Origin of the sequence: Pseudomonas sp. JDS08PS003 (assembly GCF_045013505.1) — a bacterium.
GTDB lineage: Bacteria > Pseudomonadota > Gammaproteobacteria > Pseudomonadales > Pseudomonadaceae > Aquipseudomonas > Aquipseudomonas protegens_B.
Map to the genome: position 1 here is coordinate 4,620,588 of NZ_CP120724.1, position 114,783 is coordinate 4,735,370.

The 114,783-nt window shown below is 61.0% G+C and carries 108 protein-coding genes, 1 tRNA gene and 3 pseudogenes (2 of these 112 running past the window's edge); 65 read left to right on the forward strand and 47 right to left on the reverse strand.

The genetic code is table 11. The features are described from left to right. From P7C00_RS20395 to P7C00_RS20440, 10 genes are all read left to right on the forward strand, one after another. Positions 1–876, forward strand: partial view of an AraC family transcriptional regulator ligand-binding domain-containing protein gene (locus P7C00_RS20395; RefSeq protein ID WP_404937238.1) — the 3' portion only. It extends 162 nt beyond the left edge of the window; 876 of the gene's 1,038 nt are visible here — the last part of the coding sequence; its start codon lies beyond the left edge, outside the window; the stop codon is at positions 874–876. A 183-nt stretch (positions 877–1,059) separates the two neighbouring features. Further along, entirely contained in the window at positions 1,060–2,685 is a 1,626-nt protein-coding gene (locus P7C00_RS20400) for an NADP-dependent glyceraldehyde-3-phosphate dehydrogenase (RefSeq protein ID WP_404937239.1), read from the forward strand. A gap of 128 nt (positions 2,686–2,813) precedes the next feature. Further along, on the forward strand, positions 2,814–3,857 hold the full coding sequence (locus tag P7C00_RS20405; RefSeq protein WP_346635270.1) for an FUSC family protein: 1,044 nt from the start codon (positions 2,814–2,816) through the stop codon (positions 3,855–3,857). A 334-nt stretch (positions 3,858–4,191) separates the two neighbouring features. Then, on the forward strand, positions 4,192–4,728 hold the full coding sequence (locus tag P7C00_RS20410; protein ID WP_346635269.1) for a CS1 type fimbrial major subunit: 537 nt from the start codon (positions 4,192–4,194) through the stop codon (positions 4,726–4,728). Between the two features lie 196 nt (positions 4,729–4,924). Beyond that, complete coding sequence (locus tag P7C00_RS20415; protein ID WP_404937240.1) at positions 4,925–7,060, forward strand: TcfC E-set like domain-containing protein; 2,136 nt, start codon at positions 4,925–4,927, stop codon at positions 7,058–7,060. Between the two features lie 26 nt (positions 7,061–7,086). Further along, positions 7,087–7,755, forward strand: coding sequence for a hypothetical protein (locus P7C00_RS20420; RefSeq protein WP_404937241.1), 669 nt, complete (start codon positions 7,087–7,089; stop codon positions 7,753–7,755). Continuing rightward, a complete protein-coding gene (locus P7C00_RS20425; RefSeq protein WP_404937242.1) occupies positions 7,755–8,801 on the forward strand; it encodes a hypothetical protein in 1,047 nt (348 codons plus the stop codon). Before P7C00_RS20420 ends, P7C00_RS20425 begins: the two co-directional genes overlap by 1 nt. A gap of 14 nt (positions 8,802–8,815) precedes the next feature. Next, complete coding sequence (locus P7C00_RS20430) at positions 8,816–9,304, forward strand: hypothetical protein (protein ID WP_404937243.1); 489 nt, start codon at positions 8,816–8,818, stop codon at positions 9,302–9,304. Positions 9,305–9,307: 3 nt separating this feature from the next. After that, positions 9,308–9,853 (forward strand): hypothetical protein, encoded by a 546-nt coding sequence (locus tag P7C00_RS20435; RefSeq protein ID WP_404937244.1) that lies wholly within the window; start codon positions 9,308–9,310, stop codon positions 9,851–9,853. A 69-nt stretch (positions 9,854–9,922) separates the two neighbouring features. Then, entirely contained in the window at positions 9,923–10,636 is a 714-nt protein-coding gene (locus P7C00_RS20440; RefSeq protein ID WP_404937245.1) for a hypothetical protein, read from the forward strand. Here the strand turns inward: P7C00_RS20440 and glp are convergent. Next, the gene (glp, locus tag P7C00_RS20445; protein WP_346635262.1) at positions 10,633–11,838 is read right to left on the reverse strand and encodes a gephyrin-like molybdotransferase Glp; all 1,206 of its coding nucleotides are present in this window, start codon (positions 11,836–11,838) and stop codon (positions 10,633–10,635) included. The genes P7C00_RS20440 and glp overlap by 4 nt on opposite strands. Next, on the reverse strand, positions 11,835–12,374 hold the full coding sequence (gene moaB / locus P7C00_RS20450; protein WP_102881605.1) for a molybdenum cofactor biosynthesis protein B: 540 nt from the start codon (positions 12,372–12,374) through the stop codon (positions 11,835–11,837). The genes glp and moaB overlap by 4 nt, the downstream gene beginning before the upstream one ends. A gap of 225 nt (positions 12,375–12,599) precedes the next feature. Between moaB and mobA the strand changes: the two genes are divergently transcribed. The 3 genes from mobA to fdhD all read left to right on the forward strand — a co-directional run bounded on the left by mobA (position 12,600) and on the right by fdhD (position 15,101). Further along, on the forward strand, positions 12,600–13,217 hold the full coding sequence (gene mobA, locus P7C00_RS20455) for a molybdenum cofactor guanylyltransferase MobA (protein WP_404940056.1): 618 nt from the start codon (positions 12,600–12,602) through the stop codon (positions 13,215–13,217). Positions 13,218–13,325: 108 nt separating this feature from the next. Then, entirely contained in the window at positions 13,326–14,219 is an 894-nt protein-coding gene (locus tag P7C00_RS20460) for a LysR family transcriptional regulator (RefSeq protein ID WP_346635261.1), read from the forward strand. Between the two features lie 54 nt (positions 14,220–14,273). After that, entirely contained in the window at positions 14,274–15,101 is an 828-nt protein-coding gene (gene fdhD / locus P7C00_RS20465; protein ID WP_404937246.1) for a formate dehydrogenase accessory sulfurtransferase FdhD, read from the forward strand. A gap of 72 nt (positions 15,102–15,173) precedes the next feature. On the opposite strand, the gene moaE is transcribed toward fdhD, so the two are convergent. From moaE to moaA, 5 genes are read right to left on the reverse strand one after another with little or no spacing between them, the layout of a single operon-like run. Further along, on the reverse strand, positions 15,174–15,632 hold the full coding sequence (gene moaE, locus P7C00_RS20470) for a molybdopterin synthase catalytic subunit MoaE (protein ID WP_404937247.1): 459 nt from the start codon (positions 15,630–15,632) through the stop codon (positions 15,174–15,176). A 3-nt stretch (positions 15,633–15,635) separates the two neighbouring features. Next, positions 15,636–15,887, reverse strand: coding sequence for a MoaD/ThiS family protein (locus P7C00_RS20475; protein ID WP_404937248.1), 252 nt, complete (start codon positions 15,885–15,887; stop codon positions 15,636–15,638). Then, a complete protein-coding gene (gene moaC / locus P7C00_RS20480; RefSeq protein WP_346635257.1) occupies positions 15,884–16,366 on the reverse strand; it encodes a cyclic pyranopterin monophosphate synthase MoaC in 483 nt (160 codons plus the stop codon). The genes P7C00_RS20475 and moaC overlap by 4 nt, the downstream gene beginning before the upstream one ends. A 26-nt stretch (positions 16,367–16,392) precedes the next feature. Continuing rightward, a complete protein-coding gene (locus tag P7C00_RS20485; RefSeq protein ID WP_102881610.1) occupies positions 16,393–17,292 on the reverse strand; it encodes a bestrophin family protein in 900 nt (299 codons plus the stop codon). A gap of 45 nt (positions 17,293–17,337) precedes the next feature. Beyond that, positions 17,338–18,336: a GTP 3',8-cyclase MoaA gene (gene moaA, locus P7C00_RS20490; RefSeq protein ID WP_404937249.1), complete on the reverse strand. Its 999-nt coding sequence runs from the start codon at positions 18,334–18,336 to the stop codon at positions 17,338–17,340. Positions 18,337–18,792: 456 nt separating this feature from the next. On the opposite strand from moaA, the gene P7C00_RS20495 reads away from it, so the two are divergent. The 5 genes from P7C00_RS20495 to P7C00_RS20515 all read left to right on the forward strand — a co-directional run bounded on the left by P7C00_RS20495 (position 18,793) and on the right by P7C00_RS20515 (position 23,979). After that, the gene (locus P7C00_RS20495) at positions 18,793–21,117 is read left to right on the forward strand and encodes an FdhF/YdeP family oxidoreductase (RefSeq protein WP_346635255.1); all 2,325 of its coding nucleotides are present in this window, start codon (positions 18,793–18,795) and stop codon (positions 21,115–21,117) included. A gap of 132 nt (positions 21,118–21,249) precedes the next feature. Further along, on the forward strand, positions 21,250–22,671 hold the full coding sequence (locus tag P7C00_RS20500; RefSeq protein WP_346635254.1) for a cytochrome ubiquinol oxidase subunit I: 1,422 nt from the start codon (positions 21,250–21,252) through the stop codon (positions 22,669–22,671). A 16-nt stretch (positions 22,672–22,687) separates the two neighbouring features. Further along, positions 22,688–23,704, forward strand: coding sequence for a cytochrome d ubiquinol oxidase subunit II (cydB, locus tag P7C00_RS20505; protein ID WP_346635253.1), 1,017 nt, complete (start codon positions 22,688–22,690; stop codon positions 23,702–23,704). Next, a complete protein-coding gene (locus tag P7C00_RS20510) occupies positions 23,691–23,831 on the forward strand; it encodes a hypothetical protein (RefSeq protein WP_404937250.1) in 141 nt (46 codons plus the stop codon). Before cydB ends, P7C00_RS20510 begins: the two co-directional genes overlap by 14 nt. Then, positions 23,824–23,979 carry a DUF2474 domain-containing protein gene (locus P7C00_RS20515; protein ID WP_346635251.1) on the forward strand — a complete coding sequence of 52 codons (156 nt, stop codon included), beginning with the start codon at positions 23,824–23,826 and terminating at the stop codon, positions 23,977–23,979. Before P7C00_RS20510 ends, P7C00_RS20515 begins: the two co-directional genes overlap by 8 nt. Before the next feature lie 58 nt (positions 23,980–24,037). On the opposite strand, the gene P7C00_RS20520 is transcribed toward P7C00_RS20515, so the two are convergent. The 3 genes from P7C00_RS20520 to P7C00_RS20530 all read right to left on the reverse strand — a co-directional run bounded on the left by P7C00_RS20520 (position 24,038) and on the right by P7C00_RS20530 (position 28,567). Then, positions 24,038–25,012 carry a Dyp-type peroxidase gene (locus P7C00_RS20520; RefSeq protein ID WP_346635250.1) on the reverse strand — a complete coding sequence of 325 codons (975 nt, stop codon included), beginning with the start codon at positions 25,010–25,012 and terminating at the stop codon, positions 24,038–24,040. Between the two features lie 127 nt (positions 25,013–25,139). Further along, complete coding sequence (locus P7C00_RS20525) at positions 25,140–27,425, reverse strand: FdhF/YdeP family oxidoreductase (protein WP_404937251.1); 2,286 nt, start codon at positions 27,423–27,425, stop codon at positions 25,140–25,142. Between the two features lie 248 nt (positions 27,426–27,673). Then, a complete protein-coding gene (locus P7C00_RS20530) occupies positions 27,674–28,567 on the reverse strand; it encodes a DMT family transporter (protein ID WP_404937252.1) in 894 nt (297 codons plus the stop codon). Positions 28,568–28,699: 132 nt separating this feature from the next. Here P7C00_RS20530 and P7C00_RS20535 point away from each other — a divergent pair, with 132 nt between their 5' ends. The 17 genes from P7C00_RS20535 (at position 28,700) to gspM (ending at position 47,485) form a co-directional block, all read left to right on the forward strand. Next, positions 28,700–29,137, forward strand: a complete 438-nt coding sequence (locus P7C00_RS20535; RefSeq protein WP_346635247.1) for an Lrp/AsnC family transcriptional regulator — start codon at positions 28,700–28,702, stop codon at positions 29,135–29,137. Between the two features lie 293 nt (positions 29,138–29,430). Next, positions 29,431–30,072 (forward strand): response regulator transcription factor, encoded by a 642-nt coding sequence (locus tag P7C00_RS20540; RefSeq protein WP_346635246.1) that lies wholly within the window; start codon positions 29,431–29,433, stop codon positions 30,070–30,072. 37 nt (positions 30,073–30,109) lie between these two features. Then, complete coding sequence (locus tag P7C00_RS20545) at positions 30,110–33,763, forward strand: ATP-binding protein (protein ID WP_404937253.1); 3,654 nt, start codon at positions 30,110–30,112, stop codon at positions 33,761–33,763. A 136-nt stretch (positions 33,764–33,899) separates the two neighbouring features. Then, entirely contained in the window at positions 33,900–35,486 is a 1,587-nt protein-coding gene (locus P7C00_RS20550) for a lytic polysaccharide monooxygenase (RefSeq protein ID WP_404937254.1), read from the forward strand. Positions 35,487–35,729: 243 nt separating this feature from the next. Continuing rightward, positions 35,730–37,256, forward strand: coding sequence for an N-acetylglucosamine-binding protein GbpA (gbpA, locus tag P7C00_RS20555; RefSeq protein WP_346635243.1), 1,527 nt, complete (start codon positions 35,730–35,732; stop codon positions 37,254–37,256). A 66-nt stretch (positions 37,257–37,322) separates the two neighbouring features. Then, positions 37,323–37,829 (forward strand): cytochrome b, encoded by a 507-nt coding sequence (locus P7C00_RS20560; protein WP_404937255.1) that lies wholly within the window; start codon positions 37,323–37,325, stop codon positions 37,827–37,829. Between the two features lie 5 nt (positions 37,830–37,834). Next, positions 37,835–38,359 carry a type II secretion system protein N gene (locus P7C00_RS20565; protein ID WP_346635241.1) on the forward strand — a complete coding sequence of 175 codons (525 nt, stop codon included), beginning with the start codon at positions 37,835–37,837 and terminating at the stop codon, positions 38,357–38,359. 14 nt (positions 38,360–38,373) lie between these two features. Further along, on the forward strand, positions 38,374–40,290 hold the full coding sequence (gene gspD / locus P7C00_RS20570; protein ID WP_404937256.1) for a type II secretion system secretin GspD: 1,917 nt from the start codon (positions 38,374–38,376) through the stop codon (positions 40,288–40,290). After that, positions 40,287–41,780 (forward strand): type II secretion system ATPase GspE, encoded by a 1,494-nt coding sequence (gene gspE / locus P7C00_RS20575; RefSeq protein ID WP_346635239.1) that lies wholly within the window; start codon positions 40,287–40,289, stop codon positions 41,778–41,780. Before gspD ends, gspE begins: the two co-directional genes overlap by 4 nt. A gap of 2 nt (positions 41,781–41,782) precedes the next feature. Next, positions 41,783–43,000, forward strand: a complete 1,218-nt coding sequence (gene gspF / locus P7C00_RS20580) for a type II secretion system inner membrane protein GspF (RefSeq protein ID WP_346635238.1) — start codon at positions 41,783–41,785, stop codon at positions 42,998–43,000. 18 nt (positions 43,001–43,018) lie between these two features. Then, positions 43,019–43,453, forward strand: a complete 435-nt coding sequence (gene gspG / locus P7C00_RS20585) for a type II secretion system major pseudopilin GspG (RefSeq protein ID WP_346635237.1) — start codon at positions 43,019–43,021, stop codon at positions 43,451–43,453. A gap of 3 nt (positions 43,454–43,456) precedes the next feature. Then, the gene (gene gspH, locus P7C00_RS20590; protein WP_346635236.1) at positions 43,457–43,951 is read left to right on the forward strand and encodes a type II secretion system minor pseudopilin GspH; all 495 of its coding nucleotides are present in this window, start codon (positions 43,457–43,459) and stop codon (positions 43,949–43,951) included. Beyond that, positions 43,926–44,321, forward strand: coding sequence for a type II secretion system minor pseudopilin GspI (gspI, locus tag P7C00_RS20595; protein WP_404937257.1), 396 nt, complete (start codon positions 43,926–43,928; stop codon positions 44,319–44,321). Before gspH ends, gspI begins: the two co-directional genes overlap by 26 nt. Next, a complete protein-coding gene (gene gspJ / locus P7C00_RS20600) occupies positions 44,318–44,953 on the forward strand; it encodes a type II secretion system minor pseudopilin GspJ (protein WP_346635234.1) in 636 nt (211 codons plus the stop codon). The genes gspI and gspJ overlap by 4 nt, the downstream gene beginning before the upstream one ends. Further along, positions 44,946–45,833, forward strand: coding sequence for a type II secretion system minor pseudopilin GspK (gene gspK / locus P7C00_RS20605; RefSeq protein ID WP_346635233.1), 888 nt, complete (start codon positions 44,946–44,948; stop codon positions 45,831–45,833). The genes gspJ and gspK overlap by 8 nt, the downstream gene beginning before the upstream one ends. A 6-nt stretch (positions 45,834–45,839) precedes the next feature. Then, positions 45,840–46,979 carry a type II secretion system protein GspL gene (gspL, locus tag P7C00_RS20610; RefSeq protein ID WP_346635232.1) on the forward strand — a complete coding sequence of 380 codons (1,140 nt, stop codon included), beginning with the start codon at positions 45,840–45,842 and terminating at the stop codon, positions 46,977–46,979. Between the two features lie 2 nt (positions 46,980–46,981). Next, complete coding sequence (gspM, locus tag P7C00_RS20615; RefSeq protein WP_346635231.1) at positions 46,982–47,485, forward strand: type II secretion system protein GspM; 504 nt, start codon at positions 46,982–46,984, stop codon at positions 47,483–47,485. Positions 47,486–47,558: 73 nt separating this feature from the next. Here the strand turns inward: gspM and P7C00_RS20620 are convergent, their stop codons facing one another. Then, on the reverse strand, positions 47,559–48,230 hold the full coding sequence (locus P7C00_RS20620; RefSeq protein WP_123725856.1) for a Bax inhibitor-1/YccA family protein: 672 nt from the start codon (positions 48,228–48,230) through the stop codon (positions 47,559–47,561). Between the two features lie 123 nt (positions 48,231–48,353). Between P7C00_RS20620 and P7C00_RS20625 the strand changes: the two genes are divergently transcribed. Next, a tRNA-Ser gene (locus P7C00_RS20625) sits at positions 48,354–48,441 on the forward strand. Positions 48,442–48,619: 178 nt separating this feature from the next. On the opposite strand, the gene P7C00_RS20630 is transcribed toward P7C00_RS20625, so the two are convergent. The 3 genes from P7C00_RS20630 to P7C00_RS20640 all read right to left on the reverse strand — a co-directional run bounded on the left by P7C00_RS20630 (position 48,620) and on the right by P7C00_RS20640 (position 49,943). Beyond that, complete coding sequence (locus P7C00_RS20630; protein WP_346635230.1) at positions 48,620–48,832, reverse strand: hypothetical protein; 213 nt, start codon at positions 48,830–48,832, stop codon at positions 48,620–48,622. A 191-nt stretch (positions 48,833–49,023) separates the two neighbouring features. Next, complete coding sequence (locus P7C00_RS20635) at positions 49,024–49,377, reverse strand: CHAD domain-containing protein (protein WP_404937258.1); 354 nt, start codon at positions 49,375–49,377, stop codon at positions 49,024–49,026. Between the two features lie 116 nt (positions 49,378–49,493). Next, positions 49,494–49,943 carry a tautomerase family protein gene (locus P7C00_RS20640; protein WP_346635374.1) on the reverse strand — a complete coding sequence of 150 codons (450 nt, stop codon included), beginning with the start codon at positions 49,941–49,943 and terminating at the stop codon, positions 49,494–49,496. A 96-nt stretch (positions 49,944–50,039) separates the two neighbouring features. On the opposite strand from P7C00_RS20640, the gene P7C00_RS20645 reads away from it, so the two are divergent. Both P7C00_RS20645 and P7C00_RS20650 read left to right on the forward strand, forming a co-directional pair. Then, entirely contained in the window at positions 50,040–50,999 is a 960-nt protein-coding gene (locus tag P7C00_RS20645) for a GlxA family transcriptional regulator (RefSeq protein ID WP_404940058.1), read from the forward strand. A gap of 580 nt (positions 51,000–51,579) precedes the next feature. Then, a complete protein-coding gene (locus tag P7C00_RS20650; protein ID WP_346635228.1) occupies positions 51,580–52,512 on the forward strand; it encodes a diguanylate cyclase domain-containing protein in 933 nt (310 codons plus the stop codon). A gap of 183 nt (positions 52,513–52,695) precedes the next feature. On the opposite strand, the gene P7C00_RS20655 is transcribed toward P7C00_RS20650, so the two are convergent. Beyond that, entirely contained in the window at positions 52,696–53,328 is a 633-nt protein-coding gene (locus P7C00_RS20655; RefSeq protein ID WP_346635227.1) for a hypothetical protein, read from the reverse strand. A 571-nt stretch (positions 53,329–53,899) separates the two neighbouring features. On the opposite strand from P7C00_RS20655, the pseudogene P7C00_RS20660 reads away from it, so the two are divergent. Together P7C00_RS20660 and P7C00_RS20665 are read left to right on the forward strand one after the other, a co-directional pair. Continuing rightward, positions 53,900–54,099: pseudogene (locus P7C00_RS20660) on the forward strand (DUF159 family protein); the annotation flags it as partial. 287 nt (positions 54,100–54,386) lie between these two features. Beyond that, positions 54,387–54,647 carry a hypothetical protein gene (locus tag P7C00_RS20665; RefSeq protein WP_123725845.1) on the forward strand — a complete coding sequence of 87 codons (261 nt, stop codon included), beginning with the start codon at positions 54,387–54,389 and terminating at the stop codon, positions 54,645–54,647. 293 nt (positions 54,648–54,940) lie between these two features. On the opposite strand, the gene P7C00_RS20670 is transcribed toward P7C00_RS20665, so the two are convergent. Beyond that, positions 54,941–55,777, reverse strand: a complete 837-nt coding sequence (locus P7C00_RS20670; RefSeq protein ID WP_123725844.1) for a bifunctional allantoicase/(S)-ureidoglycine aminohydrolase — start codon at positions 55,775–55,777, stop codon at positions 54,941–54,943. 185 nt (positions 55,778–55,962) lie between these two features. Continuing rightward, positions 55,963–56,847, reverse strand: a complete 885-nt coding sequence (locus P7C00_RS20675) for a LysR family transcriptional regulator (protein WP_404937259.1) — start codon at positions 56,845–56,847, stop codon at positions 55,963–55,965. 129 nt (positions 56,848–56,976) lie between these two features. Between P7C00_RS20675 and pseH the strand changes: the two genes are divergently transcribed. Continuing rightward, complete coding sequence (gene pseH / locus P7C00_RS20680; RefSeq protein WP_346635226.1) at positions 56,977–57,525, forward strand: UDP-4-amino-4,6-dideoxy-N-acetyl-beta-L-altrosamine N-acetyltransferase; 549 nt, start codon at positions 56,977–56,979, stop codon at positions 57,523–57,525. Between the two features lie 69 nt (positions 57,526–57,594). On the opposite strand, the gene ykgO is transcribed toward pseH, so the two are convergent. Then, on the reverse strand, positions 57,595–57,744 hold the full coding sequence (gene ykgO / locus P7C00_RS20685; protein ID WP_011062095.1) for a type B 50S ribosomal protein L36: 150 nt from the start codon (positions 57,742–57,744) through the stop codon (positions 57,595–57,597). 186 nt (positions 57,745–57,930) lie between these two features. On the opposite strand from ykgO, the gene P7C00_RS20690 reads away from it, so the two are divergent. Next, positions 57,931–58,146, forward strand: coding sequence for a hypothetical protein (locus P7C00_RS20690; protein WP_404937260.1), 216 nt, complete (start codon positions 57,931–57,933; stop codon positions 58,144–58,146). Positions 58,147–58,215: 69 nt separating this feature from the next. Here P7C00_RS20690 and P7C00_RS20695 read toward each other — a convergent pair whose 3' ends face one another. The 3 genes from P7C00_RS20695 to P7C00_RS20705 all read right to left on the reverse strand — a co-directional run bounded on the left by P7C00_RS20695 (position 58,216) and on the right by P7C00_RS20705 (position 62,050). Next, a complete protein-coding gene (locus P7C00_RS20695) occupies positions 58,216–59,433 on the reverse strand; it encodes a TPM domain-containing protein (RefSeq protein ID WP_404937261.1) in 1,218 nt (405 codons plus the stop codon). Positions 59,434–59,589: 156 nt separating this feature from the next. Next, complete coding sequence (locus P7C00_RS20700; RefSeq protein ID WP_404937262.1) at positions 59,590–60,996, reverse strand: aldehyde dehydrogenase family protein; 1,407 nt, start codon at positions 60,994–60,996, stop codon at positions 59,590–59,592. Between the two features lie 10 nt (positions 60,997–61,006). Further along, positions 61,007–62,050, reverse strand: coding sequence for a homoserine dehydrogenase (locus P7C00_RS20705; protein ID WP_346635222.1), 1,044 nt, complete (start codon positions 62,048–62,050; stop codon positions 61,007–61,009). A gap of 272 nt (positions 62,051–62,322) precedes the next feature. On the opposite strand from P7C00_RS20705, the gene P7C00_RS20710 reads away from it, so the two are divergent. Then, positions 62,323–62,604 (forward strand): hypothetical protein, encoded by a 282-nt coding sequence (locus P7C00_RS20710; RefSeq protein ID WP_404937263.1) that lies wholly within the window; start codon positions 62,323–62,325, stop codon positions 62,602–62,604. A 29-nt stretch (positions 62,605–62,633) separates the two neighbouring features. Here the strand turns inward: P7C00_RS20710 and P7C00_RS20715 are convergent, their stop codons facing one another. From P7C00_RS20715 to P7C00_RS20735, 5 genes are all read right to left on the reverse strand, one after another. After that, entirely contained in the window at positions 62,634–63,239 is a 606-nt protein-coding gene (locus P7C00_RS20715; RefSeq protein WP_404937264.1) for a hypothetical protein, read from the reverse strand. A 54-nt stretch (positions 63,240–63,293) separates the two neighbouring features. After that, positions 63,294–63,638 (reverse strand): hypothetical protein, encoded by a 345-nt coding sequence (locus tag P7C00_RS20720; RefSeq protein ID WP_404937265.1) that lies wholly within the window; start codon positions 63,636–63,638, stop codon positions 63,294–63,296. Positions 63,639–63,684: 46 nt separating this feature from the next. Then, a complete protein-coding gene (locus P7C00_RS20725) occupies positions 63,685–63,936 on the reverse strand; it encodes a hypothetical protein (RefSeq protein ID WP_404937266.1) in 252 nt (83 codons plus the stop codon). 969 nt (positions 63,937–64,905) lie between these two features. Beyond that, complete coding sequence (locus P7C00_RS20730) at positions 64,906–65,364, reverse strand: hypothetical protein (RefSeq protein ID WP_404937267.1); 459 nt, start codon at positions 65,362–65,364, stop codon at positions 64,906–64,908. A 130-nt stretch (positions 65,365–65,494) separates the two neighbouring features. Then, on the reverse strand, positions 65,495–65,764 hold the full coding sequence (locus P7C00_RS20735) for a hypothetical protein (RefSeq protein WP_404937268.1): 270 nt from the start codon (positions 65,762–65,764) through the stop codon (positions 65,495–65,497). Between the two features lie 247 nt (positions 65,765–66,011). Here P7C00_RS20735 and P7C00_RS20740 point away from each other — a divergent pair, with 247 nt between their 5' ends. After that, on the forward strand, positions 66,012–66,284 hold the full coding sequence (locus P7C00_RS20740) for a hypothetical protein (protein WP_404937269.1): 273 nt from the start codon (positions 66,012–66,014) through the stop codon (positions 66,282–66,284). A gap of 185 nt (positions 66,285–66,469) precedes the next feature. Here P7C00_RS20740 and P7C00_RS20745 read toward each other — a convergent pair whose 3' ends face one another. From P7C00_RS20745 to P7C00_RS20760, 4 genes and pseudogenes are all read right to left on the reverse strand, one after another. Then, positions 66,470–66,910, reverse strand: coding sequence for an RDD family protein (locus P7C00_RS20745; protein WP_404937270.1), 441 nt, complete (start codon positions 66,908–66,910; stop codon positions 66,470–66,472). Positions 66,911–66,972: 62 nt separating this feature from the next. Beyond that, positions 66,973–67,458, reverse strand: coding sequence for a pentapeptide repeat-containing protein (locus tag P7C00_RS20750; protein ID WP_350403466.1), 486 nt, complete (start codon positions 67,456–67,458; stop codon positions 66,973–66,975). Beyond that, positions 67,458–72,497 (reverse strand): annotated as a pseudogene (locus P7C00_RS20755) (hemagglutinin repeat-containing protein); the annotation flags it as partial. The gene P7C00_RS20750 and the pseudogene P7C00_RS20755, both read right to left, overlap by 1 nt. A 51-nt stretch (positions 72,498–72,548) precedes the next feature. Then, entirely contained in the window at positions 72,549–72,740 is a 192-nt protein-coding gene (locus P7C00_RS20760) for a hypothetical protein (RefSeq protein WP_404937271.1), read from the reverse strand. A gap of 364 nt (positions 72,741–73,104) precedes the next feature. On the opposite strand from P7C00_RS20760, the gene P7C00_RS20765 reads away from it, so the two are divergent. Beyond that, positions 73,105–73,377 carry a hypothetical protein gene (locus P7C00_RS20765; RefSeq protein ID WP_041752729.1) on the forward strand — a complete coding sequence of 91 codons (273 nt, stop codon included), beginning with the start codon at positions 73,105–73,107 and terminating at the stop codon, positions 73,375–73,377. Between the two features lie 730 nt (positions 73,378–74,107). On the opposite strand, the gene P7C00_RS20770 is transcribed toward P7C00_RS20765, so the two are convergent. From P7C00_RS20770 to P7C00_RS20805, 8 genes are all read right to left on the reverse strand, one after another. Beyond that, complete coding sequence (locus P7C00_RS20770) at positions 74,108–74,590, reverse strand: hypothetical protein (RefSeq protein WP_404937272.1); 483 nt, start codon at positions 74,588–74,590, stop codon at positions 74,108–74,110. A gap of 12 nt (positions 74,591–74,602) precedes the next feature. Then, complete coding sequence (locus tag P7C00_RS20775; protein ID WP_404937273.1) at positions 74,603–82,288, reverse strand: DUF637 domain-containing protein; 7,686 nt, start codon at positions 82,286–82,288, stop codon at positions 74,603–74,605. A 27-nt stretch (positions 82,289–82,315) separates the two neighbouring features. Continuing rightward, the gene (locus tag P7C00_RS20780) at positions 82,316–82,453 is read right to left on the reverse strand and encodes a hypothetical protein (protein ID WP_346635026.1); all 138 of its coding nucleotides are present in this window, start codon (positions 82,451–82,453) and stop codon (positions 82,316–82,318) included. A gap of 389 nt (positions 82,454–82,842) precedes the next feature. After that, positions 82,843–83,280 carry an Lrp/AsnC family transcriptional regulator gene (locus tag P7C00_RS20785; RefSeq protein ID WP_404937274.1) on the reverse strand — a complete coding sequence of 146 codons (438 nt, stop codon included), beginning with the start codon at positions 83,278–83,280 and terminating at the stop codon, positions 82,843–82,845. Positions 83,281–83,302: 22 nt separating this feature from the next. After that, the gene (gene thrC / locus P7C00_RS20790) at positions 83,303–84,679 is read right to left on the reverse strand and encodes a threonine synthase (protein ID WP_404937275.1); all 1,377 of its coding nucleotides are present in this window, start codon (positions 84,677–84,679) and stop codon (positions 83,303–83,305) included. 16 nt (positions 84,680–84,695) lie between these two features. After that, positions 84,696–85,586 carry a LysR substrate-binding domain-containing protein gene (locus P7C00_RS20795; RefSeq protein ID WP_110652790.1) on the reverse strand — a complete coding sequence of 297 codons (891 nt, stop codon included), beginning with the start codon at positions 85,584–85,586 and terminating at the stop codon, positions 84,696–84,698. A gap of 41 nt (positions 85,587–85,627) precedes the next feature. Beyond that, a complete protein-coding gene (locus tag P7C00_RS20800) occupies positions 85,628–87,064 on the reverse strand; it encodes an amino acid permease (protein WP_346635028.1) in 1,437 nt (478 codons plus the stop codon). Between the two features lie 152 nt (positions 87,065–87,216). Next, positions 87,217–88,491 carry a cystathionine gamma-synthase family protein gene (locus P7C00_RS20805; RefSeq protein WP_404937276.1) on the reverse strand — a complete coding sequence of 425 codons (1,275 nt, stop codon included), beginning with the start codon at positions 88,489–88,491 and terminating at the stop codon, positions 87,217–87,219. A gap of 247 nt (positions 88,492–88,738) precedes the next feature. Between P7C00_RS20805 and P7C00_RS20810 the strand changes: the two genes are divergently transcribed. The 4 genes from P7C00_RS20810 (at position 88,739) to P7C00_RS20825 (ending at position 90,422) form a co-directional block, all read left to right on the forward strand. After that, positions 88,739–89,275: a DinB family protein gene (locus P7C00_RS20810; RefSeq protein ID WP_346635030.1), complete on the forward strand. Its 537-nt coding sequence runs from the start codon at positions 88,739–88,741 to the stop codon at positions 89,273–89,275. A gap of 57 nt (positions 89,276–89,332) precedes the next feature. Next, the gene (locus P7C00_RS20815; RefSeq protein ID WP_346635031.1) at positions 89,333–89,653 is read left to right on the forward strand and encodes a YceK/YidQ family lipoprotein; all 321 of its coding nucleotides are present in this window, start codon (positions 89,333–89,335) and stop codon (positions 89,651–89,653) included. Positions 89,654–89,716: 63 nt separating this feature from the next. Further along, positions 89,717–89,974 (forward strand): YceK/YidQ family lipoprotein, encoded by a 258-nt coding sequence (locus tag P7C00_RS20820; RefSeq protein ID WP_346635032.1) that lies wholly within the window; start codon positions 89,717–89,719, stop codon positions 89,972–89,974. 58 nt (positions 89,975–90,032) lie between these two features. Then, positions 90,033–90,422, forward strand: coding sequence for a hypothetical protein (locus P7C00_RS20825; RefSeq protein WP_346635033.1), 390 nt, complete (start codon positions 90,033–90,035; stop codon positions 90,420–90,422). 36 nt (positions 90,423–90,458) lie between these two features. Here P7C00_RS20825 and P7C00_RS20830 read toward each other — a convergent pair whose 3' ends face one another. Then, complete coding sequence (locus P7C00_RS20830) at positions 90,459–91,232, reverse strand: EAL domain-containing protein (protein WP_404937277.1); 774 nt, start codon at positions 91,230–91,232, stop codon at positions 90,459–90,461. Positions 91,233–91,481: 249 nt separating this feature from the next. On the opposite strand from P7C00_RS20830, the gene P7C00_RS20835 reads away from it, so the two are divergent. After that, positions 91,482–92,483, forward strand: coding sequence for an AraC family transcriptional regulator (locus P7C00_RS20835; protein ID WP_346635035.1), 1,002 nt, complete (start codon positions 91,482–91,484; stop codon positions 92,481–92,483). Between the two features lie 46 nt (positions 92,484–92,529). On the opposite strand, the gene P7C00_RS20840 is transcribed toward P7C00_RS20835, so the two are convergent. Beyond that, the gene (locus P7C00_RS20840) at positions 92,530–93,051 is read right to left on the reverse strand and encodes an SgcJ/EcaC family oxidoreductase (protein ID WP_346635036.1); all 522 of its coding nucleotides are present in this window, start codon (positions 93,049–93,051) and stop codon (positions 92,530–92,532) included. A gap of 172 nt (positions 93,052–93,223) precedes the next feature. Between P7C00_RS20840 and P7C00_RS20845 the strand changes: the two genes are divergently transcribed. Genes P7C00_RS20845 through P7C00_RS20860 form a run of 4 tightly spaced genes read left to right on the forward strand, consistent with a single transcriptional unit; the run spans position 93,224 to position 97,825 of the window. Continuing rightward, positions 93,224–94,387, forward strand: coding sequence for a sensor histidine kinase (locus tag P7C00_RS20845; RefSeq protein ID WP_404937278.1), 1,164 nt, complete (start codon positions 93,224–93,226; stop codon positions 94,385–94,387). Beyond that, the gene (locus tag P7C00_RS20850; protein ID WP_346635038.1) at positions 94,384–95,052 is read left to right on the forward strand and encodes a response regulator transcription factor; all 669 of its coding nucleotides are present in this window, start codon (positions 94,384–94,386) and stop codon (positions 95,050–95,052) included. Before P7C00_RS20845 ends, P7C00_RS20850 begins: the two co-directional genes overlap by 4 nt. Beyond that, positions 95,049–97,376, forward strand: a complete 2,328-nt coding sequence (locus P7C00_RS20855) for an ATP-binding protein (RefSeq protein ID WP_404937279.1) — start codon at positions 95,049–95,051, stop codon at positions 97,374–97,376. The genes P7C00_RS20850 and P7C00_RS20855 overlap by 4 nt, the downstream gene beginning before the upstream one ends. After that, positions 97,373–97,825, forward strand: a complete 453-nt coding sequence (locus tag P7C00_RS20860; protein WP_346635040.1) for a response regulator — start codon at positions 97,373–97,375, stop codon at positions 97,823–97,825. The genes P7C00_RS20855 and P7C00_RS20860 overlap by 4 nt, the downstream gene beginning before the upstream one ends. 48 nt (positions 97,826–97,873) lie before the next feature. On the opposite strand, the gene P7C00_RS20865 is transcribed toward P7C00_RS20860, so the two are convergent. Further along, positions 97,874–98,671, reverse strand: coding sequence for a helix-turn-helix transcriptional regulator (locus P7C00_RS20865; RefSeq protein ID WP_346635041.1), 798 nt, complete (start codon positions 98,669–98,671; stop codon positions 97,874–97,876). 85 nt (positions 98,672–98,756) lie between these two features. Here P7C00_RS20865 and P7C00_RS20870 point away from each other — a divergent pair, with 85 nt between their 5' ends. The 6 genes and pseudogenes from P7C00_RS20870 to P7C00_RS20895 form a co-directional block, all read left to right on the forward strand. Further along, positions 98,757–99,755, forward strand: coding sequence for a bile acid:sodium symporter family protein (locus P7C00_RS20870; protein WP_346635042.1), 999 nt, complete (start codon positions 98,757–98,759; stop codon positions 99,753–99,755). A 104-nt stretch (positions 99,756–99,859) separates the two neighbouring features. After that, complete coding sequence (locus tag P7C00_RS20875) at positions 99,860–100,888, forward strand: hypothetical protein (protein ID WP_404937280.1); 1,029 nt, start codon at positions 99,860–99,862, stop codon at positions 100,886–100,888. Between the two features lie 187 nt (positions 100,889–101,075). Then, positions 101,076–102,101, forward strand: coding sequence for a hypothetical protein (locus P7C00_RS20880; protein WP_404937281.1), 1,026 nt, complete (start codon positions 101,076–101,078; stop codon positions 102,099–102,101). Between the two features lie 40 nt (positions 102,102–102,141). Further along, positions 102,142–102,825 (forward strand): hypothetical protein, encoded by a 684-nt coding sequence (locus tag P7C00_RS20885; protein ID WP_346635045.1) that lies wholly within the window; start codon positions 102,142–102,144, stop codon positions 102,823–102,825. A gap of 93 nt (positions 102,826–102,918) precedes the next feature. Further along, a complete protein-coding gene (locus tag P7C00_RS20890) occupies positions 102,919–103,641 on the forward strand; it encodes a CPBP family intramembrane glutamic endopeptidase (protein WP_404937282.1) in 723 nt (240 codons plus the stop codon). Between the two features lie 156 nt (positions 103,642–103,797). After that, a pseudogene (locus P7C00_RS20895) lies at positions 103,798–103,890 on the forward strand (LysE family translocator); the annotation flags it as partial. Between the two features lie 9 nt (positions 103,891–103,899). On the opposite strand, the gene P7C00_RS20900 reads toward P7C00_RS20895, so the two are convergent. Then, entirely contained in the window at positions 103,900–104,778 is an 879-nt protein-coding gene (locus P7C00_RS20900; protein WP_110652865.1) for a putrescine utilization regulator PtrR, read from the reverse strand. Between the two features lie 100 nt (positions 104,779–104,878). Here P7C00_RS20900 and P7C00_RS20905 point away from each other — a divergent pair, with 100 nt between their 5' ends. The 3 genes from P7C00_RS20905 (at position 104,879) to P7C00_RS20915 (ending at position 109,217) form a co-directional block, all read left to right on the forward strand. Beyond that, entirely contained in the window at positions 104,879–106,270 is a 1,392-nt protein-coding gene (locus P7C00_RS20905; protein ID WP_346635047.1) for an aldehyde dehydrogenase family protein, read from the forward strand. A gap of 262 nt (positions 106,271–106,532) precedes the next feature. Beyond that, positions 106,533–106,781, forward strand: a complete 249-nt coding sequence (locus P7C00_RS20910) for an Arc family DNA-binding protein (protein WP_346635048.1) — start codon at positions 106,533–106,535, stop codon at positions 106,779–106,781. A 351-nt stretch (positions 106,782–107,132) separates the two neighbouring features. Then, positions 107,133–109,217: a TonB-dependent siderophore receptor gene (locus P7C00_RS20915; protein ID WP_404940060.1), complete on the forward strand. Its 2,085-nt coding sequence runs from the start codon at positions 107,133–107,135 to the stop codon at positions 109,215–109,217. A 187-nt stretch (positions 109,218–109,404) separates the two neighbouring features. Here P7C00_RS20915 and P7C00_RS20920 read toward each other — a convergent pair whose 3' ends face one another. The 5 genes from P7C00_RS20920 to P7C00_RS20940 all read right to left on the reverse strand — a co-directional run bounded on the left by P7C00_RS20920 (position 109,405) and on the right by P7C00_RS20940 (position 112,568). Continuing rightward, the gene (locus P7C00_RS20920; RefSeq protein ID WP_015636246.1) at positions 109,405–109,689 is read right to left on the reverse strand and encodes a DNA-binding transcriptional regulator; all 285 of its coding nucleotides are present in this window, start codon (positions 109,687–109,689) and stop codon (positions 109,405–109,407) included. Then, entirely contained in the window at positions 109,679–109,996 is a 318-nt protein-coding gene (locus P7C00_RS20925) for a hypothetical protein (RefSeq protein WP_047288019.1), read from the reverse strand. The genes P7C00_RS20920 and P7C00_RS20925 overlap by 11 nt, the downstream gene beginning before the upstream one ends. Before the next feature lie 347 nt (positions 109,997–110,343). Further along, positions 110,344–110,826, reverse strand: coding sequence for a DUF4265 domain-containing protein (locus P7C00_RS20930; protein ID WP_258610961.1), 483 nt, complete (start codon positions 110,824–110,826; stop codon positions 110,344–110,346). Between the two features lie 87 nt (positions 110,827–110,913). Further along, positions 110,914–111,600 (reverse strand): hypothetical protein, encoded by a 687-nt coding sequence (locus tag P7C00_RS20935; RefSeq protein WP_404937283.1) that lies wholly within the window; start codon positions 111,598–111,600, stop codon positions 110,914–110,916. Beyond that, positions 111,600–112,568 (reverse strand): hypothetical protein, encoded by a 969-nt coding sequence (locus tag P7C00_RS20940; protein WP_404937284.1) that lies wholly within the window; start codon positions 112,566–112,568, stop codon positions 111,600–111,602. The genes P7C00_RS20935 and P7C00_RS20940 overlap by 1 nt, the downstream gene beginning before the upstream one ends. Before the next feature lie 402 nt (positions 112,569–112,970). Here P7C00_RS20940 and P7C00_RS20945 point away from each other — a divergent pair, with 402 nt between their 5' ends. After that, complete coding sequence (locus tag P7C00_RS20945) at positions 112,971–113,354, forward strand: nucleotide pyrophosphohydrolase (RefSeq protein ID WP_210711569.1); 384 nt, start codon at positions 112,971–112,973, stop codon at positions 113,352–113,354. Between the two features lie 24 nt (positions 113,355–113,378). Next, positions 113,379–114,783, forward strand: the 5' portion of a protein-coding gene (locus tag P7C00_RS20950) for a DNA/RNA helicase domain-containing protein (RefSeq protein WP_404937285.1). Its footprint extends 470 nt past the window's final position; only the first 1,405 of its 1,875 coding nucleotides appear in the window; it begins with the start codon at positions 113,379–113,381; its stop codon lies off the right edge, out of view.

Sequence of the window (114,783 nt, forward strand, 5' to 3'; positions counted from 1 at the left end):
CGCCTCAGCCCGCAGCAGTTCCTGGCGCTGATCGGCAACGGCCGGCGCCTGCTGGATGCCGACGACAGCAGTTTTCTGTTTGGCCAGCGCCTGCTGCCCGGGCATTACGGCGCCGCCAGCCATGCCCTGCGCCATGCACAGAACCTGCATCAGGCCCTGGATGCCCTAGTGCAGCAGCAGGCCCTGCTCAGTCCCCTGGCCAGCCCGCGCCTGGTGTTCGATGAACAACACGCCTACTGCTACTGGCTGGACAGCTGCGGCGCCGGCGAGCACTGGCGGTTCCTGCTGGAAGCCAGCATGACCTCGCTGGTGGCCATGAGTCAGTGGCTGGCCGGACAGCGCCTGCCCTGGGAATGCAGCTTCAGCCACAGCGAACCGCGCTACGTCGAACAGTACTGGGTGCACCTGGGGGAACAGACCCAGTTCCAGCGCCCCCTGGACCTGATGCGCATCCCCCGGCAATACCTGACCCGGCCCTGGCCGGGCGCCTCGGCCACCGCCGGCCAGGTGGCGCGCCTGGAGGCCGGCGAGCACCTGCGCCAGCTGGGGTTTTCCAGCAGTTTCCTCGATGCCCTGTACCGCTACCTGAAAGCCCATGTGCGCAGCATCCCGACCCTGGAACAGGCGGCCCAGGACTTCGCCATGAGCCCGGCGACCCTCAAGCGCAAGCTGAGCAAGCACCACAGCGGCTACCAGCAGCAGGTGGACCGGGTGCACAAGCACGTGGCCCTGTACCTGTACCAGATCAAGGGCTGGAGCAACGAGGCGGTGGCCGAGTACCTGAACTTCAATGACCCGGCCAACTTCCGCCGTTCGTTCAAGCGCTGGACCGGCAGCACCCCGACCCTGATCCGGCAGTTGCTGGGCAGCGGCTGAAACGTTTAATCTCGAACCACGACCGCCGACGCGCCGCAGGTCCGCACGCTTGTGCCACGGGCCGTCGCGCTCGCACGCCCGGTGCACAAACCGCTAAAGCGCCGGGCCATTCAGGCGTATAAACCATGGAGCGATGCCGCCGCTGTCACCGCGCCGGAGCCATTTCCAACACGGGGTAGAGTCATGACCACAGCCAATGTCCTCAACAACCTGTTTCCTGCTGCCGCCGACATCCCCGAAGCCTATCGCCTGCCCGAGCCGGTGGAGCAGCGCGACTACCTGGTGGACGGTGAACTGCGCACCTGGAACGGCCCCCTGGCCCAGGTCCGCAGCCCGATCTACCTGAGCGGCGCCGAGGGCGACACCCAGGTGATACTTGGCAGCACACCGCTGCTGGACGCCGACACCGCCCTCACCGCCCTGGACGCCGCCGTGCGCGCCTACGACCGCGGCCAGGGCGCCTGGCCAATGATGCGCGTAGCCGAGCGCATCCAGCACGTGGAAGCCTTCCTGGCGCGCATGCGTGAACAGCGCACGGCGGTGGTCAAGCTGCTGATGTGGGAAATCGGCAAGAACCTCAAGGACTCGGAAAAGGAATTCGACCGTACCTGCGACTACATCGTCGACACCATCGGCGCGCTCAAGGAACTGGACCGGCGCTCCAGCCGCTTCGAACTGGAGCAGGACACCCTCGGCCAGATCCGCCGCGTGCCTTTGGGCGTGGCCCTGTGCATGGGCCCCTACAACTACCCGCTGAACGAGACCTTCACCACCCTGATCCCGGCGCTGATCATGGGCAACACCGTGGTGTTCAAACCGGCCAAGCTCGGCGTGCTGCTGATCCGCCCGCTGCTCGAAGCCTTCCGCGACAGCTTCCCGGCCGGGGTGATCAACGTCATCTACGGCAGCGGTCGCGAGACCGTCAGCGCCCTGATGGCCAGTGGCAAGATCGACATTTTCGCCTTCATCGGCACCAACAAGGCCGCCAGCGACCTGAAGAAACTCCACCCCAAGCCCCACCGCCTGCGTGCAGCCCTGGGCCTGGATGCGAAGAACCCGGGGATCGTGCTGCCCGACGCCGACCTGGACAACGCCGTCAGCGAAGCCCTCACCGGCTCCCTGTCGTTCAACGGCCAGCGCTGCACCGCGCTGAAGATCCTGTTCGTCCATGAAAGCGTGGTGGAGCGCTTTATCCAGCAGTTCAACGCCAAGCTGCAAGGCCTCAAGCCGGGCATGCCCTGGGAGCCGGGCGTGGCCCTGACGCCGCTGCCGGAAAACGCCAAGGTCGACTATCTGCATGCCCTGGTGGCCGATGCCCAGGCCCACGGCGCGCGGGTGGTGAACCCTGACGGCGGCGCTTCCCGGGCTTCGTTCTTCTACCCGGCGGTGCTGTACCCGGTGAACCCGCAGATGCGCGTCTACCACGAGGAGCAGTTCGGCCCGGTGGTGCCCATCGTGCCCTACCGCGACCTGGACACGGTGATCGACTACGTCCTGGAATCGGACTTCGGCCAGCAGCTGAGCCTGTTCGGCAGCGACCCGGCAGTGATCGGCCGACTGGTGGACACCTTCGCCAACCAGGTCGGGCGGATCAACATCAACGCCCAGTGCCAGCGCGGGCCGGACACCTTTCCCTTCAACGGTCGCAAGAACTCCGCCGAGGGCACGCTGTCGGTGCATGACGCCCTGCGTACCTTCTCGATCCGCACCCTGGTGGCCACCAAGTTCCAGGAGCGCAACAAGCAGTTGATCAGCGACATCATCCGCAATCGCGACTCCAGCTTCCTGACCACCGACTACATTTTCTAGACAGTGTTGCCGGGCTCGCCAGGGGGCGAGCCCCTCCCTTAATCTGCCTCTGAATCAGCCACTCATCAGCTATTGGAGAAACCGGTCTGGGCCCGTTCAAACACCTGCGGGGCATCCACCTGCCCCCCTTGCTGCAGCGCCTGCTGCGTCCCGTGCTGGACCCGTACCGGCGCTACCGTCACGCTCGTCTGATCCACGCGGTGCGGGTCGCCCTCGGCCTGATCGCCACCATCCTGTTGACCACCGGCCTCAACCTGCCCCACGGCGAGTGGGCCTCGGTGACCATGCTGGTGGTGATCGGCGGCCTGCAGCACCACGGCAATATCGGCAAGAAAGCCGCCGAGCGGGCCATCGGCACCCTGGTGGGTGCTGGGGTCGGCCTGGTGCTGGTGGTGCAGCAGGCGTACTTCGGTCATCCCTGGCTGACCTACCTGGGGATGTCGGCGGTCTGCGGCTACTTTTCCTACCACGCCATCGGCAAGGGCGGTTACACCGCGCTGCTGGCGGCCATCACAGTGTTCATCGTCGCCGGCCATGGCGACAACCAGATCAGCGACGGCCTGTGGCGCGCGGTGGACATCCTCATCGGCATTGCCCTGGCCCTGGCGTTTTCCTTCGCCATTCCGCTGTACGCGGTGTACTCCTGGCGCTACAACCTGGCCAGCGCCTTGCGCGACTGCGCGCAGTTGTACGGACGGATCATCCAAGGCCAATCGGTGACCGACGACGAACACCTCAAGCTCCTGGGCCGGGTCAACGCCGCCATGCTGCAACTGCGCTCGCTGATGCCTTCGGTGTCCAAGGAAGTGCGGATTTCCATGACCGAGCTGGACGCCATCCAGCGCAATCTGCGGATGTGCATCAGCACCCTGGAGATCCTCGGCAACACCCGCCCCGACGCCAGCGACCCGCACGCCATGGCGCAGATGCAACTGGCGCTCAAGACCGAGCACCGGCAAATCCGCGTGCAGCTGATCGGCATGGCCCGGGCCCTGCAAACGGGTGTCACCCAGCGCCTGGAGAAACCCCTGGAAGGCCATGCCGATAACGCCCTGGAGGCGCCGCTGTATAGCGCCCTGGACGGTTACCGGCTGCTCACCCGGCAGTTGGCCGCGACCCTGGGCGAGATGCGCCAGCGATTGGCCAAGAACGCCCGGCACTGGAAGATCTGAATCAAGTGCAACCCTCAAGCGTCGGTCCAGAGTGACTTCTGGACACTAGCCAGACAGTCACTCAGTTTTTCAACCCGCTCGCACAACACTTTTCACAGACCCGACCTTATTATAAAAACAACTTAACAACGCCACTTCCGCCCCTGACAACATATTGAATCACCCCCGCTTTCAGGAGGTTCTTGGAGAATTCCAAGAACCTTCTTGTTCCTTTCCAAAACTAAAATAGCGATCATTATTGCGGGTTACTTACTACTAGTCACCCATGCATATCAAAAAGTAACCCACATAATAAAGTTACTTTTCCGCCTCACTTTTTAGTACGGAAGTCATCATGAAGCTTAAAAACATCCTCATCGCCATGGGCTTGAGCGGTGCACTTATTGGCATGGCACATGCCGCGCCAAGTTCGACGAACATCGTCTCCAAAAAAATTACACTCACCGCACAAATCAACGATGCCATGTTTGTTTCCAAAGCGGATGGCACGACCTGGTATGAAACTGAGGAACTGGAGCCCCTGGACCAAACCCAGAAAGCTTTCACCAAGACTCTGCCGATCCGGGTCTGGACCAAAAATAGCGAGTTCAATGTTTCGCTGGCACAACCGTTGAAAATGTCCAACGGCACTTATGAGATGACCAACACCACAGTCAGTATTTTTCATGCCGGCGGCGAAGGTGCAGTGACCTTCGGCAAGCCGTTGAAAGTGACCCAGACAGTAGCCGGCAACGGTGGTTATGACGAAGTGCACAATCTGAAGATCAGCGCCAAGGCACCGACCAAGACCGAAACCGGCCCCAGCACCGATGGCAGCTACAGCGGCGACCTGGTCATGCTTTTCGAGCCTGTTGCCGCCTCCGGCAGCTAAATCGCAGCGCCCCGTCTCATGAGCCCTCCCGAGGGCTCTTCTTTGCTGTCACTGGAAACACTCAGGCATGCGCCCGTATAAACTTTCCCATCAACTACACAGACTTCTTGTGTGCGTCATTTCGCTTGTCTCGACCCAAGCGCTCGCTCAAGTAAAGATCACCTATGGAGTTCCTGAAGGTTTTAGCGCGGTGGAGATGGAAAATACTGCACGTTATGTCGCCACCTATAATGGTCGAACCTTACCCGGCTTTATCAGTTATTCCCTGGAACAGAGTGGCCTGGTGTTCGACTCGGCGCAATACAGAGAGAATGGCATTGCACTTGAAGACCTGCGAACAATCAAACGCATTCTCACCGAAATCAACTATAAGCAATGCACTAACGGTTGCGACCTGCGCGTGGCCGATCATTATGTAACCCTCGATAAAACCCGGCGTACACTGAGCATTCGCAATACCCGCGAAGACTATCTCGCGCCTACAACTTCCTGGGGCCTGATCAACAATCAGTCCCTGGACCTGCGCGGTTCTTCCGACCGTTATCGCGCCCTGAACTTCAACGGCAATACCTGGCTCGGCTTACCGGGGCGCAGCTTTGGCTATATGAACTGGTATGCCAACCGCAGCCGCAGCAGCAACGGTCAGAGCAGCAGCGATCAGGGCATATCGTCCTATTACCTGCAGAAGAACTTTGCCGACACCTATGTGCGAGCCGGCAAGCAAAACAGCATCGACTTCGGCTCGGGCTCGGTCAGCACGGTGCTCTCACCCAGTTTCGACCAGTTCTTGACCTTGGGCAGCCAAGGCAACCTGCGCAGTAACCGTGACGCCGGTTCCCTGGTGCTGTTCTCCACGGCCGAAGGCAACTACGAGTTCTATCGCAACGGACGTCTGGTGCTCAAACGCCCCGCTGCGCTAGGCCGCAATGAAATCAGCTTCCTCGATCTTCCGGGTGGCTACTATCCCATCGAAATTCGCCTGGTGGACCGCAACGGCGGTCTGGTGAGCCAGGAAACCCAGGACGTCAACAACCTGAACTTTACCGGTGAAGGGGCAAACTCCTGGCGCGTCACCGCGGGCAAGGATATGGAAGAAGGCGGACAACTGTTCGAGGCCGCCCTGAGTCGCAACCTCAGCCAGCTCTATTTGAATGCGGCAGCCGTGGCCAGTGACAGTGCAAGCTGGGCTTCGGAGATCAACCTCTCGCGCCCCACCACAGTGGGCAGCCTGAACCTGTCACCCACGCTGGGGATGTTGTCTGGCGAGCGGGGTTCAGGCGGCTACGTCAACCTGAACCTGAGCGACGAGATGCTCGGTAGCCTCATGCTCAGTCGCTATCAAAGCCGTGAGGTATCGCGCTTCTATTGGGGAACGCCCAGCACCAGTCTTTCGTACAGTAAAAACCTTGGGGGGGTGCTGTTCGCCTACAACTATCGAACCTTCAGTGGCGCCGAGACCCAACAGGCTGAAATACGCTGGAACTACCGGCCCAACGGCCTATGGTCGACGTTTTCGCTGGGGGTGCAAAAAGGCGGTTCTCTGCCGGGTGATAGCGATTACACCCTCTACGTCAACATGTCGTGGATGCTCGATCGGTCCCAGGCGAGCTTGCGCGCCGCGCAGTTTGGCGGCCAGACACAGGTGACCGCTGACTACCGCAAAACCTTCCAGGACAGCTACGGCACCTCCTCCAGCGGCCTGACCGTCAATCGCAGCAATGGCATGAACAACATCAACGCCTATGGCAGCCGCTCCGGTACCCGGGGCGACGCCTCGCTGAACGTCGGCCACAGCGATGACGCCAACAACCTCGACTTCAACTACCGCGGCATGCTCGCGGCCAATAGCCAGGGCATGGCCCTGGGACGCTACAGCAGCAGTGGCAGCGCCATGTTGCTGGAAACCCCCGATCTCCAGGGCACCCCCTACGGCTTCAGCGTGGAAGGTCACCCCGTGGCGGGAGGCAGTACCTACGCCGTGCCCCTGGGCCAATACGGCGATGTGCCCTTTGCCCGAGTCGTGAGTGCCAGCCAGGACATGGACATGAACATCGAGGTGCCGGCGAACATCGTCCGGGCCCACCCCGGGCAGGTGTACAACGCCCGGGCCAAGGTGGACATCAACATGGTCTACAGCGGCCTCCTGGTGGACGCCAGCGGCCGGCCCGTGGGCGGCAGAATCCTCGAAACCGGTGATACCGCCTATCCCAACGGCCTGTTCTCGATCAGCCACAAGGCGGTGCTGCACAGCATCACGGTGGAACAGCCGGGGCGCCAATACCGGTGTGACCTCACACGTACCGTCAAAGGCAGCTACTACCCGTGCCAGTAACCCAACCCTCCAAACAGGAACCCACCATGACACTGCGTACCACGCTGCTGGCGCTACTGAGCTGGACTGCACTGGCTCAGGCCGAGGGCGAGTTGCTGGTCATGCCCGCCAGCCTCAAGGTCTACAACAACCACGAGCACTCGGTAACCGTGCGAAACGTCGGCGACGCTCCACTTTACCTGTCGATCAATCTGCTCAAGGTGATGAACCCGGGGCTGGAGCCGGAGCACAAGGTGCCTCTGCAGCAACTCGATCGCCCGGGCATTCTTGCCAGCCCGGACAAACTCACCCTGGGCCCTGGCCAAAGTCGCGCCATCAGCCTCAAGTCCCTCGCCGAGCCGGGGGCCGAAGAACTGTTTCGCCTGTACGTAGTGCCGGTGCGCTCCATGCAGGTGGAAGAAGCCCCCCAGGACAAGATCAGCGCGCCGATGTCGGTGGCCGTGGGTTACGGCGTGCTGGTGCGCCATATGCCGCCGCCGGCCAAACAGCAATCGGGCTGGTCACATCGCTGCGATGCCACGGGCCTGACCCTGGAGAACACCGGCAACGTCCGCCTGGTGCTGTCGGAAGTCGAGGTGGATCGCGGCTCGCACAAACGCAAGGTGGCCTTGTTCCCTGGAACGCCCCAGCACTTCAACGGTAAGCGCCTGAGCCTGCTGAGCAATGATCAGCCACAGACCCTGGAATGCCCCTGATGGATACACAGCAGCGGTCACCGGTCAGGATCACTCCAAGCACCGCCCTGCCCCTCAAGGGCTGGAGCTGGAAATTGCTTTGCTCTGGGTTGCTGGCCTACCTGGCGCTGGGAGCGGGCGAGGCATCCGCTCTGGTCCTGAAATACAGCGACCTGAGCAACAGCTATAGCAACTGTAGCTTCAAGGACAACGGCAATGGCACCAGCACTTTACAGGTGACCATCAGCTACAAGACAGCATCGGGTCATACCAACGGCAACACGTTTGAATCACGGGGAGTTCTCATCTACACCTACGACGCCAATGGCAAGCTTAAAACCAGTTCCACAGTTGCCAAGAATCTGACGCTCGACGGAAATAAATACTCGAGAACCTACACCGGGGAGGACTACGTCATCTATCGCGGCAGCTCTGGCTCATGGACAACCCTGAGCCCCATTACCGCCTCCGTTGAAGTACAGGTCGACAACTCAAATATCGCAGCCTGGCCTGCCGTCGGTATACGCGCAGGCAACTACACAAATAGCAATGACGTGGGCGAAAGCAACGGTCTGGCCTACCTGTCATCAACCACCAAGGGCGGCGACTGTCGCGTGCTGACTAACCCGGACCTGCCTCCTCCGCCTGTGGATACGACCATCACCATGACGGCGCCGGACTGGGATCTGGGTGAGCTGCTCAGGGGCGAGGAAACCCTGAAGACTTTCAACGCCAGCCAGGATCAGCTGTGCTTCACCTATGACGGATCGAAGTTCATCACCTATCAAAAGTTCATCATCAACGCGAGCAACGAAAACGGCCTCTCGGCCAACGGCCGCTACCAGCTCAGGAACCTCGAGGACAGCTCGCAAACCGTGCCGTACACGGTAGCGCTGAACAGTGGCAGCACCCTGGTGCCCTTGCCCAACACCCAAAATGCCCTGTTGTCCCTGAGTTCCGACGGCCGCACCTGCTTTGTGCCGACGTTCAGGACATTGGCCGAGAAGTGGGTGAAAGGTGGGGCGTACAGCGATGTACTGACCTTCACCATCGTGGCCAAGCCCTAGGAACACCTCTGCCGATGAACTATCCCATCGTGGTTTTTCTGCTCTTGCTGTCGCTCTGGTCACCCGCGGGCCTGGCAGCCGGCGTCCTGAAACTGTCTCGCACAGAGTTGCGCTTCACCCCCGACGAACCTCAGGGCGAGCTCTATGCACAGAACACCGGCGATACCCCCTTGTACCTGGAAGTGGATCAGCGGCTGGTGCTGAACCCGGGGCAGTCCCCCGAGCACCTGCTAGCCATTCATGAAGTGCAGCGGCCCAGCTTGCTGGTCACCCCCGGTCGGCTGGTACTGGCACCGGGGCAGAAGTACCGGATGACCTTGAAAGCCCTGAAGACCCCCACCAGCAATCAGGTCTGGCGCATTACCTTCAGGCCCCGGGAGCGCCTGATCGTGGAGGCCGGTACGGACGCCGGACAGCCGGCGCCCCTGGCCGTGAGTGTGGGTTATGGCGTGGTGATTTATCAGCGGGCGGCGAACCACCGTTCCCCGGCCCATCTGGAGTAGCACATGAACAAAACAGTAATCGCCTGCTGGCTGGCGGCCCTGGGGACGCTCCCGGCCCTGGCGCCGGCGGATGTGATCCTGCAAGGCAAGACCAGCAGCAAGATCAGCGCCTACCTGAAACCGAACAACAACCTGTTCGTCACCGACGACCAGGGCGGATGGTTCGATCAGGGCCTGGAGATGGTGCAACTGGGAGGCTGGAACACACCCTACGAAGTGCAGGCGCGGCTGCGCATTGTCTCGTCCACCGGGGTCTTCCAGGTGCGCCTGGATGAACCGTTGCAGATTCGCAACGCCAGCAACGCCGCACAGGTGTTCCTGCGCCCCAAAATCAACCTGGGCGCAGAAGGCGAGATGCCCAAGACCCTGGCGGTCGGCCTGGGCACGGAATTCAACAACCCTCCCCGGCCAGCGCCCGGAGAAGACTCCACCGGCTATTACGGCCTGACGGTCTCGGCCTATCCACCCGATGGCAGTTTCAAGGAGACCACCGGCGCCTACAGCGGGGTCTTGTCGCTGACCTTCGAGCCGGTGATTACCGACCCTTGATCCGTACCGTTCGCAGCCGTGCCTAGCAAGGGCCGCCGGCCTGGCTTTAGTCCTTCCCATGGGAACCTCATGAAACTCTTTAACCTGTGTACGCACGTGCTGTTGTCGTGGTTGGCGATGATTGCGCCGGCCTTGGCACTCATCGATATCCAACCCCAGATCAGCGAGGTTCGGGACACGCCGATGACGGTGGAAATCACCAACAAGGGACAGCGTCCTGAATATGTCTCGATCAGCCTGTCGCGACTGATCAACCCGGGGGTCGAGCTGGCGGATGAGCGCCTTGAACCCATCACCCAAACGGTCCGGCCCCAGCTCTATGCCTCGCCCTTCCAGCTCAAGCTCGCCCCGGGGCAGAGCAAGACCGTCACCTTGAAACCCCTTGAGTCGGTGGAGCAGGAGCAGGTTTACCGCCTGGACATAAAGCCGGTCATGAACCTGCTGGACCCCAAGCAAACGAATATCGCCGGCAGCGTAGTGATCAACCTCGCCTTCAGTGCACTGGTGCGCCAATTACCGCTGAAAGAGACGGCTCGGCTTGAGGTGCGCTGTGAGGCCGAGGGTGCGCGTTTTTTTGCCACCGGCAACACCCGCTATCTGGTTGAAAACGCCATCGTCGATGGCTCGCCCAATGAGCCATTCAATGTGTATCCAGGCGTCCCGTTGCTGTTGAAAGGCACGAAGATTCAAGCGCCTGAACAACCGCCCTGCTCAGGTGCCGGTCAGGGTGGGCCTGGCGCATCAAAACAGCACGCCACGGCCCGCCTCGCACCGGGAATCTAGAACAACTCGCTGAAGGGAATGAAACGCGCCGAGTCGCCCACCTGCAGGGTATGGCCTTCAAGGATCTCCACCAGGCCATCGGCCCAGGACGCTCCCAGCAGGACCCCCGAGCTCTGGTTCGGATAGAGCACGGCGCGGCCGTTTTCCAGGCGTGCCCGCAGGTATTCCCGACGGCTGCCGGCCTTGGGCCAGTTGAAGGCCACGCTGACCGGCACGCTCAAGGGCGCGACCTGTTCCACTCCCTGAATCCGCAACAGGTAGGCCCGGGCCAGCAGGCCGAAGGTCACCAGGGCCGAGGCCGGATTGCCCGGCAGGCCGATCACCGGCACCTGGCCGAAGTGGCCCACCGTCAGCGGTTTTCCGGGTTTGATGGCGAGCTTCCAGAACAGCGGCCGACCGTTGTTCCTCAGCACCTGGCCCAGGCAGTCGGCATCCCCCGCCGAGACGCCACCGGTGGTCAGGATCAGGTCCGCGCCGTGCTGCAACTGTTCCAGCCTGAGCCGAGTCTGCTGTGGCTGGTCGGGAAGAATCCCGGCGTCGATGACCTCGCAGCCCAGGGTGTCGAGCCAGTGGCGGAGCAAGGTGCGGTTGCTGTTGTAGATGCAACCCGGACGCATGGGCATGCCCGGCTCCAGCAGCTCATCGCCGGTGGACAGCAACGCCACTCGCGGACGGCGCACCACTTGCAGCTCGGTGCAGCCCTGAGCGGCAGCCACCGCCAGTTCGAAAGCCCCCAGGCGTTTGCCGGCTTGCAACAGCACCTCACCGGCCCGGTTCTCCTGGCCTTGGGGACGGATGTTCTGTCCCGGTTTCAGCGCCTGGGTGAAGCGTGCCCGGCCATCTTCCAGCCACTCGACATTCTCCTGCATCTCCACGCAGTCAGCGCCAGCGGGCACCGGGGCACCGGTGAAGATCCGCGCACAGGTACCCGGCTGCAAAGGGTCGCCGGGCTGCCCGGCAAACACCGTCTGCGAGACCGGCAATGGCTCACCGTCCCAGTGCTGCAGGTTCAGGGCGTAGCCGTCCATGGCGCTGTTAGGCCAGGGCGGCAAGTCCAGGGTCGCCACCAGGTCAGTGGCCAGCACCCGTTGCCGGGCTTCATCCACGGCCAGGGTTTCGCTCTCTGGCAGGCGCTGGGTATCGGCCATGGCCAGCAGGCTGGCCAGTGCTTCTTCCAGCGACATCAAGTGGCCCTGGCTCATCCCCGGGACTCGCAGGCCTGCACCGGTTTGAGGTGCGGCACGAAATTGCACGGCCGATGGCGGGCATCCAGTTGCTCGGCAAGGATGCCTTCCCAGGCGGTGCGGCAAGCCCCGGTGGAGCCCGGCAGGCAGCACACCAGGGTGCCGTTGGCCAGTCCGGCCAGCGCCCGGCTCTGTACCGTGGAGGTGCCGATATCGAGGATCGAGATGGCGCGAAACAGCTCGCCAAAACCGTCGATGTGCTTGTCCAGCAGGCAGCTCACCGCTTCGGGGGTGCTGTCGCGGCCGGTGAAGCCGGTGCCGCCGGTGATCAACACCACCTGGATGCGCTCATCGGCGATCCAGGCCGCCACCTGGGCGCGGATCTTGTACAGATCGTCCTTGAGCAGGTTCCGTTCGCTCAGGGTGTGGCCGGCTTCCAGCAGACGACTGACCAGCAGTTGCCCGGAGGTATCCGTGGCGTATTCCCGGGTATCGCTGACCGTCAGCACGGCCATGTTCAAGGGTACAAACAACGCATCCGACTTCACGCTCATGTCACTCTCCGACCGGCAAGATAAAAACCATGGGTGCAGGCTAAAGGCCCGAAAGCGCGGCTGTCTAATCGTTCTGGCTGACCGGATTATCGAGGCGCTCTATCGTCTGGCCCCAGGCAACGGCGCGTTGATAAGCCGGATCAATCGGCCATTCAACAGTTCCGATTGGACGTGCCCGAAGGACAATGCCATCGTTTGCGCCACCTACTTGATATGCGTCCCGCCATGACCCCGATCCAGCCTGCACCCGCCTGTTCCCTGCCCTGCTCGATCCTGCTGCTGGCCGGTGGCCGCGGCTCGCGCATGGGCGGCCAGGATAAGGGCCTGGCGACCTGGCACGGCCAGCCGCTGATTGCCCATGTGCAGGCGGTGGTGCGGCCCTTCAGCGATGACCTGATCATTTCCTGCAACCGCAACGCCGAGCAGTACCGGTCCTATGCCGATCGTTTGGTGGCGGATGAACAACAGGACTTTCCCGGCCCTCTGGCGGGCGTGCTGGCAGGCCTGGCAGTGGCCCGGCATCCCTGGCTGTTGGTGCTGGCCTGCGACGCGCCGCGGATCGACAGCGCGCTGATCCAGGCGCTGCTGGATGCTCGCGCAGAGGACGCCCCTCATCCGCTGATGGTGCAACAGGCCGGGTACTGGCAACCCATGTTCAGCCTGATTCCCACGGCGCTGGCAGCGAGCGTGCGCCAAGCCTGGAACCTGGGTGAACGCAGCCTGCTGCGGGCCCTGGCACCCCATGGACTGAGCGCCCTGCCCTGCGCCGCGGACGACCCGCGACTGAGCAATTTCAACACCCCTGAACTACTGTCTGAAACAGACCCCAGGCCCTTGGCCTGAACGCCGAAGGTGTTCCCCGAAGGTCCGGCCCGGGAAGATTGAAGGCCTTTCCATAGGCCGGACACCTGCGTTAATACTGACTCCGATTTCCTCACAACAGGTGCCATTGTGGACATCAAGCAACTCAAGTTTCTCATCGCCCTGGAACAGACCCGGCACTTCGGCCAGGCCGCCGCGCGCTGCCACATCACCCAGCCGACCCTGTCCATGCGCCTGCGCAACCTTGAGGACGAACTGGACCTGATCCTGGTGACCCGAGGCCAGCGCTTCGAAGGCTTCACCGAGGCCGGCGAGCGGGTGCTGGCCTGGGCCAAGACCCTGCTGGCGGCCCACGACGGACTGTTCGCCGAAGCCGCTGCCTGTCGCGGGCAACTGGTGGGTAACCTGCGCCTGGGCCTGGTGCCGCTGAGCGGCTTCAACCCCATCAGCTATGTGCAGAAGCTCTCGGCGAGCTTTCCCGAACTCAAGTTCAGCCTGTCGTCCGCCAGTTCCGACCGGATCATCGAGGACATCGGCAACAACCAGCTGGACCTGGGGGTCTGCTACCTGGACCACGTCAACCCCAACTACCTGGACTTCTTCGAGATCGGCGAGACCCGGGTCGGCCTGCTCTATGACACCCGGCACTTTCATTTCGAAGGCAGCGAGATGAGCTGGGAGGACGCCGCCGAACTGCCCCTGGGAATGCTCAGCACCGGCATGCACTATCGCAAGTCCATCGACCTGAGCTTTCGCAGCCGCGGCCTGAACCCGACGCCGATCCTGGAGAGCGATTCCACCTACCAGCTGTTCCAGGCGATTCACGAAGGCTTCTGCTGCTCGATCATGCCCCTGGACAGCGGCCTGGATTCGCCCATCGACAACCTGGCCTTTATCCAGCTGCCGGATGCCAGCGTGCTGGCGCCCCTGGGCCTGGTGATGCGCAAGACCGAGCCGCGCTCGGCGATTGCCGAAAAGTGCTTTGCCGAAGCCAGGAAACTCTTTGCCATCAAGGCCGAATGAACGCCCCCGGGGCCAGCGTGCCCCGGAGTGAATCGACTGTATTGAGGTGTCGTCATGGTTTGCCGTATCGAACAAACGGAACAACAGCCCGAGGCCAATGCACCGGCGCCCGCGCCGCAGCGCGTGGCCTATCGCGAATACAGCCCCGAGGGCGGGGTGGCCGAGGCGCCGCTGGCTGCGGAAATTGCCCTGGCCATCACTTACAACGGCCTGAGCCAGGCGGTGATGATGGTGTCTCCCGGCAACCTGGAAGACTTCATTCGTGGCTTCAGCATCACCAACGACATCGTCAGTGACCTCAGCGAAATCTACGACATCCGCCTGAGCCACTTTCCCCAGGCCTGCCAGGCCGATGTGCAGATTTCCAGCCGGGCCTTCTGGGCCCTCAAGGACCATCGCCGGCAAATGGCCGGAACCAGCGGCTGTGGCTTATGCGGCGTGGAAGCCCTGGAACAGGCGCTACCGCAACTGCAGATCCTCGAACCTTCGCCGCTGCCCTGCGCCGAACACCTGCAAGGCCTGCGCGAGCGCATCGAACAGGCCCAGCACATGGCCCGCAGCAGCGGTGCCCTGCATGCGGCGCTGTACTTTGACGAACAGGGTGACGTGCGCCTGTGCCAGGAAGACATCGGCCGCCACAACGCCCTGGACAAGCTGATCGGCGCCCTGCTGAACGCCGGGATCGACGGCCGCCGGGGCTTCACCGTGGTCACCAGCCGCTGCAGCCTGGAACTGATCCACAAGGCCGTGCGCGCCCGTCTCGGCACCCTGGTCAGCCTCTCCGCGCCTACCGCACTGACCGTGCAATGGGCCAACAAGCACCACCTGAACCTGATTCACGTGCCCCACCGCAACGCCCCGCGGATCTACAGCCCGGTGTAAATGCACAACGCCGGATGACAGGCATCCGGCGTTGTTCCCCCCTTCCCTCAAGCCTCACTCACCGGCATAAGCTCAACGCTCTGCACACCAACGTTCGGCAGCCTGCCGGTCGCTCTCGCGTCCGTCGATCCAGCGTTCGCCGCTGGGGGTGACTTCGCGCTTCCAGAACGGGGCGCGGGTCTTGAGGTAATCCATGATGAAGGCGCAGGCCTCGAAGGCGGCTTGCCGGTGGGCACTGGCCACGCCGACGAAGACGATGGGCTCGCACACCTGCAGCAGGCCCACCCGATGCACCAGGCTCACGCGGTTCAGCGGCCAGCGCTCCTGGGCCTGTTGCACGATGCCCTGCAGCGAGCGCTCGGTCATGCCCGGGTAGTGTTCCAGGAACAGGCTCTGTACCGCCTCCCCCAGGTTGAGGTCACGTACATAACCGACAAAGGTCACCACGGCGCCGACACGGCTATCGCCGGCCTGCAATCCGGCGTTGAGTTGCTCAAGGTTGAAGGCCTGGGTCTGCACCTGAACGCTCATGCTTCAGCCTCCGGTCACTTGGGGAAAGAAGGCGATTTCATCGAAGTCCTCGATCACCGCATCGAGCTTGCACAGGTCCTGGTTCAGCGCGCACATCAGGCTGTTCTCCCCCAGCACAGCGGCCCAGTTTTCACCCCGGGCCATCAGCAGCCGACGCACGTCATCGACGGTGCGCAAGTCGCGGTCCAGCGGCAGCTTCTCGCCGCCGCTGCCCAGTTGTTCGCGGTAGCGGGCAAAGTAATTGACCAGAATCATTGCGTGTCTCCAGCGATGAACAGCCCTGATTTGCCGCCCTGCTTCTTCAGCAGTTGCAGGCCCTCGATGACCATGCCCCGGTCCACTGCCTTGCACATGTCGTAGATCGTCAGCGCCGCCACGCTGGCGGCGGTCATGGCCTCCAGCTCGACCCCGGTGGCACCGTTGAGGCGGCAGCAGGTGGTGATCCGTACCCGGTCCGGCGGCACCGCTTGCAGTTCAACGCGGATGCCGCTGAGCAGCAGCGGATGGCACAGGGGAATCAGCTCGTGGGTCTTCTTCGCCGCCATGATCCCGGCGATGCGCGCCACAGCGAACACGTCGCCCTTGGGGTGGCCGTTGTCCTGGATCAGTTGCAGGGTCGCCGGGAGCATGCGCACCCAGGCCTGGGCCTGGGCTTCGCGGTCAGTGGCCGGCTTGGCGCTGACGTCCACCATGCTGGCCCGACCCTGGGCGTCCAGGTGAGTGAGTTCGTTCATGTGCAACCTCGGAAAAAGACAGTGGATCAGCTCAGGACATAGTCCACCGGCACCAGGGCCGGCGGCAGTTCAGTGGCCCCCAGGGCGTCGAGAATCTCGCGTTCGAGGGTGCGCACCAGGGCGTCCATCGGCAGGTCGTTCTCATCGTGGCCAAAGGGGTCCTCCAGCTCGTCGCCAATGGCGTCCAGGCCAAAGAAGGTGTAACTGACGATGGCGGTGAAGATCGGCGTCAGCCAGCCCAGGGGCTCGGCCATGGCAAAGGGCAAGAGGATGCAGAACATGTAGCTGGTGCGGTGCAGCAGCAAGGTGTAGGGGAACGGCAGCGGCGTGCCCTTGATCCGCTCGCAGGTGGTTTGCGCGGCGGTGATCCCGGACAGCAGATTGGCAATCAGCAGGTAGCGCCACTCGCTGATCACGCCCGAAGTCGCCAGCGCCGAGCACTGGCGTGACACCTGGCGCAGGATGCTGTCCGGCAGGTTCGGCGTCCGGGCCGCCGGCCAATGGCTGAGCCAGGTGCCTGCCGCGCTCAACTCGTCCTCCTGGCGCAGCCGGGCCTTGAGGGCGTGGGCGAAACCGCACAGGTCCCGCAGGATGCTGCTGCGGGCCTGGGCATCGCCGAGCACCTGGGTTTCGCGGATCAGCGAACGCACCTCGGTAAGCACCGCGCCCAGGGCCTTGCGCCCTTCGTACCAGCGGTCGTAACAGGCGTTGTTGCGAAAGCTCATGAAGATCGACAGCGACAGCCCGAGCAAGGTGAAAGGCGTGGCATTGACCTTGGAAAAGTACGCCGGGTGCAGGGTTTCGATCAGCACGATGGCCGAGGCCAGCAGGGTCACCAGCAGGCTGCGCAAGGCGATGCGCTTGGCAATCGAGCCCTTGAGGGAGATCAGCACGCTGATCAGGTTGGGTTTGGATCTGACGATCATCGGGGCACGACCTGTAAACCAGAGAAGAGAGCGACAGCGGGCCGATCAGCCGCCGGTCATGTTCATGAAACGCACCACCTGGACCTCGTCGTTGAGCTCGAAGTGATGACGGTAGGGCTTGAGTTTCATCGCCTCGACAATGGCCCGCTGCAGGCGCTCGGCATCGCCGGGATGGGCGCGCAGCACGGCCTTGAGGTCCACCGAGTGTTCGTTGCCCAGGCACAGCAGCAGGCGCCCTTCCACCGTCAGCCGTACGCGGTTGCAGGTGCCGCAGAAGTTGTGACTGTGGGGCGAGATGAAGCCCAGGCGGATCTGCGGCGCCTCAGCCAGGCGCCAGTAGCGCGACGGCCCCTGGGTCGACTCGGCGGACTCCATCAGGGTGTAGCGCTCGGCGATCCGCTCGCGGACCTGGGCGCTGGAAAAGAACGCATCGCTGCGGCTGTGCTCGCTGATGGTGCCCAGGGGCATCTCCTCGATAAACGAGAGGTCCAGGCCGCGGTCGATGGCGAACGCCACCAGCTCGTTGATCTCCTGGTCGTTGCGCCCTTTCATCACCACGCAGTTGAGCTTGGTGCGCTCAAAGCCCGCGGCGTTGGCCGCGTCGATGCCGGCGATGACCCGGGACAGGTCACCGCTGCGGGTCAGTTGGCGAAACAGCGTCGGGTCCAGGCTGTCGAGGCTGATGTTGAGGCGCTTGACCCCGGCCTCGAACAGCGGCGCCGCCAGCTTGCCCAGTTGCGAGCCATTGGTGGTCATGCACAGCTCCCGCAGCCCCGGCAGTTGCCCGATGCGCTCGCACAGTTGCACCACCCCGGGACGGATCAGCGGCTCGCCCCCGGTGAGGCGGATCTTGCGCGTACCCAGGGCGACGAAACGCTGGGCCAGCTGGTACAGCTCTTCCAGGGTCAGGATGCGTTGGCGCGGCAGGAACTGCATGTCCTCGGCCATGCAATACACGCAGCGGAAATCGCATCGGTCGGTCACCGACATACGTAAATAGTCGACCCGTCGAGCAAAGCCATCCACCAATACTTGATCTGACATCACAGCCTCTATCGACGGTTGCGACCTATAGGTCTTAGTTGTAATTCGCGGCCACAAACGACCGTTAAGGAGTTATTGGCGGCAAGACTAAGAGCGATTAAAAGTTGCGTCCAATCGCTATTTGCAACTGATTGATCAATGCAATCTATCACCGAAAAAACCGCCAGCAATCAGTACCGCAAAGTCTACTCAAGCCATTGTTTATCATGACTTTTAATTCTTGATAGAGGCTTTCGATCAGCCGGTCATTAATTGCGATTAGACAGCCGACACAGGCGCCGAATAGGCTTTATTCGTGGCCCATGAAACAGGCCTTCAAGTCACTCCGTAGCCCTAAGCAGATCCAAACTTAAACGGCTTCACAACAAAACCGCATTTAGCCTGTGCAGTAAAACAATCACTGACATTGATTCATTGTCGGGCGGTTGCCTGCGTGCGCTGTATTGGAGAAATATCATGAGCGAAGTTGATCGATACAAACCCTACAAGGGGGCGGCCGCCGGTTGGGGGGCACTGATCGCCGTGACCAAGAACTGGCTGGGCAGTGAAAACGCCTTCAAGAACATCCGCGCCATGCTCAAGACCAACCAGAACGGCGGCTTCGACTGCCCGGGCTGCGCCTGGGGCGAGTCGCCGGAAAACGGCATGGTCAAGTTCTGCGAGAACGGCGCCAAGGCAGTCAACTGGGAAGCCACCGGGCGCCTGGTGAACCCGGCCTTTTTCAACAAATACACAGTCTCGGCCCTGGCCGCGCAGAGCGACTACTGGCTCGAGTACCAGGGCCGCCTGACCCACCCGATGCGCTACGACGCGTCCCAGGACCGCTATGTAGAAACCACCTGGGACGAGGCCTTCGAGCTGATCGCCAGCCACCTCAAAGGGCTGGACTCGCCGAACCAGGCAGAGTTCTACACCTCGGGCCGGGCCAGCAACGAAGCGGCCTACCTGTATCAGCTGTTCGTGCGCGCCTATGGCACCAACAACTTTCCCGACTGTTCGAACATGTGCCACGAGGCCAGTGCCGTGGGCATGTTCGAAAGCGTCGGCGTGGGCAAGGGCACGGTGGTGTTCCATGACCTGGAAGAAGCCGACGCGATCTTCGTCATCGGCCAGAACCCCGGCACCAACCACCCACGGATGCTGGAGCCACTGCGCGAGGCGGTGAAACGCGGTGCCCAGGTGATCTGCTTCAACCCGCTCAAAGAGCGTGGCCTGGAACGCTTCCAACATCCGCAACACCCGCTGGAGATGCTCACCAACGGCTCCGAGCCCACCTCCTCGGCTTACTTCCGCCCGGCCCTGGGCGGCGACATGGCGGCCTTTCGCGGCATCGCCAAGTTCCTCCTGCGCTGGGAGCGCGAAGCCCTGGCCAACAACGGCGAAGCGGTGTTCGACCGGGCCTTCATTGCCGAGCACACCTCGGGCCTGGACAGCTACCTGGCCGAGGTCGATGCCACGTCCTGGAACCACATCGTCGAGCAGTCCGGCCTGACGCTCGCCGACATCGAGCTGGCGGCGCGCATGTACCGCAAGGCCAAGCGCGCGATCATGTGCTGGGCCATGGGCCTGACCCAGCACACCCATTCGGTGCCGACCATCCAGGAAGTGATCAACGTGCTGTTGCTGCGGGGCAATATCGGCCGCCCCGGCGCCGGCCTGTCGCCGGTGCGCGGCCACAGTAACGTGCAGGGCGACCGCACCATGGGCATCAACGAACTGGCGCCCACCGAGCTGCTGGATGCCCTGCAAGCGCGCTTTGGCTTCAAGCCGCCACGGGAGCACGGGCACAACACGGTGATGGCGATCTCGGCCATGGAACAGGGCCGGGCCAAGGTGTTCATCGGCCTGGGAGGCAACTTCGCCCAGGCCACCCCGGACACCCCGCGTACCCACGCCGCCCTGCGCAACTGCGAGCTCACCGTGCACATTGCCACCAAGCTCAACCGCAGCCATCTGGTGACCGGTCGCGAGGCGCTGATCCTGCCGTGCCTGGGCCGCACCGATATCGATATCCAGGCCAATGGCCCGCAAGGCATCACCGTGGAAGACACCTTCAGCATGGTGCACATCTCCCATGGCCAACTCAAACCCAAGTCGCCGCACCTGCGCTCGGAACCGGCGATCATCGCCGGCATCGCCAACGCCACCCTGGGCCAGCACCCCATCGACTGGCTGTGGACCATCGAAGACTACGGACGCATCCGCGACCTGATCGCCGATACCATCCCCGGGTTCGAGGACTTCAATCTCAAGCTGCTGCACCCCGGCGGCTTCCACCTGGGCAACGACGCCACCCAGCGGCGCTGGAACACCACCACCGGCAAGGCGCGCTTCATCCCCAGCGTGCTGCCCGAGCACCTGATCAGTGCTGGGGTGCGCAAGCTCAAGGTCAAGCCGGACCTGATCCTGCAGACCATGCGCTCCCACGACCAGTACAACACCACTCTGTATGGCCTGGATGACCGTTATCGCGGGGTCTACGGCATGCGCGAGGTGCTGTTCGCCAACGAACAGGACATTCGCCAGCTGGGTTTCGAGCCGGGGCAGAAGGTCGACATCGTCTCGCTGTGGGATGACGGCCGGGAGCGTCGGGTCAGTGGTTTCACCCTGATCGCCTACGACATTCCCGCCGGCCAATCCGCCGCCTACTACCCGGAAACCAACCCCCTGGTGCCCCTGGAAAGCTATGGCGACCGGACCTACACGCCGACCTCCAAGTTCATCGCCATCCGCCTGGAGCCGGCTGCGGCCAGCAACCTGATCCAGTCCGTCGGCGTGTGACCCAGCCTGGGGCGGTGCGACCACCACCCCAGCCTTCACCCGCGCAGTGCCCCTGCCCCCGCCGCGAGCCCATGGGTTCGCGACGGCCGCGCAGTGCCTGCTCGGGCATCAAGCCAATACGAGGGTATCGTCATGTTTCATCTACAGGCGCTCGACCTTGCACGCATCCAGTTCGCGTTCACGGTCTCGTTCCACATCATCTTTCCCGCCATCACCATCGGCCTGGCCAGTTTCCTCGCGGTGCTCGAAGGGCTGTGGCTCAAGACCCACAACAGCACCTACAAGGACCTGTATCACTTCTGGTCGAAGATCTTCGCCGTCAACTTCGGCATGGGCGTGGTCTCCGGGCTGGTCATGGCTTATGAGTTCGGCACCAACTGGAGCCGCTTCTCGGACTTTGCCGGGAGCATCACCGGCCCCCTGCTGACCTACGAGGTGCTGACCGCGTTCTTCCTTGAAGCAGGCTTTCTCGGGGTCATGCTGTTCGGCTGGAACCGGGTCGGCCGCGGGCTGCACTTCTTCGCCACGGTGATGGTGGCCATCGGCACCCTGATCTCGACCTTCTGGATTCTCGCCTCCAACAGCTGGATGCAGACGCCCCAGGGCTTCTCCATCGTCGATGGGCGGATCATGCCCATGGACTGGCTGGCGATCGTGTTCAACCCGTCGTTCCCCTTCCGCCTGGCGCACATGGCGATTGCCGCGTTCGTCGCCACGGCGTTCTTCGTCGGATCAAGCGCCGCCTGGCACCTGCTGCGGGGCAACGACACGCCGCCGGTGCGCAAGATGCTGTCCATGGCGCTGTGGATGGCGCTGATCGTGGCGCCGATCCAGGCGGTGGTCGGTGACGCCCACGGCCTCAACACCCTGGAACATCAGCCGGCAAAAATCGCCGCCATCGAAGGCCACTGGGAAAACCACGGCAGCGAACCCTCGCCCCTGGTGCTGTTCGGCATTCCCAACATGGACGGCGAAAAAACCGACTACGCCGTGGAACTGCCCTACCTGGGCAGCCTGATCCTGACCCACAGCCTGGACAAGCAGATCCCTGCGCTCAAGAGCTTCCCCAAGGAAGACCGTCCCAACTCGGCCATCGTGTTTTTCAGCTTCCGCATCATGGCCGGGCTGGGCATGTTGATGATCCTCACCGGGGTCCTGGGCCTGCTGTTGCGGCGTAACGGCGCGCTGTACCGCAACCGCCTGTTCCTGCGCCTGGTGCTGTGGATGGGCCCCACCGGCCTGATCGCCATGCTGGCGGGCTGGATCACCACCGAAGTCGGGCGCCAGCCCTGGGTGGTGTACGGCCTGCTGCGTACCAGCGACGCCGCGTCCAACCACAGCGTGACCCAACTGAGCATCTCCCTGGCGCTGTTCGTGGTGATCTACTTCTCGGTCTTCGCGGTGGGCATCGGCTACATGATGAAGCTGGTGCGCAAGGGCCCGCAGCCCCACCACGAGCACCCGCCGACCCACCCTGTCGGCCAGGAGCCAACACCGCGCCGTCCACTGTCCGCCATCGCCGAGACCTTCGCGTCCAGCGACCACCACCACTGAAACAAGGGATATCGACATGACGATTCAAGGCATAGACCTGTCGTTGATCTGGGGCGTGATCATTGCCTTTGGGGTGATGATGTACGTGATCATGGACGGCTTCGACCTGGGGCTGGGGATTCTCTTTCCGCTGATCCCCGATGCCCGGGAACGGGACGTGATGATGAACACCGTGGCCCCGGTCTGGGACGGTAACGAGACCTGGCTGATCCTCGGTGGCGCAGCGCTGTACGGGGCCTTCCCCCTGGCCTACTCGGTGATTCTCGAAGCCCTGTACCTGCCGCTGATCTTCATGCTGGCGGGGCTGATCTTCCGCGGTGTGGCCTTCGAGTTCCGCTTCAAGGCCAGCCCGCAGCAGCGGCATATCTGGGACTGGGCCTTTATCGGCGGCTCGCTGCTGGCGACCCTGTGCCAGGGCATTGTGATCGGCACTTACATTTCCGGCATCGCGGTGGTCAATCGCCAGTTCGCCGGCGGCTCCCTGGACTGGCTGGCACCCTTCCCGCTGTTCTGCGGCCTGGGGCTGATCGTGGCCTATGCGCTGCTGGGCAGCACCTGGCTGCTGGTCAAGACCGAAGGCATGCTCGAAGCGCGCATGCGCCACTACACCCGGCCCCTGGCGTTCGCGCTGATGGCGGTGGTGGCGGTGTTGTGCGTCTGGACCCCATTGCTGCACCCGGAAATCGCCACCCGCTGGTTCAGCCATGCCCATATCGTGATCTTCGGTGCGTTGCTGGTGCTGGGCCTGCTGGCGTTGTGCGGGCTGCTGGGGACCTTGCGCCAGCATCATTCCCACTGGCCGTTCGTGTTCACCCTGGTGCTGGTGTTCCTCGGCTACATCGGCCTGGCGTTCAGCATCTGGCCGAACATCGTGCCGCCGTCCATCAGCCTGTGGGACGCGGCATCGCCCCTGTCCAGCCAGTTGTTCATCCTGATCGGCACCCTGTTCATCCTGCCGATCATCCTGATGTACACCTGCTGGAGCTACTACGTGTTCCGCGGCAAAGTGAGGATTGGCGATGGCTACCACTGATCGAGCAAAGGCCCTGACCAGCCAGCCCTGGCACAGGCAAGTGGCGCAGTTGAGCCTGCTGTTCTTTGGCCTGGTGCTGATGCTCGCCTGCAGCGGCGCACTGATGCTGGAGCTGGCTCATGGATAAGATCACGACCCGGCCGGCACAACCGGCACCCGGTTGGCAGCGCCTGCTGTGGATGTTCGGCATCTGGCTGAGCAGTGTCATCGGCCTGGGGCTGGTGGCCGGCCTGTTGCGGCTGCTGATGCAGGCCGCTGGAATGCACAGTCACTGAAGATGGCTGCATAACGCCTGGAACCTCGGCCCGCAGCAGCGGGCCGGGGTTCTGTCGTTTACTGGCCGGCCGCGGCGCGCTCGGCCAGGTCTTCCAGCAGATCGGCGGACGGCACGAAGAACAGCCCGCCGGTGACCGCGGTACTGAAGTCCAGCAGGCGATCGTAGTTGCCCGCCGGGCGACCGACGAACATGTTCTCCAGCATCTGCTCCACCGGCCGTGGCGAACGGGCGTAGCCGATGAAGTAGGTGCCGAACTCCCCCGCGCCCGGACGGCCAAAGGGCATGTTGTCGCGCAGGATCTTCACCTCCTCGCCGTTCTCTTCCAGGGTGGTCAGGGAGCTGTGGGAACAGCTGGGTTTGACTGAATCATCCAGTTCGATATCCGACAGCTTGGTGCGGCCGATGATGCGTTCCTGAGCCTCGACCGTCAGCTCGTTCCAGGCCGCCATGTTGTGCAGGTACTTCTGCACCAACACGTAGCTGCCATTGCAGAACGACGGGTCTTCGTCCCCGATCAGGGTGAAATCCACGGCCTCGCGGCCTTCCGGGTTCTCGGTGCCGTCGACGAAGCCAACCATGCTGCGCATGTCGAAATAACGGAAGCCCTGGACCTCATCCACCACCTTGACTGCATCCCCCAGGGGCTTGAGCAGTTGTGTGGCCAGCTCGAAGCACAGGTCCATCTGCTCGGCACGGATATGCAGCAGCAGGTCGCCCGGGGTGGAGGGCGCACGGCGGCCTTCTACGCCCACTTCACGGAAAGCGTGCAACGACGCCGGGCGCGGGCCGCCGAACAGCCGGTCCCAGGCATTGGAGCCAAAACCGCAGACACAGGACAGATTGCCCCCCGGCACGCGCTTGCCCACCGAACGGGTCAGAGCGGCGACATCGGCGCACCACTCACGCACGGTTTTCGCCGCGCTGGCGCCGGGGGCCAGGGTGGCGACGATAAAGATGGCGCTACGGGTGATGGGGTTGCAGATGGCTTGCGGCTCGGGCAGACGCTCGGCCATGGATGAAAGGTCGGTCATTGATGGTTTCCACAGGCTGCGGTCGAAAAAATCACCGACAGGAAAATAGCAGATTGTGGCCGTGGCGAGGGCGCTTGCTGCCGCTGCGCGACCGAGCGCAAGCAAGCTCCCTCGCCACATCGGCGGTTCAGGAGGCGGCGCTGCCCAGGGTCGAGCGCAGCACCCGCACCGGCACCGATTTGTAGGACGGCGTGCCGCTGTCCACATCCAGGTAGTCCAGGGGCACCAGGCGGTTGGCTTCGGGGTAATAGGCGCCCACGGTGCCCGGGGCGATCTTGTACTCGATGGCGGTGATGTTTTCGTAACGCAGCCGACGCCCGCCGATGACCGTCTCGATGTCCACCAGATCGCCGTGGGCCAGGCCACGGGCGGCCAGGTCCCCTGGGCTGATGAACAGCACGTCGCGCCGGCCGAAGACCCCGCGATAGCGGTCGTCCAGGGCGTAGATGGTGGTGTTGTACTGGTCGTGGCTGCGCAGGGTGATCAGCCGCAGCACATCGGCGCCGTCCACTTCCTTGTCCTCGTGCAGCCCGGGGAAGACGAAGAACTCGGCCTTGCCCGAGGGCGTCAGCCATTGGCGTTCGGCCGCCGCCAGGGGCATGCGGAAACCACCCGGTACACGGATGCGGGCATTGTAGCCGTCGAAGCCGGGCACGGTCTGTTCGATCAGGTCGCGGATCTTGTCGTAGTCGGCCACCAGTTCCAGCCAGGGCACGCGGCTGCCGGGCAGCGTGGCCTTGGCCATGCCGGCGACAATCGCCGGTTCCGAGAGCAGCAACGGCGACGCCGGGGTCAGCTTGCCCGCCGAGGCGTGGACCATGGACATCGAGTCCTCCACGGTGATGGCCTGGCGCAGACCGTCCTGCAGGTCCAGCTCGGTGCGGCCCAGGCAGGGCAGGATGAAAGTCTCCTTGGCCACCAGCAAATGGCTGCGGTTGAGCTTGGTGGCCACGTGAACGCTCAGGTCGAGCTTGGCCATGGCCGGGAAACACTGGCCAGGGTCCGGCAGGGCCACGGCGAAGTTGCCCCCCAGGCACAGCAGCGCCTTGGCACTGCCGGCAATCATCGCTTGCATCGCCTGCACCGCATCATGGCCGTGGGCCGAAGGCGGCTTGAAGCCGAACGCCTGTTCGAGCTTGTCGAGGAACGCTTTCGAAGGCTTCTCGGTGATGCCCACGGTGCGGTTGCCCTGCACGTTGGAATGCCCGCGCAACGGGCAGATCCCCGCCCCCGGCTTGCCCAGGTTGCCCCGCAGCATCAGCAGGTCGCAAATCAACCGCACATTGGCGGTACCTTCGTTGTGCTGGGTGATGCCCATGCCGTAGGTGACGATGGTGGCATTGGACTTGGCGTAGGCCGCGGCGACCATTTCCAGGTCCGCCTGGTGCAGGCCGCTGGCCTGTTCGATGTCCGCCCAGGCGGTGGCGTGCAGATCCGCCACCAGGGCCTCGAAGCCCAGGGTGTGCTCGGCGATGAACGCCTTGTCGAGGACTTGCCCGAGGCTGTCCTCCAGGGCCAGCAGGGCCTTCATGATGCCCTTGATCGCCGCCGCGTCGCCGCCGGCCTTGACCTGGAAGTACGACGAGGCAATGCGGGTCGAGCCGTAGGTGGCCATCTCCACCATGTTCTGCGGGTCGGCGAAGCGTTCCAGGGCACGCTCGCGCAGCGGGTTGAAGACCATGATCGGCACCTTGCGCCGCGAGGCTTCATGCAGGGTGCCCATCATCCGCGGGTGGTTGGTGCCCGGGTTGTGGCCGATGGAAATGATCAGCTCGCAGAAATCGAAATCCTCCAGGGACACCGTGCCCTTGCCGATGCCGATGGAGCGCGGCAAACCGACACTGGTGGGCTCGTGGCACATGTTCGAGCAATCGGGAAAGTTGTTGCTGCCGTATTCCCGGGCGAACAGTTGGTACAGGTAGGCTGCTTCGTTGGAGGCGCGGCCGGAGGTGTAGAACTCCACCTGCTCGGGTTGCAGGCCGCGCAGGATCTGGCCAATACGCTCGAACGCCGCCTGCCACGCTACCGGCTTGAAAGTGTCGCTGACGCGGTCATAGACCAGAGGCTCGGTGAGGCGGCCCAAGTCTTCGAGCTGGTAGTCGGAGCGCTGCAACAGCGAGGTCAGCGGATGCTCGGCGAAGAAGGCCGGGGTCACGCGTTTGTTGGTGGCTTCCCAGGTCACTGCCTTGGCGCCGTTTTCACAGAACTGGAAGGTCGACTTGTGCTCCTTGTCCGGCCAGGCACAGCCGGGGCAATCGAAGCCGTCGGGCTGGTTGGTGCGCATCAGGGTCAGCGGCGCCTTGAGGGTATCCATCTGTTCGCGCACCGCGGTGGCGGTGGCCTTGAGTGCACCCCAGCCACCGGCGGGGCCATCGTAGTTGCGGATTCCGGGAACCTTGCGTCGAGTGCTCATGATCGCTCCAGGGCCGACCCGGCACGACGCGAGTCGGTGGTTGCGGATGATCGAGGCGTACCCGGGCGAGTTGCCAGGGGCCTGGATCACCGGGGGAAAGTGCGTGGCCAATCGGCCGACACTGGATAAAAACTAGCGCTGCACCCCGGCCTGTCAAGGTCAGGTGCCGACCGGTACAGGCGCGGCACTACCCCCCAGGCCAGCGGGCGTGGAACCCATTGCAGGTCTGCGCCCTGCGTCCCCTGCGCTCATTGCAAAACGCCGCGCCGGCGCTTCAGGGTCCAGCCCTGCTGCATGCCGGCGGCGGCCAGCAGAATCGCGCCGACGCCCACCCATTGCAGCAGTCCCAGGCGATGACCGAAAGCCAGCCAGTCGACGAAGATCGCCGCGATCGGATAGATGAAGGACAAGGCCCCGGTCAACGCCGTCGGCAACTTCTGAATCGCCCCGTACAACAGCACGTACATCACCCCGGTATGCACGATGCCCAGGGTCAGCAGGCTGGCCCAGGCCGTGGCCTGCTGGGGCGGCGCGCCGAGGTTGGCCCAGGGCGCCAGCAACAGCACCCCGGTGCAGACCTGGATCAGCGCAATCAGGTGTGGCGGCGTACCGCTCAGGCGCTTGATCAGCAGCGCGGCAAAGGCATACAGCAACGCGGCGCCCAGGGCCAGGGCGATGCCCAGCAGGTAGTCGTTGCCGGTTTCGCCCTGGGCGCCGTGGGCACTGACGATGGCCAGCATCCCGGCAAAGGACAGGCACAGCCAGAACAGCTTCTGCGGGGTGATCTTCTCCCCCAGGAACAACGCCCCCAGGGCCACCAGGATAAAAGGCTGGACGTTGTACACCGCGGTGCCAATGGCAATCGAGGCTCGGGAATAGGAGCCGAACAACAGCACCCAGTTACCGACAATGGCCACGCCACTGAGCACCGCCAGGATCAGCGTGCGCTTGGTCAGAATGTTCTTACGAAGAAAACCGAAAGCGCCGCAAATCAGCAGCAAGGCCCCGGCGCCGAACAGGCAACGCCAGAACACCACGTCCAGTACCGGTTGCCCGGACACCAGGACGAACCAGCCGATGGTTCCGGAAATCAGCATGGCGGCGGTCATTTCCAACGATCCGCGACGAGTCAGTGCATCCATCATCAAGCTCCTCTGGCAGTGGGCAAATTATGCCCAGCGCGAACTGACCATCGCCAGTTCAAAACCTAGGCTAGACTGCCACAAGGCCTTTTTTATCAAGGCAAAATAGCCATCCAACCTAACGAGATCGCCATGCTTGATGCCATCGACCAGGCACTGATCAGTGCCCTGATGCAGGACTCCCGCCGCTCCCTAAAGGCCCTGGCGCAGATCAGCGGCCTGTCCGCTCCCAGCGTCGCCGAACGTTTGAAAAGACTGGAAGAACGCGGCGTGATCAGCGCTTATACCCTGGAGATCGATCCAAGACTTCTGGGCTACCAGTTGCAGGCCATCGTCCGCATTCGTCCCTTGCCGGGCAAACTGCAGGAAGTGGAACGGCAGATTCTGGCGATTGCCGAGTTCACCGAATGCGACAAGGTCACCGGTGACGACTGCTTTATCGCCCGCCTTCAAGTGCGCTCCATGGAACAGCTGGACACCCTGCTGGACCGCCTCAACCATTTCGCCGAAACCAACACCGCAATCATCAAGAAGTCGCCAATCAAACGGCGTTTGCCGCCCCTGGAGTGACGGGGTTGCCCCGGGCACCAAAGGCTGTAGATCCGACAGGGAAAACACCGATGAAACGTCTGTACTAGAGGCGTTTCTTGCAAGATCTTTAGTAATTCCCCTACAACTTCTCAGGAAATTTCCTGGCAAACATAAGACGATTCTTAAAGTGCCAAAGACGTCTTTTTGGCGTCAATTTCAGTGATACCCTGCGAATCCTCTGACGACCCCACAAGCAAAATGCCCGCTCCTTGATAGGAAGCCGCGCGTTTTTGTGGGCTCATGCCTGTCGAAAAGCCGAGTAAACAAACACGATGCCGATCCGCGTCCAGATAGCCGATGACCATCCCCTGACTCTGATTGGGATTCACACCCTGCTGGAAAGCCGTGCCGACCTGGAGGTCGTCGCTCAGGCCCACAGCGTGGAAACCCTGCTGGAGAACCTGCAGCGCCAGCCCTGCGACCTGCTGCTGACCGACCTGATGATGCCCGGTGGCGACCAAGTGGACGGGATTCGTCTGATCCGTCGCCTGCGTTCGCTCTATCCAAAACTGGCGATCGTGGTGATCACCATGCTCGACAACCCGGCGCTGATCAGCAGCGTGCTCAAACTGGGGGTCCAGGGGCTGGTGAGCAAGCGCGGGCTGCTCAATGACCTGCCCAAGGCGGTCGCCGCCAGCCCGCGCTCGCCCTTTGTCTCGGCCTCGATCCAGCACTTGCTGGACACCAGCACCGCCCTGCACGGCAAGCCGCTGATGCAACCGGAGCAACTGTCCGCGCGGGAGATCGAGGTGCTGCGCCTGTATGGCACCGGCATGAGCATCGGTGCCATCGCCCAGCACCTGTGCCGCAGCAAACAGACCATCAGCACGCAAAAAAGCAGCGCCATGCGCAAGCTCGGCCTGGACACCTCGGCCAGCCTGTTTCTCTACATCCAGGAACACGGCCTTTCCTGAGCCGCCCCGTGCGGCAGAATCCCGGAGCTTCCCCCCTATGCCCCTGATTTCGCTTTCCTTCGTGCGCCGGAGGATGCAGCGCTTTTGCCTGCTGCTCATTCCCCTGGCGCTCCTGGGCACGCTGCCAACCGCCTGGGCCGACAACCCGGACACCGCGACGGACGGCAACCTGCCCTTGAACAAGCTGCTGGCGATGCGCAACAGCCTGCCGCGCAAAACCCTCAAAGTGGCCCGCATCGTGCCGCCCGACCGGCCTCTGGAGAGCGCCGGCAATCAGGTCCTGAAGTCGATCTCCGATGACTACCTGAAGCTGATCGGCGAACAACTGGACCTGCACTTTCAGAGTGTCGAGGTGCCCTCGCCCCAGGCCGCCGTGGAAGCTCTGCTGGAGCACCGGGTCGATTTGCTGGCCCGGGCCACCGAGTTCGAAGAAGCCAACCCGAACCTGCGCCTGAGCCTGCCCTACCTGCGCAACCAGCCGATCATCGTCGGCCGCACCAGCGACCAGAGCCTGCCCCTGGACCTGCAGAACAAGCAGGTGCTGGTGCTGGACAACTACCTGCAACCGGAGCAGGTCCGCCAGGCTTACCCCCAGGCGCTGATACGCAGCGTGCGCACCACGGCACTGGCCTTCGAACAAGTGGCCCAGGGCGAGGCCGATGCCTTTATCGGCGATCAGTTCCGCGCCAACCTGTATCTGCAGGCACGCCCGGACCTGGCCCTGCACAACAAGTTTTCCGCGCACCTGCCCACCACCGGTTTCGCCTTTGCCGCGCGCCGCGACGAGCCCACCCTGCTGGCCCTGCTCAACCATGTGCTGCACAGCATTCCCGAGACACAGAAACTCAAGGTCCAACAGCACGCCAGCCACGGTCCCTTCCCCTATTCGCCCACTGATGCCTTCATGCTCAGCCCCCAGGAACTGGCGTGGCTGAAGGACCATCAGCAGATCAACCTGCTGGCCCAGGAAGCACCGCCGTACCTGTATCGCAACAACGACGGCGAGTGGGCAGGACTGAGCATCGACCTGCTGCAGACCCTGGCCAGCTCGTTTCGCCTGAAACTGAACATCCAGCCCAGCCTGTCCCGGGCCAACGATCTGGAACAGTTGAGCCAGGGCCAGGCCGATCTGACCAGCCGCACCCTGGGCATGGTCGACGGCGCGCGCGGCGTGCGTTTCAGCCAGCCCTATGGCACTCGCACCTGGACCTTCATCATCCGCACCGGCGACAGCTCTCCCAGTTCCCTGGAAGCCCTGGAAGGCCGCAAGCTTTCGCTGTCGCGCTATCACCCGCTGTATGACCATTTGCGCCTGCGCTACCCCAAGATCCAGCTGCTGCTCACCGAGAACTACCAGCAGTCCCTGGACCTGGTGCTGCAGCGCCGGGTAGACGCCACCCTGGACACCCCCAGCGCCAGCCAGACCCAACCCGGAGCGGGCCTGCAATACGGCCTGTCGATCAAGGCCACGCCCAGCCCCCATCAGTTCGCCGTGGCCGCAGGCTCCGGCGAATTGCTGAGCATCCTCAACAAGCTGCTGGACTCACTGTCGCGCACCCCGCAGAGCGATATCCAGGTGATCGCCGAACGCCCCCGGGACAACTTCTGGGAATGGGCGGCCGAACAGGCCTGGCACATCGGCATCGTGGCGCTGGTGATCTTCGTCCTGTCCCTGGTGTGGAACTGGCGACTGAAGATCCAGGTCAAGGAGCGGATCTGCGCCCAGACCCGGCTGCAGGACAAACTGGCGTTCCAGTTCTCCCTGCTCAACGGCCTGCCGACTCCGCTGTACGTGTGCGACCTGCACGGACGCTTGAGCACCTGCAACCGCGCCTACGAAGAGTTTTTCTCCACCGCCGAGGATCTGGTCCAGAACTGCCTGCCCACCGAACAGCCGAACATGCCGGCAGACTTCGCGCAGATCCTGCAGGACGAACACCGGCAACTGCTGAACAACCACCGGCCGCGCTTTCTCGACACCAGCCTGGTGATCAAGGGCGAGCAGCGCTACCTGTATCAGTGGCTGGTGCCGTTCTACAACGCCCGGGGCCAGTTGCAAGGGCTGCTGGGGGGTTGGCTGGATATCTCCGAACGCAAGCACCTGGAGATCAAACTGCGTGAAGCCAAGCAGGTGGCACTCAAGGCCAGCGCCGCCAAGAGCGAGTTCCTGGCCTCCATGAGCCACGAACTGCGCACCCCGCTCAATGCCCTGGTGGGCCTGCTGGAGCTTGAAACCAGCGGCCGCAACACGCCCTCGCACAACCTGCGGGTGGCCCAACAATCGGCGACGTCGATGATCGACCTGATCGGCAACATCCTCGACCTGGACAAGATCGAGAGTGGCCTGATGCAACTGGCCCCGCACCCCACGGCACTGGAACCGCTTTTGACCAACAGCCTCGGCCTGTTCGCCGCCCAGGCCCGGGAAAAGAACCTGCAACTGCACTTCGACTACCAGGCCGACCGCCAGCGCCTGCACTGGATCGACTCCCTGCGCCTGCAGCAGATCTTCCACAACCTGATCAGCAACGCGCTGAAGTTCACTGACCACGGCAGCATTCAGGCCCGGGTCAAGGAAATCCCGCTGCGCGAAGGCGTGAGCCTGCTGACCCTGAGCGTCTGCGACACCGGCATCGGCATTCCCCAGGCCTTGCAGCCCCTGATCTTCGAGCCCTACCGCCAGGCCAGCGCCCGCACCGCACACCTGTACGGTGGCTCGGGCCTGGGCCTGAGCATCTGCAGCCAGCTGGCCCAGTTGATGGACGGCCACATCTGGCTGGAAAGCGAACCCGGCCAGGGCTGCTGCGTGCATGTGGAACTGCCCCTGAGCTGGCAGTTGCCCCTGGCGCCGTCACCCGAGCCGCTGACGCCACAACAGCAAGCCGCCGAATCGCTGCGGGTGCTGGTGGTGGACGACGTGTCCACCAATGGCCTGGTGCTGACCCTGCAACTGGCCCGCCTGGGCCATCAGGCCGAGCATGTGTGCAGCGGCGAGCAGGCCTTGCTGGCCCTGAGCGAATCGCCCTACGACGTGCTGATCAGCGACTGCAACATGCCGGACATGGACGGCTATGCCCTGACCCGTGCGGTGCGCGAAGACGAGCGGCGCCGGGGCACGCCAGCGCGCCTGATCATCGGCTACACCGCCAGCGCCCTGAGCAACGAGGCCACCCAGTGCTCCAACGCCGGGATGAACGATTTGATGATCAAGCCGGTGACCCTGGCGCGTCTGCGGGAAGTGCTCGGCAGCCATGCCCCGGCTGACGAGGATGTGGAGCACGAGCGCTCGTTCAACCTCGACCACCTGGACGAAGTGGGCAAGAACAGCTCGATCCTGCGCCGACGCATCCTTCTGGAACTGACCAAGAACCTGCAGCAGGAAATCGCCCAGTTGCGCGAAACCGATCTGACCGCGGCGCCCCAGACCATCGGCGACCTGAGTCATCGCCTGACGGGCGTGGCCTGCCTGATCGATGCCAGCGAAATGGCCGCGGCCTGCCATGGGCTGAGGCAGGTCAATGTCCAGCAGCCTGACGCCGTGCGCCGCTGCCAGGCCAGGCTGCTGGCGTCCATGGAACGCATCTTCGAACAGGCCAAGGCCGACCTGGCTGCCCTGCGTCAGCCCCTCAGGCCCTGGTCCCGGGGTATCGCCCGGGCGCCCCTGGTGCACTCTCGTACCCGTCCCATGTGAACCGACACTCACCCGTCCTACTCTGGCGCCTGCTTTCGGGGGGCGCCAGACAGGGATGCCAGACTCAACTTGAGCTCGTCCATCCTTCCCCACGATCGCCTGTTGAATCCAATAATTTCAAACTAAGGATCAATCGATGATCACGTTGCACCGAGCCCGTTCATTCCTCAAATTGCCTTTGGCCATGGCCATCGGCATGGCTTCGCTCGCGGCTCAACAAGCCAGCGCCCACGGCTACATCGAAAGCCCGAAAGCCCGTTCGTTCATGTGCAGTGCCGGTGGTGGCAACCAGAACGGCAACTGCGGCTCTGTCGCCTATGAACCGCAAAGCGTCGAGTACTTCGGCACGCCGGGTGGCGGCCGCGAGCACTTCCCGAGCAACGCCAAGGCCTGCACCGGCGACTTCCGCGTTTGCGGCCCGGCCGACGGCACCATTGCCGCCGGTGGCATGACCGGCTTTGCCAAGCTCAACGAACAGTCGAGCAGCCGCTGGACCAAGAACACCATCAAGCCGGGCCCGCAGACTTTCACCTGGAAGTACACCGCCGGCCACGCTACCCGTTACTGGCAGTTCTACATCACCAAGAAAGACTGGAACCCGAACCAACCGCTGACCCGCGACTCGTTCGAAATGACCCCGTTGCTGGATGAAAAATGGAACGGCAGCATGCCGGCCAAAGCCGGGCAGAACACCAAGCACGTGGTCAATATCCCGGCCGACCGCAGCGGTTATCACGTGATGCTGGCGACCTGGAAAGTGCATGACAACTCCAACACTTTCTACTCGGTGGTGGACCTGAACATCGACAACGCCAACGCGGTTGAATCGCAGTGGAGCGACATCGGCGCGGTCCAGCCCGAGCCGCTGAAAGTCGGCGACAAGGTCATGACCCGGGTGTTCACCAACAGCGAACAACAGGCCAAGCAAGTGGTGCTGAATATCGATTCGGCAGCACTGGCCAACGAAAACGTCTGGCCGTTCGAACTGGCGAAGAAGGTCAACGCCGCCAAACTCGGCTACCAGATGGGCTTGCTGGACGACAAGGATCAGATCGTGCCCAACCGTGGCAAGAACAGCATCTTCGTCAACAAGGGCAGCGACATCAGCAGCGTGATCATCGCCAAGGAACTGGCCAGCCAGCCGAGCGAGCTCAGCGTCACCGGCGTGCAGTCTGAATACACCGCGAAGAACGGCCAGGTCGACCTGCACTTCAACGCCATCGTCAAGGCCAGCGACCCGAAAGACGAATACACCGTCTACGCCAAGGTGTTCGACACCGCAGGCAAGACCCTGGCCTATGAACATGCACCGATCGGCAACCTGACCCCGCACTTCTCGATCTCGCTGAAAGACACCAAGGCCGGCAAATACGACCTGGTGGTGGTCTCCAGCTCGAAGAAAGGCGAGTTGATGCAGCAAACCGCACGCTTCACCGTGAAGGCCGAAGAGAACGTCGGTGGCGGCGAAACACCAGGCAACGGTGGTGACAAGCCGGGCAACGGCGGCGACAAGCCCGTTGAAGGCGGCAAGTACGACCACGTCTTCCCGCAAGGCTTGAGCGCCTACAAGGCCGGCACCCTGGTGCTGCAGCCCAAGGACGGCAAGACCTACAAGTGCAAACCGCACCCCTACAGCGGCTACTGCGTGCAGTGGAAAGCCGGCGCCACTCAGTACGAGCCGGGTACCGGCAGCCACTGGGGCATGGCCTGGGATCACCAATAACCAATAAAGCGAAGGTTTGACCCTTGAGCGTGGCATGTGAATGCCACGCTTTTTTTTGCCTGTTGGTCCGGCTTCAGCGGACGACTCTCGTACTCGTCCCATGGGACCGCTCTGCCCCGCCACGTAGCCTGTCTCTGCTCTCGGGGATGCGTCGGCACGGAGGCCAGCCGCCCCATCAGGTCGGACCCCATCCGCACCCTCGGGACCTTTTGTATCCATTTCTAATTGCTCAAGGCTTTCTCAATGATCAACTCCACCCGAGCCCGCTCGTTCCTCAAACTGCCTCTGGTCCTGGCCATGGGCGCTGCCGGTCTTGCCGCTCAACAAGCGTCCGCCCACGGTTACATTGAATCCCCTAAAGCTCGCTCCTTCATGTGCAGCAGCAATGGCGGTCAACTCAACGCCAACTGCGGCGCCATCACCTACGAACCGCAAAGCGCCGAGTACATCGGTCGTCCGGGCGGTGGTTTCTCGCACTTCCCAAGCAGCGCCCAAGCCTGTACCGGTGACTTCACCAAGTGCGGCCCAGCCGATGGCACCATCCCTGCCGGCGGCCTTGACCGCTTCGCCGAGATCAACGAGCAATCGGCCACTCGCTGGACCAAGACCACCGTCAAGCCGGGTCCGCAAACCTTCACCTGGAAGTACACCGCCGGTCACGCCACTCGCTACTGGCAGTTCTACATCACCAAAAAAGACTGGAACCCGAACCAGAAGCTGACCCGTGACTCCTTCGAGCTCAAGCCGCTGCTGGATCAGCCATGGCCAGCCCTGAACACCCCGGCCCCCGCCGGTGGCAAGACTCAGCACACCGTGAACATCCCGTCTGACCGCAGCGGCTACCACGTGCTGCTGGCCACCTGGAAAGTGCACGACACCGACGCCACCTTCTACAGCGTGGTCGACCTGAACATCGACAACGGCGCAGTGATTCCATCCTCCTGGTCCACCGTGGGCGCAGTACAGCCTGAAGCACTGAGCATCGGCGACAAGGTCAAGACCCGCGTGTTCAACGCACAGGGCGAAGTGAACGCCAAGCAAGTCGTGCTGAACATCGATTCTGCCGAACTGGCCAAGGCCGACGTCTGGCCGCGCGAACTGGCCAAGAAGGTCAACGCCGCCAAGCAGGGCTACCAGATGGGCCTGCTCAACGACAAGGACGAAGTGGTGCCCAACTTCGGCAAGAACGACATCCTGGTCAAGAAAGGCAGCGACATCGTCAACGTGATGATCGACAAGGAACAGGCGGCCAAGCCGGGCGAGCTGGCCATCACCGGCATGCAGTCCGAATACACCTTGAAGGACGGCAAGGTCGACCTGCACTTCAACGCCATTGCCAAGGGCGGCGACTACACCGTGAAAGCCACCGTGTACAACGCCAAGAATGAAAGCGTAGCGTTCCAGCAGGCTCCGGCCGGCAACACCCCGCACTTCTCTATCCCGCTCACCGGTCAGAGCGCCGGCAAGTTTGACCTGATCGTGGTAGCCACCTCGAAGAAGGGCGACCTGCTGCAACAGACCGCCAGCTTCACCCTCAAGCAGGAAGAAAGCAGCGGCGGCGGCGAGAGCGGTGGCAAGTACGACCACGTGTTCCCACAGGGCCTGAGCACCTACAAAGCCGGCACCGTGGTCCTGCAGCCTAAAGACGGCAAGACCTACAAGTGCAACCCGTTCCCTTACAGCGGCTACTGCATTCAGTGGAACAGCGGTGCCACTGCATTCGAGCCGGGTGTAGGCGCCAACTGGCCGTCGGCCTGGACTCGCCAGTAAGTCACACCTTCGTCAACCCGAGCGTGGCGCCCCGGCGCCACGCTTCTTTTGCCAGTCATGCCCCCTATGCCTACTTGCAATTACTCCAGACCCCACGTGCTGCTGCACTGGACGTTCGCCTGCATCATCATCTGGGCGACTGTCAGCGGCTTCGGCAACGCCTTGCTTGACCTGCCAACCGTGATCGCCGATGGCATCAGCTTCGTCAATGTGTCCTTGACCTTCATGCTGATTCCCCTGTTCGGCCTGCGAATTCTCTGTGCCCTGGATCATCGTGAACCGGTGCACGCCAATCGAACCCTGCGCCTGCTGGCCAAATGCGGCCACCTGGCGCTCTACGTCGTGACCGGTTTTGTCCTGGTCACCGGCGTGCTGATGATGGAGCGACCGATCAACCTCTTCGGCGTGCTGTCTCTGGCTCAGCCCCTTCAAGAACCCCTGCTCACCGACTTCTTCAATGTGCTGCACAAGTACGCCTGTATGGCCCTGGCGCTGCTGGTGGCCGGGCATGTGGCGGCGGTGGCCGTGCATCATTGGCACGGTGAAAAACTCCTGCAGCGCATGTCCCTGTGAACGCCTTGCGCTTTTGCCCACGCGTCGCCCTGCGGGCCGGCGCGCTGCTATTGCTATTGAGCTGGCTGGGCTGGCTTGGCCGTGACAGCTGGCTGTGGCTGCAGAATCTGGAGCAGAGCGGCACCGCAGTGCCTGCCGAAGCCCCGGCCCCGGCCCATCAGCCACCCGACACCGCAGCCATTGCCCAACTGTTCGGCGTGCAGCCCCAGGAGGCCAGCGGCAACCAGCCACGGGTGCCCCTGACGCTGCTGGCGAGCCTGGTGGAAAGCCGCCCGGAACTGTCCCGGGCCTTGATCGAGTCCCCTGAAGGCAGCCGTTTCTACCGCATCGGCGAGCCCCTTCCCGGGGGCGGCAGCCTGCGTGAAATCGGCACCACCCAGGTTCGTGTCCAGCGCTATGGCGAGGACCAGGCCCTGTCCCTGGCCGGCCATGCCACCCCCTTGCTGATCCCGCTGCCCGCTGTCCGCGACGTGCCTTCGAGCACCGCGGCACGGGGCGAGCCCGACAGCCCTGTCCAACCTTCCTTGTGACCCCCCAAGACACCATGAAACGAGCATTTATCGCAGGTTCCCTGCTGGCCCTCGGCACGCTGATCGGCCCCCTTCACGCCACTGAAAAACTGCCCCTTGCGCAGCAGTGGACCTTGAACATGAAAGACGCGGAACTGCGCGATCTGGTCAACGAAGTCGGGCAGATCACCGGCAAGACGATGATTCTCGACCCACGCCTGAACGGCAAGGTGACGGTGCAGTCCAGCACCGCCATGGACCAGAAAGGCATCTATTCGCTGTTTCTCACCGCCCTGCGCAGCCAGGGATATGTGGCCATGGACCAGGGCGACCGGGTGCTGATCCTGCCGGTGGCCGAGGCCAAGACCAAGGCCCATGTCGAAGCCAGCGGAGCCAGTGAAGAGTTCGTGACCCAGGTCATCGAACTGCACAACGCCAATGCCAGCGAAGTGGCCGCCGCCGTGCGCCCGCTGGTGGCGGTGGATGCCTACATGGCGCCGTCCACCACCTCCAACGCGCTGATCGTTTCCGACAGCGCCAACAATGTGCAGCGGGTGCGCCAGGTAGTGGAAGAACTGGATAACGCCGGTGGCCGCCAGTTCAACATCCTGCAGCTCAAGCACGCCTGGGCCGGTGATGTGGCCAAGACCCTGACCGACAGCCTGACCGACAGCAACGGTGCCCAGACCAGCGCCAAGGCCATTGGCGATGCCCGCAGCAACCGCCTGATCCTGGTGGGCCCGGCGCCCATTCGCCAGCAGATGCAACGCCTGGCCCAGAGCCTCGACGTGCCGAACAACGCCGGCGAAAACGCCCGGGTGCGGCGCCTCAACCACAGCGACGCGAAGAAGCTCGAAGAGCTGCTCAGCGGCATCGGCAAGCGCCTGGAATCCGGCGGCCGCGGTGAAGGCCAGAAGCAGGACAACCCGGTGCTGGTGAGCGCCGACGAAAGCCAGAATGCCCTGGTGCTGATGGCCTCGCCGGCACAACTGGCGACCTTCGAAACCATCATCGACGAACTCGACCAGCCCCGCGCCCAGGTGCTGGTGGAAGCGGCCATCGTCGAAGTCAGTGGCGACATCAACCAGGCCCTCGGCGTGCAGTGGGCCGGAGGCCGGGGCAAATGGGGCGCGGCCAGCAACTTCAACAGCGCCGGCATGACCATCGGCACCCTGCTGGGCAACCTGGAGAGCGGCAAGAGCCCGACCCTGCCGGACGGCGCCGTGATTGGCATCGGCAGCAGCAACTTCGGCGCGCTGATCACCGCCCTGTCCAGCGACTCCAACAACAACCTGCTGTCCACCCCGAGCCTGCTGACCCTGGACAACGAGCAGGCGGAAATTCTCGTCGGCCAGAACGTCCCCTTCCAGACCGGCTCCTACACCACCGACACCGCCGGTGCCAGCAACCCCTTCACCACCGTGGAGCGCAAGGATGTGGGAATCACCCTCAAGGTCACCCCGCACATCAATGAAGGCAACTTCCTGCGCCTGAAAGTCGAACAGGAAAGCTCCGAGCTGGCCGCCGCGCCGCCGGGCATCAGCACCAGCGACGTGATCACCAACAAGCGCTCGGTCAAGAGCACCATTCTGGCCAACGACGGGCAGATCATCGTCCTTGGCGGCCTGATCAAGGACAACATCAAGGTCCAGGTGAGCAAGGTGCCGTTGCTGGGTGATATCCCTTGGGTCGGCAAGCTGTTCAGCAGCAGCAAGGAGGTCAACGAGAAGACCAACCTGATGGTGTTCCTGCGCCCGACCCTGCTGCGCAACACCGGCAATGCCGACAAGCTCAGCACCCAGAAATACAACAACCTGCGCTCACTGCGCACCCTGGACGGCAAGACCCGGGGCCAGTTGCCGCAGAACCCGCACCAACTGTTCGACGCCAACAGTGACGGCGATCAGGGCCTGATCGACATGCGGGCGACCGAGGCCGCGCAGCAACCATGATCACGCCCATCGAAAGTCCGCGCCTGGCCTTTGCCTATGCCCGGCGCCATGGCGTGGTCCTGGAGCATCAGGCCCAGGGCGCCGTGCTCTATTGCCGGGTCAATACGCCCTGGTCGGTGATCGCCGAGGTGCGCCGCTTCAACGGCGCGCCCCTGCGCAGTGAAGTGCTCGACGAACAGGCCTTCGCCGAGCGCCTGGCGGCCCACTATCGCGATGGCCAGGACGGGGCCAAGCAGGTGGCCGATGGCCTGGGGGAGCAGTTCGACGAAGAGTTCGACCTCTGCAGCCTGGCCGACCAATTGCCGAAAACCACCGACTTGATGGAACAGGAAGACGACGCGCCGATCATCCGCCTGATCAACGCGATCCTCAGCGAGGCGGTCAAGAGCAAGGCCTCCGACGTGCACCTGGAGGCCTTCGAGGAACATCTGTCGGTGCGCCTGCGGGTCGACGGCCTGCTGCGTGAAGTGCTGCGCCCGCGGCGCGAACTGGCGACCCTGCTGGTGTCGCGGATCAAGGTCATGGCCAAGCTCGACATCGCCGAAAAGCGCATCCCCCAGGACGGGCGCATTGCCCTGCGCATTGCCGGGCACGAGGTGGATGTGCGGGTTTCGACCCTGCCCTCCAGCCACGGCGAACGGGTGGTGATGCGCCTGCTGGACAAGCAGGCCGGGCGCCTGGACCTGGGCCACCTGGGGATGAACCCGCAGGTACGCCAGCGCCTGGAAAACGCCCTGCACAAACCCCACGGCATCCTCCTGGTCACCGGCCCCACCGGTTCCGGCAAGACCACCACCCTGTACGCCGGGTTGGCCAGCCTCAACAGCCTGGAGCGTAATATCCTCACCATCGAGGACCCGGTGGAATACCACCTCACCGGCATCGGCCAGACCCAGGTCAACGCCAAGGTCGACATGACCTTCGCCCGGGGCCTGCGAGCCATCCTGCGCCAGGACCCGGACGTGGTGATGGTGGGCGAGATCCGTGACCGCGAGACCGCGGAAATCGCCGTCCAGGCCTCCCTCACCGGGCACCTGGTGCTCTCGACCCTGCACACCAACAGTGCCATCGGCGCAGTGACTCGCCTGGTGGACATGGGCATCGAGCCGTTCCTGCTCTGCACCTCCTTGCTCGGCGTGCTGGCCCAGCGCCTGGTGCGCCTGCTGTGCCCCGAATGCAAGGAACCTCATGACGCCGACCCCGCGGCCTGCGAACGCCTGGGCCTGAACCCCGCTGGCGCACCGCTGCTGTACCGCCCGGTGGGTTGCCCGAGCTGCCAGCAGTCGGGTTATCGCGGTCGCCGGGGGATCTACGAGCTGGTGCTGTTCGACGACACCCTGCGCCAGTTGATCCACACCGGCGCCGGTGAATATGAACTGCTGAATCACGCCCGCCAGCACAGCCCCAGCCTGTTCGACGACGGCCAGGCCATGGTGCTGCAAGGGCTGACCAGCCTGGAAGAGTTGCTGCGGGTTACCCAGAAGGACTGAAGATGGCCGCCTACGAATACCTGGCCATGTGCGCCGCCGGGAAAAAAACCAGCGGCGTGCTGGAAGCCGACAGCCCACGGCAGGCGCGGCAGATGCTGCGCGAACGGCAACTGATCGCCCTCAAGGTCAGCGCCAGCCAAGGCAAGCGCAGCAGTGGCACCGGCAGCGCCAAGGTCTCCGGTGGCGGCTTGAGCAGCGCCGAACTGGCGCTGCTGACCCGCCAGCTGGCCACCCTGGTGCAGGCTTCGCTGCCCCTGGAAGAAGTGCTGGCCGCCGTGGCCGCGCAGTGTGAAAAGCAGCGCCTGAAAAGCATGCTGCTGGCCATACGTGGCCGAGTCCTGGAGGGCTACAGCCTGGCGGTGGCCCTGGGCGGCTACCCCAAGGCCTTTCCCGATCTGTACCGGGCCACGGTGGCCGCCGGCGAACGTTCCGGACACCTGGATCAGGTGCTGATGAACCTCGCCGACTACACCGAGGCCAGCCAGGCGGCGCGCCAGCAGATTCAGTTGGCCATGCTCTACCCCAGCATCCTCATGGTGGCGGCCATCAGCATCGTCGGTTTTCTCCTGGGCTTCGTGGTGCCGGACGTGATCAAGGTGTTCATCGACAGCGGCCAGGAGCTGCCGCTGCTGACTCGCGGCCTGATCGCCAGCAGCGCCGTGCTGCGCGATTACGGCCTGCTGTTGCTGATCCTGATCGGCGTCGGGATCACCGCAGGACGGGCCGCGTTGCGCAAGCCGGGCAACCGTGAACGCTGGCACGCCCTGGTGCTGCGCCTGCCGGTGATCGGCGGCCTGGTCAGGGCCAGCAACTGCACGCGTTTTGTCAGCACCCTGGCGATTCTCGGACGCAGTGGCGTACCGCTGCTGGACGCCCTGGCGATTGCCAGTGAAGTGGTGGCCAACCAGAAAATTCGTACCGGTCTGAAAGACATCGTCCGAGGCGTGCGCGAAGGTATCAGCCTGACCCGAGCGCTGGAGCTCAACGGCAGTTTCCCGCCGATGATGCTCTACATGATCGCCAGCGGTGAACGCTCCGGCGAGCTGGACAGCATGCTCGAACGCGCCTCCCAGCAGCAGGAACAACAACTGGCCAACCGCATTGCCTTGCTGGTGGGCCTGTTCGAGCCGGCGATGCTGGTGTTCATGGGCGCCTCGGTGCTGGTCATCGTGCTGGCGATCCTGATGCCGATCCTCAGCCTGAACCAATTGATTACCTGAATCTGGAAAGCCCCCAACGTGTACACAGCTAAAAAACAACGTGGTTTCACCCTGATCGAAATCATGGTGGTGGTCGTGATCCTCGGCGTCCTTGCCGCCCTGGTGGTGCCGCAGATCATGAGCCGGCCCGACCAGGCCAAGGCCTCGGCCGCGCAAAGCGATATCAAGGCCATCGCCATGGCCCTGGACATCTACAAGCTCGACAACCACCAGTACCCCAGCAGCCAGCAAGGCCTGCAGGCCTTGGTGAGCAAGCCCAGCGGCGCGCCAGCGGCCCGTAACTGGAACCCCGACGGTTACCTCAAGCGCCTGCCGATCGATCCTTGGGGCACCCACTACCAGTACCGGGTTCCGGGCACTCGGGGCGGCGCCTACGACCTGTTCTCGTTCGGTGCCGACGGCAAGATCGGCGGCGAAGGCCTGAACGCGGAAATCGGCAACTGGGACCGTTGACCGGTGCAGCGACGCCACGCCCGGGGCTTCACCCTGCTGGAATTGTTGGTGGTGATCCTGTTGATTGCTCTGACTGCCGGCCTGGTGGGCCTGGTCAATCCCGACTCCGGCCCGCGCCAGGCACGCCAGGAAGCCCAGCGCCTGCAAGCGCTGCTGCAGTTGCTGCGCCAGGAAGCGGTGCTCAGCTACAACGACTACGGTCTGCGCATCGAACCTGACGGCTATAGCGTGCTGCGCCTGGACGCCCGTGGACGCTGGGTGGCGGACCCTGAATTGCGCCCCCACCGCCTGCCCGACAAGTTGCGCCTGCGCCTGGAAGTGGCCGAAGCCGGGGCTGCCCTGGGCAGCGGGCGCCAGCGCGATGGCCTGCCGCAACTGCTGGTGCTCTCCAGTGATGAAACCAGCGCCTACACCTTGTGGGTCGAATACCGTAATCAGCCGCTGGTGAGTCTTTCCAGCGACGGCATACAGGATGCGCAACTTGATACCCAGGACTGATCGGGGCTTCACCCTGCTGGAGGTGATGGTGGCCCTGGCGATTTTCGCCACCTTATCCATCGCCCTGTTCAGTGCGGTGCAGCATATCGCCGTGAACAGCGCCAACCTCGCCGAACGCACCCAGGCCTTGTGGATCGCCGACAACCGCATGAATGAGCTGCGCACCGCAATGCAGCAACCGTCCATGCGCTCTACGCAAGAACGCATCGAATTCGGAGGCCGCAGTTGGTGGCTGTCGAGTGACGTCGAGGCCGCGCCGGATACCCGCTTGCTGAAGATCGAACTGCGGGTTTCCGCCGAATCCAGCCCGCAGCGCGCCCGCCAGTACAGCCGCGCGCGGCTGCTTGGCTACATTGAGGCACGCCCATGAAGCAACGGGGTTTCACCCTGCTGGAGGTGGTCGTGGCCATTGCCATCTTCAGCCTGCTGGGCCTGGCCACCTATCAGTTGCTCGACCGGGTACTGCGCAGCGACCAGCGCATCGGCTTGCATGAGCAGCAACTGCGGGACCTGCAACGGGCCATGAGTCTGTTCGAGCGGGATCTGGTCCAGGCCCGCCGCCAGCCCCTGACCGATGATCCCAGCCACAGCCAGGCACTGATCAGCCAGCCCGACGGTGTCCGCCTGGTGCGTGGCGGCTGGAACAACCCGCTGGACTATGCCCGAAGCGACCTGCTGCAGGTCAGCCACCGCTGGCAGGACGGCGTCTGGCTGCGGGAAACCCGCGCCCTGTCCCAAGCCATTGCCGAGCCCGGAGCCCAGGAGCGCGCCGTCGGCCCCACCCGCCAACAGCAGCAACTGCTGAGCGGCGTGCAACTGACCCGGTTGCGCTTTATCGACGCCCAGGGCCAGGGCCACGAACACTGGCCAGTGGGCACCGAGAGCCTGAGCCTGCCGGCGGCACTGGAGATCGAACTGGATGCCCCGGGCTATCCCCAGGTGCGCCGGGTAATCCTGTTGCCCGGCGGCCTCGATAGCGAAGAGGAACCCGGCCATGACTAGCCCGGCCCGGCAGCGAGGCGTGGCCCTGCTCAGCGTGTTGCTGATCACCGCCCTGGTGACCCTGGTGGTGAGCAACATGCTGGCTCGGCAACGGCTGAACCTGCACAGCAGTAGCAATCTGCTGCAACAGCAACAGCTGTGGAATCTGGCCTTGAGCGGTGAAAGTTGGGCCCGCCAGCAACTGCTGGAAGACGCCCGCAGTGAAGGCGGCCTGCTGGTGACCCACCTGGGCCAGCACTGGGCACAACCGGCGCCGCTGTTCGAAATCGACGGCGGGCGCATCCACATTCAGTTGGAGGACCTCGGTGCCCGGCTCAACCTCAACAGCCTGCGTCAGGGCAACGACCTGAATCTGCGGGCGCGCTACCAGCGCCTGCTGGCCCAGCAAGGCATCAGGGCCCATGACCCGGCGCTGCTGATCGGCCAGAACAATCGCGACGGCATGCCGCTGCCCTTGAGCGACCTCAGTGAACTGCGGCAACTGCCCCAGGTGGACAGCCAGGTCCTGCAACAGCTCGAACCCCTGGTAGGCGCCTTCGGCAACAGTGCAATCAACGTCAACACCACCCGCGCCGAGGTGCTGGCCAGTATCGAGGGCATCGACCTGCCCACCGCCCGTACCCTGGCCAGCTCACGTCCGGCCAAGGGCTACCCCGACGTGGCGGCCTTTCTCTCCAATCCCATGCTCCAGGGGCGGGATATCAGCCCCCGGGGACTGGGGGTCAGCAGCCGGCAATTTCGCGCCACCATCGACGTCGAACAGGGCCTGCGCCGACTGCGGCTGGTCAGCGACCTGCGAGTAATGGATGCCGAGAACGTCCGGGTTCAGCAGCGCACGCTGCTGCCCAGCCCACCTCCTGATCAATCGAAAACCGAGTAAACCGACATGAGCCAGTGGCTTTATCTTTCCCCCCACGCCACCGGGGCGACGCCATGGCGCTGTTTCTGGTGGCAGGCCGACGGCCCCCTGCATCAGGGCAACCTGGAACAGGCCGCAGCGGACCTGAACCAACAGCCGTTGACCTTGCTGCTGCCCATGGAAATGGCCAGCCATCATCAGGTCAGCGTACCCGCACGCAGCGGTCGCTGGCTGCGTCAGGCGCTGCACAGTGCCCTGGAGGAGCAACTGATCGATGAGCTGGACAGCCTGCACCTGGCCCACGGACCGCTCAAGGACAAACGCCATTGCCCGGTGCTGGCCCTCAATCGCGAGCGCCTGGGCTATTGCCTGGAACAACTGGCCAGGCACGGGTTGCAGCCGTCGCGCATTCATATCGATGCTGATTGCCTGCCCCAGGACCGGCCCCGAGCCCTGGCCTGGGACGGCCGCTGGCTGCTGGGCGGCAGTGCGCCGCTGCGCCAGGCCCTGGGACCGGATGAGCTGGGCAGCCTGGCCCCGCTGCTGCCGGCGGACCTGCACTGGCAAGGGCCGCAGCCGCCGGCCCTGGACCCAGTCGAGACCCAGGGCTGGCAAGCCGACGAACGTCCCTGGGACTGCCTGAGCCAGGGTTCGCAACAGGCCATCGACCTGCGCCAGGGCGAGTTCCAACTGCGCCATCGACAGGCCGCCCCCTGGCGCCTGGCCCTGCTGCTACTGCTGATTGCCGGCGGCGCGCAACTGCTGCAGAGCGCTGGCCAGCGCTGGTACCTGGACCATCGGAGCGACCGGCTTGAGGAACAGAGCCTGGCCCTGTGGCAACAGCGTTTTGCCGATGAAGGCCCGGCCACCGACCTGACGGCACAGATTCGCGCCAAGCAACAGCAAGAGGTCGAAGAGGTCATCGGCAGCGCCCACAAGCTGTCGCAACTGGCCGGCCAATGGAGCGCCAGCCACGGCGCCCTGGCGCTGGTCCACCGTCTCGACTACCAGGCCGGCGAAGGCTGGAGCCTGCACATCAGCGCGCCGGCCTTTGCCGATCTTCAACAACTGCGCGAAGGCCTGATTGCCCAGGGCCTGGACGCCAGCACCGACTCTTCCGTACGCGACGCCCAAGGGGTCAGCGCGCGGTTGCAGATCAAGGAGTGAACGTGACCCAAGCCGTACGGAAAAAGTCGCCCCTGTCCACCCTGCTCCGCCAATCCCAAGGGCACTGGCAGCGCCTGGCCAAACGTGAGCAGCGGGCCCTTCAAGGGCTGGCCCTGTTCAGCGCTGCGACCCTGTTTTATCTACTGCTCTGGCAGCCACAGCAGCAGGCGCTGAGGCTTGCAGAGCAACGTTTTATCGAGGTAACCGATTTGCATCATCAGCTTCAACAACTGCCCGCCACCGCGCCGTCCAGCACCGCCATGGCGATTTCCGCCGAAGCCCTGCCCGGGCTGCTGGCTCGCTCCAGCAGCCAGGCCGGTCTCAACCTTGAGCGCATGGACAATGACGCCCCAGGCCGGATCAACCTGGCCCTGGAAGGACCGCTCAACAGCCTGATCAGCTGGGTTGATCAATTGGAACAGCAGCAGGTGGAGGTGCAGTCGTTTTCCATCGAGGTCAGCAAGGAAGCCATCGCCACCGCGCGCCTGCAGGTCCAGACCCGCTGAACCCGGCGCCCTTTTCTCGAAGACACAAAAAAGCCCGCCGAAGCGGGCTTTTTCATTGATTCAACGCCAGGGATCAATCATCGCGACCCATGATGCCGAACAGTTGCAGCAGGCTGACGAACAGGTTGTAGATCGATACATACAGGCTGATGGTGGCCATGATGTAGTTACGCTCGCCGCCATGGATGATGGCGCTGGTCTGGAACAGAATGCAGACCGAGGAGAACAGCACAAAACCGGCGCTGATCGCCAATTGCAGGCCGCTGATCTGGAAGAAGAAGCTGGCCAGTACCGCGCCCATCAGGACAAAGAAGCCGGCGGTGATGAAACCACCGAGGAAGCTCATGTCCTTGCGGGTGATCAGCACGTAGGCCGACAGACCACCGAACACCAGGGCGGTCATGGCGAAGGCCGAGCTGACCACTTCAGCGCCGCCCTGCATGCCCAGGTAGCGGTTGAGAATCGGGCCGAGCAAAAAGCCCATGAAGCCAGTCAGGGCGAAGGCCGAGACCAGGCCCCAGGCCGAGTCACGGAGTTTGTTGGTGAGGAAGAACAGACCGTAGAAGCCGATCAGCACGACAAAAATGTTCGGGTAGCCGACGCGCATCTGCTGCGCCACATAGGCCATGACACCGCTGAATGCGAGGGTCAGAGCCAGCAAGCCGTAAGTGTTGCGCAGGACGCGGCTAACCTCTAGCTGCTCGGCCTGCACGCCGTTGTTAACTGCGTAATCCTGTTCGCGCATGGCGACACTCCTGTTGGGGGAAACGTTTAGTGGCAAAGATCATAACAGAGGCTCTGTAACTCGCGATGCAGAGAGTTTGACAGTGTGTTTCATTCGGGTATTATGGCGCCCGCAATGCGATCTGGAGGTGTGGCCGAGTGGTTTAAGGCAGCGGTCTTGAAAACCGCCGACTGTAACAGGTCCTAGAGTTCGAATCTCTACGCCTCCGCCAAATCTCAACGAGAAAGCCCTGATTTTTCAGGGCTTTTTTGTGTCTGGGGTTTGGCATTCCTGACGCACCGACACATGGCGTTTCCGCAACTCCCCCCCTTCTAAGGCGTTCCGCCTGACAATCCCCCCAAGCTACAGTTCGTCGGTGCGAATCGCGCCTCACTCAAGCCTCTTTGGATTCATCCCAGAGACAGTCCGCTATGCCAGCAGTTCCTCAACTGCCAGGCATCCTGGAAAAGCCCCACGAAAACCAGCTCACGCCAATCGATGCTCTTGAGTCGATAGGCATTGAGCATTAACAGAGCATTGAAGGCACTGTCTTGGGACTGAGCTCCTCCTGCCCAATCAACCACATCTTCATTTTGTAATAATTCAGCTGCAATACTGCGCATACAAAGCGTGCTTTTTTTCCTGCTGCCACCTAAGGCAGCTTTTTTTTGCCCGCTTGTTTTGGGACCGCTTTGTCTGATTGACCAATTGGACCTCAGCCTTTTGCAGTGCCGTCCAGACCTGCTTCAGAGGCCGCAGGTCGGCTTCAATCAGATCGCCATTGGCCTCAATCACGCGAAAGCTTGATGGCCATTTATCCAGCCGAACCAACAGGTTCTTGATGGACTACCCATTGAGAATGCTTTCGTAGCTTGAATCCAATCGAGACGCTCTGGTTTGCGCCAGCCCGCCCCCCCTTCTCCTGAAGCTCCAGGATCATCACTTCCAAATCCCGGGCCGGGGTCGTTTCTCTGCCGACTTCTGCTGCCGCGCTGTTTAAAGCTGCAACCTCATTCAATAAACGAAATGGCTTCAACAGGCTTCTAATCTTCCTGACGGCTATTCTGAGATCGTGCAAAGCCTCATTGTCGGTACGACACTCCAAGCGCGCCTGCGCGTGATAAAGCGCAACTTGGAGGGTCAGTATCTCAGCCACAAACTTGTTCACAAATGATGTTCAGAGCAGCCTCGTCGAGAGATTGCTGGGTTAGATCAAGCAACGACCTTGAACACGTCCTTCATGCACGAACGACAACGGGATAGGCCAAATGCAGTGCACTTCTACTATGCCGGCCCTTGCAGATGTCGGTATCCAGCCGCTTGAATGAAATCAGCCAAGTGCCAAATCTCTCCATTCGCAGCCCATAAACCATCTTTGACTTCATCAAGGATGATAGAAGTCATGACGATCCGTTGATCGCCGGCTGCTTGCGCCTGGCTGACTGCCTGATGCAAACGCTTTACATAGTCGCTTCGCATGGCCTCATTCAACACGCCAACAGGAACCTTGACCTGCACGATGCAGGGAATGGCCCGAGCGCTGATATCCATCGCGCCGCATGTCCAGGAGCCTGCAGGCACTTCATCAATGAGCGTCCAACACAGTCCCTGTTGACGAGGATCATCGCCGATTTGTTCGACTGCCACGGCCACTTTCGTAACCTCTTCGCAAAGCCGTGCCTGTTGCTCGGAAGTAAAAGAACCTTGAGGCACTTTGATCAAAATATTTGGCATACCGGTTAACGCTCGATGAAATGGAGGCGTCATTAAGCCAGTCATGCAACACTGCAACCAGAGACCGATTTGACATCTTTCATGCATAATCAGCCAATGAACGACTTCACGATTTTGGTCGCCAATGGCGCCTTTGCCTCCAGTGTCGCCCTGACTCTGGACATCCTTTCGACGGCAGCCGTAATCGCTCAGCGACAAGGCACCGCTGTACCACGCTGGCAGATCTGCGGGGTGGACACGGATTGCGTGACCCTCGGCCACGGCATGCAAATTGCCGTTCAGCCCTTGACCACTCGATTCGATGACCGCTCTTGCTGGATTATCCCCGGCATCGGAGTCGCCGATGCCCTTACACTCGAACACCGATTGAAACAGGCGGATATTGCCCTGTTGATTCCGGCATTACTCACCCACGTGCAATCAGGAGGCGACGTAGCCGCATCCTGTTCCGGGGTATTCGTCCTGCAGGCTGCGAACCTGCTCGCCGGGCACTGTGTGACCACTTCCTGGTGGCTGGCCCCCTTGCTCCGGCAGTGGGCACCTGAGTGCCAGGTCGATGCCGATCGCATGGTCATCATCGACCCGCCATTGATCACCGCGGGCGCAGCGCTGGGTCATAGTGATCTGATGTTGCATCTTCTGCGAAGCCGCTTCTCCCCGGCTTTGGCAGATGCCGTTGCAAGGGCACTACTGATAGATGGCAGGCAACTACAATCGCCCTTCATGGTTCCGGCAATGATGGCTCAGGGGAACGAATTGATCGCACAGTTGACGGCCCATATTGAAGACTCGCTACCAGCGACTATCAGTGTCAGTGCACTCGCCTCCAGCTTTGGTTTGTCAGAACGGACCTTGTCTCGACACGTCCACAAGGCAACCGGCTATAGCCCGTTACGGCTGATCCAGCGAGTCCAGGCCAATAAAGCCCGAGAACTGCTGGCAAACAGTAAATATTCAATCGACACCATTGCCGAACACGTCGGATACAGGGACGCCACCTCCCTGCGGCGACTGATGAAAAAGATGCTGAACGCAACACCACGGCAATTGCGCTAGCGACCATGGCGAACTGTTTTCAATTCAATTGTCCGATGTGGAGTGCGACTCGAACAGCTCGCTTGTTCATAACTGCACGTCGATAATCAGCTTCGCCTCCGCTCGCTTTGCGGCAAGTCTTTATCACCCTGGCTAGATACGCATGGTGGGTTGAAACGCATTACTTGCACGCTTTTAGATCAACCCCCAAGCATTAGCCTTCTGAAAAAAAGTACAGACATCAATCTCAGGCGAGTACTTTTCTACCTTGGAAAGCGAATATGAATATTTAAAAAATGGTCAACACCTGCTGAACGTCAAGCGGTCGCACGAGAAAAAAGCGATGCGTTAAGTCGCTGGCAAAGATAGCGCCAAGCCCCCAATGTTGTTTCACTTCTGAAGCAGCTCAGCGCAGCTGTCGGCATTTCAGCAGCTCTTTTTACTGCCCCCAATCGTAATCACTATAGAAGACATAGAAAAACAGGCATTGAGTCTTTCAGCGACTACAATGAAAAAATAGAACACTCAAACCATTGTCACGCCTCGACACTACAACACTTGAAAACAATCCTTATCCCTCGCTCCTACTGACGGATCATGTATGAAGCTTGAAATACTCAAACAGGCGGTTATGGATTCGCGAGACGGGATCACCATCTCCGACAATTGCATTGATGACAATCCGTTGATATTTGTAAACCCTGCTTTTGAACGGATGACCGGCTATTCATTCGAAGAAATTACCAACATCAACTGTCGATACCTACAAAGAAACGACAGAGATCAACCTGAACTGGAGCTTATTCACAACGCGGTAAAAAAAGGCGAGTACTGCCTCGTAACCTTGCGCAACTACCGCAAGGATGGAAGCATGTTCTGGAATGAGTTAAGCATATCGCCAATCCATGATGAAAACGGGGCTGTCAGCAACTTTATCGGCATCCAAAAAGATGTAACATCGAGAATGCTTATACAGCAGCAACTTCGCGACGAACATCAGTCTCTCGAGGAAATGAAAATACACTTCGAGCAACTGTCCATAAAAGACGGACTCACGGGGATATACAATCGCCGTTTTTTTGATACGCAGTTCGAAATCCAATGGAAAATTGCCTGCCGCAATGGCGACTCATTGACTCTTGCCATGATTGATATTGATCACTTCAAATCTTTCAATGATATTTATGGGCATCAAGCGGGTGATGAAGCGCTCATACGCGTCGCTGACAGTTTGAATAAATCCTTTCAGCGTGGCTCCGACTTTGCAGCCAGGTATGGCGGCGAAGAATTTGTAATCCTGTCCAATGGCATGACCAAAGAGCAAGCCTCTCTGTATGCCCAAACGCTATGCCAACGAGTTCGGGATCTAAAAATACCGCACTCCGCCTCCAGCACGGGATACTTAACCATAAGCATCGGCTTTTCAGTTCATACATTTGGTCTGCGGCATCCGTCTAACGTGCTACTGGCTCAAGCCGATAAAGCGCTCTATGCAGCTAAAGAACGGGGCAGAGACCAATCATTAAGCTTCTAGGTTCTGTAGCAAAAGCTGGAGCTTGCATCACCCGCCTGTCGATAATCCATCGAAAGCTCCACGCCCAGGCCAGCCGTACAGATGGTGCAGCAATTCGGCCCATGCAGTACCCGCCGGGGTTATGACGTAATCGAGGGTGCTGACCACAGGATCGAGGCGAAGAAACACCTGGACACGCTTCCTTCATTTGTCCAGATTCAGTAGTTCCTGCATCCGTAAGCCAATTATTCCTCGCAACCACGCAGCGTGAAACTCCATTTCTTCCAGAGAAGTATCCTCAGCCAATCGATATACAAACTCCTTGTCCCTCGGTCCCTGACACACGACGCTAAAATGGCCATGACGGTCATAACTGGCGAGCACGTAAGGGCAGATACAAATAATGTCGCTAAATGGCACCTGCACTTCGGTGGGCTTACGACCGCGACGGGTGACCGTGAGGGTCAGCAATTGCTGGTTTTCGTCGAACGTGAAGGCCAGCACTCTAGGCGCAGAGAAGATCCACGCGAAGACCAGCCCCATGAGCACAACAGAACCACACAGGAGCTGGATGAACAACCACGTTGTGAGGCTAGACCCATCGCTGTTTGGTTCATCTGACATCGCTTCGAACCCGAGAAGGACCAGTATCGTCAGCACTAAGCCCGGCAACAACCCAAGCACCACAAAGCAGAAACCCAAAATGGCCGCACCCGTGCTTCCAATGGTCAGTAAATCCGTGCCGCGATGCCAGATAGGTGGGTGGACGCCAGGGTTTTCAGTACTTGGCGCGGCTAGAGGCGTTGCGACAGGCTGAGGTGGGCTTTGACGATTCATCTAGCAGGCTCCAGGTTTTGCAGCGCAGACGGTACCACTACTACCAGATGGCCAGGTCCAGGATCATCGGATTTTTTCACTGCGTTTATTGGTCGATGCTCTACCCGGGGCGCTCGCCTTTCATACCAGGCAGTCGAAGGTGCGAGCTACAGCGATTCAGTTCCTTGTTCTGAGTATCAGAGCCAGCACTATGAAGAGGCAGGCAGGTAACAAAAACCAATTACCTCCACCCGCCATACCCACACCAAACAATGTGCACCCAACTAATAACAACGGCAGATTGATTGCGAATTTCATAGCACGCTCCGTGTTTTAGAAAGCAATCCAAGTGGGTCAGACACGCAGCCAATATACCAGTTGATCCTGGTCTTCGGTCCTCAGTCATAGGTCGCGCTACGTTTGGCGAATCTGCAAATTGTGACGCGACAACAGGTGATGCCGGCGATTGAGTTAGCCTTCGAGACGTTCAGCCAGGTTATCCAGTTAACGCCTATGTCACGCTTGGAGATTTCCAGTTATGGGCAGCATATCGGTTGGCCCTATCTGGAGCATGGCGCTAAGCCCACGGGACTTCTTCCGGCAGATCTGATCACACCGGGTGATCGGCCCGATCGACAACTGGTTCGAGTAAGTGGACGACAGCGGCCCGAAGAAACAGACCTATCTGATCCGACACCGCGACGGCTCCCCCATCTCTGCGTCCCGATCGGACAGCTTCCGGCCCCAGATGAAGGCCAGGGCGAGCATGAAGACTTTTTGATCATCACCGCCCGCCCAGCGCGGAATAGATCGAACCATCTGAGTAAGGCGAGTCAGCGATGAATAGCGCCATTTCTCTCTTCAAGGCTCGGGACGCAAGTAGTCAAATCAAGGACAGACTCAAGAATGTTGTTGAGCACTGCCTTGCTGATAGCAAAATAGTATCTAGACTCCAGTGCGCTTCACCCTCATTGACTGGCAGGTCTAGTTAAGTTGTATAGAACAACATAACGACTGCAAGCATTGGATAGCAGTCAATAGCCAGATCAAATAAACCTCAATCTAAAAGGAATATAGATATGGGTATTACCGTTACCAACAAATCATCGAAAAAAATTGAAGCCTCGATCAACAAATGGGGTAGCGACGGCGACACCAAATTCTTCGGAATCGATAGCGGCAAGCAGGAAAGCTGGGACCGATCAGACGACCGTGGCTTTGTGCTGTCCCTGAAAAGGAACGGCACCCAGGCGCCTTACTATGTGCAGGCCACAAGCAAGATCGAAATCGAAAACAGTACGGTGAAAGACCACGGTGAAACCATTCACCCGGTCGCGTAAGGCACTAGCAACAGCCAAGGCTGCCCTCGGGCGCCTTGGCTTCAAGTTGATACGTTGGAACAGCGCTCAATAACCGTCTACTGGTCCGAGTCAACTCGGCGGATGTCCGCCTGATACGTCGAGATATCCCTCAATCCCGGAGCGAGCGTCGGCGCGAAAGAACATCGCTCCCCCCTCCGGCGCCTTCATCTCTACCCCGCTGCGCAATCAAAAAACCGGCGAATGATCGCCGGTTTTCATGACGTGCCGTTCGGCCGTGCAGAGCGTCAAACCGCCCCTGCCCTGCCATCGAATCAATGCGGCGCGTTCAGGGTCAGGCGCATCTGGCGGTTCACATCCTTGTACAGCAGGTAGCGGAAGCGACCCGGGCCGCCGGAGTAGCAGGCCTGCGGGCAGAACGCGCGCAGCCACATGAAATCGCCAGCCTCGACCTCGACCCAATCCTGGTTCAGGCGATACACCGCCTTGCCTTCCAGAACATACAGGCCGTGCTCCATGACGTGGGTCTCGGCGAAGGGGATCACGCCGCCCGGCTCGAAGTTGACGATGTTGACGTGCATGTCGTGGCGCATGTCGCTCATGTCGACGAAACGGGTGGTGCTCCAGCGACCTTCGGTGTCAGGCATCACCCGCGGCTCGATGTCCTGCTCGTTGGTGACGAACGCGTCCGGATAAGGCACGCCGTCGACTTTCTGGTAGTGCTTGCGGATCCAGTGGAAACGCGCTTCGGTGCCGCTGGTGTTGCGCAGCTTCCAGTCGGCGGCCGGAGGGATAAAGGCATAGCCGCCGGGCTTGAGGACGTGCACCTGGCCTTGCAACGTCAGGTTGACTTCACCCTCGACGACAAACAGCACCGCTTCGGCGTTGGGGTCCTGCTCGGGCTTGTCGCTGCCGCCATTGGCGCCCACTTCAACGATGTACTGGGAAAAGGTTTCGGCGAAACCCGACAGCGGACGGGCAATGACCCACATGCGCATGTTGTCCCAGTGCGGCAGGTGGCTGGTGACGATGTCACGCATCACGCCCTTGGGGATCACCGCGTAGGCTTCGGTGAACATGGCGCGGTCGGTGAGCAGCTCGGTCTGCGCCGGGTGCCCGCCGTGGGGCGCGTAATAAGTGGTTTTGGACATGGAGACTCTCCTCATTGTTGTTTTGCTGCCCCGTGCTGCAACGCCGCCGGGGTGAACAAATCTGCGGAGCGACGCGCCAGGCAATGCCGGGTATCGCTGCTGGCCACCACGATATCCAGCGCCGCTTTCATGCACAAATTAAATACTGAACTACGGCATATTCATTTATCGAATACCAAGCGGATTCAGCCACGGGTGTCCTGGGCCAGCACCCGTGACAATACCCGCGCCAGCTCCTTGACCATGGGATCGGCCGCCAGGCGGTGCAGCAGCGCCACCTCGAACACATCCACCGATGGCAGGCCAATGCTTTTGGGCAGCACCTCATGCCCCGGGGTCACCGCCCGCAGCGGCAGCAAGCCGATGCCCATGCCGTCGGCAATGGCCGACTGCAAGCCACTGAGGCTGGAGCTGGTGAAACTGATATGCCAGCGCCGGCCGATGGTTTCCAGGGCACTGATCATTTCATCGCGATACACCCCGCGAGGCGGGAAGGTGACGATGGGCAACGGGTCGAGGTCGATGCAGGGGTTTTTCGCACTGTCCACCCAGCGAGTCTTCTCGGGCCAGCACGCCACGGCCTCACGGCTGTTGCGCAATTGCTTGAGTACCACCAGGTCCAGTTCGCCACGGTCATAACTGCCACTCAGGTCGCGGCTCATGCCGCTGGTGACTTCCAGCTTGACCTGGGGGTAGCGCCGGTTGAACGCCGCCAGTTGCTCAGTGGTGCGCCCCGCAGCAAAGTCGTCCGGCACGCCGATACGCACCGTCAGCGCCACCGTGGCCCCGGACAGCGCCTCAAGCATCTCGTCGTTCAGCGCCAGCAGCCGCCGGGCATAGCCCAGCAAGGTCTCGCCGGCATCGGTGGGTAGCACGTCGCGGTTGCCGCGCTCCAGCAGCCGGTGCCCGGCCATGTCCTCCAGACGGCGTATCTTCTGGCTGATGGTGGACTGGGTGGAATGCAGGCGACTCGCCGCGGTGGTGAAGCTGCCGCAATCGGCCACCGTGACAATGGCGCGCAGCAAGTCGAGGTCGAACAGGCGGCTATTGGGTTTCTCAATGTCGCTCATGCAGGTATCTGTTTTCTGAATGCGAGGGTTCTTTCTACCGGTTCTTGTCCCAAGAGACAAATCCATGCAACGGCAGTGGATATGCCATCATGCGCCACCACCGCTCACCCATCCGAGAAGGACATCAGGATGCAGTTCATCCCCCTGGTCGATGCCGATCCCGCCACTCAGGCCCATGTACGCACGCTGCGCAACCAGGAGGAGGTGCGCAAGTACATGTACACCTCCCATGAAATCAGTGAACAGGAACACCAGCGCTGGCTGAGTTCCTTGCAGGGCAATCCGGCCCAGGCAGTGTTTGTCGTCGTGGGCGAAGGCCAGGCCCTGGGCATCGTTTCACTGAATGCCATCAATGCCCGACAGAAAACCGCCGACTGGGCGTTCTACCTGGACGCCAAGCAGCAAGGCAAGGGCCTGGGCAGCCTGATCGAGTTCTGGATGCTGGACTACGCCTTCACTGAAGCCGGTCTGGAAAAGCTCAACTGCGAGGTGCTGGCCAGCAACCCGGCGGTGATCAACATGCACCTGAAATTCGGTTTCCAACAGGAGGGGCTGCGGCGCCAGAACATCCTCAAGGATGGCCAACGCATGGACGTCGTCCTGCTGGGCATCACCAAGGCGGAGTGGCAGAGCAAACGCCCGATGCTTGAGCCGCTGATCGCCCGCCTGGGCAGATAAGCCGCCAAGGCACCCGGCTGTAGTTGCAGCGTATCGGGCGCCCTGTCCTGGACAGGAGCAAGCGGCGGTTCAGCCCTTATTGCGGTTTTTCGCCCCGCCCTGGCGCGCCTTGAAGCGTGGATTGGATTTGCAGATCACGTAGATCCGGCCGCGACGCTTGACGATCTGGCAGTCGCGGTGACGGTTCTTGGCTTCTTTGAGGGAGGACAGGACTTTCATGGGAGAGGCTCCTTGGGGTGATTTTAAAACGTAATAACATATCTTATTTGTAAACAAGAATAATTATCAACATCAAATCCCTTCCTCTCGAAAGAAGGTTCAGCTGGCGGCCTAGAGCATTGGCTCTAAAGATCACCACAAAGCGGTCGTTATCCTTTATTCACCCCCACTCAAGGAAGCAGTGACATGGAAATAAGCAACCGTCCCCTCCCACCACTGACCGCCGGCGGCTCCCAGCCCGGCATCAAGCTGCCTGACTCGGGCAAGGTGCTGACCCCACCGCCCCTGACGGCGGAACAGAAAGAGGCGCTGGAAAAACTCCGCGACAAGGCCAAGGAACAGCCTCAGCCACCGGTTACGGTCACGCCGCCAAAAAACTCATTGATCGACGAAGTCGTCTGATCCAAGAACCCGGACGGACACGGCAGCGCCTGGGCCGGTCCGTTCGGCATGGGAAGGGAAACAGGCGCGTCACCAACTGCCCGACGCCCCCCCGCCGCCACTGGAGCCGCCGCCTCCGGAGAACCCGCCTCCCGAGCTCGAACGACCGCCGCTGCCGCTACTACCAGCGCCACTGGACCAGTGAAAGCTGCTGCCACTGGCAAACAGCATAAAACCGAGGAAGTAGGCGAACGGCAACACCGTCAGCCACTGCCGGACCGTGCTCCAGGCGTCGACACCCCAGGCCATTAGTAGAATCAGCACCAGCAGCGCCCCCAGTCGCCACGCAAAGCCCTTGGGGCTCTTGCGCCACCGGTTGCGCATCATGCGGTAGAGCAGCCAATGCCCCCCCAGTACCAGCAGCACAGCGGCCGGCCAGGCCAGCCCGTAAAGGAAGGTCGCACTGCCCAGATACTGGCTGATCAGGCTCAACAGCGCGATATACAGCAACAGCCCCAGCACTCCGTAAAACACCCGACGCGCCTGCCACAAACCGGCGAAGGTCGCGCCGCCCACCAGCATGCACAGTGGCACCAGGAACAACTGCACCAGCCACTCGCGACCGCCCACCGCCCCTACCAGCAACGCCACCAGCAGTACCAGAGCGGCCAGGACCCGACGCCACTTCCAGCCTGCGGCCAGCATCACCCCCGCCACCGAACCGCTGATGAACGCCAGCAGCAAGGCATAGGCTTCCAGCGGTACGCTCAAGGGCGCCGGTTCCGGCAGCTCACCGCCGTCCACCAGGATGATCAGATCGTCCAGCGCACGATCGATCCCACCGGCAAAGTCTCCCTGGCGAAAGGCCGGGGTCAGGTCCCGGGCGATGATCTGCCCGGCCAGCAAGTCGGTGACCACCGGTTCCAGGCCGTAGCCCACCTCGATGCGCACTTTGCGGTCGTTTTTCGCCACCAGCAGCAGGAGGCCGTCATCGACCCCCTTGCGCCCCAGTTTCCACGAGCGAAACAGCTGGTTGCTCAAGGCTTCGATGCTTTGCTGGCCAAGGTTGGGCACCAGCATCACCGCGATCTGCGCGCCACGGCGCTGCTCCAGTGCCGCCAGTTTGTTCTCCATACGCTGCTGATCGGCAGCGTCCAGCGTGTTGCTCAGATCGATGACCCGGCGATCCAGGGAGATCTTCAGCAGCCCGGGCGGGGCCGGCTCGGCCACCACCAGTGTCGGTAACAGCAGACCGAGAAACAGCGCCAGCCACAGGCCGCGCCCTTGTTGCCACAACACCTTGATCATCCGAGCGCTTGCCCCATCGTTCTTCCTGAGTGGGCGAACTTTACCACTGCCTTTGTGCGGGTCGATTCGACAGCACGGCCCCCAGGCAAAAAAACACCGGGCAGGTGACCAAACCTGCCCGGTGCCCGACGACCTGTCGTGTTGCTGTAACCAGCCTCAGCCCAGGCGGTTGAGACACACCACTTTGGGCTGGGTCATTTCCTCATAGGCGAACCGCACTCCCTCACGGCCCAGGCTGCCGTATTTGAAGCCGCCAAACGGCATGGCATCGAAACGGTAATCGGACGAATCGTTGATCATCACCCCACCCGCCTCGATCCGCCGCGCAGCGTCCATGGCGGTGCGCAGATCGTTGGTGAAGATCCCCGCGTGCAGGCTGTATTCAGGCTGGTTGGCCAGGGCGATGGCCTGATCCAGATCGTCGAACGGCTGCAGCACCACCACTGGCGCGAACACTTCGTCCTGCCACAGGCGACTGCCGTGGTCGACATTCTCCAGCACCGTGGCGGCGTAGCAGGAACCCTGGCGCCGATGCCCACAGAGCAGGCGCGCGCCCTGCTGCAAGGCTTCATCCACAACTGTCTGCGCATTCTGCGCCGCCTGCAGACTGATCATCGGCCCGATATCCGTGGTGTCGGCCAGCGGATCACCACTGACCTGAGCCCGGGCCAGGCACACAAAGGCCTCGCGAAAGGCCGCATAGATCGAGGCCTGGACCAGCAGGCGCTGGGTGCCGATGCAGTTCTGCCCCGCCGCCCAGAACGCCCCCGACACACAACTCTGCACCGTGGCCTGCAGATCACAATCGGCCATCACGATCACCGGCGCGTTGCCTCCCAGGTCCATGGCCAGCTTCTTCAGTCCGGCGCTGCGGGCGATCTGCTCACCGGTGACAAAGCCGCCGGTGAAGGAGATCATCCGCACCTCACGCGCCGCCACCAGGGCCTTGCCCAACTCCGCGCCACCGGTGGCCAGGGTCACCACCGACGTCGGCAGCTCGGCATCACGCAGGTATTCCACCAGCTTGATGGCCGACAACGGCGCCAGCTCCGACGGTTTGAGAATCACCCCGTTGCCCCCGGCGATGGCCGGGCCCAGCTTGTGCGCCACCAGATTCAGCGGATCGTTGTAGGGCGTGATGGCCAGGATCAGCCCCAGAGGCTCGCGGGAGAACCAGCCCTGGCGGTTTTCCGAGCCTTCATAGGCATCGAACGGCAGCACCTCGCCCGCATTGCGCTTGGCTTCTTCCGCCGACAGCTTGAGGGTGTTGATGCAGCGTTTGACCTCCTTCTGCGCCTGCTTCAAGGTCTTGCCCGCTTCGTCGACGATCAGTCGAGCAAAATGCTCGGCGTCGCGCTCAATGTTCAAGGCCGCCCGTTCCAGAATCTGTGCCCGCTGATAACGCGGCAGCGCAGCGCAGTCCTTTACGCCCTGGCGGGCCTGCTGCAACAGGTACGGCACGGCACCGGCCTCAAGGCGTGGCACCGTGCCAATGACGCGGCCATCGAAGGGGCTGCAGACTTCAATCGAATCGGCGACCGGCGCCAGGCGTGACAGGTTCATGGGCAGGCTCCTAGCGGCTCGAGCGCGACTGGTGGATGTGGATGATGTCCGAGAGCAAGGCAAAGGCGGTCTCGATACGCCCGGCGCCCGGCCCGGACACCGTCACCGCGCCCAGCAGCCCGGTGTTGAACGACACCGCGTTGATCGCCCCGGAAATACCCGCCAGCGGATGGGCCAGCGGCAACAGCCGCGGCTCGACACTGGCCTGCAGCGAACCATCGGCTTGACGTTGGGCCGAACCGATCAGCTTCCAGCGCGCACCCTCGACCCGGGCCTGCTCCAGGTCCGCAGCCGTCAGACCGGAGATGCCCCGGCAACTGACGTCGCTGACGCTCAGCTGTGCACCGAGCAGTTCATTGGCCAGGATCACCACCTTCAAGCGCACATCGAAGCCTTCGACATCCGCCGTCGGATCAGCCTCGGCATACCCCAGGGCCTGAGCCTCGGCCACCGCCTCGGCAAAGTCCAGGCCGCCTTCCATGCGGGTCAGGACGAAATTCGAGGTGCCGTTGAGAATGCCCTCGAAACCCAGCAGCTCGCTGCCGGCCAGGGACTGCTGGGCCAGGCGGATCACCGGGGTGCCGCTCATCACCGCGCCCTCGTATTCGAAGGCCGCCTGATTACGCTGGGCCAGGGCCTTGAGCTCAGCGCCGTGCAGGGCAATCGGGCCCTTATTGGTGGTCACCACATGCTTGCCCTGCTCCAGGGCCCAGCGGCAGAAAGTCGTGGCCGGCTCGCCGTCCACCGGGTTGGTGAAGGTGGCCTCGGCAATGATGTCGGCGCCAGAGTCCTTGATCACCTGCTCGTTGAGCGCCTCTACCTGACCACCGGGCAGTTGCGCTAAAGCGCCTTTGGTTGCTGGCAGCTTGCTCAGCAGGCCGGCGTCCAGCCCCTGGGGAGCAACGATGGAACCGAGGAACAGATCGCTGATGCCGACGATTTTCAAACTGAAACCCAGTTGTTTTTTCCATGCCTGATTGCGCTCGGCAATCAATTGCGCCAGGGCTCGATTGACCCCACCGAAGCCCACCAGGGCGATGTTGTATTCAGTCATTTTTGTTGTGTTCCATCCGGGTTGAGAAGCTGATGGACACAAGGTTAGGGGGCTGGCTCGGGCAGTGAAATATGCCGTTTTGCTGTATTTGCTGAGCATTTTGCCCACGCCTGGAGCCAGGTGCGCGGGCATAGAAACATGGCGGGTTGCGCAGGGACACCTTCGGGAGTGCCAGGTCCTATATCCCTGGTCCGCCAACCTTGTGCAATCCGTCACCCTTCTCTGCTTGGCGGCAGAGGGTGATGGCTCTGATTGATACAGGAGGAAGCCCCATGACGACTCTGAATCGATACATGCCGATTACCGGCCATGACTGCAACATTCCCTCGCTGCTGATCGATACCCAAGCCCCCATTGACGTCCTCCACGATGCAGCCGCGTATCGCATTCGCGCTGTGACTCAACTACTTGAGAACCTCTCGGTTTCTGATGAAGCGCCCGATGGTGCAGTGGTTCTGCAGGAACTGTCGCTGGTGTGCAGCATTTTGCTGCGAGATGGGTGTGATTTGATGGATCTGGCAGGGCGACTGATGCAAGACCAACTAGCAGCATAAGCCAAAAGAGGCGGTATTAGAGCCTCCCCTCAGCCTTGGTACATAGTAGGGAAATATTCATTTATACGCTCGTTATCCAGCAACCGATCAACTGTAAAGTCCAAGCGATCCGAAACAGCGATGCCTCTTCGCAATGCTTCAGGAAAGTCCTCGACTGAGGCGAAAACTGTCGGGACCAGATATCTAAAATAATCACCCATCTTGGTAGTCCCATCGTACCCTACTGGATAGTCCTCACCCTCATAGCTGCCTTCAATAGCGTGATAGACAAAGAAGCCCTTATTAACAGGTAAATTGGCCTCACTGTAGTTACCCATTTCCGCCAAATCACTCTCAAACTCATCTAAAATAAAACCTTTACACAAGTTACTTCGATGACGACAAGCGGAATACAGGTCCACATCAAAGCTGCCATCTTTCACTATCGGGTAATCATAAAACTCTTTTGACTCCTCCCACATATATTCATTCATTCGATCGAGTAGTGACTCAACCTCGGCAATCCTGAGCAACTCCCTGGGCAAATCTCCGAAGCAGTTATTCACCATTACTGCAACCCGTCCAAATTTATCCTTTGCAAACCAAGTGAATATTGAACCAAACTCAGGTTGCCAATCAGCGTCTAGAACCGTCATATGTATGCCACCTAGAGATATTTAAAAATCGACACATACGCCCACCAACATCTATTACGAGATAATGAACTTCTTCCACCCTAGCAATGCGCCTTCAAAATCTTCAAGAGTCACATCTAAAAAATACGTTTCATCATACAAGGAATATATTTTCGCCACCTTACCAGCAAGAACTACGCCCCAAGCATCACGACTCCATTCAATCACTTCAATCTGATCCCTGCTTATCTGACGAATCTTGTCCAGTCCTTCATCAAGCCATGGCACAGTTTCCAAATAAGGTTGACCACCATCATCCATTAACAAACAGGCGATTAGATCAACTCCATCTCCATTCAAGACACCTGAGCGACAGCACGGCCAGCGTCTACCATCACTTTCACCCCAATAAAAATCCATCCCTACACCCAACAAGTCTATAAATAACTTCCTGACAGACACACAATTAAAGACCTTCCTTAAAACGCTCTGGCAAGTACTCCTGATGGACCATACCCTTCAGCAACTCCTTAATCTCATCAAGATAGAAAGAAAGTTCCTCCTTCGACTCACACACTGTATTTTCCGCAAGAACTGTATCGCTAAAATTTTTCATAACCATGTCTATGCAATCCGCGAACACCATCAACTCACCCTCTGAAACCCTAAGATCATAAAGAGTGATACTTGCCACACACTCTTTCTTTAACATTTCCACAAAGCATCTCCTCAAACGCAATCAAAACAATCTAAAATATAACCTCACATTCAAATTCAGTCGCACCAAATTTCTCAAGCAACACACTCAACCTTGAAATATATCAAGTAAAATCAGGAACACAATCTTTTATATAAAGCCTATCTATTGAAATAGACATTGACATCCAAGCAGTCCAGATCTGTGGCCTCCAAAAATTCTTCAGTCATTTCCATTGAGTCCACCCAGAAAAATTCTATTGGAGCAGTTCCAGCCGAGTAGAATTTAGAGCCACTTACACAAGTGCAATTTCCAATTCATCACCCTCCCTCTTTACTCCCTCTAAACCAAAAACCCATCACCCTCTACATAGTCATAAAGCTGGATCTGCGGAAACTCTGTATCACTGACAAACATAAGCTCATGCCCCTGATGCTGCTGCATAAAAGCCTGGATAATAAACCACGCACGACCGTCATTAAGCCAAGTTCGATGCTTGTCAGAATATACCCCCTGCACAACCAAACGAGAATGTTCTCGCCCCAATTTCTTGCCCAGATTCAAAGAGATCCGACATGATTTACAACATAAGTAATGATATTCGCCCATCCCCGCCCCCAAAAAAATTCAATAGTCACATCAGCATTTTGCCAATCACAACATAGTCTTTCAATTCCCCCCTTGGCCGTACCAATAGACAACGTCCTTCTTCGTTAAACTCCGCCTCATCTGCATCACTGGGAAATTTGGAGTGTAGAGGGTATTCCGTATCTAAAGCTCCATCATACTTCAATGCCCATGACATCCGATCTGACTTAAGCTTTTGTGAAATGGGATATTCATCCGGATCAACATCCCCATAAGACCCTGGTGATACATCCCACAACGGAAAACACTAATAGTCAGCCATCAGTCTAATTATTTTCATTATTATCCCTCACCGGATACGCCCGCCTTCGGGAGCAAAGCCCCATTGAAAACCAAGCATCACTATTTAGCCAAAAACCCTTTAAGCCCAATACAAAATTTATTCAGATCGGACACATCGACAACCGTCTCAAACCCAAAGTAAGTATTTGTCGTTGCCTTTTCGCCCTGACCACAATTAAATAATATACGTATTGAAAACTCCCCATCTGACAAATCGACCGCATCACCACTCAGGGCTGTTATGTGCATATCGTTCTCCAAATTTACATAAGTAAATGACTCAGCCAACTCCCCCGCCACCAGACCTTTAACATGACTATCAAAATAAGATATCAACCTTTCTATATCACGCCTATACAGCCTGCAGAAAAACTTCTCAGATAAAAAACCAGAAAACCCACTATCAAGCGCACAAAATATATTAAAATCAAAAACCCCATCATTTACATAAATATTAACTGACACAAACTGCAATACCCCCACATCCAACTTAAGACCCACACTTTGCAAATTATTCATTACCATCTTCCCTTACCGCCCAAGACTCACTTACACCAGTCATCCCTGAGCCCAGTCAAAATATTTAGAATATTGGAATAGCTCAAAAAAGGTACTGAAAGAGAAAAATTAAAAGACTCATACTCAATATCTATGGGCAGAAAAAATCAAAACTCTCTCTTCCACCAGAAAATAAACTCACATTCAAATGGCTTTTAATAGCAAGCACATCATCAAATAAAACCTTACGCACCTCACCCCCACTCACGAATGAAAAACCATCTACAAAAATATCTAAAGTATCAGCCTCAAGTTCAACTGAACATAGAACCTGCTCCCGCCCTACCACTTCATAAAAGCGACCACGCCCCGAAGCCTCTAGTTGCCTCATTCTTTTTTCAAGGGGCCGACGAATTCTCATACTTTAAACCACTTCTCAATACGATTAGAGTTTGCACCTTCCAAAAAACACTCCAAAACTCCCACCCTACCACCAAATATATTACTTCTAAAAAACCAGATCCAACAAATCAAAAATACCACTACCAAAAGATTTTAAAGAAGCCGCAAACTCAACATAACTAACACCACCATCCACATTCCGCCCCTTACCCCATCTAATACTTAAATCATTTCAACCCTAGATCCAACTACAAATAGCTCACTCCATGAACAGATACATGCCGATTACCAGTCACGACTGCAACATTCCCTCGCTGCTGATCGATACCCAAGCCCCCATTGACGTCCTTCACGATGCCGCGGCGTATCGCATTCGCGCCGTGACTCAACTGCTGGAAAACTTCGCGATTTTTGATGACGCGCCCAGAGGTGCAGTTGTTCTGCAGGAACTGTCGCTGGTGTGCAGCATTCTGCTGCGCGATGGGTGTGATTTAATAGATGTGGCGGGGCGACGGATGCAAGGTCAGCTATTAGCATAAACAAAAAGGAGCGGTATTAGAGCCACCCCTTTAGCCTTGTTACATAGTAGTAGACCAGATGATAGTCTCTCGATCGCTCAGCACATTCGGTGTTTTGTCAAACACTCCGCATTGGCAAGACATGTCCAATATTTCTTCAAATATCTCAGCGCCACCTTTATCCCGCTCTTTTCGACTATATTTTTTCACAAATTGGTAACAACAGTTCTAGCCAACATATCGCCAAGTCGTCGACGCAAACCAAATAATACAAATACACCATCCAAAATACTGAATAACGCTTTAGGCAAATTTCTCAAGGCTGATTGAAGAGGGGTACAGGATGGTCCATAAGGAAAGCCAACCACAGTCATCTTGAATAGACGCTTCCCCAGACTTTGCCCATTGGGCAGCGCATCGCAAAACAAAAAGTAGGCGAGAGCAAGCAAAGTCAAGAAATAATCAACCCCCTGAAAAACCGTCAGACCCAGTTCTGAGCTGAAGCGAACAGACAAATGCAGCATGAAGCTTTTCAAAAACAGAATAAAAAATACAACCGCCATATCAACAACGTATCCAGCCAGACGCTTTATAGGGCTTGCCAGATCATAAACACCTATTGAACCGGTTAACTCTACCTGACTCAAAATGTATCTCTCCATCGATAAAATAGGGCTATCGCCGCAAACACTTAATTAAAAACCCAACACTAAGTCTTAACCTTAACTGCACCGTGGAGCTCAGGATAAAACCCTTCTGGCCATAGAGTTTTTTCATCATATTTAGCACCAAACAAATCAGCTTCCTCTATTCGCTTGACGTCAACATTAGCGCCGCACAAGTCAGCACCTCTAAAGTCAGCACCTCCCACATCTGCATTTTTCAAATTAGACATTGAAAGATCACTTCTAGAAAAATCAGCATACGCAGCAATTGAGTCTGAAAGGTCAACACCTCTCATTACTGAGCAGCTAAATGTAGCGTTCATCAATGCCGTCTTACCCATTTTAGCTCCACTCAACGTACAGAAATCAAAAACAGCATTTCTCAAATTCGCACCAGTAAAGTCTGTACCAACGAGGTCTAGACTTTCAAATATTGCACGATGTAAATTTACCCCCCTCAAATCTGAACCAGCAAAGCTATCGAACGCAAACTCTAAACTTTCTCCAGTCTCAAATTTTAAAACGATCATTAATCACCCCAATCTACCGGATCAATTTTCAATTCACCAACCGGCCTTTTTAATTCAACTTTATTTGGAGATAACGCTCCAGGCTTTACGCTAGGCTCTCTACCCAATATCTTTGCCGCTATATATCGATGATTCCCTTCGATAATCACATCTTCATCCATATCAATTGCTGGTGCTATATCGCCCTTCAAAAGCCTATCAACATATCGCTGAATCATGGGAAGTGACACAGCCTTTTGCGTACTAATAGCAGAATCGCCTTGCAATGCTTGTTTAATAATTTCAGGCGTTACATCGGAACCTTTTGAGACTAATGGCTTTGGTAATACCCCAGTTCCTTTTACTGAGCCATCCTCACTATACATCACCCCCGGATTCAGCTTGTGCTCCGGAGTCACATAGGCACCATCCTTCTGCACTCCATCCAGCTGAGTACCGCCGGTATGCGGCGTTGTAATAACTCCGCCACCCTCAGCGTAGCCCCCGCTGGCGGGGTTCCATCCTGATGTAATAACAATCGGATTAACCAGCTTTCGGTTTTCGTCATCAAGTAGATGAACTGGGAACGGCATGAGGGTGACCATTTCCCAGGCTGCCATCGTAACCTTGAGTTGGTTCTGCATTTGCTCCTTTGTTAAAGCGAAATCTTGGCTTACAGCTTTAATCATCGAATTAGCAGAGTTACGCATCCGCTCTTGACTTTCAGGTGTCAAAGTAGGATAGACCAGAGCCGCAGCAAGTGCTGCCATTACTCCAACATAGGCTACCCCTTGTACATAATTCTGCGCCGTTGTAGGAGAACCTCTCAGAGTGGAAATCATTGCTGTCAGTTCAACTGATTTCTCAGGGCTTTCGCGGACAATTTCCTTCATCCGAGCGAGAAGAATCTTTTCCCCATCGGAATTTAAGTCTCCCAACTGCTCCCTCAGGCGAAACTCAATAGCCTCCGCACGTCTGTTCTCATCCTTACTGAAGGCTTTTAGATAGTTTTCGGTTTCTACCAGGACTCTATTAATGTCTTCGGATGTGCCCTGAAGATTGTCTGGCGACGCGATTAGAACGCCCATGCTGGCCAAGAGAAGGGTCAGCTTTACCATCGTCTCCCGGCTTTTTTCCCCATACAACTCAACACTCTTCTTCCACTGCTCATACGCCTTCTTCGGGCTCGCCACCGCTCCAAGGGAAGAACTGCTCGCATACAAATCCGTACGCGACTCCTCATCCTTGGTGATCTCATACGCCTTGCTCACATCCCGATTCAGCCCGGCCGTTGAATCAGCCCCGGTCTCGACATCCTTGCGCACCACAATCTCGCCCGCCCCGACGGTGGCGCGCACGATCTGCTCGCGGTCCTTCTGGTAATCCCAGCCGCTGACGCTCCAGCCGGTTTCACCTTCCTTGCCTTTACCCACCTGGCTGCTGTCTTGTGTGGTGCCACTACCGGAGCTGTAGGTGCCGCCCACGTTCAGGTAATAGCCGTGTTCCTTGTCCTTGCCGGCGATATCGCTGAAGCCCAGGGTGCCGGTGTCCAGCTTGAGGTTGCCGTTGTCAGCAGCGATCAGCGCACCGTCGATTTGGGTGTGGTTTTCGGTGCGGATATCGACCTTGTTCTTGCCAGTGATGCGGGTTTGCTCTTCAACCCAGTCGGTCTTGCCGGTGGTCTGGCCATAACCGACCGAGCCACTGAGCCCCGGAGCAGGACCAAAGGTGGCGGTGACGCTGATGTCGAATTCCTTGCCCTTGACCTTGCCGGTATCGGCGACCGAAGCGACGTTCAGGTCTCCCCCGACACGCCCGATCACTTCATCGCCACGCAGGTTGGCACCAGAAATGTTGGTGTCCTTGCCACTGGTGAAGCCCAGACGCTCCCCGGCATAGAGATAAGCCTCTTGCTGGCGCTCGCCTTCACGCTCCAGATTGCCTTTGCCCATGCTGACGCTGGCGTAGACGCCCACGCCTTCTGAACCAAAGGTGAAGCCCATCTCCCCACCACCACTGTTGCGGTTGTTCTCGCTGCTGTGGTCGTTCTGCGCGGCGCGGATGTTCAGGTCGTTACCGGCATCCAGGTCGATGTTGCGTCCGGCCTGGGCCTGGGTCCCGATCAGGTTCAGGTCGTTGCTGGCCTTGAGGTTGATGTCGCGCCCGGCATCCAGTTGGGTGGCGGTGGAGGAACCTTGGCTGCTCTCGCTGCTGGCGGTGCCGAAGCTGCCGCCGACGCCGATCTTGAAGCCACCGCTGGTGCCGCCGTGAATGCCGCCCCACATCTCGGTGTTGCGGGTTTCCTCGCTGATGCTGCCTTTGGCCACATCCAGGGTGACGTCGCGCCCTTTGATGTTGATGTCGCGCCCGGCACCCAACTGGCTGCCCTTGACGGTCACGTCGTTGTTGGCCGTGAGGTTCAGGTCGTTGCCGGCCTGCAGGGTTGAAGAGCGGTTGCTCTGCTCGATGATCTCCTGGCTGCTGCTTTGCTTGCTGTTGCCAAGCTTGACGTCAGCGGTCGGCCCGGCGAGGAACTGGCTGACCGAGTCGACGGCCTTGAGGGTGCTGGAGGCTTTGCTGGTGTTGTTTTCACCGTCGCCGGCGCCGTTGACCGCGTCCTTGGTCTTGCCATAGTTGTGGTTAATGGTGACACCCAGGCCATTACGCTCGCTTTCACGCTGCTGCTCGGTCACCCGCACTTCCCGGGCGGCGTCGATCTTGATATCGCGACCGGCCACCAGGTTGATGTCGTGATCGGCCCGAAGGTCGGAACCGATCTGATTGATGTCGCGCTTGGCGTTGACCGACAGGTCTGCACCAGCGCTGATCTGGCTGGCGGCGGCGGTCTGGGTTTCGACGCGATTCTTCTCCTTGTTGCGCTCGGCACCAGCGAAGAGGCTGACACCGTTGTCGTCGCTGCTGACGCCCACGCCGACTTGCTTGCTCTTCTTCCAGTCCTGCTCCGCCGAGCTGTTCTGTGCCGCCACGACATTGACGTCACGTCCGGCGTCGAGGCTGACATTGCGCCCGGCGCTGATGCCGCTGCCCACCACATTGATGTCGCGCTCGGCCTTCAGGCTCGCATCGCGCTCGGCCAGCACCTGGCTGCCCACGCTGGTGCTGCTTTGCGCCTGGCGCCCGGACTCCTTGGCCGAGGCAAAGGAGACGCTGGCCCCGGAGGAGGAAAGCCCGACCTTTTTCTTGTACTGCTCGCTGCGGCTGTAGGCCGTGTCATTGGCCGAAACCAGATTGATGTCACCGCTGTCCTTGACCAGCCCGGCACGCAGTTCCACATCGTTGCCGGCCAATGCTTCACTGGCCCGCAGGCGGATATCGTTGCCTGCTGCCAGCACCACATCGTTGCCGGCACTCAGCCCGCTGCCGACCTGGGTCGCGGTGGTTTGCAACTGGCTCTTGCCGCTTTTCGACAGGCCAAGGAAACCGGACTTGGTCTTCTTGCTGTAGGAGCCGTGCTCCTCGACGCCAGAGAGGATCGCCACATCGCCGGTGGCGCCGACCATCAGGTCTGCACCGGCCTTGAGCTGGCTACCGATCAGCGTGACATCGCGGCCGCCGTTGATGCTCATGCCGCCATCGGCTTTCTTGCTGGTGTTGAGGGTCAGGTCTTTCCCGGCCTCAACCACAGAGGCGACGTTGGTGCTGTGGTAACTCTCCTGTTGCTTGCTGCTGCTCTGACCAAAGGAGCCTTTGCCCTTCTTGGACATGAAAGAGGCAGTTTCATCCTTTGCCGACAGCACATTGAGATCGCGAGCGGCATCCAGGGCGACGTTCTGCCCCCCTTTAACCCGGCTGGCCACCAACGTCAGATCCTGGCCTGCCTTGATCGACAGATCACCACCCGCCTCTACGCGTGAAGACTGCTGGCGAACCTGATCGTCAGAACTTCTACCGTTACTGGTTTTGAACGAGCTATGACCCGCATTCGCCGCAGACTCGATGGTCACATCTCGCGCTGCAACCATCGACAAGCTTTGCTGGGCAGCAACCTTGCTCGCCACAACTTGAATGTCTTGACCCGCTGCTGCTTTCAGACTGCCGGCTATCTGGACGTCACTGGCATTTTGTGTGGTCTGACTACGCGTCCAGAGATCTTTCTTGAACTGGCCATTGCTGCTGTTCGCCTGTTCGGTGGACGTAATGGACAGGTCACGCCCAGCGCTGAGCACCGCATCACCGCCTGCGGTCAATGCGCTGCCGGTATTTTTCAGGTCCCGGCTTGCAGTCAGGGTCAGATTGTTGGCGGCCTCGATACGCGCTGCACTATCAACAAAATCGCGCTGCTCATTACTGATGGAAGTGGAGCTCTGATGGCGAGTCAAAGTGCGCTCGTTAACCACGTCCCCATCAGTTGCCGTCAAGGCCACATCGCGCCCTGCGACAACACCACCGGCCTTGTTCAGCAGATCCTTGCCCGCCGTCAGATTCAGGCCCTTGCCCGCCTCCACCAACCCACTATTGACCAGGTTCTCCCCCGCCACCGCCGACAGGTCATTGGCCGCGCGCAGGGTGCCGACGTTGTTCAAGTCCTTGCCGGCAATCAGGCTCACGTCCTTGCCGGCGATCAGGGAGCCGTTGGGCGCCAGGCGGTTGTTGGCCTGGGCCAGGTACAGCACTGGCACCAGCACCTGTTCGCCGTTCACTTCATGGCTTTCCAGCCAGACGATGTCGTGGGTCAGGGCGGCGACTTGTTCGGAGGTCAGGGTCACGCCCACCGACAGGTCAAGCTGTTGCTTGCTCTGGATGGCGTTGTCCATCAGGTGCTTGAAGAGCTTTTCGTTGCTGTCCTGGCCGTCGATAAAGCGCTGGCCGGTGCGGGCCACCATGGCTTGCTGGATGAGTTTCTGTTCGTAGAAACCGTCCCCCAGGCGCTTGGCGCTTTCATCGGGGTTGTAGCCGAGGTGGGACAGCAGGTAGTCCGAGCTCATGAACTGCTTGAGGTTGGTCAGCGCCGGGTTGGTTTCAATCAGGTACTTGTGCGGCCGGGACAGGCTTGCGGCGTCCGGCAGGCCGGCGATCTGCGCAGGCGTCGGGGCCGTGGTCCTGGGGGCCTTGGCGTCGAAATTTTAGGCCTCGGCGATCACCGCCAGATGCTAAGCCTGGATCTCAGCGTTGCTCTTAGCGCTGCGGGTGATGGTTTCGAACTGCTCGATATTACTGGCATTCAGATCTGTGCCTTCAATGGCAGCGCTACCCTGATCCACCAGGTGAAAGTCTTCCTTGGTCGGTTTCGACTGTTGGCTGCCACGCTGGAATGAACCGTGGCGAGCAATGCGGGACGGCATTGTAGGCCAGGAAAATCACGGCGAACCGACTCGAAAAGATACTCTCGGCAAATTAGGAATTGCCTTACGGCAGAAGCAGACAATCCAGTAGGAATGGGGCTTTAAGGACAGGGGGAGCGCTGGATATAGTCGAGGGGTCGTTGAAAGGACGACCGGGTTTGGCGACCTGACACCAGAATTGATGCAAAAGCCTCTGCTTGCAGGTACTTTTGCTCCCGCACAATCGCTTCATGGCGGCTGTGCGTGGGAGATCCTTTTGGGTCTGCCGGCTTATCTGGTGCCGGTTCGCCAACCTGCGTACAGCTGCCACCTTTCGTTTGGCGACGGTAGGGACAGCATGACTCCCATTACCAGAGAACTAACCATGAACAGATACATGCCGATTACCGGCCACGACTGCAACATTCCCTCACTACTGATCGATACCCAAGCCCCCATTGACGTCCTCCACGATGCAGCGGCGTATCGCATTCGCGCTGTGACTCAACTACTTGAGAACCTCTCGGTTTCTGATGAAGCGCCCAAAGGTACAGTTGTACTGCAGGAACTGTCGCTGGTGTGCAGCATTCTGTTGCGCGATGGGTGTGATTTGATGGATGTGACGACGAGGCGGATGCAGGAGCAGGTGCTTCAGTAAGCAAAAAGGGGCGGCTTGAAGGTCGCCCTTTTTCTCTTACAATTAATCGAATTCAGATCAATAAAAGGCTGATTTACTCTATTTCGCAACAGTTCCCAGCGACTCATCCCTGACCAGATAACGACCTTCTACACGGCTCAGCACTATCATCACGGCAGCATCATATCCCGCTTGAGGTAGACAACCACGCCCTATTCGAACGCCATTATTCAAACTTTTTATTTTCCAACTCAGCCTTTAAAAAATTGACTACGCACCAAAACCCCTTCCCACTGAGCAGAATTTAGCACCAACTTATCTCTGGAATAAAAACAAATTCAACAACCTCCTCAGATATACCATTTTTCATAAATAGATCTTTTCACGTTCAAAATAGACGCACAAATAAGAAAAAAAAGCATTTACACCCCCAACCTTCTCAAGTCGAGCTTAGTCATCATCCATCTCAACGAAAACCAATAAAACTCCCACTCAACGCCAAAATTACGCTCCTTCCACCAGGCGATGTATATGTAACCCGGCTATTTGGACACCTCCCACTTACGCCATTAGTATTAACGCCTACCTGCAGAATGTTTTTAATTAATCTCAAGTCAATAAGCCCATAAAAGTTAAAGATAAGAACCTAGTCGTCTCTTCAGCATCAAAAACTTAATCACCAATGAAAAATCTTTCACCCACTATTATTCAAATTTCGCTCACTTTAAACACACCCCCTCCACACTTAACTTTAAATACAACCACCGCGCCTTACTTCATAAAGAGTATCAGGAGGGGCTTGATACTTTTCAAAGTCAGCAATCACCACATCAAACATCTCAGAAAAGCAAATTCTTTTCACGAACTCCACCTGACTACTATCCGTTATAGAAAAACATATCTTTTCAGACTTACATATTGAAAATATATCTCCTATAGCGCCCAACAACATCTTAACTCTGTCTTTAGGGTGACAAGGAAAACCAATATCTGAGAAATCAGGATCATATTCATTATAATCCGTCAAATATGTTGCGTTAGGATACCCCGGTCTATCCCCTATCAAAAAAATAAAAGTGTCTATATCAGGAGTAAATTCTGACGGATAATTAAAAAGCTCATTACTTATTATTCTCTGAATCCCCAACTTACTTTTTGAGATATATTTTTCCAACGCCATCCAGGACTCCAGACTTGGAGCAGGGCAAACATAACCACAAACATCATTTGACATAACCGTCCTCCTCTACTTATCTAGAATCCAAGCTCCAACAGGCTTACCATCAGCATCGATTTCGCGATAATACTGTTTATCCACAAACCCCCGACTATTATATTCAATCTTATGCTCATGGGGCACTGCTCGCCCATCCACACCATACCCTAAACTACCGTGACTTCTTTGTTGACCATAGTCTTCCCGTGAAAAGGTCCGTCCTTGACTATCATAATAAGTTACACTTTTACTTCCATCCGCACGAGAGATTTCATATATAGAGTTTGGTGCTGCTGTTTTAGGAGCCTTACCTGAAGACACAACAACATGATCAATAATAGGTTTACTAGTACCTGAAGCCGCTACTTTCCCACTTGTAGCACCGCTTCCACCTTTACCCTTCCCGCCCAGAAAACCGCCCATTGCAGCAACAAGCTTACTTACCCAGGCAGCTTTTTCCGGCGAAACCCCTTTACTCTCAAGAGCAGACTCAGTCTGAGCCTGAATGAGAACCCCTATAGCAGCTGTATTCTGTAACTGATAACGATGCAAGTCCTCCTTAAACATCGAAGGAATACTGTCATCAAAATACATCTTTCCAAGACGCTCCTGCAGGCTATTTCTGTCATGCAGGAGATCCCCATACAAGAACGTGCAAAGGGCTGGATTTTTAGCACAATCGGCCGCCAATTCATCATCAAGCTTAACGCTCTGTTTTCTAAACCGCTCCCTGACCTCATCACAGTTTCCAAGAGCTTTACAGTTACGCGCCTGCTCCTCTAAGTCGTCAATTTCTTGATGCCCTGCATAGTTGTACTGCGTTGCGTTTTTTGCGACCCAGCCGCCCTTCTCTATCGATTGCGCATCCGCATCTCTCTGCGCAGCAGCTGCTAGCACACCCACAATCTGCGAGTTCATGGACAGCAGTGTCTTGTTACCACTCACCAGTTTGTCCAACTGGACAACCACAGCTTCATTTACACCCGCCGCCAAAGCGCCGGTCTTGAAGTCGCCGCCAGTTGCTTTTGACAGAAGGCCGCCAACCATGGCGTGGATCAATATTTTGGGAGGCATGCCGTCGTTCAAAACACCTTTGGTGTAATCACCCACCGCATTGAAGCTGGCCGCCGCCAAGGTGTTGAACAAGGCACTTTTCAGTGCATCACTTGCACTGCCACCCTGCCCCAGAGCCTTGCTCAACAGCATGGAAGTGCCGCTCTGCAGTGTTTGGCTCGCAGCAAATTGCCCAACACCTGTCCAAGTGCTGAGGTTCGGCCCAATAACCTGATTCGTTGCCGTATCAGTATGAGTGCCAGTCCAACCGTCAAAGTAAGCAGATGTAAGCCCCGCAGTAACACCAGAGATCACATACCCTTTCATCGCGTTGGAAGAGGTCACATCCTTGAATACAGCACCAAGGTTGCCACCGTTATTGATAAAGCTGACGGTCGCATTGGTCGACGCCCCCGTCGCAACAGCTCCCACAACCGCACCGGTAGTACCACCACCGACCAGACCACCCGCCATAGGCCCAATCACGGCGCCCATCACAATCGCAATAATGATCTGCGAAGCCGGCCCCAACCCAGAGTTGCTGTACTTGTAGGAGTCGTGGATCTCCTTCACCACCCGCCAATCAACATCGCCGCGTTTCTCGGCCTCTTTGAGCCACGCCAGTTGCGGGTCGGCCTTGACCATCGCGTCGATGCTCTGGCTGACGGTTTGCTGGTTGACTTGCCTCACATCGATCTTCAGGCCATCAACGGCTTTGATCACGATATTGCCGGCCGCCACCATCTGGGTCTGGCGCAGGGTTTCGTCGGTATTGCCCTTGCCTTTGGAGGACACCCAGAAAGAGTTGTTATTGGTCTTCTCGTGGCTTTCCTGGTGCAGGTCCTTCACCCCTTCGAAGGTGATGGCGCCACCGCTATCCAGAGTGATGTCCTTGCCACTCTCCAGCTTGGCGACCTGATACCTCTGGTCACCATCGCTCTTGAGCGTCAGGTTGCCACCAGCGCTGATCTCACTGCCAACATGGGTAACCCGGGTGACTTCATCGCGCTTGGTTTCCTTGCTGCCCCAGCCCCCCTTCTTCTTCATGTCATACAGCAAGTACTCACTGTCCTGCTCCGCCAGCAGGTTCAACTGACCACCAGCCACCAGATAGGCTTCATCCCCGGCCTTGACCTTGCTGGAAATCAGGGTCATGTCCTGGCCGGACTTGAGCATCACATCCCCGCCCGCCGTCACCGTGGTGGCTTGTTGGTGGACGCGATCCTCTTCGCTCTTGGTGGTACCGGTCTTGCTGGCCCAGTGTTGTTCATTGGCGGCCGAGGCCAGGGTCAGGTGGTCCTTGGCCGTCATCGAGACGTCGCCCTTGGCGTCGATCTGGCTGGCGACGGCGGTGACGTTGCCTCCGGCCTCAATACTCAGGTTCCCACCGCTCTCCAGGGTGGCGCCGTGCTGGGTTTTGCTCTGGTCGAGGTTGCCGATGCCGCGGTCGTTGCTGACCACTTGCTCGACGGCGTTGAGGCTGACGTTGCGACCGGCCTTGATGCGGGTGTCGCCACCGCTGTGCAGGACGCTGCTGTTGCTGTCGAAGTCTCGTTCGGCGTCGATGCTCAGGCTGTTGCCGGCTTCGATACGGGCGGCGCTGTCGAGGAAATCGCGGCGCTGCTCGCGGACGTAGTCTTCGCTGCTGCTCTGGTGGGTGGTCAGGGTGCGGTCGTTGATCACGTCGCCCTGGGTGGTGGTCAGGGTCACATCACGCCCAGCGATGATGCCGCCGGCGCGGTTGACCAGATGGTTGCCCGCCAGCAGATCCTGGCGATTGCCCGCCTCCGCCAACCCACTATTGACCAGGTTCTCCCCCGCCACCGCCGACAGGTCATTGGCCGCGCGCAGGGTGCCGACGTTGTTCAAGTCCTTGCCGGCAATCAGGCTTACATCCTTGCCGGCGATCAGGGAGCCGTTGGGCGCCAGGCGGTTGTTGGCCTGGGCCAGGTACAGCACTGGCACCAGCACCTGTTCGCCGTTCACTTCATGGCTTTCCAGCCAGACGATGTCGTGGGTCAGGGCGGCGACTTGTTCGGAGGTCAGGGTCACGCCCACCGACAGGTCAAGCTGTTGCTTGCTCTGGATGGCGTTGTCCATCAGATGTTTGAAGAGCTTTTCGTTGCTGTCCTGGCCGTCGATAAAGCGCTGGCCGGTGCGGGCCACCATGGCTTGCTGGATGAGTTTCTGTTCGTAGAAACCGTCCCCCAGGCGCTTGGCGCTTTCATCGGGGTTGTAGCCGAGGTGGGACAGCAGGTAGTCCGAGCTCATGAACTGCTTGAGGTTGGTCAGCGCCGGGTTGGTTTCGATCAGGTACTTGTGCGGCCGGGACAGGCTTGCGGCGTCCGGTAGGCCGGCGATCTGCGCAGGCGTCGGGGCCTGGGCCAAGGTGCTGCCCTGGCCGCTGAGGCGGAACAGGCCGTTGCCGCTGGTGGGCAGGGTGAAGCCCGGCAGTACCAGGGGGTTGACCTGTTGCTGGGCCAGTTCCGGGGGCAGTTGCGGGTTGATCCGGATCGGCGTCGAGTAGCCGTTGCCAACGCCGGTGTCGGTCAGGGTCTTGCCGGCGCCGACGTACTCGTAGAAGGAGCGGATCACGCTGTTGTCGAGGGTTTTGTCAGCCTTGAGGTTGACCTTGCCACCGGCCTGGAGGGTGGCGGCAAAGGATTGGTCGCCGTCCACCACTTTGCTGCTGGAGGACCGCAATACCCCGGTCCAGGCGATAAAGGCGCTGAGGTCGGAAGCAAAGCTGGCAGACGGAGTCGGGTTGTTGCGGGCGTTGAACGCGGCGGCATGGGCGGCGGCGTTACCAGTCTCGTTGACGAAGCTCTGATACCGCCGCAGGGTGGTGATTTCCTGGGGTTGCAGGCCCTGATTGTGGACGGTCTCGGCCTTGACGTTGAGGTCGCCGGCCGCGGTGATCAAGCTGCTGGTGTTGGTCAGTACCTGGGTGTCGATCTGCAAGTCGGCGCCGCTGTTGAGGCTGGCGGCGGCGCTGCTGTTGGTCACTCGCAGACGATCGGTTTCGGCCACTTCCCAGAAGCCGTTGATGCGGCCGCCTCCGCGGTCGTCGCAACCAATCCACTCACACGGCAAGCGGGTGATACTGGCCGCACTCTTCTCATGCTCGGTGTACTGCAGCACGTCCATGACGTTGTTGACGGTAGTGGCGGCGATGCTCAGCTTGCCGAGGCTTTCGATATCCCCTGAACGGTTGTCCAGCAGGTCGGCGCGGGTTTGCTGGTCGTCCTTGGCGATCAGCGCGGTGCCCAGGCTGTACACCTGGGCGTAGCGGTTGGTGAAGCTCGTGGTCAGCAGCTGCATATTGCCGCCGCTGGAGATCAGGCCGTGGTCGTTGACCAGGGTGGCGGCGTTGAGGTTCAGGTCTTCGCCGCTGCCCAGGGTGCCAAGGTTGTGGATGCTGGCGGCGTTCAGTTGCAGTTTCTGGCTGGCGGTGATGCGCCCGGCGCTGTTCAGCGCACCCTCGATCTTCAGGGTGCTGTTGGCGCCGCCGGCGATGCTGGCGCTGTCCGCCAGATCCAGTTGGGCGGCATGCAGGTCCAGTTGACCAATGCTGCTCAGGCGCCCCTTGCCGCTGTAGTTGCCGCTCAGGTCGAGGTTGAGCGCGGCGTCGCTGCCGATCAGGCCGTCGTTGCTCCAGTGGCTGCCGCTGCCGGTCAGGCCGTTGCCCGCCAGGAGCTGGCCATCGGCGGTCTGGGTCAGGTGGTCGACCTTGACCAGCAACTGGTCGGCCTGGATTGCACTGCTGTTGGTCCAGCGCTCGGCTTCCAGGGTCAGTTGGCCGGCGGTCTTCAGGCGGCCGCCGACGTCTTCGAGGTTGGCCATGGAGATGCCGAACATGCCGCTGCCGCTGTGCAGCAGGCTGCCGCCGCGGTTGTTGAAGCCGCCGGCGTCGAAGGCCAGGTCGTGGTTGGCGGTTTCCAGGAAGCCGTCGCGGTTGTCGAAAGTGCCGCCGATATCGAAGCGGGTTTTGCTCGCCAGACCCAGGGCCCGCAGTTGCCCGCGCTGGTTGTCCAGGCTGGCGGCGGCGGTGGCCAGGGTGCTGCGGCTTTCGATCAGGCCCTGGCGGTTGTCCAGGGCGCCAGCCAGTTCCAGCTCGATCTGCCGGGCGCTGATCTGGCCGGCGCTGTTGTCCAGGTCCTTGGCGCTGATATGCAGCGCCTGCTGGGCGAAGAGCGCGCCGTCACGGTTGTCGAGGCGGCCATCGGCGGCGGTTTCCAGAGTGGCGCCGCCGTTGAGGGCCGAGACCTTGCCCGCGCGGTTGTCGAGGTGGGCCGCCTTGAGCGTCAGGTCGCCCTGCTGGGCAATCACTTGCCCGCCTTGGTTGCCGGCGGCGGCTGCCACATCGAGGCCCAGGTTGGTCTTGGCCTGCAGCAGGCCCTTGGCGCTGTCCAGACGCTCGGCATTGAGTTGCAGGTCGGCTTCGCGGCTGAGGATCTCTCCGCCATCGCTGTTCTGCACTTCGCCACTGGCGCTGATCAACACTGAATCATTGGCCGCTACCCGGCCTTTCTGCCGGTTGTCCAAGTGTTCGGTGAACAGCCGCAGCCACTGCTGGCTGGAGAGGTCGCCGCCCTGGTTCTCAACCTTAGTGCTGCGCTTGAGCAGCAAGGGGCCGGCGGCAGACAGCGTGCCCTGGTTGTTGATCAAGTGTCCCAGCAGGTCGAGGGTGACGCCCTGCTTGCCGGTGAAGGTGCCGTGGCTGTTGTCCAGGTCACCACCAATGAATTCCAGGTCGCCGCTGGCGTTGACTGTGCCGCCCTGGTTGCCCAGGGCCATGGCCTGCAGGGTCAGGGTGGTGGCGCTGTCGAGGGAACCGCCCTGGCTGTTGTCCAGCCGCTCGCTGAGTTTGAGGCTCTGTGCACCCGCGCTGGAGATCACGCCCTTGAGGCTGTTGTCGAGGCTCGCGGCCTTGACGTCCAGGGCCTGCTGGCTGACCAGGCCACCGCCCTGGCTGTTGTTCAAGGCGTTGTTGAGGGTGATGTCGACAGCGCCCTTGAGGCTGGAGACGGTGCCTTTGTTGCTGTTGTTCAGGCCGATGCCCTTGAGGGTCAGGCCCTGCCAGCCAGACAGCAGCCCGCCCTGGTTGTCCAGTTCCGCAGTACCGGTAATCTCCAGGGTCTGTTGCGCCAGTACCACGCCGGTGAGGTTGTCCATCCCGGCCAGCACCAGGGTGCTGCTGCCCTGGCTCGACAGCTCGCCGCCGCTGTTGCCCAGGTGGCCCAGGGTGGCGTTGAGGGACTGCTGGCTCTTGATCAGACCGCCCTGGCCGTTGCGCACCTGATCGGCATTGAGTTGCAGGCGCTCGGCGCTCAGCAGCTTGCCCTGATGGCTGTTATCCAGAGTCCCGGCACTGACCGTCACCTGGCGCTGGCCGCTCAGGGTGCCGCCCTGGTTGGTCAAAGTCTGGGTAGTCGTGACCGTCAAATCACGGCTGGCCACCACGCTCTTGCCAGTGTTGTTCAGGTTTTGCGCCGTCAGGGTGACATCGCCGTTCGGGTTGCGGCTGTTGTCGAGGTTGACCCCGGCTTCGATGATGCCGTGGTTGTTCAGTTGCCCGCCGCTGCCGAGGGTGACGCTGTTGGCCGCCGCCAGGGTGCTGTGGTTGTTCAGGTCGTCTTGAGTTTGCACCTTGAGATCGGTGCCGGCGTAGACCGCGCCCTTAGCATCGAGGCTTTGCGCCTTGATCGCCACCGCGCCCTTCTCCGCGCTTGCCTCCACCATGCGCAACTGGCCATTGGCATCCAGCTGTATATCGCCACCACTGGCGATCAGCTTGCCGTCGAGCTTGACCCCGACCCCAGCCTCGGTGCCCACCAGCTTGATGGCCCCGGCGTACATGCCGCCCAGGGCTGATGAGTCGATGGCCAGTTGCGGCGCATCCGCTGGGTTGGCGGCGCGGGCCGTGGCGTTCAAGGTCTTGGCATCGACATCGTTGGCCCCGGCGATCACCGCCAGGTGCTTGGCCTGGATCTCGGCGTTGATTTTCGCGCTACGGGTGATGATTTCGAACTGGTCGATGTTGCTGGCATTGAGCCCCGCGCCCTCGATGGACACGCTGCCTTGATCCACCTGGTAACGCTGGAGCTGGCCGTTCTCGATCACCGGTTTGCCGGTGGTCAGGGTGGCTTTCGGGGTGTTGATAAAGCCGCAGCCGTTGCAGCTCACGCCATAGGGGTTGGCAACGATGACATGGGCCGATTGCCCGGCCACTTCGGTGTAGCCCTTGAGCTGGCTGGGGCTGCCGCCGTTGACTTCGTTGAGGATGACATTGGCCGCGCGGCCACCCAGGTTGGGGTTGCCGAGGATGATCCCGCCGAGTTGGGTTTCCTGGGTGCGGTTGATGGCGTTGTTGAGGATCACGCCCTGCTGGCCGACGTTGTAGTCGCTGAACTGGTTATGGGACAAGCCACCGCCATTGGGGGCGGCGATGTTGACGATGGGCACGCCATTGCCGGCCTGACCGAGACTGGTGCCGCTGCCGTTGACCACGATGCCGTCGGCCATCACCACCAGCGGCTGCCAGAACATCACGTTGGCGAGGATGAACGCCAGTCCGCGTTTCGGCAGGCCCCAGAAGGACTCACGCAATTGCAGGGCAGCCGAGGGCTGGCGGGCCAGAAAGGCAAACTGACGAACGTCCATGTCGAATATCTCAGGCAAAAAGCGGAATTAGAGGATCAGATCCTGGTCGCCGGGGTTGAAGGTCGGTGCAGGCAAGGGAGCGGCAATCGCCATGTGCACGGGGCCGGCCAGCAGCAGGCAAGACAAGGCACAGCACAACCTCATCCCGAGGGCGGAGATAGGCATATTCGGTCCTTCGAAAGGGCAGCAAGGGTCAAGACAGGGCGGCGATATTAATGTGCCACTATCCTGGCGTCAAACAAGCACCGAGCACCCCAGCAAACGGCGTATCCCCCCGGAATACGGGCCTTGCAGTGGGTGCCGATACTGGATTAACCCCAATAACCGACACATCAGACACTTCTGAATTTTCAGGAAAGGTTTCTTGGTAGCGGACTGTTGATCCGCCAGAGGCGTTTCTTCGAGCCATCGGCTACCCGCGCAGATTTCCACCGAAGCCATTTCAAGGCGTACCGCCCAACACCTGTTCATGAGGCATGAACGGGCACATTCCGCGGCGCCAAAAAAGCAAAAAAGCCAACACTGGTTGGCTTTTTCAAGCAGGCAGACAGCCCCTAACTCACCGAGGACAGGACAAAGGACGTGACGGTGTTTTCCACCCCGGGCAAGGCGGCGATGTCATTCCACACCCGATGCACCCGCTCCGCCGTGGCGGCGCTGACCCGCACCAGTACATCGAACTCGCCGCTGAGCACTTCGCACTGGATGATCTCCGGCATGGCACGCAAGGCCTGCAGCACTTCGGCGCCGCGCATGCGGTCGTAGCGGTAGACGAAGATCAGCGCATTGATCCGGGTGTCCGCGCCCCGCCCCTCCCCCACGCGAATGGTGTAGCCCTGGATCGCCCCGTCCCGTTCCAGGCGCTCGATACGCTGGCGCACGGCATTGCGCGACAGGTTGACCTTGGCCGCCAGCTCGGCGTGGGCGGCCCGGGCGTTGAGGGTCAGTTCGGCCAGGATGCGCTCGTCCAGAGGATCAAGAATCCGCTTCATGGGCTCACCTTGCACCGGCCCATCACCAGGACTCCAGGCAGTGCAGCAGCGCGCCAAAGTCATCCGCGGCCAGCGTCTGCCACTGCTGCGTCGAAGGCTGTGCCACCGGCTCTTGCGGCAACCCGGGGAGGCCCAGCGAGCTCAGCAGGCGCGCCGACTTGGCCGGTGCAATCTCCCCCAGGGTGACCATCGGCGCCACCAGGCTGCGGCGGTACAGGCGTGCCGCCAGAACCCCGGTGGCGGCATGGGGGTCAATGACGTAGCCGGTGTCCCGATACAGGCTGACGATCTCCTTGCCGGTCTCTTCGTCGCTGACCGAATAGGAGTCGATGATCATCCGCGCCTGCAGCCAGGCTTCGTTGTCCAGGGTCATCTCGCCGTTGTCCTCGAAGCCCTGCATCAGCACCGCCACCGCGTCCGGGTCCTGGCCATACAGCTCCCAGACCAGGCGCTCCAGGTTGGCGAACAGCGACAGGTCCATGGCCGGCGACAGGCTCTGGCTGGCCTGCCCCCGGGAATACTGGTTCTTCAGGAACAGTTGGTGCAGGGCGTCATTGCGGTTGGTGGCCACGATCATCTGAGTGATGGGCAGGCCCATTTTCTGCACGATGTAGCCGGCATAGACCTCGGCGAAACTGGCCGCCGGAACACTGAAGCCGATGGGCCGCTGGCCCCCGCCAAGTTGCAGCACGGCGTGGAAATACAGCACCAACTGGGCCATGACCCCGACCCAATTGCTGGAGTTGAAGCCGATCACCTCGTGCTCGGCCAACGGCCACTGACGCAGCAAGCGGCTGACCAGGGTCTGGCAGTCATCGAAGCTGCCCTCCACGGCGAAGCGCCACAGGCCCGGCTGGTGCGCCGCCTGCAACTGCCGCCCTTGCTGCTCGGGCACCCCGTGCTGCGGATAGAACACCATCAGTCGCGTCTGCGGGCAGTCCTTGAAGGCCTCGATGGCCGCCAGTCCGGTGTCGCCATTGGTGGCCCCCACCAGCACCCCACGCCGCTGCCGGCGCTGGAGAAAGTAGCTCACCAGTTGGGCCTGCAGGCGTGCGGCAAAGTCCTTGGCCGAACCACTGGGGCCATGAAACAGCTCCAGCAGCCACTCATTGCGATCGATCTGGCGCAGCGGCGCCACCGCACGATGGCCAAAACCGCTGTAGGCCTGCCGAAGCAGCCCCTTGAAGTCCGCCTCGGGCAGGCTGTCACCAACAAAGGGGCTGAGCACGCGAAAGGCCAGTTCGGGGTAATCCAGGGTCGACCAGTTGGCGATTTCCTGGGGGCTGAAACTGGGCAACTGCTGCGGCACATAAAGCCCGCCGTCGGCCGCCACGCCGGACAGGACCACGGTTGCGAAATCCACCTGTTCGGTGGCACTGCGGGTACTCACATAACGCATGCTTGGCTCCGGCCAGTCATTTGTAGCGATGGGCCTGCTCCACCAGCCAGGTGGAAAACTTCAGCGCATCGGGGTGTTGCTCGGCGTCGGCGCCGCGCACCAGATAAAAGGACTCGCTGGCCTCGATGCGTTGCTCGAAGGGTTCCACCAGACGCCCGTCAGCAAGCATTTCAGCGACCATCGAGGAACGGGCCAGGGCCACGCCCTGGCCCAGCTCGGCCATGCGCAAGGTCGAGATCAGGGTGTCGAACTGCATGCCCCGGGACGAGTCCACGCCACTGGCGCCGGCGCGCTTGAGCCAGTAGCCCCAGCCCTCCTCATAGCCCAGTACATGCAGCAGTTGATGCCGGGCCAGATCGTCCGGCACCTGCAGTGGCAAACGCGCCAGCAAGGCCGGGGCGCAGACCGGGAACAGGCTGTCCCAGGTCAGGCGCTGGGCCACCAGCCCCGGCCAGTGCCCGCGGCCCCAGCGGATCTCCATGTCGTCCTCGCCGTCCAGTTCCTTGACCCAGATATTGCTGATGTAGCGAAGGTCCACCTGGGGCTGGGCCTGCTGGAAGGTCACCAGCTTGGGGGCCAGCCAGTGGACGAAGAACGCCAGGCTGCCGCGGACCTTGATCGGCCGGTGCTGGTGCTGGCCGAAGATTTCGTTGGTGCCCACCGCCAGCCGGGTGATGGCGTCCTGCACCACCGGCAGGTAGGAGCGCCCTTCCTCGGTCAGGTCCAGGCCCCGGGGCAGGCGCTTGAACAGCGCCACCCCGAGGTGGCTTTCCAGTTGGCGGATCTGCTGGCTCACCGCGCCCTGGGTGAGGAACAGTTCCTCGGCGGCGTGGGTGAAGTTCAGGCAACGGGCGGACACTTCGAAGGCGCGCAGCCAGTTCAGCGGGGGCAAGCTTTTCTGCTTCATGGCCTGGCTCTCATGGACACCCTGGATACCGCTCCCGTCCTTCAGCCTTGCAAGGCATCGGACGAGCGTGCCAGAGGTGCCAGGGCCAGGCGCCGCTGGCGGCTACTGCGGGTAATGTAATACACGAAGTAGCACCAGGCGATGAAGGGCAGACCGAAGTACAGGGCCACCCGCTGCTCGGGATCAAAACCGATGCCGACACAAGCCAGGGCGCAGCAGAACAACGCCCCCAGCGGCACCCAGGGATAGCCGCGGACACGGAACTTGAGCTCGCGAACATCACCGCCGTTGGCCACATAGTGACGGCGAAAGGCGATCTGGCTGGCGGCGATGCTCATCCACACCACCACCACCGCCAGCCCGGAAATCGACACCAGGGCCAGGTAGATGGTGTCCGGGGCGAACACACTGCTGAGCAGAGAGGCCGCACCGCCGGCCATGCTCACGATGATCGCGTTGAGCGGCGTGCCCATGCGGGTCAGGGCCGAGAACTGCTTGGGCAGATGGCCCTGGTCACTCAGGGTCCAGAGCATCCGCGAGGCGGCGTACAACCCGGAGTTGGCGGCGGACAGCAGCGCGCTGATGATCACGAAGTTCATGATGTCCGCCGAGTACGGAATACCGATGTAGGTGAACACCGTGACGAACGGGCTTTCCACCAGGCCGGCCTGCTCCCGGGGCAACAGGGTGGCGAGGACGAAGATGGTGCCGACAAAGAAGATCGCCAGGCGCAGCACCGTGGTGCGGATCGCCCGTGGCACGTTGCGTTGCGGGTCGCGGGTTTCGCCGGCGGCAATGCCGATCAGTTCAGTGCCGGAGAAGGCGAAGGACACCGCCAGCAGGGTCATGGCAATCGGCATGAAACCGGTGGGGAACAGCCCCTCACGAGTGAAGTTGCTCAAGCCGATGCTGTGGGCCTGATCGATGTTCAACAGGCCCAGGATCGCCCCGCCACCCACCGCCAGGAACACCAGCACGGTGATCACCTTGACCAGCGACAGCCAGAACTCGGTCTCGGCGAACAGCCGCACCGAGACCACGTTGGACAAAAACACCACCATGGCGAACAGCGCGCTCCAGATCCACACCGGGGTGTCGGGGAACCAGCGGGCCATGAGGATGCCGGCGGCGGTGAATTCCGAGCCGATGGCCACGGTCCAGGTCAGCCAGTACAGCCAGGCCACGGTGTAGCCGGTGCCGGGGCCGAGAAAGCGCGTGGCGTAGGTGCTGAAGGAGCCGGTCTCGGGCATCTGCACCGCCAGTTCGCCGAGGCACATCATCACCATGTACACCATCAGCGCGCCGATGATATAGGCGATCACCGCCCCCAGGGGGCCGGCCTGGTTCACCGTGTAGCCGGACGTGAGGAACAGCCCGGTGCCGATCACCCCGCCGAGGGCGAGCATGACGATGTGCCGGGTCTGCATTTCTTGCTTGAAGCCGCCGCGCAAGTCGGTCTGTTGTTCTTGTAGGGACATGATGGTTCTCATGAAAGTTGTCAGGGCAAGTCTCAATTTCTGCGACTGTGGAAATGGGCAGAAAACAAATCGGATGCCACCAGGTTTTTATTGTTATTCCTCTTCATGAAGCCCCCACGGGCTGCCTTGCTGTGGGGGTGTTGCGCGCTCTTTCAGTGGGCGACCTCGGCCCGGGCATTCAGGGAAGGGACGGCGTCGGGCGCCGCATTCTGCTTGAGGGATTGGCGCAGCCAGGCAAAGGCCTGTTGCAGGTCTGCCAGCAGGTCATCGGTGTCTTCGATGCCCACCGAGATCCGCACCAGGCCTTCGGAGATACCCAGGGCCTGGCGCTCTTCCAGGGTGTTCTCCACATGGCTGGTGGTGCGGGCCGGGCCGTAGATGGTTTCCACCGCCCCCAGGTTGCCGGCGCAGTGGGCATAGCGCAGGCGCGGCAACAGCAGCTTGACGCTGTCCATGCCGCCCGCCAGGACAAAGCTGACGATGGCGCCAAAGCCGCGCATCTGCGCACAGGCCACGGCGTGGTTCGGGTGGCTGGGCAACCCTGGGTAATTCACCGCTTCCACCAGCGGCTCGTTGAGCAGGAACTGCGCCAGTTGCGCCGCGCTGTGCTGTTGCTGACGCATGCGCAGGGCCAGGGTCTTGATCCCGCGGATGATCAGGTAGGCTGAAAACGGATCGAGGCTGGCACCGTTGATTTCCCGGTAGTGACGCACCTGGCTCATCAGCGCTTCGCTGCCGCAGGCCACGCCACCGAGCACATCGCCGTGGCCGCTGAGGAACTTGGTAGCGCTGTGAATCACCACATCCACGCCCAGCGCCAGGGGGTTCTGGTTCAGCGGCGTGGCAAAGGTGTTATCGGCCACCACCAGGGCGCCGACCTTTTTCGCCGCGCTCACCAGACGCTGGATATCGACGATCTTCAGTGTCGGGTTGGTCGGGGTCTCCAGGTACAGCAGGTCGCAGCCCTTGGCGATCTCGGCTTCGATCTGCTGCTGGTCGAAGGTTTCGCAGAGGGTCACGGCCACGCCCATGCGCGGCAGGAACTCTTCGAAGATCTTGTTGGTGCCACCGTAGCTGTCCTTGGTGGATACCACTCGCTGACCGTGGCGCAGAAAGCTGTAGAGCACGCCGCTGATGGCCGCCATGCCGCTGCTGAAGGCCACCGCCGATTCGGCGTTTTCCAGGTCCCGCAGCTTGGCTTCCAGGGTCTCCACCGTGGGGTTGCTCATGCGGCTGTAGATGAAGCCCGGAGCCTTGCCCAGGGCCACGTCGTACCACTGGTCGATGTCGTCATAGCCATAGGCGGCGCTGGCGATAATCGGCGTTTGCGTGGCGTTGTAGGGATGACGGATCTGCTCTCCGCCCCAGACCACCCGGGTGGCGGTTCCGGGATTTTCCAGCCCTGTGCGTTCAGGTTTTTTATTCATTGCAACGGCTCACCATAAAGGGTGCGCGGCTTGTTGCCGCGCTGGATCTGGTGGCCAATATAGAGAAAAGCCCAAGCCCCGAGAAACGATGTTATCGGGGCCAAAGGGGCGTTTTTTTTAATGCCTCGAAGGCCTGGAAAACGCCCATCGCACGGGCATTTTCAAACCGCCCTTGCGCGCCGGCCATCCTCCTTGCGAAGCTGATGCCCGCCTGATCGAGCGCCCTACACCACCACAAGGAACGGCCATGAACCGCACCGAACACCTGAACCTGATGGCCCGCTACAACCAATGGATGAACGCCAAGCTGTACAACGCCGCCATGAGCCTGCCCGAGGGGCAGATCGTGCTCGACCGCCAGGCATTTTTCGGCTCGATCCTCGGTACCCTCAATCACCTGCTGGCCGGTGACACGATCTGGCTCAAGCGTTTTGCCCAGCACCCTGCGCAGCATCCGGCACTGGCCCCTCTGCAGCAGGTGGCCCAGCCACAGGACCTCAAGACCCTGCTGTTCAGTGACCTGCGCGGGCTCTGGCAGCAGCGCCAATGGCTGGACCAGTTGATCCTCGATTTCAGCCAGTCCCTGAGCGAGACCGACCTGGACAGCAGCCTGCATTACGCCAACACCCGGGGCGTGGTCGCCGAGCGCAACTTCCATGCCCTGCTGGTGCATTTCTTCAATCATCAGACCCATCACCGAGGCCAGGCCAGCACCCTGTTGACCCAAGCCGGCGTGGACATCGGCGATACCGATCTGCTGCTGTTGATTCCATCAGCGATCTGAGCGGGTGCCGATTATTTATTCGAGCCTATCTAGCGTGCGTCCCAGGCTTCTGCGACGATGCGCGCGGCAAAAATCTGCTCGCTAAGGAATGGCATCATCAAAGCCCTCAACGCTGTACTTCTGCTGTCCCTGCTGTCCCTGACGGGCTGCGGCACCCTGATCGCCCGCACGCCCAACGCCCATACCGGCTACGACTACTACAAAGGCACCCAGGCCAATATCGAGCTGCTGACCATGCGTGGTTCCAGTGGCTACGACGGCTACGCCACGGTCTTCTGCTGGGTCAGCATCGTCTGCCCGGTGGTGGCCATTGTCAGCCTGCCGGTGGATGCCGTGGCCGACACCGCGCTGCTGCCCTATGACGCGATGAATCACTGATCCGCGCCGCCCCCTGTCTCAACCCTGCGTGGAAGCCTGATCATCCGAATCATCCCTAGCCTGTTGCTGCTCAACACCCTGCTGCTGAACGGTTGCGGCACCTACATGGCGCGCAGCGGCCATGATTGGCGTGACGATCGCTATTACCGCGGCACGACGATGAACGCGCAGATACTCACCGGCTATGACATGGGCTACGCGGGCATGCTCACCGGCATCTGCTGGGTGAGTGTGGTGTGTCCGATCCTGATGGTCGCCAGCCTGCCCCTGGACGCCGCCGTCGACACCGTGCTGCTGCCCTACGACGCGAGCAAGCCCTGAGCCCCGCCCCAACCGCTACCTGAATGGAATCCCGATCATCCGAATCATCAACTACCTGTTGTTGCTCAACACCCTGCTGCTGACTGGCTGCGGCACCTACATGGCCCGCGGCGGCAGCATGGACTGGCGCGACGATCGCTATTACCGCAGCACCAGGACCAACGCGCAGCTGCTCACCGGCTACGACATGGGCTATGGACGCATACTCACCGGCGGCTGCTGGGTGACGGTGGTGTGCCCGATCCTGATGATCGTCAGCCTGCCCCTGGACGCAACGCTCGACACCGTGCTGCTGCCCTACGATGCGTTCCAGCCGGAGCGGCCCAAGCGCGACATGCACGTCAGGAGCCGGCCGGTGCCCGAAGAAGACCTGCCTGCCTTGCCCCTCGGTGCGCAGGTGCAGGATCCAACGGCCAACACCCCACCCATTACCCCCCATCCCGACTGAGCCGCCGGCCATCCCCGGCCCCTGGCCCAAGCACCGCTACGCCTGATCCGGCGCGCAAAGCTCCGCCACCCGCTGCTCCAGACAGCAGCGCCGGCCGAGGCGATCCACCTGCGGGCGACCGAACAGATAGCCCTGCCCCCACTCGCCACCACAGGCCGTGGCCAGGCTCTGGTCGGCAGCAGTTTCGACCCCTTCGATGATCACGCAAGGCGCCAGAGTCTTGCACAGCTGCACCAGGTGGCTGAGGGTCTGGGCGCTGTTGAGTTCGCCACGGGCGCGCTGGATGTAACCCTTGTCGATCTTGACGATATCCGGCCGGGTCTGGCGGATGAATTCCAGGGTGCCCAGGCCCGCCCCGAAATCATCGATGGCCACCCGGCAGCCCAACGCCCGCAGGCACAGGACGAATTCGCTGGCGGCCTCGATGCTCGGCGGCGTGGCGCTTTCGGTGATCTCGATCACCAGCCGCGCGGCCACGGAAGGAGCCTCCTGCAACAGCTCGATGATGGTGGACCAGTAGTTGTCGATGATCGCGCTGCGGGCCGAGATGTTGCAGCCCAGGCGCAGGCGTTCGTCACGCTGCAGACCCTCGATCACACAGAGCACCACGCTGCGGTCCAGCTCGCGCATCACCGGGTGTTTCTCCAGCAGCGCCAGGGGATAGGCATCCCCGCCCTGGGCATCGACCTGGCGCAACAGCCCTTCGTGGTAAAGCACCCGGCTGCTGTCCGGCAGCCATACCACCGGCTGGAACGCCAGCATCAAACGGCCTGCGGCCAGTTCGCGATAAAAGTCTTTGCTGCTTTGCATGACAGATCCATAGGCAAGACAAAGGCGCACCCCGACAAGCAGCACCCGACGAACCGGCCGTCGTGGTCACTCAAGGGTCCCTGCCCGACCATGATCGACCCTCCCTCGCCCCTTGAGGAAGTGTTCCCGGATACCTTTCGCTTGTCCTCGGAAACCCTGGCCTCGGCTTAATCGTCTGCGGCCTTTTGTTTATTGCAATCATGCAAAAGGCCTCATCGATATCATTTAGCCATTAGTTCAGGAAGACCTATGCACAGAATGACCAGCGCCAGCTTTCGGGTGCTTGCCGATGTCATGAGAGAGGGCGGCGCCAATGTCGATGCCCTGCTCAAACAGTTCGGCAGCAGCATCCAGGACGTTGATGAAAACCCCAAGGGCGTCAGGCTGGAACTGGTCTATCAAGTCATGGGCGAGGCGACCCGGCGCACGGGCAATCCGGATCTCGGACTGCTGGCCTACAGCAAGGCCCATCCGGCCAACCTCAAGGCGCTGGGGTATGCAGTGATGTCCTGCGCAACCCTGGGGGCGGCCCTGCAACGCCTGGTGGACTATCACGCGCTGATCAGCAATGGCTTCTGCATGTGCCTGGAGCGCAATCCCCAGGCGCTGAAACTGATAGGTTTCGATGTCACCGCCGCGCCCTCGCTGATGCCCCGGGCCGTGATCGACGCCGGCACGGCCCAGACCCTGGGCCTGCTGCACTGGCTGCTGCCCCAGCACAAGCCCCGCCCACTGGCTGCGGCCTTCACCTACCCCGAGCCTGCGGATACCCGGGCCCTGCGGCGCCTGCTGGGGGACAACCTGCAATTCGCCGCCCCCCACAACAGCCTGACCTTCAGCCACCAGGACTGCGCCATCGCCCTGCCCACCGCCGACCCGGCCCTGGATGTGCTGCACATGGAATACGCCCGCAGCCGGCTCAACGTGCTGCTCAGCGGCTCGATGACCGCCCGGGTGCGCCGGGCCCTCTCGGAATGCCTGGCCCGGGGCGCCCCCAGCGACCTGCCGCACATCGCCGAGCGGGTCGGCGTCAGCACCCGCAGCCTGCAACGGCGCCTGGGCCATGAAGACGTGCACTTTTCGGCCCTGCAGGATGAAGCCCGGTTGATGCTGGCCCACAGCTTCCTGCGCAACTCCATGCGCAGCGTCAAATACATCGGGGCGTTACTGGGCTTTCGCGACCAGAGCAGTTTTCACAAGGCCTGCATGCGCTGGTTCGGCATGACGCCCGGGCGTTACCGCGAGCAGTAAGGCAAACGCCGAGCACAGGCTCGGCGCAAGAGGTGACGCGGATGAATCAGTGGCTGGCCTGCAACTGCGGCTGCACTTGCGGCATGGCCGAAGAGTGGTGGTTGAGGATCTTCCACTGCCCGTCGAGGCGCTCATAGAGGAAAGTGTAGCGAGCCTGGACCTGCTGCTGCTTGCCGTCAGCGGCGGTCAGCGTGAAGGTGTAGACGCCGCTGTCCATCGCCGCGTCCGGGCTCAGGTGACGGATCTCGCGGTAGTTGATCTGACCGACCGGCTTGGACGCCAGGAAATGCTCGAAGTAGTCCTGGATCTGCGCGTGGGTGCTGCGCACCTGGTTGGAGACGGTCGGTTGCAGCACCGCGTTGGGCGCATAGAGGCCGACCACGGCTTGCGGATTGCCGGTCTGCAGGGCGCTGTTCCAGCGATCGAACAAGCCGGCGATTTCCCGGTCTTGCACATTCTGCGGCTGCTCGGCCACGGTGCGGTACACGTAAGGGGTGGCTTCCAGGGCCTGGGCCAGAGGGGCGCCCAGAACGAAGAACAGGGCCAGGGCGGTGGTTTTCAGTTTCATTGGCAGACTCCAGTGGGTTTCAATGAGCCACACTGTGCCAAGGGCCGCCGCCCGCGCCATCGGCCAACTGGAGCCATCGGCCTATGCCATTCGGCAGATAGGCGCAGCCCAGGTCACAGGGTCTAATGCCCCGGCCCGCTCAATCACACCGACGCCCCGCTGGAGTCCTGTCATGTCCACCCCGCCCCTCGATCCCGGCAGCGCCCTGGCCCTGCGCAGCCAGTACCGGCAATCGCAAAGCCGCGCCGCGCGCCTGCGCCTGCTGGTGGACACCGGCCAGGAACTGCTGCAACTGCCTCCCGAGCAGATGCGCCTGCGCGTCGTGCAGCGCGCCTGTGCCTTTGTCGCCATGGATCACGGCGTACTGCTGGAGTGGAACGCCGACGGCGTGGTCCGCACCACTGCCGAGCATGGCCACGGCGAGCGCCTGAAGGCCCTGCGCGCCCTGGCCGAGCAACCCCAGTGGCTGGCACGCCCGGTCACGGAGCCGGCTTCGGTACTGCGGGTGTTGTTGCACCGTGCCGATGGCCAGGCCTTTGGCGCCCTGCTGCTGGCCAACAGCGTGCCCATCAGCGCGCCGGACAGCGAAGACCTGGAATCCCTGCAACTGCTGGCCACGCTGCTGGCGGCGCACCTGGAAAACCAGCGTCTGTTGCAGGACCTGCAAGCCCGGGAACGCAGCATGTCGGAACTGGTGCTGCGCCTGTTCAGCGCCCAGGAAGATGAGCGCAAGCGCGTCGCCTATGACCTGCACGACGGGCTGGCCCAAACCCTGGCCGGGTTGCATCAGCGCCTGCAAGGTTTCGCCGGGCGCTGCCCGTCACTGCCCAGCGAGTTGAACGACGAACTGCAGACCATCCTGCAACTGGCCCAGGGCTGCGTCGGCGAGGGCCGACAACTGATCGGCGGCCTGCGGCCCCACGTGCTCGACGACTTCGGCCTGCTGCGGGCCATCGACCGCGAGGCCGACCGCCTGCGGGAGGCGGGCCTGAGCGTGCACTGGGAGCAGCGTTGCCCGGAGCGCCTGCCGGGGGCCGTGGAAATCGCCCTGTTCCGCATCGCCCAGGAAGCCATCAACAACATTCTCAAGCATGCCCGGGCCGACGAGGTGCGCCTGAGCCTGGCCATGGAAGACCGCCACGCCCTGCTGCGCGTCAGTGACGACGGCTGCGGCTTTCTCAGCCTGGCGACCCAGGGCGTTGAACAACTGGGACAGGTGGCCATGCACGAGCGCGCGCACTTGCTGGGCGGTCATTTCACCTGCCATAGCCAACCCGGCCAAGGCACCCGGATTCAGGCCCGAGTGCCGGTTCAACCTGTGGAGCAACCTGTATGAGCGAGGTAATACGCCTGGTCCTGGCGGACGACCATGAAGTGACCCGCACCGGTTTCGTCGCGCTGCTGGCGGGCAACCCGGAGTTTGCCGTGGTGGGTCAGGCCAAGGACGGCGAAGAAGCCCTGGTGCTTTGCGAACGCTTGCGCCCGGACATCGCCATCCTCGATATCCGCATGCCGCAGCTCAATGGCCTGGGGGCGGCGCGCCTGCTGCAACAGCGCCAACCCGAGGTCAAGGTGGTGATCTTCACCATGGACGACAGCCCCGATCACCTGGAAGCGGCGATGGCAGCCGGCGCCGTGGGCTACCTGTTGAAGGATGCCAGCCGCGATGAAGTGATCAGCGCCCTGCAACGGGTGGCCCAGGGCGAGGAAGCCCTCAACAGTGCGGTCAGCGCCCGCCTGTTGCGCCGCATGACCGAGCGTGGCAACGGCACGACGCCCCAGGCCCAGCCCCTCACCGCCCGGGAGCGCCAGGTGCTGGGTCTGGTGGCCGGCGGTTTCAGCAACCGCGAGATCGGTGAAAAACTCGGCATCACCACCGGCACCGCCAAGGCCCATGTGGAACGGGTGATCGGCAAGCTGGGCGCCGCCGACCGCACCCAGGCCGCCGTGCGCGGCATTGCCCTGGGGCTGGTGGCCCAACCCGGCGGGCAATGGCCATGAACCTGTTGAGCGCCCGGCGCTGGGCGGACCTGCCGCTGCGGGGCAAGGCGCTGGTGGTGATCTCGCTGCCGCTGGTGATCCTGCTGCTGTCCCTGGTGCTGATCTACAGCACCGAGCGCCAGACTGCCCGGGCCGAAGAAGACGTGCGCCGGGTGCTGCTGGTGCAGGGCGACATCCAGACCGTGCACACCCTGCTGGCGGAAGCCGCCGCCAGCGTGCGCGGCTACCTGCTGACCCGGCGCGAAGACTTCCTCCCCGCCTACCTTCAAGCCCGGCCGCAGATCGAGGCCGCCCTGCAGCGCCTGGACCAGAATGTGCGGGATGCGCGCATGCGCGAGTACCTGCAAGCCATCACCCCGCTGATCCACACCAAGCTCGATGGCCTGGTGGCCCTGCGCAATGGCAGCCGCGACGACGCCGACACCGTGACTGCGATCCTGATCGACAACAAACAGGTGCTGGACGTGCTGCGGGAGAAGATCAGCGCCATGCGCGTGCGCGAAGACGCCCTGCTGGCCGAGCGCACCGAAGCCGCCGTGGCGACCCGCATGCGCCTGCTGTTCGCCACCCTGTTGGCCGCCGGTTGCGGGCTGTTCGGCGCCATCATCGCCGTGCTGTTGCTATCCCGGGGCATCGTCACCCGGGTGCAGCAGGTGCAGGGCAATGCCCAGCGCCTGGCCCTGGGACAGCCGCTGCTGCCGCAAGCCCCGGAGCAGGATGAAATCGGCCAGCTGGGCACCCGCCTGGTAGAGGCCGGGCAACTGCTGGCCGAGCGCGAGCGGGCCCTGCGGGACAACGAGGAACGCCTGCGACTGATCATCGACGGGGTCAAGGACTACGGGATCTTCGCCCTGGATACCCAGGGCCGAGTCACCACCTGGAACGTCGGCGCGGAACGGATCAAGGGCTACCGCGAACAGGAAATCATCGGCCGCCACTTCTCCCTGTTCTACCTGCCGGAAGAATGCCCGCAGCACCCGGACATGGCCCTGCGCGAAGCCACTGCCCACGGCCACTACATGGAAGAAGCCTGGCGCTGCCGCAAGGACGGCAGCCGCTTCTGGGCCAGCGTGGTGATCACCGCCCAGTACGACGCCAGCGGCGCCTTGCGCGGTTTCTCAAAGATCACCCGGGACATCACCGACCGCCGCGCCGCGGAAATCGCCCTGGGCACCGCCCGCGAGGAAGCGGAAAGCGCCAGCCGCGCCAAGAGCGAGTTTCTCTCGCGCATGAGCCACGAACTGCGTACCCCGCTGAACGCCATTCTCGGCTTCGCCCAGTTGCTGGACATGGATTCCACCGCCGGCCAGCGGCCCCAGGTGGGGCACATCCTGCGGGCCGGGCAGCACCTGCTGGGGCTGATCAACGAGGTCCTGGACATCGCCCGCATCGAAGCCGGACGCCTGCCGCTGAACGTCGAGCCGATCGCCCTGAAGGCGGTGCTGCATGAAGCCCTGACCCTGGTTTCGCCGATGGCCGCCGACGCCGGTATTCACCTGGCCCCGCTGCCGGAACTGCCGGCGGACAGCGGGGTGATTGCCGATCGCCAACGGCTGATCCAGGTGCTGCTCAACCTGCTGTCCAATGCCATCAAGTACAACCGCAGCGCCGGCCAGGTGAACATCGAGGTGGCGATCGACGAGCCGCGCCTGCGTATCAGCGTCATCGACACCGGCGGCGGCATTGCTGCCGATCACTTGGAGCGCCTGTTCAAGCCGTTCGAACGCCTGGATGCCGACCCCAAGGTCGAAGGCACCGGCCTGGGCCTGGCCCTGAGCAAGAGCCTGCTGGAAATGATGGACGGCGCCCTGGACGTGCACAGCACCCCGGGCAGCGGCAGTTGCTTCACCCTGGAACTGCCCTTCGTGCGCCTGGCCGATGCGGCCGACGGGGCCTCCTTCAGCGCCCCGGTGCTGAACGTGCCGGCGCCACAACCCGCGAGCCGTTACCAGGGCAAAGTGCTGTGCATCGAAGACAACCTGCAAAGCCTGGCGCTGATCGAAACCCTGCTGCAGCGCCGTCCGGGGATTCAGTTGCTGTCGAGCATGCAGGGGCAGATGGGCCTGGACCTGGCCCGCCAGCACGCACCGCAGATGATCCTGCTGGACGTCAACCTGCCGGACCTGCAGGGCCTGGAAGTGCTGCAACGCCTGCGAGCCTCCGCCATCACCGCCACCACACCGATCCTGATGATTACCGCCGACGCCAGCGAGCTGACCCAGCGCACCCTGCGCGAAGCCGGGGCGACGGCGATCCTCACCAAACCGATCCATATACCGGCGTTCCTCGCCCACCTCCAAGCCTGCCTAGCGGAGCCCGTATGACTGCCGATATGCGCATCCTGATTGTCGACGACCAACGTCCCAACCTCGACCTGATGGAACAACTGCTGGCCCGGGAAGGGTTGCACAACGTTCTGAGCAGCACCCAGCCGCTGCGCACCCTGGAGCTGTTCAACAGCTTCGAGCCGGACCTGGTGATTCTCGACCTGCACATGCCCGAGTTCGATGGCTTTGCGGTGTTGGAGCAACTCAACCGACGGATTCCGGCCAACGACTACCTGCCGATCCTGGTACTGACCGCCGATGCCACTCGCGACACCCGCTTGCGGGCCCTGGCCCTGGGCGCACGGGACTTTATCAGCAAGCCCCTGGACGCTCTGGAGACCCTGTTGCGGATCTGGAACCTGCTGGAAACCCGAGCCTTGTACAAGACCCTGCGGACCCTGGTGCCGCCGGAGCAGATCGAACTGCTGCGCCCGTCAAGAACCTGAAGCCCGCGGCCCCCTGCGGCAGTGGCAACAGGCGTCGGCGGCGAGACGTCATAGATCGCGGAAGAATTCCCCCGGCGTGGCATCGAACTGCTGGCGAAACGCGGCGATAAAGGCCGAGGTCGAGTCATAGCCACAAGCCAGGGCCACATCCGTGACCCGCTCGCCCTGTTCCAGCGGGGTCAGGGCGCCGAGCAGACGCAGACGCTGGCGCCAGGCACGAAAGGTCAAGCCAGTGTCCTTGAGAAACAACCGGCTGAGGGTCTTCTCCGTCACCCCCAGTTTCTGGCTCCACTGGCCCAGGGTGGTCTGCTGTTCCGGGTGCGCCTGCAGGCTGCGGTAGATCGCGCGCAAGCGCACGTCGTGAGGCAGCGGCAGCATCAGGTCCAGTTGCGGCGCGGCCGCCAGCTGATCCAGCAGCACCTGGGCCAGGCGCCCGTCGGCGCTGTCCTCGACATATTCCACCGGCAACTCGCTGAAGGCGCGGATCAACTCCCGCAGCAGGCTGCTGACCGCCAGCACCTGGCAATTGTCGGTGGCCGCCCAGGCGGTGACGCTGCAGTCCAGGTACAGGCTGCGCATCTCGGTACGCGGCGAGCTGAACACCCGGTGCGGCACCCCGGCGGGAATCCATACCGCCCGTTGCGGCGGCGCGATAAAGCGCCCGCCGCTGGTGTGAATTTCCAGCACCCCCTGGATCGCATAGGACAATTGCACCCAGGGATGGCTGTGGCGCCGGGTCAGGGCCCGATTGGGCAAGGATTCGGTGCGCCCGTACACCGGCCGGGGCAAGCTCGGCAGCCCGGGAATACTGCGCCGGACGATCTTTTCATGTCCTTTAGGCGGCATTAACTGGCTCCTTGGCGTTAGTCGGTAAATTCCAGCCACGTTAGAGTCGCCCCATCGCTCTTGGCAACCCCCGGATGATCCCGCTATGACTCGCTCGCGTCTTTTGCCCGACAACTTCACCCTGACCCTGATCGGCGTGGTCCTGCTGGCCAGCTTCCTGCCAGCCAGTGGCCAGGTAGCGGTGGGTTTCGGCTGGCTGACCAATATCGCCATCGGCCTGTTGTTCTTCCTCCACGGCGCCAAGCTGTCGCGCGATGCGATCATCGCCGGGGCCGGCCACTGGCGCCTGCACCTGTTGGTGTTCAGCCTGACCTTCGTGCTCTTCCCGCTGCTGGGCCTGGCGCTCAAACCGCTGTTGTCGCCGCTGGTGGGCAATGAGCTGTACATGGGCATGCTGTATCTGTGCGCTCTGCCGGCCACGGTGCAATCGGCCATCGCCTTCACCTCTCTGGCCCGGGGCAATATCCCGGCGGCCATCTGCAGCGCTGCGGCGTCGAGCCTGTTCGGGATCTTCCTCACCCCGCTCTTGGTGACCCTGCTGCTGAACGTGCACGGCGACGGCGGCTCGACCCTGGACGCGATCCTCAAGATCAGCGTGCAATTGCTGCTGCCATTCATCGCCGGACAGATCGCCCGGCGCTGGATCGGCGCCTGGGTCGGGCGCAACAAGCACTGGCTGCGCTTCGTCGACCAGGGCTCGATCCTGCTGGTGGTCTACGGCGCCTTCAGCGAGGCGGTGAATGAAGGCATCTGGCAGCAGATCCCGCTGTGGGAACTGGGCGGGCTGCTGGTGGCCTGCTGCATCCTCCTGGCCCTGGTGCTGCTGGCGTCGAGCTTTCTCGGCAAGCTGTTCGGCTTCGACCAGGAAGACCGCATCACCATCCTCTTCTGCGGCTCGAAAAAGAGCCTGGCCACCGGCGTGCCCATGGCCCAGGTACTGTTCGCCGGCAGCACCATGGGCGTGCTGATTCTGCCCTTGATGCTGTTCCACCAGATCCAGCTGATGGTTTGCGCGGTGCTGGCCCAGCGCTACGCCAAGCGCCCGGAATCGGTGGCCGAGCTGATGGGCCAGGTCGACCCGTAACGCTTCCGGCAAGGCGGCCCGGCATCTGGCCGGGCCTGCGCGCAGATGGCGATGAAGCGTGCGCAATGGCATGATGCCGCGGCGAAAATCATCAAGGACCGCTGATGTTTCCCCATCGAATTCAAGCCCCCAGCCAGGCCGACCTGGAACTGCAGGTTAGCGCCCGCCTGGAGGCCGATGACCAGGCCCAGGTCATCGTCCAGTTCGCCAAGGCCGAACAGTACGACGGCGAACTGCTGAGTCAGCTCGACACGCTCTGCGCCCGTTTCGGTGAACGCCTCAAGGTACGTTTCTATAGCCATTATCCGGGCAGCGCGTTCGATGCCCGGGTGTTGCTGGCCCTGCCCCATGTGCAGTCTCTGAGCCTGGACTGCCTCGACACCCTGGATCACTACGAGGCCATCGGCCGCCTGCCCCTGCTTCGGGAGTTTGCCCTGCAGGTGATCAGCGCCGACCTGCCTGAACTGCTCAGCATGCCCAACCTGGAGCAACTGCACAGCCTGCGGCTGTCCATGGACAAAGGCCCGGCGCTTGAACTTGCGCCCATTGGCTGGATGCCCGAGTTGCACAGCCTGAGCATCAGCGTGCAGAGCCATCAGCTGGATGTGCTGAGCCAGTGCCCGAGCATCAGGCACCTGAGCCTGCATCGCCTGCCGGCCAAGACCACCCTGGGCATGGTGGCCGGCATGGCCGGGCTGCGCAGCCTGGCGCTGAGTTTCGGCAGCCGCGAGAGCATGCCGGAGTTGCGCAACCCCCAGGTCACGGACCTGGAGATCCTGCGGGTGCGCGGCCTCCACCAACTGCAACTGGATGGCTTTCCTCAGCTTGAGGTGCTGAAGATCGAGGACCAGGCGCAACTGCGCCGGCTGGATCTCGCCGGGCTGGCGCGGCTGCACCAGCTGAGCCTGATCAACCTCAAGAGCCTGGGGGAACTCAGCGGCCTGAAAACCTCGAACATCGCTGATCTGCGCATCATCAAGGCCCCACAGATGGATCTGCTGACACTGATCGACAGCCAGCTACCGCCCAGCGTGCAGCACCTCAAGCTCATCAGTGGCAAACGCGCCGTGGACAAACAGCTCGAAGCCCGGCAACAGCAACTGGGCATTCCTGAACCCCGCGGCCCGTTCTGACCGCCGCCCTCTCGTAGGAGCGAGCTTGCTCGCGAAGCACCTCAACGATAATCCGCACTCACCGCGAGCCTGCGCAGTGCTTGCCACCATCGCAAGCACGTCAGCCCCGGCGGCCCGTTGGCTATCGGCGTTACGCCAAGCCCAGAGTGATGGCATGATGCCGCGCGACAATCATCAAGGACCGCTGATGTTTCCCCATCGAATCAAAGCACCGACCCAGGCCGACCTGCGCCTGCAAGTCGGTGCCCGGCTGGAGGCCGATCCACGGGCCCGAGTCATCGTTCAGTGGCACAGCGTCGAGCAATACGATTACCCACTGCTGAAACAGACCGATGCCCTCTGCGCGCGTTATGGCGAGCGCCTCACCGTGCGTTTCTACAACCACTATTCGAGCAGAAGTTTTGATGGCCGGACCTTGCTCGCCCTGCCCAACGTCCACTCGCTGAGCCTGGACGGCCTCGAAACCCTGGAACATTTCCAGGCCATTGGCAGCCTGCACCAGCTCAGGGATTTTACCCTGGAAGTCTTCCGTGCCGATCTGCCCGGGCTTCTGGCCCTGCCCAACCTCGAACACCTGCACAGCCTGCGGCTCTGCCTGGACCAGGGCCCAACCATCGATCTGGCGCCGATTGCCCGCATGCCCGAGTTGCAGAGCCTGCACATCAGCCCGCAGAGCCATGACCTGGAGATTCTGAGCCAGTGTCCGAGCATCAATACCCTGAGCCTGCATCGCCTGCCGGCCAACACCCCCCTGGGGATGGTCGCCGGCATGAGCGGCCTGCGCAGTCTGTCGGTGGCGTTCAGCAGCCGTGAGCAGATGCCCGAGCTGCACAGTCCCTACGTCAGGGAGCTGGAGATCATGCGGGTGCGTGGCCTCAACCGCCTGGACCTGGACGGCTTTCCACAGCTTGACGTGCTGAAGATCGAGGACCAGGCGCAATTGAGCCGGCTGGACCTTGGCGGGGCACCGCAGTTGCGCAAGCTGAGCCTGATCAACCTCAAGACCCTGGGGGAAATCAGCGGCCTGAAAACCTCGAACATCGCTGACCTGCGCATCATCAAGGCTCCTCAGCTGGATGCACTGACACTGATCGACAGCCAACTGCCGCCCAGCGTGCAGCACCTCAAGCTACTCAGTGGCAAACACACCCTGGACAAACAGCTCGAAGCCCGACAACTGCAACTGGGCATCCCACGGCCCGTTGGGCATTAATCTGACCGCTCCACCTTTTCGGACCTGATAAGGAGATCCCATGTCCTTTGTTCCCCGCTTTACCGAACTGCTGCTGACGCACCTGCAACAGGAAGAACGCCAGCGCATTCTCAAATCGATTGTTGTCAGCGTCGCTCCGGAACTGTGGCTGAGCCTGGAATCGGCGGCATTGCTGGACATCAATCGCGAGCACTTCGGCCTCGGCGGCCAGTTCGATGAACGCGAAGACTACCGCCCCAGCCACATCAGCGCTCCTCGCTGCAACGTCCCCCGCTGGCTGATCGCCGCCGAGCGACGCAAGGTGGATATCTGGATCGAGGACAGCTACAGCGAAGAGGCCTCAACCGCCATCGAATTCAAGGTGGTGCACAACAACAAGAACGCCCACTCCAAGATCCGGGAGATCCGCAAGGATCTGGTCAAGCAGATCCCCCACACCACGCCTGACGACCATATCGAACGCTGGGGCATCGTGCTGCTGACTTACTCACAGTTCTACGTGGACCAGAAAGGCGGCTACACCTACGGCAACTTCGAAAGTTGTAAGGCCTTTCACCATGCCTTCAAGTACGGTCTGAGCAGTGGAGAGGAGCGCTACAAGGGCGCACCCGAACTGGAACTGGTGATGGAACCGACCAAGGTTGCCGATCTGGAAGGCGCCCATTACATCGAACCGGGGAAAGAAGCCGGGGTGTATCTGGCACTGGTCAGGTGCAAAGGCTGAAGGCTCTTTGCAAGGGCCACCTGAAAGCAGTTCCTGGTGGTCGCCAATGGTGGCACTATGCCGCCCCGCTTATCGCACATTCATGGAGTGACTGTGACTCATCTGTTTTCCCCGCCTGGGGCCTGCGCCCCCGAGCGTTCTACCTACCGGTTCTTTCCTAGGCTCGGACTATTCATTCTGGCTGCCCTGCTGTTCTTCCTGGCTGGAATACCCGGCATCCTGCTGGTGCCGGCAGAGATGCAGAACCACCTGATGATCGTCATCAGCAGTGGTTCCGCCGCACTCGTCCTGTCCATCCTGTTCGTCATCCAGTACCGCTCTGACCCGGCCGCTGTATGGCGCGGGCGAACATTCAGCCAGCCATTAAAAGTTGGCGCGCTGGCCCTCATCGCACTCTATGCACTGTTTGGCATCGTCATCGCAGTTTTGCATCTGCCTCAAGAAGCCTTCATGAACGACTTGCTGGCCGGGCTTAGCCCTTGGCAAACCTTGATCAAAATCGCCTCACTGCTGATGCTGCCGCCGATTGCCGAGGAACTGTTTTTCCGCCACTACCTGCTGCGGCTATTTCCATATGAGAACAGCCAGGTCTGGAAATGGATTGCCATCATCGTGACCTCGGCCATTTTCGCCGGGCTCCACCTCCAGTACGGCAACTGGACGTCAGTTGCCCTGATCTTTTTGAGTGGCTGTGTGTTCGCTGTCACGCGAATTGTCAGTGGAGGACTATTGGTCCCCATGCTGCTGCACCTGCTGTTGGAGATCATCGGGTTGAGCACCGATTGGGCATTCAAACTGGCAGGTCTCTACGGCTGATCGGCGGTTCAATCAGGGCGAACACACGGGTTCGCCCAGCAGGCTCGGCCACTGCCCAAAAACTATTGAACAAGCGCAACGGGTCGAGCGCGTGGCCTGTTAACGTGCCTGCACCCTCACCTTGAAGCCTGCCTCATGTCGATCACTGAGAGTCTCCTGGCCTTCGGCCAGGGGGCCTTGATTGCGGTGTCGGAGCTGGCCTTCAACCTGTTGAAGTACTGCGGCGCCGCGTACCTGGCGTGGCTGGGGCCCCGCCATTCACCCCTCGGCGAGCACCGCCCCCCGCTCCTCCAGCAGCTTCACAAAACTGCTCAAACTCTGGGACACGGTACCGCGCCGCCAGACCAGCCAGGTGCGCAGGAAGCGAAAGCGCGGGGACAGCGGCCAGACGCTGACCGTGGCGCAGCCGGGCATGCTTTCCAGCATGCTGCGGGGCATCAGCGCCAGTCCGGCACCGGCGCTGACGCAGGCCAGCATGCCGTGGTAGGACTCCATTTCGTGGATCTTGCCCGGCACCGCGGCGTCCTGGGTGAACCAGCTTTCGAAGTGATGGCGGTAGGAGCAGTTGGCGCGAAAGGCGTAGATGCTTTCGCCATTGACCTCCCGCGCCCGGGTGATGGGCGCATGCCCCAGGGGCGCGATCAGCACCATTTCTTCCTCGAACACCGGCAGCCCTTCCAGGGCCGGGTGGCGCACCGGGCCGTCGACGAAGGCCGCCACCAGACGGCCGGAGAGCACGCCTTCGATCATGGTCCCCGAGGGGCCGGTGGACAGGTCCAGCTCGACCTTGGCGTATTGCTGGTTGTAGGCCGCCAGCAGCGCCGGGATGCGCACCGCCGCCGTGCTTTCCAGGGAACCCAGGGCAAACGGGCCCTGGGGTTCCTCGCCGGCCACGGTCAGGCGCGCTTCGGCCACCAGATCGAGAATGCGCCGGGCGTAGTCGAGGAAGTTCCACCCGGCAGGCGATAGGCGCAGACGGCTCTTCTCGCGGATAAACAGCTCCACCCCCAGGTCCTGCTCCAGTTGCTTGATCCTTGTGGTCAGGTTCGACGGCACCCGGTGGATCAGTTGCGCCGCGGCGCTGATGCTGCCCTGTTCGGCAACTGCCTTGAAAATCTCCAGCTGGACCAGATCCACTTCATTCTCCAAACGTGAACGACTTGCTTAATATTATTCAGTTTTCAGCAAAGATCCAGCACCGTAACCTGCCGTCATTCCCACCCAGCAGGACGGTGCCATGAGCCTTGTTTCCAGCCAGACCCACGCCTTGTCGATCAACCCCGCCACTGGCGAGCAGATCGGCGCCTACCCCTACCAGTCCGAGGCCGAGCTGGACGCTGCGCTGAGCCGCGCTGCCGAAGGCTTTGCTCAGTGGAAACGCCAGAGTGTCGCCGCCCGCGCTACTCACCTGAACGCCCTGGCCCAGGCCTTGCGGGACAACAGCGAGGCCATGGCACGCATGATCAGCCTGGAAATGGGCAAGCCCCTGCCCCAGGCCCGCGGCGAAATCGAGAAGTGCGCCCAGCTGTGCCTGTGGTACGCCGAGCACGGCCCGGCCATGCTGGCCCCGGAAGCGACCCTGGTGGAAAACGACAAGGCGCGCATCGAGTACCGCCCCCTGGGCCCGCTCCTTGCGGTGATGCCGTGGAACTTCCCGATCTGGCAAGTGCTGCGTGGCGCAGTGCCGGCACTGCTGGCGGGCAACACCTATGTGCTCAAGCACGCACCGAACGTCATGGGCAGCGCTTACCTGCTGCTGCAAGCGCTGCAGCGCGCCGGCTTCCCTGAAGGCGTGTTCGAGGTGCTCAACGTCACCCCGGACGGCGTGTCCCGCGCCATCGCCGACCGCCGCATCGCCGCCGTGACCCTCACCGGCAGCGTGCGCGCCGGCATCGCCATCGGCGCCCAGGCGGGCGCCGCGCTGAAGAAATGCGTACTGGAACTGGGCGGTTCCGATCCCTTTATCGTGCTCAACGACGCTGATCTGGACGAAGCGGTGAAGGCCGCGGTGATCGGCCGCTACCAGAACACCGGCCAGGTCTGCGCCGCCGCCAAGCGCCTGATCATCGAACAAGGGGTGGTCGCGGAGTTCACCCGCAAATTCGTCGAAGCCACTCGCGCCCTGGTGCTGGGCGACCCACTGGCGAGCGACACCTACATCGGCCCCATGGCCCGCTTCGACCTGCGCGATGAGCTGGACCAGCAAGTCCAGGCAACCCTGGGCGAAGGCGCCACTCTGCTACTGGGCGGCGGCAAGGTCGAAGGCACCGGCAACTATTACCAACCGACAGTGCTGGCGGACGTCACCGAGCAGATGACCGCCTTCAAGCAGGAACTGTTCGGCCCGGTGGCCGCCATCATCAGCGCCCGCGATGCCCAACACGCCCTGGAACTGGCCAACGACAGCGAATTCGGCCTCACCGCAACGATCTTCACCCAGGACCTGGAACGGGCCCGGCAGATGACCGACGAGCTGGAAACCGGCGGCGTGTTCATCAACGGCTACAGCGCCAGCGACCCCCGGGTGACCTTCGGCGGGGTGAAGAAAAGCGGCTTCGGCCGCGAGCTGTCGCACTTCGGCGTGCGCGAGTTCTGCAATGCGCAGACGGTGTGGCTGGATCGACGTTGAGGTCGGGCACGGGGCTTCAGCCATCGGCCAGCCCCTGATGCAAACGAACCTTCACCTGTGGCGAGAGGGCAGGCGCCCTCTCCCCCACCTGTTGATTTCATGGCATGGCTTTATGGGCGCAAAGCCCAGATTCGGCTCAGCGAGCCGCCCATCCTGCTCAGCAAAACTAAGCCTGATCCTGCTGTTTTTTCAGAATTTTCTTGAAGCCCCCCTACCCCGATCTTTCTATGATGTTTCTTTTTGATATCACCTGAGGTCCGGCATGTGCGCCCCCGTTCAAAAGTTCATCGTTCGCCTGCCTGGTGAGCTTCACCTGCAAGTCAAGCGCATCGCCAAGCAGGAAAACCGCAGCATGAACCACGAAATCGTCAACCGCCTGGAAAAGTCCCTGACTGTCACCGACGCCCGCCCCCTGGACGAAAAACTCATCACTATCCTGCTGAACAAGATTGAGTCCCTGGAACAGCAGATTGAATCCCTGCAAATGAACACCCCTGAGCCTGACCAGTAACGCCATTCCTGTTCACCTATCAGAGCCGCCCCCTCGGCAACCTGAGCTGATTCCTCTCCTGCCTTTACCCCCACGCCGCACCTTGTATGATGGCGCCTGCCCGACAGCACCCAGCGGCAACCGCCAGGCCCTTGCCTGATGCCTGCAGGGCTCCCGCGCTGTTCCTCACACACTCAGGTCGACGATCGTAGCCTTCTCAGGAACCTCCCCCGGCTTCTGCCATGGGACAGCGTCGCCTTCTAGGATTGTTCATGAGCCGGATTCACCCGACGCCCCCCCACACGCGCCTGCTCCAAAGGATTGCCTTTCAATCGCCTGACCCTGGGCCTGCTGCTGGCCGGCAGCCACGCCGTGACCAACGCCAGCGGCACCCAGTTGCCGACCCAGACGGTCAGTGGCGAAGCGCAGTACGGCTATCGCGCCGACAGCGCCTCGGTGGGCGGCTTCAGCGAAACACCGCTGCTGGACACCCCGGCCTCCATCAGCGTGATCAACGAAGAGCTGATCAAGGACCAACAGGCGCGGCTGCTCAGCGAGGTGCTGAAGAACGACGCCTCGGTGGGCCAGAGCTACGCGCCGGTGGGCTACTACGAAAACTTCGAGGTGCGCGGCTTTTCCCTGAACGCCGCCAGCAGCTACAAGATCAACAACCGCACCGTCACTGGCGAACAAAGCGTCGCCCTGGAAAACAAGCAGCGGGTGGAATTGCTCAAGGGCCTTTCCGGCCTGCAAAGCGGAGTCAGCGAGCCGGGTGGCTTGATCAACTACGTGACCAAGCGGCCCACGGATATCCGCTCGGTCACCGTCTCCACCGACGATCGCGGCAGCGGTTACCTGGCCACCGACGTGGGCGGCTGGTTTGGCAGCGAACAGCAGTTCGGCCTGCGCGCCAACCTGGCCCATGAAGACCTGCACTCCTATGTCGAGCACACCAACGGCCAGCGCGACTTCGCCTCCCTGGCCTTCGACTGGAACATCAGCCCCGATGCCCTGCTGCAACTGGACATCGAATACCAGAACAAGCAACAGCGCTCGGCCCCGGGCTATCAACTGCTGGGCGGCGCCAGCCTGCCCCACCACGCCTCGCCGAAAAAACTCCTGGGACACCAGAGCGGGTCAAAGCCGGTGACCAACGAATCGCTGAACATCGGCGGCAACTTCGAGTACCGCTTCAACGACGACTGGAAGGGCAACCTCAGCGCGTCCCGCAGCAAGGTGGTGATCGATGACTACAGTTCGTTTGCCTGGGGCGGCTGCACCACCGGCTGCATCAATGCCAACGGCAACTACTTCAGCCCCGAAGACAACTACGATATCTACGACTTCCGCAGCCCCGACGACACCCGGCGCAACGATGAAGTCCAGGCAGTGCTCAATGGTCGTTTCGACACCGCAGGCCTGGGCCATGAGTTGAGCGTGGGGACCAGTGCGTTTCGCCGTGTGGTGGACCGGCGCGAGTCCATCAATCAATGGATTGGCACGGGCAATATCCAGAGCGAGCCGGAGAACTTCAAGCGCTACGACGGCGCCCTCAACGACACCCATAAACGCCTCGACAGCCGCCAATACGGCCTGTTCCTCAGTGACCGCATCAGCTTCAACGAACGGTGGCAGACCGTCCTCGGCGGGCGCGAAGTGCGCCTCGACGAAGAGAGCTTCGACAAGGACGGCGTGCGCGATCGCCACACCCAGCGCTATGTCTTCCTGCCTCAGGCGGCGTTGATCTACAAACCGATCAACGACATTTCGTTGTACACCCAATACGGCAAGGGCTTGTCCTTGGGTGGCCAGGCCCCCTGGTTCGCCACCAACAGTGGAGCCACCCTGGCCCCCACCGTCTCGCGCCAAATCGAAACCGGGATCAAATACGACTGGCAACGCATGAGTTTTACCGCCGCGCTGTTCCAGATGCGCCAGGCCTACCAGTACTCGCGCCCCGATGCCTCCGGCGGTTTCACCTACGTCCAGCAGGGCCAGCAAAAGAACACCGGCCTGGAGCTCTCCGCCAACGGCTGGGCCACCCAGCGCCTGCAGATTGCCGCCAGCGTCGCGGCGATCCGCTCCCGGGTCGAGGGCACCGGCACCCCGGCCTACGAAGGCCATCAAACCCTCAACGTCCCACGCCTGCGAGCCAGCCTCCAAGGCGACTACGCCCTACCCTGGCTCGACGGCCTGGCATTGCTGGGCGGCATGCAATACAGCGGCAGCAAATACGCCGACCGCCAGGGCAACGTCGCCACCGGCGCCTACGCCATATTCAACATCGGCAGCCGCTACAGCACCCGAATTGATGGCTACGACACTGTGTTTCGCCTGACCGTGGACAACCTGTTCGACAAGCGCTACTGGCGCGACACCGGGGAATACATGGGCGACGACTACCTGTTCCAGGGCGCGCCGCTGACGGCGCGGTTGAGTGCTTCGGTGAGTTTCTGAGGCAGCGCCAACCGCCTAGCGAGAATACGCCTCTCAAGTTAGCCCCTGTATTGTAGGAGCCGGCTTGCCGGCGAAGGCGGTCTCAAGGACACCCTCGCTGGCAAACCAGTGACTATGCGAATCTGTCAGGCATGCACAAAAAAGCCGGTCATCAAGACCGGCTTGTCAGCGCCTGGTCCGCTCGCCATCAAACCGGCTGCAAAGCCCGCAAGGCTTCAGGGTACTGGCTGGCCACACGCAGCAGCGTTTGAGCCGCGCCTGTCGGCTGGCGCCGGCCTTGCTCCCAATCCTGCAGTGTACGCAGGCTGACCCCCAACAGCGTGGCGAACGCACTCTGAGAGAGCCCCACCTTAGCCCGGGCCTCTGCCGCCCCAGACAGTTTTACCACCGTTGCACGCGCCGCCTTGCCGGCTTTCATCTGGCCCACCGAAGTCAGCAAATCCTTCTGAAACTGCTGCAGTTCATGGTCCATGACTGATTCCCTCTTTCAATTGATTCAGAAAGCCGATGGGCAGATTGTCTAACTTCGCCTTGGTGTAGACGATCAACAACCAAATAAGACCTTCCGAAAGCAGGTTGTAGTAGATGACTCGTGTGCCGCCGCGCTTGCCGATGCCACTGCAAGACCAGCGCACCTTGCGCAGCCCTCCGGTACCGGGGATGACGTCTCCAACCCATGGGTCTGCGACCAACCAGGTGATGAACTCCAAGCGCTCGGTGTCATTCCAGATCGGCTCGGCGTAGCGCTTGAAGACCTCTGTTTCGATAACGGTATACATGGCTCCACCATCTACGGCAAGGCCGTACAGACGAACAGACAGGCATTCGTCCGACACAACCTGCTGGCGCTGGAAAAACCAATACTCCTGCCGCAACCAGGCATCGCAAGGGGTGGACGTTTGATCTACTCATCACCGAGGGTGGCCGCAATCATCGAGGGCAGCCACTGCTTACCGAAAATACAGATTTGCCTTACAGGCTCGGAGCCGGTTTACCGGCGAAGGTGTCCTCAAGAGAGCAGTGGTAAGCCAAGGTGCATCACTCTGTAATGACTCGAAGCTGCCAACCTGCTTGATCGGTTACTTGGTCGGTTACTTGGTCGCTCTGGCGGCAGCCCCAAGGAGGATCACACGTCCAACCACCAGTTCAACAGCGTCTCGTCCTCATCGTCGTCGAGGTTTTTATAGACATTGGCGTAGTACCACTCGATCCCGGTTTGCTCGCGGAAGCGATCGAACACCGCATTGATACGGTCCATGCCATTCCTTGCAGGAACAGCGAATGACAGGTTCCCCTCGAACAGCCCATCCAGGGTTCCGCCCAGCTCACCAGCGACCTCGTTTTCAAGCGCACTGATCACCGTAGGATCAATGTAATCGGCATAGATCTGAATGCAGAAATTCCCGCCCCGTTTCAGCACTTGCGCCGGCGCATCGGGATTGCGGATTGAAACGATATCGCCCCGCGCCAGGTTCTGTGCCAGCCCCGGTGAAGACAGCAACTCGTAGGTATCCTCATCGATGCGCCGCGCCAGCAACTCCTCGCGAACGGCGCCATCGTCATCGGCCATGTACACCTGAATCAGCACAGGGGATTGCTTGTCATCCATACGATGGCTCCACCACTTCCAGGTTCAACACCAGACTCATCTAATCCACCAGCCGCCACGTCCCCAAAGGGCGCAAACGAACGGGCCTCAAGGCAACGGCGCAAAGCTCCCACCGCCCTCATTCCACCGAAACCCCGGAAACGTGCAGTCCTTGAAAGCAATCCGCAGTTGCTCCCCCTCACCCTGCAACTGCAAGGTATCCACTCCCTGATTCGGACAGCCCGGTGCCGCGATCGCCAGGCTCACCAGCAACTTGCCGGTGGTCTTGTCCATCACCTCTACCGTCGTGATTCGCCGATCATTGCCCGGCATCGGCACCTGGAAATACCAGCGTTTGGTGGAAGCACTCTGCAACAGCGTGGTGACCGGCTGCGGCCACGAGCGATCCGAATCCACCAGCCCCACCAGCTTCAGCGCAATGGGCAAGGACTTGCCCGTGCGATAACTGGTCCAGGTGCCGCGCACCTGCTCCTGCTGGCGGGAGTTCATCAAGTCATTGAACTGCAGACGCGCCACCGGCAAGCCCTGCTCGTCCAGCTCATCCATGGCCAGCGTCTTGTTGCTGTAGCTGAAGGTCGGCTTGAGGCGGATCGGCGTGCGATAGCGCTGATAGGCATAGGTGCCCTGGTAGACCGCATTCTGGCTACCCAGGGTCAAGACAATCGCCTGCTTGCCCAAGGTCCCCTCATACACCCCGTGGGACGCCTGCGCCGGCAACAGCCACAGCGCCAACACCAGCACCACCAGCCCCCGAGCAAAATCAAACCCACGCATCAGAAACGCTCCTCGCCCGACGACAGATATTCCAGACGCTCAGGGGTGATCACCCGGTAATAATCCCAACGCCGAGTGCGCTTGTCGTAGTTGATGAAGTCCTGCTTGCTGAACTCCATCTGCCCACTGGGGGAAAAGCGCAGATCACCGTCCACCGCGAACTGCTCCAACTGCGGATGACGCCGATAGGTCCGCAGATCCCGGCTGTACAGGTAGTACTGCGTGGGCGAGCACCACACCCGGCCATCCGCCTCCCCCACGCGATAGCCCTGGACCTGAAAATCCATCCGCGCCTCGGCATGAAAATGCCCGAAGGTCAGCGTCCTGGTGCCCACGGACGACAGACACCACTGCCCGCCAATCTCCTGCACCCGCTTACCGGTGGCCCGGCTGATCACCCGGATACTGTCCACCTGCGCCACCTCCTCCCCGGCCTTGCGCGCGGCATGCACACTGAAATAGAAATCCCGATCGAACACCGGCTGCAACAACTCCCCCTCAAACGCCTCCCGCTGACTGCCACCAAAACGCGTCACCCGCTGCATCTGCAACGGCTGCTGCGTGCCCGTGCGCAAATCCACCAGACTGCCCTGCAGCGCCTCTGCCCCCTCGGCGAACGGCTGCAACGACACCGCCGTCGCCGGCAGGATCGGGTTGTCCATGATGTTGATCAAGAGCGCGGAGCCGGGATGGAAAGGCGTGGATTCCAACGCCATGGGCAGGCGCTCGGACTCGGAAAACCAATAGCCGGACATACCGCCGCCGTATTGGGAATCGTAGGTGAGCGCCAGTTCAACCGGGGTGTCGCCGAGGATGCCGCGGTAGGTGGTCGTGGGGTTGGCTTGGGCGGTGGGAGTGAAGAGCCCGAGGCCGAGCAACAGCGCTGGGGTCAGGCGCAAAAGTAGGTGTGGCAGGTAACGCTGTTGGCCAGCCCTTGTTTGTGAACTGCTGCCAATGGGCTGGGTCATGCCTGCGTTCCTTGCGGTGGGAAAAAGGGGCGCAGGATAGCAAAGGTTATGACGTCAGCCCCAGAGTGGGTTTGTTCTCATGCTGTTAAAACCTTTACGAGTTAGATAGCGCTCTATTCAAACAGCGCAACCATCTTTTTAGCCAAAACCTTCTGGAAGCACTGTCCCACTTGGTGTTGCTTGCTCTAAAAAACATATGCATTTCGAAGGTAAAAAAGTTGTGTCAGCGGCGCTGACATGTGTTGAGCCTTTACCAAGGTTGTCTCAAGAAGCTCCGAGCTGAAATTCAACGATTACTGGCAAAAAAACTCACTCAAAAATCGAAACCCCCTACAATCGGCCTACCCATTTCTGACACAGCTCTCAGTCGCGCCAGCTGTAGTCAAGCTACGAGGCAGGATTGTGAACACTGTAGTTACCCCCACCGAAGCACTAATCGACACCCATCGCCTTGCATCTGCTCTACAACGCTTCGCAGACGATCGCGATTGGCAGCAGTTCCACTCCCCCAAAAACCTGCTCCTAGCCCTCACGGGTGAAACCGGAGAGCTCTGCGAAATTTTCCAGTGGATGAGCGAAGCCGACGCCAAGGACGCAGCCAAGCGTCCAGAAACCGCTCAAGCCGTGAAAGATGAATTGGCCGACGTACTCATGTACCTCGTGCGACTAAGCACGGTGCTGGGCGTCGATCTAAACGAGGCGGTGACAAACAAACTCGCGTTGAACGGCCAGAAGTACCCCGTCGACAAAGCCAAAAGCACCAGCAAGAAGTACGACCAACTCTGACCCCTTGGGCTCTAAGGACCACTTGTGATCGTTTACTCGGCGACCAAACAACAATTCCTCGACGTTTGCGACAACAACGATATTGAAGAGGTGATCCTCAAGCACTTCAAAGAGGCCACTGGCAAGAAAGTGGCGGCTTCAGAGATCCGATCTTGGCAGGGATCACTCACTTACATGGCCAAGGTCCTAAGAGACAAGGACCTGCCGGAGGATGCCGGAGTAGCCATTGAGCTACATATTCCGCAATCCATGAAACGTATCGATTTCTTGCTGACAGGCCACGACCAGCACCAGGGTAAAAATGCCGTGTTAGTGGAACTGAAGCAATGGAGCAAAGCCAGTGCCACCAGTAAAGATGCGATCGTAAAAACCGCGCTGGGCGGCAGTCATGTTGAAACCATTCATCCGTCCTATCAGGTGTGGTCGTACGCCACTTTGTTGGAAGGATTCAATGAAGCCGTCTATGACCAAGGCATCAAAGTCCACCCATGCGCTTACCTGCATAACTATGTCAGCGATGGCGTTATCAACTCGGCTCACTACGATGCCTACACCAGCAAAGCGCCTTTGTTCCTAAAAGGTCCTGACGAGTTGACGAAACTGAGAAGTTTCCTCAAACAGCACATCTATTACGGCGACAACCAAGACGTTCTTTACGAGCTTTCTAGCGGTAAGAGCCGCCCCTCCAAAGCTCTGGCGGAAGCACTAACTGGACTAATGGAAGGCAAGCCTGAGTTCGTTCTGATTGATGATCAAAAGACCGTTTTCGAGTCAGTACTTGCGGCGGTCGCAGAAGCCTCTGCCGATGCTCCGAAGGTGCTGATCATTGAGGGTGGCCCAGGTACTGGAAAGACAGTAGTGGCCATTAACCTACTGGTCAGGCTCACGGCCTTACGACTGATGAGCAGGTATGTCTCAAAAAATGCCGCCCCACGTGCCGTGTACGAAAAGAAACTGGTCGGCACTGTCAAACCCACCAAGTTCTCCAGTCTGTTCTCCGGCTCGGGGGCCTATACCGATATCAAGCCTGACTTTTACGACGCGCTGATCATTGATGAAGCCCACAGGCTGAATGAGAAAAGCGGTTTTTATGGCAACGAGGGTGAAAACCAGATCAAAGAACTAATTGGGTCCGCTAAATGCTCAGTGTTCTTTATCGACGAGGATCAACGTGTAACCCTTAAGGATATTGGCAGCAAACAAGCAATCCGAGAGTTTGCTAAGGCCCGAGGGGCAACAGTGGAGGAATACACCTTGTCCTCCCAATTCCGTTGCAGTGGCTCCGATGGTTACTTGGCATGGCTAGATGACGTCCTGGGCATTCGCACAACCGCGAACCCAATACTCGATGCCAGTGAATACGAGTTCAAAGTGTTCGACTCGCCACAAGCAATGCATGAGGCAATCGAACAAAAGAACCACGGAAACA

Bases quoted from the DNA above. Each gene is read 5' to 3' on its own strand.
- P7C00_RS20400 (WP_404937239.1), top strand. From the start codon at position 1,060: ATGACCACAGCCAATGTCCTCAACAACCTGTTTCCTGCTGCCGCCGAC.
- P7C00_RS20410 (WP_346635269.1), top strand. From the start codon at position 4,192: ATGAAGCTTAAAAACATCCTCATCGCCATGGGCTTGAGCGGTGCACTT.
- P7C00_RS20415 (WP_404937240.1), top strand. From the start codon at position 4,925: ATGGAAAATACTGCACGTTATGTCGCCACCTATAATGGTCGAACCTTA.
- P7C00_RS20420 (WP_404937241.1), top strand. From the start codon at position 7,087: ATGACACTGCGTACCACGCTGCTGGCGCTACTGAGCTGGACTGCACTG.
- P7C00_RS20425 (WP_404937242.1), top strand. From the start codon at position 7,755: ATGGATACACAGCAGCGGTCACCGGTCAGGATCACTCCAAGCACCGCC.
- P7C00_RS20430 (WP_404937243.1), top strand. From the start codon at position 8,816: ATGAACTATCCCATCGTGGTTTTTCTGCTCTTGCTGTCGCTCTGGTCA.
- P7C00_RS20435 (WP_404937244.1), top strand. From the start codon at position 9,308: ATGAACAAAACAGTAATCGCCTGCTGGCTGGCGGCCCTGGGGACGCTC.
- P7C00_RS20440 (WP_404937245.1), top strand. From the start codon at position 9,923: ATGAAACTCTTTAACCTGTGTACGCACGTGCTGTTGTCGTGGTTGGCG.
- glp (WP_346635262.1), bottom strand. From the start codon at position 11,838: ATGAGCCAGGGCCACTTGATGTCGCTGGAAGAAGCACTGGCCAGCCTG.
- moaB (WP_102881605.1), bottom strand. From the start codon at position 12,374: ATGAGCGTGAAGTCGGATGCGTTGTTTGTACCCTTGAACATGGCCGTG.
- mobA (WP_404940056.1), top strand. From the start codon at position 12,600: ATGACCCCGATCCAGCCTGCACCCGCCTGTTCCCTGCCCTGCTCGATC.
- fdhD (WP_404937246.1), top strand. From the start codon at position 14,274: ATGGTTTGCCGTATCGAACAAACGGAACAACAGCCCGAGGCCAATGCA.
- moaE (WP_404937247.1), bottom strand. From the start codon at position 15,632: ATGAGCGTTCAGGTGCAGACCCAGGCCTTCAACCTTGAGCAACTCAAC.
- P7C00_RS20475 (WP_404937248.1), bottom strand. From the start codon at position 15,887: ATGATTCTGGTCAATTACTTTGCCCGCTACCGCGAACAACTGGGCAGC.
- moaC (WP_346635257.1), bottom strand. From the start codon at position 16,366: ATGAACGAACTCACTCACCTGGACGCCCAGGGTCGGGCCAGCATGGTG.
- P7C00_RS20485 (WP_102881610.1), bottom strand. From the start codon at position 17,292: ATGATCGTCAGATCCAAACCCAACCTGATCAGCGTGCTGATCTCCCTC.
- moaA (WP_404937249.1), bottom strand. From the start codon at position 18,336: ATGTCAGATCAAGTATTGGTGGATGGCTTTGCTCGACGGGTCGACTAT.
- P7C00_RS20495 (WP_346635255.1), top strand. From the start codon at position 18,793: ATGAGCGAAGTTGATCGATACAAACCCTACAAGGGGGCGGCCGCCGGT.
- P7C00_RS20500 (WP_346635254.1), top strand. From the start codon at position 21,250: ATGTTTCATCTACAGGCGCTCGACCTTGCACGCATCCAGTTCGCGTTC.
- cydB (WP_346635253.1), top strand. From the start codon at position 22,688: ATGACGATTCAAGGCATAGACCTGTCGTTGATCTGGGGCGTGATCATT.
- P7C00_RS20510 (WP_404937250.1), top strand. From the start codon at position 23,691: ATGGCTACCACTGATCGAGCAAAGGCCCTGACCAGCCAGCCCTGGCAC.
- P7C00_RS20515 (WP_346635251.1), top strand. From the start codon at position 23,824: ATGGATAAGATCACGACCCGGCCGGCACAACCGGCACCCGGTTGGCAG.
- P7C00_RS20520 (WP_346635250.1), bottom strand. From the start codon at position 25,012: ATGACCGACCTTTCATCCATGGCCGAGCGTCTGCCCGAGCCGCAAGCC.
- P7C00_RS20525 (WP_404937251.1), bottom strand. From the start codon at position 27,425: ATGAGCACTCGACGCAAGGTTCCCGGAATCCGCAACTACGATGGCCCC.
- P7C00_RS20530 (WP_404937252.1), bottom strand. From the start codon at position 28,567: ATGGATGCACTGACTCGTCGCGGATCGTTGGAAATGACCGCCGCCATG.
- P7C00_RS20535 (WP_346635247.1), top strand. From the start codon at position 28,700: ATGCTTGATGCCATCGACCAGGCACTGATCAGTGCCCTGATGCAGGAC.
- P7C00_RS20540 (WP_346635246.1), top strand. From the start codon at position 29,431: ATGCCGATCCGCGTCCAGATAGCCGATGACCATCCCCTGACTCTGATT.
- P7C00_RS20545 (WP_404937253.1), top strand. From the start codon at position 30,110: ATGCCCCTGATTTCGCTTTCCTTCGTGCGCCGGAGGATGCAGCGCTTT.
- P7C00_RS20550 (WP_404937254.1), top strand. From the start codon at position 33,900: ATGATCACGTTGCACCGAGCCCGTTCATTCCTCAAATTGCCTTTGGCC.
- gbpA (WP_346635243.1), top strand. From the start codon at position 35,730: ATGATCAACTCCACCCGAGCCCGCTCGTTCCTCAAACTGCCTCTGGTC.
- P7C00_RS20560 (WP_404937255.1), top strand. From the start codon at position 37,323: ATGCCTACTTGCAATTACTCCAGACCCCACGTGCTGCTGCACTGGACG.
- gspD (WP_404937256.1), top strand. From the start codon at position 38,374: ATGAAACGAGCATTTATCGCAGGTTCCCTGCTGGCCCTCGGCACGCTG.
- gspE (WP_346635239.1), top strand. From the start codon at position 40,287: ATGATCACGCCCATCGAAAGTCCGCGCCTGGCCTTTGCCTATGCCCGG.
- gspF (WP_346635238.1), top strand. From the start codon at position 41,783: ATGGCCGCCTACGAATACCTGGCCATGTGCGCCGCCGGGAAAAAAACC.
- gspI (WP_404937257.1), top strand. From the start codon at position 43,926: ATGCGCAACTTGATACCCAGGACTGATCGGGGCTTCACCCTGCTGGAG.
- gspJ (WP_346635234.1), top strand. From the start codon at position 44,318: ATGAAGCAACGGGGTTTCACCCTGCTGGAGGTGGTCGTGGCCATTGCC.
- gspK (WP_346635233.1), top strand. From the start codon at position 44,946: ATGACTAGCCCGGCCCGGCAGCGAGGCGTGGCCCTGCTCAGCGTGTTG.
- gspL (WP_346635232.1), top strand. From the start codon at position 45,840: ATGAGCCAGTGGCTTTATCTTTCCCCCCACGCCACCGGGGCGACGCCA.
- P7C00_RS20620 (WP_123725856.1), bottom strand. From the start codon at position 48,230: ATGCGCGAACAGGATTACGCAGTTAACAACGGCGTGCAGGCCGAGCAG.
- P7C00_RS20630 (WP_346635230.1), bottom strand. From the start codon at position 48,832: ATGCGCAGTATTGCAGCTGAATTATTACAAAATGAAGATGTGGTTGAT.
- P7C00_RS20640 (WP_346635374.1), bottom strand. From the start codon at position 49,943: ATGCCAAATATTTTGATCAAAGTGCCTCAAGGTTCTTTTACTTCCGAG.
- P7C00_RS20645 (WP_404940058.1), top strand. From the start codon at position 50,040: ATGAACGACTTCACGATTTTGGTCGCCAATGGCGCCTTTGCCTCCAGT.
- P7C00_RS20650 (WP_346635228.1), top strand. From the start codon at position 51,580: ATGAAGCTTGAAATACTCAAACAGGCGGTTATGGATTCGCGAGACGGG.
- P7C00_RS20655 (WP_346635227.1), bottom strand. From the start codon at position 53,328: ATGAATCGTCAAAGCCCACCTCAGCCTGTCGCAACGCCTCTAGCCGCG.
- P7C00_RS20665 (WP_123725845.1), top strand. From the start codon at position 54,387: ATGGGTATTACCGTTACCAACAAATCATCGAAAAAAATTGAAGCCTCG.
- P7C00_RS20670 (WP_123725844.1), bottom strand. From the start codon at position 55,777: ATGTCCAAAACCACTTATTACGCGCCCCACGGCGGGCACCCGGCGCAG.
- P7C00_RS20675 (WP_404937259.1), bottom strand. From the start codon at position 56,847: ATGAGCGACATTGAGAAACCCAATAGCCGCCTGTTCGACCTCGACTTG.
- pseH (WP_346635226.1), top strand. From the start codon at position 56,977: ATGCAGTTCATCCCCCTGGTCGATGCCGATCCCGCCACTCAGGCCCAT.
- ykgO (WP_011062095.1), bottom strand. From the start codon at position 57,744: ATGAAAGTCCTGTCCTCCCTCAAAGAAGCCAAGAACCGTCACCGCGAC.
- P7C00_RS20690 (WP_404937260.1), top strand. From the start codon at position 57,931: ATGGAAATAAGCAACCGTCCCCTCCCACCACTGACCGCCGGCGGCTCC.
- P7C00_RS20695 (WP_404937261.1), bottom strand. From the start codon at position 59,433: ATGATCAAGGTGTTGTGGCAACAAGGGCGCGGCCTGTGGCTGGCGCTG.
- P7C00_RS20700 (WP_404937262.1), bottom strand. From the start codon at position 60,996: ATGAACCTGTCACGCCTGGCGCCGGTCGCCGATTCGATTGAAGTCTGC.
- P7C00_RS20705 (WP_346635222.1), bottom strand. From the start codon at position 62,050: ATGACTGAATACAACATCGCCCTGGTGGGCTTCGGTGGGGTCAATCGA.
- P7C00_RS20710 (WP_404937263.1), top strand. From the start codon at position 62,323: ATGACGACTCTGAATCGATACATGCCGATTACCGGCCATGACTGCAAC.
- P7C00_RS20715 (WP_404937264.1), bottom strand. From the start codon at position 63,239: ATGACGGTTCTAGACGCTGATTGGCAACCTGAGTTTGGTTCAATATTC.
- P7C00_RS20720 (WP_404937265.1), bottom strand. From the start codon at position 63,638: ATGGATTTTTATTGGGGTGAAAGTGATGGTAGACGCTGGCCGTGCTGT.
- P7C00_RS20730 (WP_404937267.1), bottom strand. From the start codon at position 65,364: ATGAATAATTTGCAAAGTGTGGGTCTTAAGTTGGATGTGGGGGTATTG.
- P7C00_RS20735 (WP_404937268.1), bottom strand. From the start codon at position 65,764: ATGAGAATTCGTCGGCCCCTTGAAAAAAGAATGAGGCAACTAGAGGCT.
- P7C00_RS20740 (WP_404937269.1), top strand. From the start codon at position 66,012: ATGAACAGATACATGCCGATTACCAGTCACGACTGCAACATTCCCTCG.
- P7C00_RS20750 (WP_350403466.1), bottom strand. From the start codon at position 67,458: ATGATCGTTTTAAAATTTGAGACTGGAGAAAGTTTAGAGTTTGCGTTC.
- P7C00_RS20760 (WP_404937271.1), bottom strand. From the start codon at position 72,740: ATGCCGTCCCGCATTGCTCGCCACGGTTCATTCCAGCGTGGCAGCCAA.
- P7C00_RS20765 (WP_041752729.1), top strand. From the start codon at position 73,105: ATGAACAGATACATGCCGATTACCGGCCACGACTGCAACATTCCCTCA.
- P7C00_RS20770 (WP_404937272.1), bottom strand. From the start codon at position 74,590: ATGTCAAATGATGTTTGTGGTTATGTTTGCCCTGCTCCAAGTCTGGAG.
- P7C00_RS20775 (WP_404937273.1), bottom strand. From the start codon at position 82,288: ATGGACGTTCGTCAGTTTGCCTTTCTGGCCCGCCAGCCCTCGGCTGCC.
- P7C00_RS20780 (WP_346635026.1), bottom strand. From the start codon at position 82,453: ATGCCTATCTCCGCCCTCGGGATGAGGTTGTGCTGTGCCTTGTCTTGC.
- P7C00_RS20785 (WP_404937274.1), bottom strand. From the start codon at position 83,280: ATGAAGCGGATTCTTGATCCTCTGGACGAGCGCATCCTGGCCGAACTG.
- thrC (WP_404937275.1), bottom strand. From the start codon at position 84,679: ATGCGTTATGTGAGTACCCGCAGTGCCACCGAACAGGTGGATTTCGCA.
- P7C00_RS20795 (WP_110652790.1), bottom strand. From the start codon at position 85,586: ATGAAGCAGAAAAGCTTGCCCCCGCTGAACTGGCTGCGCGCCTTCGAA.
- P7C00_RS20800 (WP_346635028.1), bottom strand. From the start codon at position 87,064: ATGTCCCTACAAGAACAACAGACCGACTTGCGCGGCGGCTTCAAGCAA.
- P7C00_RS20805 (WP_404937276.1), bottom strand. From the start codon at position 88,491: ATGAATAAAAAACCTGAACGCACAGGGCTGGAAAATCCCGGAACCGCC.
- P7C00_RS20810 (WP_346635030.1), top strand. From the start codon at position 88,739: ATGAACCGCACCGAACACCTGAACCTGATGGCCCGCTACAACCAATGG.
- P7C00_RS20815 (WP_346635031.1), top strand. From the start codon at position 89,333: ATGCGCGCGGCAAAAATCTGCTCGCTAAGGAATGGCATCATCAAAGCC.
- P7C00_RS20830 (WP_404937277.1), bottom strand. From the start codon at position 91,232: ATGCAAAGCAGCAAAGACTTTTATCGCGAACTGGCCGCAGGCCGTTTG.
- P7C00_RS20835 (WP_346635035.1), top strand. From the start codon at position 91,482: ATGCACAGAATGACCAGCGCCAGCTTTCGGGTGCTTGCCGATGTCATG.
- P7C00_RS20840 (WP_346635036.1), bottom strand. From the start codon at position 93,051: ATGAAACTGAAAACCACCGCCCTGGCCCTGTTCTTCGTTCTGGGCGCC.
- P7C00_RS20845 (WP_404937278.1), top strand. From the start codon at position 93,224: ATGTCCACCCCGCCCCTCGATCCCGGCAGCGCCCTGGCCCTGCGCAGC.
- P7C00_RS20850 (WP_346635038.1), top strand. From the start codon at position 94,384: ATGAGCGAGGTAATACGCCTGGTCCTGGCGGACGACCATGAAGTGACC.
- P7C00_RS20855 (WP_404937279.1), top strand. From the start codon at position 95,049: ATGAACCTGTTGAGCGCCCGGCGCTGGGCGGACCTGCCGCTGCGGGGC.
- P7C00_RS20860 (WP_346635040.1), top strand. From the start codon at position 97,373: ATGACTGCCGATATGCGCATCCTGATTGTCGACGACCAACGTCCCAAC.
- P7C00_RS20865 (WP_346635041.1), bottom strand. From the start codon at position 98,671: ATGCCGCCTAAAGGACATGAAAAGATCGTCCGGCGCAGTATTCCCGGG.
- P7C00_RS20870 (WP_346635042.1), top strand. From the start codon at position 98,757: ATGACTCGCTCGCGTCTTTTGCCCGACAACTTCACCCTGACCCTGATC.
- P7C00_RS20875 (WP_404937280.1), top strand. From the start codon at position 99,860: ATGTTTCCCCATCGAATTCAAGCCCCCAGCCAGGCCGACCTGGAACTG.
- P7C00_RS20880 (WP_404937281.1), top strand. From the start codon at position 101,076: ATGTTTCCCCATCGAATCAAAGCACCGACCCAGGCCGACCTGCGCCTG.
- P7C00_RS20885 (WP_346635045.1), top strand. From the start codon at position 102,142: ATGTCCTTTGTTCCCCGCTTTACCGAACTGCTGCTGACGCACCTGCAA.
- P7C00_RS20905 (WP_346635047.1), top strand. From the start codon at position 104,879: ATGAGCCTTGTTTCCAGCCAGACCCACGCCTTGTCGATCAACCCCGCC.
- P7C00_RS20910 (WP_346635048.1), top strand. From the start codon at position 106,533: ATGTGCGCCCCCGTTCAAAAGTTCATCGTTCGCCTGCCTGGTGAGCTT.
- P7C00_RS20920 (WP_015636246.1), bottom strand. From the start codon at position 109,689: ATGGACCATGAACTGCAGCAGTTTCAGAAGGATTTGCTGACTTCGGTG.
- P7C00_RS20925 (WP_047288019.1), bottom strand. From the start codon at position 109,996: ATGTATACCGTTATCGAAACAGAGGTCTTCAAGCGCTACGCCGAGCCG.
- P7C00_RS20930 (WP_258610961.1), bottom strand. From the start codon at position 110,826: ATGGATGACAAGCAATCCCCTGTGCTGATTCAGGTGTACATGGCCGAT.
- P7C00_RS20935 (WP_404937283.1), bottom strand. From the start codon at position 111,600: ATGCGTGGGTTTGATTTTGCTCGGGGGCTGGTGGTGCTGGTGTTGGCG.
- P7C00_RS20940 (WP_404937284.1), bottom strand. From the start codon at position 112,568: ATGACCCAGCCCATTGGCAGCAGTTCACAAACAAGGGCTGGCCAACAG.